At 36.7% G+C, this 115343-nt stretch carries 86 protein-coding genes and 2 tRNA genes (1 of these 88 only partly in view); 42 read left to right on the top strand and 46 right to left on the bottom strand.

Annotated features, from left to right (window positions below; translation table 11 throughout):
- The 4 genes from ACFO3O_RS14995 to ACFO3O_RS14980 form a co-directional block, all read left to right on the top strand.
- Positions 1-505, top strand: partial view of a HupE/UreJ family protein gene (locus ACFO3O_RS14995; RefSeq protein ID WP_379980303.1) — the 3' portion only. 89 nt of this gene lie to the left of the window's left edge; only the last 505 of its 594 coding nucleotides appear in the window; its start codon lies beyond the left edge, outside the window; the stop codon is at positions 503-505.
- 102 nt (positions 506-607) lie between these two features.
- Positions 608-1039, top strand: coding sequence for a deoxycytidylate deaminase (locus ACFO3O_RS14990; protein WP_379980224.1), 432 nt, complete (start codon positions 608-610; stop codon positions 1037-1039).
- Complete coding sequence (locus ACFO3O_RS14985; RefSeq protein WP_379980222.1) at positions 1036-2622, top strand: S41 family peptidase; 1587 nt, start codon at positions 1036-1038, stop codon at positions 2620-2622. The genes ACFO3O_RS14990 and ACFO3O_RS14985 overlap by 4 nt, the downstream gene beginning before the upstream one ends.
- 14 nt (positions 2623-2636) lie before the next feature.
- A complete protein-coding gene (locus tag ACFO3O_RS14980) occupies positions 2637-2930 on the top strand; it encodes a hypothetical protein (protein WP_379980220.1) in 294 nt (97 codons plus the stop codon).
- A 25-nt stretch (positions 2931-2955) separates the two neighbouring features.
- Here the strand turns inward: ACFO3O_RS14980 and ACFO3O_RS14975 are convergent, their stop codons facing one another.
- Positions 2956-3168: a hypothetical protein gene (locus tag ACFO3O_RS14975; protein ID WP_379980218.1), complete on the bottom strand. Its 213-nt coding sequence runs from the start codon at positions 3166-3168 to the stop codon at positions 2956-2958.
- Positions 3169-3173: 5 nt separating this feature from the next.
- Positions 3174-3755 (bottom strand): MarC family protein, encoded by a 582-nt coding sequence (locus ACFO3O_RS14970; RefSeq protein WP_379980216.1) that lies wholly within the window; start codon positions 3753-3755, stop codon positions 3174-3176.
- A 228-nt stretch (positions 3756-3983) separates the two neighbouring features.
- Between ACFO3O_RS14970 and ACFO3O_RS14965 the strand changes: the two genes are divergently transcribed.
- From ACFO3O_RS14965 to ACFO3O_RS14935, 7 genes are all read left to right on the top strand, one after another.
- Positions 3984-4553 carry a DUF3109 family protein gene (locus ACFO3O_RS14965; RefSeq protein WP_379980214.1) on the top strand — a complete coding sequence of 190 codons (570 nt, stop codon included), beginning with the start codon at positions 3984-3986 and terminating at the stop codon, positions 4551-4553.
- A gap of 56 nt (positions 4554-4609) precedes the next feature.
- Positions 4610-5752 (top strand): methionine aminotransferase, encoded by a 1143-nt coding sequence (locus ACFO3O_RS14960; RefSeq protein WP_379980212.1) that lies wholly within the window; start codon positions 4610-4612, stop codon positions 5750-5752.
- Positions 5753-6124: 372 nt separating this feature from the next.
- Positions 6125-9037, top strand: a complete 2913-nt coding sequence (locus tag ACFO3O_RS14955) for a sensor histidine kinase (protein WP_379980210.1) — start codon at positions 6125-6127, stop codon at positions 9035-9037.
- A 5-nt stretch (positions 9038-9042) separates the two neighbouring features.
- A complete protein-coding gene (locus ACFO3O_RS14950) occupies positions 9043-9789 on the top strand; it encodes a LytR/AlgR family response regulator transcription factor (protein ID WP_379980208.1) in 747 nt (248 codons plus the stop codon).
- Positions 9790-10260: 471 nt separating this feature from the next.
- The gene (locus tag ACFO3O_RS14945; protein WP_379980206.1) at positions 10261-11244 is read left to right on the top strand and encodes a hypothetical protein; all 984 of its coding nucleotides are present in this window, start codon (positions 10261-10263) and stop codon (positions 11242-11244) included.
- Between the two features lie 155 nt (positions 11245-11399).
- Positions 11400-12368 (top strand): terpene synthase family protein, encoded by a 969-nt coding sequence (locus ACFO3O_RS14940; RefSeq protein WP_379980204.1) that lies wholly within the window; start codon positions 11400-11402, stop codon positions 12366-12368.
- Positions 12369-12679: 311 nt separating this feature from the next.
- Positions 12680-15406, top strand: a complete 2727-nt coding sequence (locus ACFO3O_RS14935; protein WP_379980202.1) for a T9SS type A sorting domain-containing protein — start codon at positions 12680-12682, stop codon at positions 15404-15406.
- A 105-nt stretch (positions 15407-15511) separates the two neighbouring features.
- Here ACFO3O_RS14935 and ACFO3O_RS14930 read toward each other — a convergent pair whose 3' ends face one another.
- Positions 15512-16153: a DUF2459 domain-containing protein gene (locus tag ACFO3O_RS14930; RefSeq protein WP_379980200.1), complete on the bottom strand. Its 642-nt coding sequence runs from the start codon at positions 16151-16153 to the stop codon at positions 15512-15514.
- Between the two features lie 13 nt (positions 16154-16166).
- Positions 16167-17321: a serine hydrolase domain-containing protein gene (locus tag ACFO3O_RS14925; RefSeq protein WP_379980301.1), complete on the bottom strand. Its 1155-nt coding sequence runs from the start codon at positions 17319-17321 to the stop codon at positions 16167-16169.
- A 209-nt stretch (positions 17322-17530) separates the two neighbouring features.
- Between ACFO3O_RS14925 and ACFO3O_RS14920 the strand changes: the two genes are divergently transcribed.
- On the top strand, positions 17531-17995 hold the full coding sequence (locus ACFO3O_RS14920) for an ankyrin repeat domain-containing protein (RefSeq protein ID WP_379980198.1): 465 nt from the start codon (positions 17531-17533) through the stop codon (positions 17993-17995).
- 23 nt (positions 17996-18018) lie between these two features.
- On the opposite strand, the gene ACFO3O_RS14915 is transcribed toward ACFO3O_RS14920, so the two are convergent.
- Together ACFO3O_RS14915 and ACFO3O_RS14910 are read right to left on the bottom strand one after the other, a co-directional pair.
- A complete protein-coding gene (locus tag ACFO3O_RS14915; protein ID WP_379980196.1) occupies positions 18019-18486 on the bottom strand; it encodes a DUF6252 domain-containing protein in 468 nt (155 codons plus the stop codon).
- Positions 18487-18812: 326 nt separating this feature from the next.
- Positions 18813-20123, bottom strand: a complete 1311-nt coding sequence (locus ACFO3O_RS14910; RefSeq protein WP_379980194.1) for an OmpA family protein — start codon at positions 20121-20123, stop codon at positions 18813-18815.
- Positions 20124-20239: 116 nt separating this feature from the next.
- Here ACFO3O_RS14910 and ACFO3O_RS14905 point away from each other — a divergent pair, with 116 nt between their 5' ends.
- Together ACFO3O_RS14905 and ACFO3O_RS14900 are read left to right on the top strand one after the other, a co-directional pair.
- A complete protein-coding gene (locus ACFO3O_RS14905) occupies positions 20240-20782 on the top strand; it encodes an RNA polymerase sigma factor (RefSeq protein ID WP_379980192.1) in 543 nt (180 codons plus the stop codon).
- Entirely contained in the window at positions 20775-21497 is a 723-nt protein-coding gene (locus tag ACFO3O_RS14900) for a hypothetical protein (RefSeq protein WP_379980190.1), read from the top strand. Before ACFO3O_RS14905 ends, ACFO3O_RS14900 begins: the two co-directional genes overlap by 8 nt.
- Here ACFO3O_RS14900 and ACFO3O_RS14895 read toward each other — a convergent pair.
- Positions 21487-24522, bottom strand: coding sequence for a CHAT domain-containing protein (locus ACFO3O_RS14895; protein WP_379980188.1), 3036 nt, complete (start codon positions 24520-24522; stop codon positions 21487-21489). The two genes, ACFO3O_RS14900 and ACFO3O_RS14895, sit on opposite strands and share 11 nt — an antisense overlap.
- Before the next feature lie 33 nt (positions 24523-24555).
- On the bottom strand, positions 24556-25203 hold the full coding sequence (locus ACFO3O_RS14890) for an HAD family hydrolase (protein WP_379980186.1): 648 nt from the start codon (positions 25201-25203) through the stop codon (positions 24556-24558).
- Positions 25204-25564: 361 nt separating this feature from the next.
- Between ACFO3O_RS14890 and ACFO3O_RS14885 the strand changes: the two genes are divergently transcribed.
- Positions 25565-26341: an amidohydrolase gene (locus ACFO3O_RS14885; RefSeq protein ID WP_379980184.1), complete on the top strand. Its 777-nt coding sequence runs from the start codon at positions 25565-25567 to the stop codon at positions 26339-26341.
- On the opposite strand, the gene ACFO3O_RS14880 is transcribed toward ACFO3O_RS14885, so the two are convergent.
- Positions 26338-27948, bottom strand: a complete 1611-nt coding sequence (locus ACFO3O_RS14880) for an Ig-like domain-containing domain (RefSeq protein ID WP_379980182.1) — start codon at positions 27946-27948, stop codon at positions 26338-26340. The genes ACFO3O_RS14885 and ACFO3O_RS14880 overlap by 4 nt on opposite strands.
- A gap of 205 nt (positions 27949-28153) precedes the next feature.
- Positions 28154-28834: a ComF family protein gene (locus tag ACFO3O_RS14875; protein ID WP_379980180.1), complete on the bottom strand. Its 681-nt coding sequence runs from the start codon at positions 28832-28834 to the stop codon at positions 28154-28156.
- A 54-nt stretch (positions 28835-28888) separates the two neighbouring features.
- Here ACFO3O_RS14875 and ACFO3O_RS14870 point away from each other — a divergent pair, with 54 nt between their 5' ends.
- From ACFO3O_RS14870 to ACFO3O_RS14855, 4 genes are all read left to right on the top strand, one after another.
- Positions 28889-29770, top strand: coding sequence for a coiled-coil domain-containing protein (locus ACFO3O_RS14870; protein WP_379980178.1), 882 nt, complete (start codon positions 28889-28891; stop codon positions 29768-29770).
- A 160-nt stretch (positions 29771-29930) separates the two neighbouring features.
- The gene (locus ACFO3O_RS14865; protein WP_379980299.1) at positions 29931-31469 is read left to right on the top strand and encodes a glycine--tRNA ligase; all 1539 of its coding nucleotides are present in this window, start codon (positions 29931-29933) and stop codon (positions 31467-31469) included.
- Between the two features lie 141 nt (positions 31470-31610).
- A complete protein-coding gene (locus tag ACFO3O_RS14860) occupies positions 31611-34265 on the top strand; it encodes a GEVED domain-containing protein (protein ID WP_379980176.1) in 2655 nt (884 codons plus the stop codon).
- 184 nt (positions 34266-34449) lie between these two features.
- Positions 34450-37392, top strand: coding sequence for a GEVED domain-containing protein (locus ACFO3O_RS14855; protein WP_379980174.1), 2943 nt, complete (start codon positions 34450-34452; stop codon positions 37390-37392).
- Positions 37393-37775: 383 nt separating this feature from the next.
- Here the strand turns inward: ACFO3O_RS14855 and ACFO3O_RS14850 are convergent, their stop codons facing one another.
- Positions 37776-38126 (bottom strand): hypothetical protein, encoded by a 351-nt coding sequence (locus tag ACFO3O_RS14850; RefSeq protein WP_379980172.1) that lies wholly within the window; start codon positions 38124-38126, stop codon positions 37776-37778.
- A 48-nt stretch (positions 38127-38174) separates the two neighbouring features.
- Positions 38175-41612, bottom strand: a complete 3438-nt coding sequence (locus ACFO3O_RS14845; RefSeq protein WP_379980170.1) for a hypothetical protein — start codon at positions 41610-41612, stop codon at positions 38175-38177.
- Positions 41613-41783: 171 nt separating this feature from the next.
- Here ACFO3O_RS14845 and ACFO3O_RS14840 point away from each other — a divergent pair, with 171 nt between their 5' ends.
- The 3 genes from ACFO3O_RS14840 (at position 41784) to ACFO3O_RS14830 (ending at position 44729) form a co-directional block, all read left to right on the top strand.
- Positions 41784-42548: an exodeoxyribonuclease III gene (locus ACFO3O_RS14840; protein WP_379980168.1), complete on the top strand. Its 765-nt coding sequence runs from the start codon at positions 41784-41786 to the stop codon at positions 42546-42548.
- Positions 42549-42594: 46 nt separating this feature from the next.
- Positions 42595-43578, top strand: coding sequence for an OmpA family protein (locus ACFO3O_RS14835; RefSeq protein WP_379980166.1), 984 nt, complete (start codon positions 42595-42597; stop codon positions 43576-43578).
- Positions 43579-43694: 116 nt separating this feature from the next.
- Positions 43695-44729 (top strand): aldo/keto reductase, encoded by a 1035-nt coding sequence (locus ACFO3O_RS14830; RefSeq protein ID WP_379980164.1) that lies wholly within the window; start codon positions 43695-43697, stop codon positions 44727-44729.
- An 83-nt stretch (positions 44730-44812) separates the two neighbouring features.
- On the opposite strand, the gene ACFO3O_RS14825 is transcribed toward ACFO3O_RS14830, so the two are convergent.
- The 9 genes from ACFO3O_RS14825 to panC form a co-directional block, all read right to left on the bottom strand.
- Positions 44813-45238, bottom strand: coding sequence for a hypothetical protein (locus ACFO3O_RS14825; protein WP_379980162.1), 426 nt, complete (start codon positions 45236-45238; stop codon positions 44813-44815).
- Positions 45239-45240: 2 nt separating this feature from the next.
- Entirely contained in the window at positions 45241-46188 is a 948-nt protein-coding gene (locus tag ACFO3O_RS14820; RefSeq protein WP_379980160.1) for a hypothetical protein, read from the bottom strand.
- A 4-nt stretch (positions 46189-46192) separates the two neighbouring features.
- Entirely contained in the window at positions 46193-54742 is an 8550-nt protein-coding gene (locus ACFO3O_RS14815; protein WP_379980158.1) for a LamG-like jellyroll fold domain-containing protein, read from the bottom strand.
- An 11-nt stretch (positions 54743-54753) separates the two neighbouring features.
- Positions 54754-55632 carry a tail fiber protein gene (locus ACFO3O_RS14810; RefSeq protein WP_379980156.1) on the bottom strand — a complete coding sequence of 293 codons (879 nt, stop codon included), beginning with the start codon at positions 55630-55632 and terminating at the stop codon, positions 54754-54756.
- A 182-nt stretch (positions 55633-55814) separates the two neighbouring features.
- Positions 55815-57185: a DNA repair protein RadA gene (gene radA, locus ACFO3O_RS14805; protein ID WP_379980154.1), complete on the bottom strand. Its 1371-nt coding sequence runs from the start codon at positions 57183-57185 to the stop codon at positions 55815-55817.
- Between the two features lie 492 nt (positions 57186-57677).
- Complete coding sequence (locus ACFO3O_RS14800) at positions 57678-58826, bottom strand: alpha/beta hydrolase (protein ID WP_379980152.1); 1149 nt, start codon at positions 58824-58826, stop codon at positions 57678-57680.
- 373 nt (positions 58827-59199) lie between these two features.
- The gene (locus tag ACFO3O_RS14795) at positions 59200-60126 is read right to left on the bottom strand and encodes a lysylphosphatidylglycerol synthase transmembrane domain-containing protein (RefSeq protein WP_379980150.1); all 927 of its coding nucleotides are present in this window, start codon (positions 60124-60126) and stop codon (positions 59200-59202) included.
- Between the two features lie 40 nt (positions 60127-60166).
- Complete coding sequence (gene panD / locus ACFO3O_RS14790) at positions 60167-60517, bottom strand: aspartate 1-decarboxylase (RefSeq protein ID WP_379980148.1); 351 nt, start codon at positions 60515-60517, stop codon at positions 60167-60169.
- An 18-nt stretch (positions 60518-60535) separates the two neighbouring features.
- Complete coding sequence (panC, locus tag ACFO3O_RS14785; protein ID WP_379980146.1) at positions 60536-61384, bottom strand: pantoate--beta-alanine ligase; 849 nt, start codon at positions 61382-61384, stop codon at positions 60536-60538.
- 108 nt (positions 61385-61492) lie between these two features.
- Between panC and ACFO3O_RS14780 the strand changes: the two genes are divergently transcribed.
- From ACFO3O_RS14780 to glmS, 3 genes are read left to right on the top strand one after another with little or no spacing between them, the layout of a single operon-like run.
- Positions 61493-62302, top strand: coding sequence for a glycogen/starch synthase (locus tag ACFO3O_RS14780; RefSeq protein WP_379980144.1), 810 nt, complete (start codon positions 61493-61495; stop codon positions 62300-62302).
- Positions 62303-62309: 7 nt separating this feature from the next.
- The gene (locus tag ACFO3O_RS14775; protein ID WP_379980142.1) at positions 62310-64007 is read left to right on the top strand and encodes a DUF4270 domain-containing protein; all 1698 of its coding nucleotides are present in this window, start codon (positions 62310-62312) and stop codon (positions 64005-64007) included.
- 13 nt (positions 64008-64020) lie between these two features.
- A complete protein-coding gene (glmS, locus tag ACFO3O_RS14770) occupies positions 64021-65868 on the top strand; it encodes a glutamine--fructose-6-phosphate transaminase (isomerizing) (protein WP_379980140.1) in 1848 nt (615 codons plus the stop codon).
- Between the two features lie 71 nt (positions 65869-65939).
- Here glmS and ACFO3O_RS14765 read toward each other — a convergent pair whose 3' ends face one another.
- The 7 genes from ACFO3O_RS14765 to ACFO3O_RS14735 form a co-directional block, all read right to left on the bottom strand.
- Positions 65940-66482: an inorganic diphosphatase gene (locus ACFO3O_RS14765; RefSeq protein ID WP_379980138.1), complete on the bottom strand. Its 543-nt coding sequence runs from the start codon at positions 66480-66482 to the stop codon at positions 65940-65942.
- Between the two features lie 63 nt (positions 66483-66545).
- Positions 66546-67250, bottom strand: coding sequence for a LytR/AlgR family response regulator transcription factor (locus ACFO3O_RS14760; RefSeq protein ID WP_379980136.1), 705 nt, complete (start codon positions 67248-67250; stop codon positions 66546-66548).
- A complete protein-coding gene (locus tag ACFO3O_RS14755) occupies positions 67237-68307 on the bottom strand; it encodes a sensor histidine kinase (protein ID WP_379980134.1) in 1071 nt (356 codons plus the stop codon). Before ACFO3O_RS14755 ends, ACFO3O_RS14760 begins: the two co-directional genes overlap by 14 nt.
- An 18-nt stretch (positions 68308-68325) precedes the next feature.
- Positions 68326-68979, bottom strand: a complete 654-nt coding sequence (locus ACFO3O_RS14750; RefSeq protein WP_379980132.1) for a hypothetical protein — start codon at positions 68977-68979, stop codon at positions 68326-68328.
- A 156-nt stretch (positions 68980-69135) separates the two neighbouring features.
- A complete protein-coding gene (locus tag ACFO3O_RS14745; RefSeq protein WP_379980130.1) occupies positions 69136-69861 on the bottom strand; it encodes a VTC domain-containing protein in 726 nt (241 codons plus the stop codon).
- The gene (locus tag ACFO3O_RS14740) at positions 69830-72847 is read right to left on the bottom strand and encodes a pectate lyase family protein (RefSeq protein ID WP_379980128.1); all 3018 of its coding nucleotides are present in this window, start codon (positions 72845-72847) and stop codon (positions 69830-69832) included. The genes ACFO3O_RS14745 and ACFO3O_RS14740 overlap by 32 nt, the downstream gene beginning before the upstream one ends.
- 22 nt (positions 72848-72869) lie before the next feature.
- The gene (locus tag ACFO3O_RS14735; protein ID WP_379980126.1) at positions 72870-73544 is read right to left on the bottom strand and encodes a DUF4956 domain-containing protein; all 675 of its coding nucleotides are present in this window, start codon (positions 73542-73544) and stop codon (positions 72870-72872) included.
- A 293-nt stretch (positions 73545-73837) separates the two neighbouring features.
- Here ACFO3O_RS14735 and atpD point away from each other — a divergent pair, with 293 nt between their 5' ends.
- Both atpD and ACFO3O_RS14725 read left to right on the top strand, forming a co-directional pair.
- A complete protein-coding gene (gene atpD / locus ACFO3O_RS14730) occupies positions 73838-75346 on the top strand; it encodes a F0F1 ATP synthase subunit beta (protein ID WP_379980124.1) in 1509 nt (502 codons plus the stop codon).
- A 97-nt stretch (positions 75347-75443) separates the two neighbouring features.
- Positions 75444-75722, top strand: a complete 279-nt coding sequence (locus ACFO3O_RS14725) for a FoF1 ATP synthase subunit delta/epsilon (protein WP_379980122.1) — start codon at positions 75444-75446, stop codon at positions 75720-75722.
- 68 nt (positions 75723-75790) lie between these two features.
- Here the strand turns inward: ACFO3O_RS14725 and ACFO3O_RS14720 are convergent, their stop codons facing one another.
- From ACFO3O_RS14720 to ACFO3O_RS14670, 11 genes are all read right to left on the bottom strand, one after another.
- Positions 75791-76225 carry an ankyrin repeat domain-containing protein gene (locus ACFO3O_RS14720; RefSeq protein ID WP_379980120.1) on the bottom strand — a complete coding sequence of 145 codons (435 nt, stop codon included), beginning with the start codon at positions 76223-76225 and terminating at the stop codon, positions 75791-75793.
- Between the two features lie 314 nt (positions 76226-76539).
- On the bottom strand, positions 76540-78324 hold the full coding sequence (locus ACFO3O_RS14715; RefSeq protein ID WP_379980118.1) for a M61 family metallopeptidase: 1785 nt from the start codon (positions 78322-78324) through the stop codon (positions 76540-76542).
- Between the two features lie 117 nt (positions 78325-78441).
- Positions 78442-79980: a polyamine aminopropyltransferase gene (locus ACFO3O_RS14710; RefSeq protein WP_379980116.1), complete on the bottom strand. Its 1539-nt coding sequence runs from the start codon at positions 79978-79980 to the stop codon at positions 78442-78444.
- 183 nt (positions 79981-80163) lie between these two features.
- A complete protein-coding gene (locus tag ACFO3O_RS14705; RefSeq protein ID WP_379980114.1) occupies positions 80164-80967 on the bottom strand; it encodes a hypothetical protein in 804 nt (267 codons plus the stop codon).
- Between the two features lie 83 nt (positions 80968-81050).
- Positions 81051-81539 (bottom strand): DUF4178 domain-containing protein, encoded by a 489-nt coding sequence (locus ACFO3O_RS14700; protein WP_379980112.1) that lies wholly within the window; start codon positions 81537-81539, stop codon positions 81051-81053.
- A 3-nt stretch (positions 81540-81542) separates the two neighbouring features.
- Positions 81543-82355, bottom strand: a complete 813-nt coding sequence (locus ACFO3O_RS14695; protein WP_379980110.1) for an ion transporter — start codon at positions 82353-82355, stop codon at positions 81543-81545.
- Positions 82345-82740: an adenosylmethionine decarboxylase gene (speD, locus tag ACFO3O_RS14690; RefSeq protein WP_379980108.1), complete on the bottom strand. Its 396-nt coding sequence runs from the start codon at positions 82738-82740 to the stop codon at positions 82345-82347. The genes ACFO3O_RS14695 and speD overlap by 11 nt, the downstream gene beginning before the upstream one ends.
- Before the next feature lie 128 nt (positions 82741-82868).
- Positions 82869-83435, bottom strand: a complete 567-nt coding sequence (locus ACFO3O_RS14685; protein ID WP_379980106.1) for a hypothetical protein — start codon at positions 83433-83435, stop codon at positions 82869-82871.
- Positions 83436-83467: 32 nt separating this feature from the next.
- On the bottom strand, positions 83468-83674 hold the full coding sequence (locus tag ACFO3O_RS14680) for a helix-turn-helix domain-containing protein (protein WP_379980104.1): 207 nt from the start codon (positions 83672-83674) through the stop codon (positions 83468-83470).
- Positions 83675-83677: 3 nt separating this feature from the next.
- Complete coding sequence (locus ACFO3O_RS14675) at positions 83678-84154, bottom strand: hypothetical protein (protein ID WP_379980102.1); 477 nt, start codon at positions 84152-84154, stop codon at positions 83678-83680.
- Positions 84155-84165: 11 nt separating this feature from the next.
- Positions 84166-84672, bottom strand: coding sequence for a DUF2975 domain-containing protein (locus tag ACFO3O_RS14670; RefSeq protein WP_379980100.1), 507 nt, complete (start codon positions 84670-84672; stop codon positions 84166-84168).
- Positions 84673-84785: 113 nt separating this feature from the next.
- Here ACFO3O_RS14670 and ACFO3O_RS14665 point away from each other — a divergent pair, with 113 nt between their 5' ends.
- The 5 genes from ACFO3O_RS14665 (at position 84786) to bioA (ending at position 88890) form a co-directional block, all read left to right on the top strand.
- Entirely contained in the window at positions 84786-85334 is a 549-nt protein-coding gene (locus ACFO3O_RS14665; protein ID WP_379980098.1) for a hypothetical protein, read from the top strand.
- Positions 85318-86553, top strand: coding sequence for an aminotransferase class I/II-fold pyridoxal phosphate-dependent enzyme (locus ACFO3O_RS14660; RefSeq protein ID WP_379980097.1), 1236 nt, complete (start codon positions 85318-85320; stop codon positions 86551-86553). Before ACFO3O_RS14665 ends, ACFO3O_RS14660 begins: the two co-directional genes overlap by 17 nt.
- Positions 86543-86920 carry a putative signal transducing protein gene (locus ACFO3O_RS14655; RefSeq protein WP_379980095.1) on the top strand — a complete coding sequence of 126 codons (378 nt, stop codon included), beginning with the start codon at positions 86543-86545 and terminating at the stop codon, positions 86918-86920. The genes ACFO3O_RS14660 and ACFO3O_RS14655 overlap by 11 nt, the downstream gene beginning before the upstream one ends.
- A complete protein-coding gene (gene bioD, locus ACFO3O_RS14650) occupies positions 86921-87544 on the top strand; it encodes a dethiobiotin synthase (protein WP_379980093.1) in 624 nt (207 codons plus the stop codon). It begins immediately after the preceding gene.
- Positions 87545-87624: 80 nt separating this feature from the next.
- Positions 87625-88890: an adenosylmethionine--8-amino-7-oxononanoate transaminase gene (bioA, locus tag ACFO3O_RS14645; protein WP_379980091.1), complete on the top strand. Its 1266-nt coding sequence runs from the start codon at positions 87625-87627 to the stop codon at positions 88888-88890.
- Between the two features lie 267 nt (positions 88891-89157).
- Here the strand turns inward: bioA and ACFO3O_RS14640 are convergent, their stop codons facing one another.
- Positions 89158-89616 carry a cytochrome c oxidase assembly factor Coa1 family protein gene (locus ACFO3O_RS14640; RefSeq protein ID WP_379980089.1) on the bottom strand — a complete coding sequence of 153 codons (459 nt, stop codon included), beginning with the start codon at positions 89614-89616 and terminating at the stop codon, positions 89158-89160.
- Positions 89617-89638: 22 nt separating this feature from the next.
- Entirely contained in the window at positions 89639-90052 is a 414-nt protein-coding gene (locus ACFO3O_RS14635) for a cytochrome c oxidase assembly factor Coa1 family protein (RefSeq protein WP_379980087.1), read from the bottom strand.
- A gap of 210 nt (positions 90053-90262) precedes the next feature.
- Between ACFO3O_RS14635 and ACFO3O_RS14630 the strand changes: the two genes are divergently transcribed.
- The 5 genes from ACFO3O_RS14630 to ACFO3O_RS14610 all read left to right on the top strand — a co-directional run bounded on the left by ACFO3O_RS14630 (position 90263) and on the right by ACFO3O_RS14610 (position 95784).
- Positions 90263-91489 carry a beta-ketoacyl synthase N-terminal-like domain-containing protein gene (locus tag ACFO3O_RS14630; RefSeq protein WP_379980085.1) on the top strand — a complete coding sequence of 409 codons (1227 nt, stop codon included), beginning with the start codon at positions 90263-90265 and terminating at the stop codon, positions 91487-91489.
- Between the two features lie 70 nt (positions 91490-91559).
- On the top strand, positions 91560-92135 hold the full coding sequence (locus ACFO3O_RS14625) for a hypothetical protein (RefSeq protein ID WP_379980083.1): 576 nt from the start codon (positions 91560-91562) through the stop codon (positions 92133-92135).
- A 44-nt stretch (positions 92136-92179) separates the two neighbouring features.
- Positions 92180-93574, top strand: coding sequence for a flotillin family protein (locus tag ACFO3O_RS14620; protein WP_379980297.1), 1395 nt, complete (start codon positions 92180-92182; stop codon positions 93572-93574).
- 168 nt (positions 93575-93742) lie between these two features.
- Positions 93743-94834 carry a biotin synthase BioB gene (gene bioB / locus ACFO3O_RS14615; RefSeq protein ID WP_379980081.1) on the top strand — a complete coding sequence of 364 codons (1092 nt, stop codon included), beginning with the start codon at positions 93743-93745 and terminating at the stop codon, positions 94832-94834.
- 86 nt (positions 94835-94920) lie between these two features.
- Positions 94921-95784: a cupin-like domain-containing protein gene (locus ACFO3O_RS14610; protein WP_379980079.1), complete on the top strand. Its 864-nt coding sequence runs from the start codon at positions 94921-94923 to the stop codon at positions 95782-95784.
- A gap of 90 nt (positions 95785-95874) precedes the next feature.
- Here the strand turns inward: ACFO3O_RS14610 and ACFO3O_RS14605 are convergent, their stop codons facing one another.
- Positions 95875-96684: a S24 family peptidase gene (locus ACFO3O_RS14605; protein WP_379980077.1), complete on the bottom strand. Its 810-nt coding sequence runs from the start codon at positions 96682-96684 to the stop codon at positions 95875-95877.
- Between the two features lie 814 nt (positions 96685-97498).
- On the opposite strand from ACFO3O_RS14605, the gene ACFO3O_RS14600 reads away from it, so the two are divergent.
- From ACFO3O_RS14600 to ACFO3O_RS14590, 3 genes are all read left to right on the top strand, one after another.
- Positions 97499-100999, top strand: coding sequence for a hypothetical protein (locus ACFO3O_RS14600; protein ID WP_379980075.1), 3501 nt, complete (start codon positions 97499-97501; stop codon positions 100997-100999).
- A gap of 179 nt (positions 101000-101178) precedes the next feature.
- Entirely contained in the window at positions 101179-103548 is a 2370-nt protein-coding gene (locus ACFO3O_RS14595; protein WP_379980073.1) for a hypothetical protein, read from the top strand.
- A gap of 1 nt (position 103549) precedes the next feature.
- Positions 103550-103966: a hypothetical protein gene (locus tag ACFO3O_RS14590; protein WP_379980071.1), complete on the top strand. Its 417-nt coding sequence runs from the start codon at positions 103550-103552 to the stop codon at positions 103964-103966.
- An 830-nt stretch (positions 103967-104796) separates the two neighbouring features.
- Here ACFO3O_RS14590 and ACFO3O_RS14585 read toward each other — a convergent pair.
- From ACFO3O_RS14585 to ACFO3O_RS14570, 4 genes are all read right to left on the bottom strand, one after another.
- Entirely contained in the window at positions 104797-106989 is a 2193-nt protein-coding gene (locus ACFO3O_RS14585; RefSeq protein ID WP_379980069.1) for a T9SS type A sorting domain-containing protein, read from the bottom strand.
- A gap of 310 nt (positions 106990-107299) precedes the next feature.
- Positions 107300-108400, bottom strand: coding sequence for a slipin family protein (locus ACFO3O_RS14580; protein WP_379980067.1), 1101 nt, complete (start codon positions 108398-108400; stop codon positions 107300-107302).
- A 723-nt stretch (positions 108401-109123) separates the two neighbouring features.
- Positions 109124-109208 (bottom strand) — tRNA-Leu (locus ACFO3O_RS14575).
- Between the two features lie 157 nt (positions 109209-109365).
- Positions 109366-109438 (bottom strand) — tRNA-Phe (locus ACFO3O_RS14570).
- 624 nt (positions 109439-110062) lie between these two features.
- Between ACFO3O_RS14570 and ACFO3O_RS14565 the strand changes: the two genes are divergently transcribed.
- Positions 110063-113845: a T9SS type A sorting domain-containing protein gene (locus ACFO3O_RS14565; RefSeq protein ID WP_379980065.1), complete on the top strand. Its 3783-nt coding sequence runs from the start codon at positions 110063-110065 to the stop codon at positions 113843-113845.
- A gap of 535 nt (positions 113846-114380) precedes the next feature.
- Complete coding sequence (locus ACFO3O_RS14560; RefSeq protein ID WP_379980063.1) at positions 114381-115142, top strand: patatin-like phospholipase family protein; 762 nt, start codon at positions 114381-114383, stop codon at positions 115140-115142.
- Positions 115143-115343 lie beyond the last annotated feature (201 nt).

Raw genomic sequence — 115343 nt, 5'->3', positions numbered from 1 at the left:
AACGGTTCCTTACACTTTTTCCAACTGGAAAAGACTCCTATCACTCGTCACTGTTTTTACCGTAGGTCATACGATATCTTTGAGTTTAGCAGCCTACGGAGTTGTAAAAATTAATACTACGCTTATTGAATTTTTAATACCTGTAACTATTTTAATTACAGCAATATATAACATATTCACAGCTGGTAAAAAAGGACGTAAAGAACAAGTAGGTGTCTACCTTATTGCTACCTTGTTTTTTGGTCTTATCCACGGATTTGGATTTTCCACCTATTTCAAGATGATGACGGCCAGCACTGAGAATAAATTTCTTCCATTATTAGAATACACTTTAGGGATAGAAGCGTCACAAATTATCATTGTACTTTTAGTATTAACTGTTAGTTTTATAGGACAGTTTATATTCCGTTTTTCAGTAAGAGATTGGGTCATGGTTATTTCTGCTATAGTCATAGGAGTTGCGATTCCTATCTTTAGAAATGCATTAATTGCGTTAAATATTTAATAATCGGTTGCGTATCCCGTAAGAGGCACTTACATTAGTGGTTATAAATTAGTTTTGGAATATATACGCTTTCGCGAAAGCGTACTCTTCACTTAAAAATACATGGCTTTAAAGCAACACAAATACGATATCGCTTATTTAAGAATGGCTCGAGAATGGGGAAAACTTTCCTACTGTGAGCGCAAACAAGTAGGCGCCATTATAGTAAAGGATAAAATGATTATATCAGACGGCTATAATGGAACTCCTACAGGCTTTGAAAATTTTTGTGAAGATGAAGAAGGATATACAAAATGGTATGTACTTCATGCCGAAGCAAACGCTATCTTAAAAGTAGCTTCCTCGACACAATCCTGTAGAGGAGCCACATTATATATTACATTAAGTCCGTGTAAAGAGTGTAGTAAATTGATTCATCAAGCAGGAATTAAACGGGTGGTGTTTAAAGAAGGCTATAAAGATCAGAGTGGTATAAAATTTTTAGAGAGAGCAGGCGTTGAGATAGTGCATCTATCAAATTTAGAAGATTCATGAAATTAAAAAAGAAATATATACCCTTCCTCTTTAGTGTAGGAATTGTTTTCGGAATTGTTTTGGGGAGCTTTCTGAATTTCGGATCCTCTTCGGACACGGCTTTTTTTGGTTCAAATAAAAAGAAAGAAAAACTTAATAAACTTATAGATTACATAGACTATGAGTATGTTGATACTGTAGATACAGATAGTATTGTTGATGTTACTGTTAATGGTATTTTAGACCATCTAGATCCACATTCCACTTACATCCCGCCAGAAGAGTTAAAAGAAATTGAAGAAAACATGAAAGGCGACTTTGTAGGAATAGGAGTTCGTTTTTATCCTTACAAAGACTCTATTACGGTGATACAAGCTATCGTTGATGGTCCAAGTGATAAAGTTGGTATACGTGGAGGCGATCGTATCATAGCTGCAGATAATATTCCTCTTTTTGGACAAGCGATGAGTGATGACTCATTATCCAAAATCCTCAAAGGACGTGTGAATACATTTGTTGATCTTAAAATAAAAAGACAGGGAGAAAGTGAGCTTCTTTCCTTTCGTGTAAAAAGAGATATCGTTCCTATTTCAAGCGTGGTAGCAAGTTATATGCTTACAGACCAATTGGGATATATCAAGATTAATAGATTTGCCGAAACAACATATGATGAGTTTATGACGGCACTTAAAGCACTTAAGCGCGAAGGAGCCACACAATTAGCACTTGATTTAAGAGACAATCCAGGAGGCTATGTTTCAAGTGCAGAAGCTATAGCAGACGAGTTTTTAAAGAAAAATAAACTTATTCTCTTCACAAAAAATAAGACAGGAAAGATCAATGAAACCTACTCAAAGCGAGGAGGAATTTTTGAAGATGGAGAGGTTTTTATTCTGATTAATGAAAATTCAGCTTCTGCTAGTGAGATTGTTGCAGGCGCCTTACAGGATAACGATAAGGGACTCATTGTAGGTAGGCGCTCTTTTGGCAAAGGACTTGTACAGAGAGAGATGTCACTAGGAGATGGGAGTGCTGTTAGACTTACCATTGCTAGGTATTATACGCCTACAGGAAGATCTATTCAAAAACCGTATGAATTAGGGAATAAAGATTATTTTGAAGATTATCTAGAACGCTATGAAAATGGAGAACTTCGCAGTGCAGATAGTATTAAGGTGGCAGATTCCTTAAAATTCAAAACACCTTTAGGAAAAATAGTATACGGAGGTGGAGGTATTATTCCTGATGTATTTGTCCCTAAAAACATTGATTATGAAATAGAACACCTTAATTATCTATTGAGGTCTGGATATATGCGGATGTTTATTTTTGAACAATTAGAGAAAGATCGTTCCTATTATAATGCACTTTCTTTAGAAGAATTTCAAAATGACATTGTCATATCTGATACAATTGTAGAAGATTTTATATCTTACGCCCAATTAAGGGGAATTAATCTAAGAGCAAAAAAATACAGGGAAGTTTATAAAAACTACCTCAAAGCCACCATGGCAAAACAGCTCTTTGGCGATAATGCTTTTGAACAAATGGTTAATCAAGATGATGCGATTATCCGTAAAATCATAAGCCTAAGCGCCGATTAGGGGGAAATATTATTATGGTTATAGTTGCATCTGTGTTCGTATTTATTATCGCTGTTATATTTAGACTACTAGATAACAGTGCGAAGCTATTTATCTCAAACGGTATCTCTGTAAGTCCGTTTTATCTCTCAGCAGAAACAGTGATAGAAGAGATGAATAAACTGGATGACGATAAGCTTAAACAAAAACTTAGACGTAATTTACTCTATCAGAAACTACACAAATTATTTACAATCCTAGCCATTATAACACTTGTTGTAGGGATAGGCTTAGAAATCTATAAGCCAGAACTTATCTATTTATTTTAATAAATACCTTACGTACTACACGTTTTTATAGAGCACGCTTATGCTCTTTTTCTTTCTTTGCAATTTTTCTAGACACGAGTAAGATCAAAAGTAAAACAATCGCACACGTACTTCCAATCACGCCAATCAGCGCAACGGTACTCTCACCTTGAAGTGGAGCCTCAAAATTAATCTGAGTGATGTTATAAATAAGTAATAGTGCTGCAAGTACAATAAATGTTGGAATAGCAATACGCATAGTTTCTATTTAAATAATTCCTGAATATTTGAAGTAAATAACTTTACCGCAATGGCTAGCAAAATTACGCCAAAAACCTTTTGAATAATAATAATACCGTTTTTACCCATAAATCTTTCAATATGTCTAGATGTTTTTAGAACAATATAGATTAGTATGATATTGATAAAAATGGCTACAATAATATTCTCGATCTTGTACTCTGCACGCAATGCTACAAGAGAGGTAAGACTTCCAGGGCCTGCTAGTAGGGGAAATGCTAGTGGAAACACTGTCACTGTTTTAGGGCTCACTTGCTCATCTTTAAACAGCGTTACCCCTAAGATCATTTCTAAGGCAATAAAAAATAAGATAAAAGAACCTGCTACTGCAAATTCATTGACTTCTACGCCGATAATATTTAAAATACGTTCCCCTAAAAAAACAAAAGCAATCATAATCACCAAGGCAACAATAGAGGCCTTTGCACTTTGAATATGCCCTGCTTTTTTTCGCAACTTGATCACAATAGGAATATTCCCTACAATGTCAATAACGGCAAACAAAATCATGGTAGCCGCGGTTATTTCTTTAATATCAAATTTCATAATGATAGGGATTTACAAAATGAGTGCAAAATTACCATAAATTATATGATTTTACTTGTACAAACTGTATGAAATCAAGGTAAAATTTATGTAAATATATACGCTTTCGCGAAAGCGTATAAAGGAACATTTGATGCTATATTTTATCTAAAAGTACATAAATTATAAACCTCTTTAAATTTATATATAGCTATTTTATAGCTCATACTTTCGGGCTATCTTTGTGGGATGTTTCAGCTTAAAAATACTATCGTCTCAGAACAAATCATTGAAAAAGATTTTGTATGTAATCTCAATGCCTGTAAAGGAGAGTGCTGTATCGCTGGAGAAGCAGGCGCCCCTCTTGAAGAAGACGAAGTGCAGATACTCAAAGCGATTTATGAAGACGTAAAACCCTTTTTAAGACCAGAGGGCATTGCAGCCATAGAAGCACAAGGAACCTCCATTACAACAGACCTAGGAGAACTTGAAACCACCCTGGTCAATGATGCCGAATGTGCCTATGTGACTTTTACCGATAAAGGCATCGCTAGCTGTGGGATCGAAGATGCGTATAATGCGGGGAAAGTCGATTTTAAAAAACCTATTTCTTGCCATTTATACCCTGTTAGGGTACAAAAATACAGTTCGTTTTCTGCGGTAAATTACCATAAATGGCCCATTTGTGATGACGCGTGTGCCTTAGGAAAAGAATTGCAAGTGCCTGTCTATAAATTTGTAAAAGATGCGCTTACGCGAAAATTTGGAGAGGCTTGGTACCAAGAGCTAGAAAAAGCCGCAAAAGATATTAGACCTTAAGTCACATCCTCAAATAGCTGTGGTTGTCTACAGTTTCCAATAGAAAGATACACACCATGAAGAACACTTCTAAATTACCCAATGTAGCCTCTTCTATTTTTAGTGTCATGGCACAGATGGCTCACACTTATGATGCGATTAATCTTTCTCAGGGATTTCCAGGATTTGATACCGACCCAAAATTACATGCGCTAGTGACAGAAGCCATGGCTTCAGGATACAACCAGTATGCACCTATGCATGGTATTTATAGTCTTAGAGAGCAAATTGCTTTAAAGATGAATACCCTCTATGGAAGTGCCTATGATCCAGAAAATGAAGTGACCGTCACAGTAGGCGCTACTCAGGCGCTCTATACAGCGATTTCTGCTTTTGTCCATCAAGATGATGAAGTAATTGTCCTAAAACCTGCCTATGATTCGTATGAGCCTGCTATTTTAGTTAACGGAGGAAAGGTAGTGCCTATACAACTAGAAGCTCCAGATTATAAAGTAAACTGGAAGGTGGTGAAAGAAGCCATCACACCTGCAACCAAAATGCTTATCATTAACACACCTCACAATCCCACAGGAACGGTGTTGACAAAAGGGGATATGCTCACCTTAGAGAAAATCTTAGAAAATACAGATATTATATTGCTTAGTGATGAGGTATATGAGCATATTGTCTTTGATGGTGTCAAACATGAGAGTGTAGCCAAATATCCTAGACTTGCAGAAAGAGCATTTATTACGGCTTCATTTGGGAAAACATTTCATACTACAGGTTGGAGAACAGGATATGCTGTGGCTCCCAAATATCTTATGAAAGAGTTTCAAAAAGTACATGAATTTTCTGTTTTTTCGGTACATCATCCTACACAAAAAGCATTTGCTCAGTATTTAAAAACACCCAGGCACTATCTAGCGTTAGGTGATTTCTACCAACGTAAGAGAGATTTGTTTTTAGACCTTATTAAAGAATCTCGATTCAACATGACCCCGTCTTCAGGGACCTATTTTCAGTTATTGGACTATAGCGAAATCACAACAGAAAACGATGTTCTTTTCGCCGAAAGGCTTGTCAAAGAAAAAGGCATTGCTTCGATCCCGACCTCTGTTTTTAATCTAGATCAAGAAGATTTTAAGATGTTGCGTTTCTGTTTTGCAAAAACAGATGAAACTTTAGAACAAGCAGCAGAAATTTTGAATGCAATTTAATTAGAATTTAGTGTTGAATTAAGAAACACAAAGACTTGTTTCAACTACTAAGAAGCTATTTTGAGAAGTTAATAAATCGATTTGAATATTATTCTATTATTTTTATTTGATTATCTATCAAACACGTGAAAAATTTGATTTTCTTTTCAAAATTTTTGGAAGTACTATAAGTTCAACATAGTAAAAATAGTTGGAAAAGATATTAAATATTACTTGTTGTAAATTACTAGGTCATAGTATGGGTAAGCTATCATAGCTATAGATAATCCTTAGATTTTTTACAAAAAACTGACTATGATCAAAAATTTAAAGACTAATTTGTCTGTGTTTAATACTTTTTAAGTTTAATTGAAGAACCTAGTTTTCATAGTTTTGTTTGTCTTTCCTTACTTTAGTTTTGGACAAACCCCCGTTTCTATACATCTTACAGAAAAAGACGGGTTGCCAGATATTGAGTTTTATGATATGCTGGAAGATCGTAAGGGGTTTATATGGTTTGCAGCAGATAAAGGACTTTTTAGATATGATGGTAAAGAATTTAAAAGCTATAATAATTCCTCTAAAAAAGGACTCTCTGTTTTTGAATTATTTGAAGATGAGAAAGGTCGCATCTGGTGTACTAATATTTCTGGTCAGTTTTTTTATGTGGAGAATGATAAGCTTCACACATTTATAGATGTCTCTGATCATCTAAAAGGAGCTTTAGCAGACTATAAAATAGTAAACAATGCACTTATTATTTTTACACCGAGGCAAATCATTAAAGTTTCCCTATTAGATAGCTCTCAAGAAATTATTTCTCAAAAAGGCAGGAATGTCATAGGTTTTCCTTTTTCAGTACCCAGTGGAATTTTATTTAGAGAGGAGAGAGTTATTTTTAAGTTAGATTTTAAGTTTAAAAAGACAACAATTGCAGATGCAACAGCCTTAATTGAAGATTTAACTTCAAAAAACGCAATTCCGACAAAGAAAACAACAATATTTCAAGTTGGTGAAAAGCTGTATTTTTTTCATACCATCAATGAAGAAAATATATTTTATAAGCTTTCGCGAAAAAGCAAGACCCTTCAAAAAACCAGTACGCCAGAAATTTTAAAATCATGCCTTATCACTCGTGTGATAGAACTCAATGATAAACTTTGGTTTTTAACAAGTACAGGGGCTCATGTTTTTAAAAAGACGAATAATGAGCTTTTATATGAACAAACGTATTTATCAAATGAATTTGTGACGAAAGTAGTGATAGATAAGGATAATAATTATTGGTTATCTACACTGCGTAATGGAGTATTTGTCATTACAAATATTTATATAGAAAATTATAATCTTCAAAAATCAGTATCAAATGTAAGTGCGTTAGAAAAAATTGATGAACAGAGCTTTGCATTTGGTACTATACGTGGTGATATAGGTATGTATGACCTTCACACCAATGATATTAAGATCTTAAAATCTTCTTCCACAAGTAAAGTATCTTCTTTGAGTTATAATACACACTATCATAAATTATTAATAAGCCATGATACTGATGCGTATGAGTTGGATAAAAAGACAGGAATTTTTGGGTCTAGACTTAATGGAGTGGGGGCAAAAGACCTTGTTATTAGAGGAAGAGATACATTGCTTATTGTGGGAGGTGATAAATCATATCTTGTGGCTAGAAATAATCTAGAAAAGAAAACCGTTTTTACACATACTCTAACTAAAAAAAGAGCGTATGCAGGTTTTTATGATAAAGCTTCAAAACATACATACATAGCAACTATTGATAACTTGATTCAATATGATAGGAAACTAATGGTACATAAAGTCACACACAATGGAATTCCTATTTTAGGTAAGCAAATGACTCAAACAAGTGATGGCGTTCTATGGGTATCTACATTTAAGGATGGTGTATTTGGTATAAGAGGGAATCAAGTCATCGAGCATTTCTCTACAGATAACGGTCTTGTTGTTAATGAAGTTGTAGCGATTATCAGTGATCAGAATAACTTATGGATTGCCACAGACAAAGGAATACAACTTATTAATAGAACCACGGGCACCATTAAGACACTCACAAAACGAGACGGTATACCTTCCTATAAAATATCTGGTATGATTGTTTTTGAAGATCATATTGTTTGTGCTAGTAATGTAGGCATCTTTAGTATAGATAAACAAAAAGCATTTTACAGTAGACCTTTACCAGAACTTTATTTTACCGCTATTAAAATAGCAGATAAGGATACCGTTTACAAACCCAATTATAAATTAGCACATGATCAAAATAGTGTGCGTCTAGACTTTAGAGCAAATAGTTTTCAGTCAACTGAGCATATCATTTATGAATACAAGCTTAATGCTGAGTCTTTTATTTCATTAGACAAAGGAGTAGATTATCTTGATTTAAAAAATCTAAAAAATGGAATCTACAAACTTAAATTAAGAGCCAAAAATAGGTACAATAATGAGGTATCTCCTGAACAAGATATTTCATTTATAATCGCATTGCCATTTTGGGAACAATGGTGGTTTATCTTGTTAGTTCTATTATGCGTAGCATTAATTGTATATTTTTATGTACGTAGTATTATTGCGAAAAGAAAACGTTTACAGCTCATAGAAGTAAAACAACTACAGCAGAATAATAGGCTTACAAGTCTAAAACTAGAGAATTTACGCTCACAAATGAATCCTCATTTTATATTTAATGCATTGAACTCTATTCAAGAGTATATTGTCTTAAACCAAAAAGATCTCGCAAGCGATTATCTAGGGAAGTTTGCAGATCTTGTACGTAAATATTTAAACCACAGTAGTAAAGGAAGTATAACACTTAGGGAAGAAATAGACTGTTTACAAATGTATTTAGAGCTAGAGAAATTGCGATTTGAAGATACATTGATGTTTTCCATAACGGTAGATAACGCTTTAGACGCTTACGAGATTAAGATCCCAACAATGCTTGTACAACCCTATGTAGAAAATGCCATTAAACATGGGCTTCTTCATAAAAAATATGAGCGGCAGCTTACCATTATTTTTAAACCCTCAAAGGCTAAAAACACAATACAATGTCAGATAATAGATAATGGTGTTGGTAGACAAAAAGCAGCTGAAATAAAGAATAATCGTAATCCAGCACATACGTCTTTTGCTACAAAAGCAACAAATAATAGACTTCAATTAATCAACTTAAATCGAGATTATAAAGTAGGCGTGTACATTAAAGATTTAAAAGACATTGATGATAATGCCTTAGGTACTGAGGTAACCATCGAGATACCTTATAAAAATTAAATACTATGAAAGCAATATTGATAGATGATGAACCTAAAGCTCGCAGACTTCTGGAAGTACTCCTTAAAGAAAACTGCCCGAAAGTTACACGTATCATCCAAGCAGAAGATTTATTAAGTGGCGTTGCTTTAATCAAAGAAGAAGAGCCACAGTTAGTTTTTCTAGATATAGAAATGCCAGAACACTCAGGGCTAGAAATTTTAAACTTTATAGATAAGGAATCTTTTAATTTTGAGATTATATTTACAACAGCTTACAGTGAATATGCTATACAGGCCTTTGAGCTATCTGCTGTTGATTATTTGCTTAAACCATTAAGAGCTCAGAATGTCCTAACCGCTGTAGAAAAAGCCATCACAAATCTTGGTGCAAGTCGAATAAACCTCAAGCTAGAAGAGCTTAAAGAGGCTTTAAGCAGTGCGCAATTTAAAAAAATTGCACTTCCTGTGTCTAATGGGATTCGTTTTGTTCCTTTTGATGAAATTATGCTTTTAGAAGCAGATGGGATGTACACAAAAATAAGCACCATTCAAGAAGAAATCTTCATAAGCAAACCCTTACGTCATTTTGTAGATTTATTAGATAAAATTCCTATTTTTTATAGACCCCACCGTTCTTTTCTTATCAACCTTTCCTTCATACAGCAGTATGTAAAAAGTGATGGTGGTTATATTTTGATGGATAATGGGAAAAGCGTTTCTATATCCAAAGATAAAAAAGAAGAATTTTTAGAACTGGTAAATACTATTTAGCTTTTTGAAAGCTGAAAAATGCGTTCCAAAAACCGTGAGTGTAAACCGTCATTTTTTAATGTGACATTTATTACATGATTATATCTCACTAAAATCACATTTTATTATGACCAAGCCCCATTATATGTAATGGGGTTTGGTTTTTTATTAGTGTAACGCTGTTTTGTAAAAGTCTGAAAGACGCATACAAATTAGTTAGTTGAACCTGCCTATGCTGGCAGGCAGGCTAATCCCGCTTTTTCAGCAGGATCTATGACCTGTACTAATTTAAAATTGGAATCTAATATCTAGGTTCTTGGGTTTAATCTCTTTCGTTGTAGTACGTATTGGTACGCTTTCGCGAAAGCGTACTCTTTCATAAAAGAAACCATATAACCGTTTAGCAATTCAATTACAACTTTCAGAAATTAGAAAGCATACATTACCCAAAAGAGAAAGTTATTTGTAGTGTTACTAATTAAAAACATACACATGAAAAATATCTTAGCACTATTCATTCTTTTTGTTTCTGTCTCAGTCACACACGCACAACAATCATTTTTTGAAGCCTTGGAGGCAAACGGTGAAAATGCAGTCTATGAGGGATTTGGCGGTGGCAGAAGTAGGCCCGCCATAAAAGTAAGTATCCAGCGTACTGCAGGAGGTATCCCAGTAGGATTTACGGGAGAACCTGTAACAGAAGACTGGGGTTCGATTGGTCAGACAGAACTAAGTGATTATGGGAGAATGGACCATTATCCACTACCTATGAATATGAAACATACTTATACCAACGATGGGTATGTGGTCATAGACAATATGATTTTTGTAGTTGATAATATTCCGAATGAAGGTTTACCCACATTTGAAAATGTGACTGCAATATATCTATTGAAAAAAGAGGCACAAGACAATCAAGATGGAACCAAAAAAGGAAAGAAAAAGAAAGGTGGCCTTCTCTCAAAAATGAAAAATAAGTTAGGAAATGCAGGGCAAAATTCTGTACAGAAATACGTAAAAAGCGTCAATATTGAACAAATATTTGCAGACTATGTCACCGCCATGAAGGCAAAGCAAGACGCATATACACTCACCCCAAAAGACAAGATGGATATGACGGCTATAAAAGCAGCTCGTGATGCAGGTGATGAGGAAATTAAAAAGTATAACGACTCGATTAGAAAAACACCGGAGTATAAAAAACTCAAAGAACACCAAGCGCGTATGGCGCGTATGGAGAGCAACAATATTGTAACCCTTAAAAATAATACAGGTCGTACTATTTATGTAGGAACTTCAGGAAGTCGTAATCGCGGTACTAAAATCAATGCAGGAGATACGGCACGATGGGATTGTAGTACAGACGGTTATCTGCAGTCTGAAACCGTCTCGGGAGGGAGTTATAATTATAGCTCTACAAATCGCAGAGTGTATAGTTCAAACGCTGGATGTGGTAGTACAGTGTCTATTAACTAGAATATTTTACTCCTAATAATAGATAATTCGAGCGAACCCATATTAGTAGAATAAACAAGTGCTTCAGAAAATTGTTCTAAAATACACACTGATCTGAGGCATTTACATCTGTCATAGAACTATCATACAGGTTTAATTAATACATAGAGATTTACATGGAACTAGCGTATAAAACAATAACTAAGTCAACAGACTTAACTATTTCTAAAACAAAATGTACCATTCATGAGCATTCTAAAGAGATATTAGAAAAAGCACAAGAAATTTCAGAAAAACTCGGTATTGTAGCCCCTCAGTTCTATAAAGATCACACAACAATGACTACCTATTTATATGCAGGAGCCCCAGTTTCTAAAATGATAGATATGCAAGTAAATTATGATGTACTCTATTATTTTGACGATTTTTTTGGGGAGGATACTAAAACGGACGATAGTATAGACTTTACAATGCTTTTTGATACATGGCAAAATGGGAGTAAAACGAAGGTTTTTAAAACTATAAAAATAGATCAGCTATACACTGCGATTGCTTATATAAGTAACAGCATCAAAAAAAATAGCACCGTTCGATTTTTTGAAAAGTACACAAAAACAATACAAGCGCACTTGTATTATTCGTTACAAAAAAAACCTTATGAGACAGTAAATGAATATATTGATATTCGTTTGCATACAGGAGGCATGCTACCTGTAATTGAACTTATAGAGTATGCATATGACGTATTTATAGATGATGCTTTGTTAAAAAAAGTTCCGTCACTGTATCAGGTGAAATATGATTGTGCGTTAATAGGTGCTTTGTCTAATGATTTGTTTTCATACTCAAAAGAAAAGCATAGTGATTATAATTTGGTCAATGCATATTTAAAAACAAAAGAAACATATAGTTATGGTGAGGCGGTTTCTTTATCAATAAAAAAAGTAAATGATCTTTACACGAGTTATAAAGAAGGGGTAAGGCAGGTCTATCAAGAAATGGAAAACTTAGAGCCTGATGAAAAACAAATAATTAACGTCTATTTAAAAGGGATACATAATATTATAGCAGCAAGTTACCATTGGCAAATACAAACGAATAGATATAAGCACCCAGAGAATGTATTTTTTGATATGCGATATTGAATAAGAAACCAGTAGTTAGTGGTGGCCCATCATGGAGATTACTATTTAAAAACTATTTTCAGGAGTGTATTTTGTGAGATTATATCCAGGAACTAATCAAAAATAATCAATAAAGTTACTGTTTAGAGATCATCTATTTTCGATAGATGATCTTTTTTGTTTTTGGTATTCGCTTTCGCGAAAGCATATACATCATTAGTCCCTCCTTTAAAATTTAGAAACTCAAAACAGCTATTCGGAAACTGAGGTCAAAATGATCGTCGATCTCTATGTTATTTAGCCATAAATAAAGATGTAAAAAACAAGAACTTATGAAATCAAAACTACTTATTGCAGTATGTGTAGCCTTTAGTTTATATGGGTACGCACAAAACGTATCGATACCCGATGCTACTTTCAAATCGCTATTAGTAACAAATACAAATATTAATACTAATGGCGATGGAGAAATCCAAGTTGCCGAAGCTGTGGCGTATACAGGAAGCATTTCTGTGGCAAATCAGGGGATACAAGATCTTACAGGAATAGAAGCTTTTACAGAAATTGTAGGCTTACAAGCGTTTGCAAATCCAATAACAAGCATAGATATTTCTCAAAATACAAAGCTTACACAGCTATTAATAGAGCAAACCAATATTTCTGGAGAACTAGATTTAAGTATGCTTACCCAACTTATCGATTTTAAAGGGCATACTACAAATCTGACTGCTGTAAATATGGCAAATGGTAATAATGGTAATGTAACAAGATTTCAAGTACAAGGCACTCTAGTTACCTGTGTACAGATAGATCCAGGCTTTACACCAAATAGTAATTGGATTACGCCTAATGACGCCTACAGCGAAAGTTGTCCTGAATTTACATGCATTGTAGATATACCAGACCCTATCTTTAAAAGCTTTCTTTTAGGATCTTCAAATGTGAATACTAATGGAAATAATGAGATAGAGTGTAGTGAGGCTTCATCGTTTACTGGACAATTATTTTTGACTGTTCTTAACATACAAGATTTAACAGGTATTGAAGCATTTACATCGTTAACTTCTCTTAATTGTTCCGAAACTGGACTTAGTAGTATAGATGTAAGCGCAAATACATCTTTAACTTATTTGAATATATCAAATACAGACATTGCTGCCATAGATCTAAGCACAAATAGTGTTCTAGACGAGTTTATCGCTGTAAATACGTCTTTAACTAGCATAGATGTAAGTGCAAATACAGTACTTACTCGAATTCTTGTAGGTGTTAATGCGCAACTTAATGAATTAAACGTAGCAAATGGTAATAACATGGCTACTGGAGATTCAGATTTTTTTGCAAGTGATTGTCCTAATTTAACTTGTATTACAGTAGATGATGTTGTCTACAGTAATGCCAACTGGACAAATATAGACTCCCAAACTAGTTTTAGTACAAATTGTAATTCAGCTTGCGTAGTAAACATTCCAGACGCTAACTTTAAAACAATACTTTTAGGAGATGTCGATATCAATACCAATGGGAATACTGAGATTGAATGTAGCGAAGCAAGTGCATATACAGGAACTGTTGTGGTTAATACTTCTAATATCTCAGACCTAACAGGAATTGAAGCATTTACGGCTATTACAGGATTACAATGCGGATTTAATCAATTAACGTCTTTAGATATTTCAAATAATACGGCACTAGAATCGCTGTCTTGTAATTTTAATCAATTGACATCTTTGGACGTTTCTAATAATCCTAATTTAACAAGCATTTCTTGTAATACCAATCAGATATCGTCTTTAGATGTATCTAGCCTTAGTATGTTGACTTCTCTTAATTTAAATGAAAATCAACTAACCTCATTAGATGTGTCTAATAATCCAATACTAGAATCTATATTCTGTAATTCTAATCAGTTGACTAGTTTAAATGCAGCAAACGGTAATAATACGAGCATTACAACAAACAATTTCAGAGCAAACAATAACCCGAATTTAACGTGTATCGAAGTAGATGATGTAACCTATAGTGATATGACCTGGACAAATATTGATCCTCAAAGCAGTTTTAGTACAGATTGTAGTGCAGACACAACACCTCCAGTAGCTGTATGTCAAGACATTACGATACAATTGGATGCCAATGGAAATGCAAGTATATTGGCAGGTGATATAAATAATGGCTCTACAGATGATGTTGCTCTAGGAGGTATTTCTGTAACACCCTCTGCTTTTGATTGTAATGATATTGGGACTAATACCGTAACATTTACTGCAACAGATACTAGCGGAAATTCAGATACTTGTACAGCAACAGTGACCGTGGTAGATACGATAAATCCCACCATAGTTCCCGTAGCCGATATTACAGAAAATGCAGATGCAGGCATGTGTAGTGCAATGGTTTCGTTTCCTGTTATTATTATAAATGATAACTGTTCTAGTACCAGTTTTACCACAGATGCGCCCGCAGGTCAAATTTTTCCTGTAGGGACAACATTAGTGACGATTACAGGGATGGACGATTCAGGAAATACCGTGACAGACACTTTTAACGTAACCGTGGTAGATGCTGAAGTTCCCGTTCTTGATTGTGTTGTAGTAAACACTATAGAAATAAACGAAGGAGAAACATTTACATTGCCTGACTATGTGGCAAATGGTGATACTACAGCAACAGATAACTGCTCAGTAACGATTACGCAAAATCCAGTTGCAGGTACAGTGTTGGTTGCAGACACATATCAACTTACGTTCACAGCAACAGATGCAAGTGGTAATACGGATACCTGTACACAAAACCTTGTGATTGAAGAAGTGTTAAGTGTTCAAGATGTCTCTTTAGAAAATGCAATTTCCATATACCCTAACCCTGCAACTGATGTGATTCAAGTAGCATCTAAGGTAGCGCTTACAAATATTGAGGTATACAATATTAACGGACAATTGGTACTAACCAACAATCCCGCAGAGGAGATTAATATTTCAAAGCTATCTTCAGGAGTGTATTTTGTCACCTTATATTCAGAGACTAATTTTATTACTAAAAAATTGATTAAAAAGTAATTAATAAAGGTGCTATTTAGAGACCATCTATTTTTGATAGATGGTCTTTTTTTTGGTATTCGCTTTCGCGAAAGCATATGGTAAAATAAGAATTCACTCCTCATATCATCTTAAAACCCCAAAGTCAAAAGGCGTCCATAAACTCGCTTTCATTTGGCTCTCTTTAAGGGCGGTATTCGCCCACGTATTACAGGTATTGTAAAACATATAATTTCCTTTGGCTCTATAAAAGGTATCCCTGTCTAGGGTATAGGTAGCACCTTCTATAACTTGCTTTCCATTTTCATCTTCGTGAAAAGCGGCTAGGATATAAGTATTCAGCTTTTCGAGTTGTCTATCGGTGACAGGTACAGCAATCCATTGATTTCGTTTGGAGCGATATCGCGTCACATGAACGAGTGTTTTACTTTTCAAAAAAGCCGCTCTAAACGCCGTAGAAAACGTAAGATCACCCCAAGTAGGAGTATTGATATAAAAATTTTCTTCTCCCCAGCCGTAGGCAAAAAACTGCTCTTTAGGATGATACTTTTGGTCTTTAAGTAAGGCTGGTATCATCAAATTTTTAGGAAGTACAATATCGCTATGCACCCCATTTGTGGTGAGATATATGAGATGCTTTTTTTGAGCTCCTTCTATTTTTTCTGAAACCGGAATGTAGGTTAGAATCAAAGAAATGACGATATATACCATAGGAATAACTAAGATATACCCTATAATTTTCAGAAATCGTTTGCCGTAGGTTCTCATAGGTTATTATCTCTTATAAAGCTTTGGTGAGTTTCGCCATAAATTCGCCTATTTTGCTAGGTTCTAACCAACGAGTTACTACCACAAGATCATGTTTGCGATCTATGATAATAAAGTTCCCTCCAAACCCAGCCGCATAGTACACCTCTTCACCAACACCTTCCCAATGTCTAGGGCCTTTTTTATTGAGCCACCACATAAACCCATAATTCACGTTCGGAATAGAAGGTTCGATGGCTTTTTGAATCCACTCCGAAGAGATGATCCGTTCATTGTTCCAAACACCGTCATGTAAAAAGAGGAGTCCAAAACGAGCCATATCTTCTGTACTAATAAAAAGGCCAGCACCGCTGTGGCCTCCACCTGTGACAGATTTCATTTGCAGTCCATCTATTTCTACCCAAGCATCTTTATATCCATGCCATCTCCAGGTAGTAGAAGCCCCTATTTTATCCATGACCTTTTCTTTCAAAACTTGAGGAAGTGGTTTTCGCCAAACATGCAAAAGGCTGTAAGAAAGAACATTGACACGCACGTCGTTATATTCCATGACAGTGCCGGGTGTTTTGGGAGCTGCATATTGCCAGTCATCAAGATCTCCTTCTCTAGGCGGACGATCTGCCCAGTCTTTTCCACCCCAAAGTATACCTTGCCACGCGCTATTTTGCTGTAATAACTGTCGCCATGTGATTTGAGAATTATGATGTCCGTCAAAAGTCCCATCCCAGAGATAGTTTTTTACAGGATCATCTACATTAGTAATGAGTTTTTTGTCTAAAGCAAGCCCAGCCATAGTGGATAAGAAACTTTTGGTGACAGAAAAAGTCATATCTACGCGTTTTGTATCTCCCCATTGCGCAAGTAATTTTCCGTCTTTTAAAATCATACCTGCAGGACCACCACGTTTTTTTGTAGGCCCTAAAATTTCATGGAAAGGTTCGCGCTTAAACCCTTCCAAAATAGCAATCCGTAGATCTCTTGAGCCTGAATATTCGTTCGCTTTCGCGAAAGCGATCACATCGGCAAGACCATCGCCATTTACACGCGCCTCCTCAGAAGTGATCTCTTCCCACAAAGCAGCGCGTTCTGGAAAATAATACATTTGTGCGGTTACTTGAGCGTAGGTCAAACCTATAATAAAAAGTGTGCTTAATGTCTTCATAGACATTAAATGTAGCATATTCCTTATTAATTAAGAACTAGAAAAAATAGAAATATGGAGAATAACGAAGTACTAAAAGTATAGTTTACGCTCTTTTTGATTCGGAAATCTATAAAATAGATAAAGGAAATACAGGTACACTGTGATTTTTTTAAAAACGATCTTCTTGCATAAAAAAGAGTAGTACGTATCTTGTTTTTTTATATCTTAATCCCATGAATAATTCATTATTTGATGCGATACGCTCTGCCGACTTAGAAACGGTTTCAAAAATACTGAACGCGCATCCAGAACTTGTAGACATAAAAGACCCCAGAGGATCAACGCCTTTATTACTAGCAACGTACTATGGGCATGTGGATGTTTCTAAAGCTATTTTAGAACACGCACCCGATGTAAATGCAAAAGATGGATCGGGGAATACACCCTTAATGGGGGTTTGTTTTAAAGGATACCCTGAGATTGCCAAACTTCTCTTAGATGCAGGTGCCGACGTAAATGCTGTTAATTTTAATAGAGCGACAGCCCTTATTTATGCGGCTACGTTTGCACAGGAAGAAATAGCAAAACTCCTTATAGAAAAAGGAGCTGATAAAAGCCATAAGGATGAACGCGGTCATACAGCGTACGATCATGCAAAAATGCAAGGGGTGACGTCTCTCATGGAAATTTTATCGTAAGATATTACTTCTTTAAAAATCCTTTAATAGCTTATATCAAAACTTCCCTCTGTAATATCAAAAGAAGGGTCTCCTTTCAATAGTGGTTTTGTGGTAAAATGAAACGATCCTTTTATGGTTTTGTTCGTCGTAGAATGAGAAAGAATCGTGAGTGTACCGTTTGTGGCAAATCCAGATTGTTCTTCGTTTTCTTGATACTTTCCTTGAATGCTTGGAAAATCATAGGTGCCCGCTGTAATGTCTTCAGGAAGGAATAACTGAATGTCTTCTCCAGTTCCCATAGCTCCTGTGAGGAGCAGTGTATGTAGACCAGGTGTAATAAATCCAGTAACATGAACGGCCTCATAGGGCTTTCCATTAACTTCAGCAGTGAAGCTATTGGTTAGGGTTTGTGAAGCTTTTTGTTTGGTTTCTTGTTGGCCACAACTACTCATGATAACTACAGGAAGTATGCATAGAAAGAGGATGCGTGTAAAGTTGATGGTTTTCATAATATGATTCTTTTTAAAATGAACACGTATTTATTTTGTTTAATGTTTGCGCCTTACATAAGGCGCAAACAAAACAAAAAATGGGGAGTTTTAGTGAGAGAAGTGTACTAGGTTTGATAAGGGTTGTTTCTTACGTTATAGGAAACATATCGATTCAAAATAGTACAGTGAGAGATCCCCATTCAGATGATGGCTAATTTGTTAGTGAAACGCTGTTTTATAAAGTCTGAAAGACGCATACAAAATAGTTAGTTGAACCTGCCTATGCTGGTAAGCAGGCTAATCCCGTTTTTCAGCGGGATCTGTGGTTTACTAATTTTTTATTTTTACAGTTGAATGATTTCTACACGTCTATTTTGAGCTTTCGCAGTCGTTGTGTTTTCATTAGAAAGAGGTTCTGATGCTCCTTTTCCCGAAGTTTGAAGCCTTGAGGTTTCAATGTCAAATTCTTTTTTTAATACTTCCTGTACCGCAATTGCTCTATTTTCTGAGAGTGGCAGATTTACCTCGTCGCTACCATCACTATCGGTATGTCCCACAATTTTATAAGATTTGGTTGGGTTTGCTTTCATCACTTCGGCTATTTGTTTTAACGTAGCATAAGAAGAAGCTTTGATACTCGCCGATCCGCTATCAAAAGTAATTCCGTGGGCTTGATAGCTTCCATTTTCAAATAAGCGATCGGCACTATTCACACCTGTAGCAAATTTGATATTATTAAGATAAAAGTGTTGATTTTCAGGAGTGATTTCAGATTCAAAACGGATCGTTTTAAATAAGATATCTGGCTCTGTAGCTCTTGGAATGTCTATGACCTTTTCTTCATTGGCATATACCTTTATACGGGTTCCTTTTTTAAGAATAGAAATATGTGTGACTGCGTAAGGTGACCCTTCTTTTGAAAAAGGAGTGGGATAACTTTTACTCGTCATATTTAGTGCTTTATTAGGGGTCTTTTTTGTAAAGAAAATACCTCTTCCACTACCACTACCTACACCAATACCTATTTTAGCATAATTCTTCCCTTGGTTGTGATTCCCCATGTACATATTTGGGTCTGCTAAATCTGATAATAAAACATTTAGGTGTCTTTTAAAAGCCCATGAGTCTGGAGCAAAGTCGTAAATAATATCAAATTCTAATGTGAAGTCTTCTGGAATATCACTTGGTATCTCTGAAAACACATAAACACCCACGCCTTTACCTATGCGCATCCAGTTACCAGGTGTTGTATTTATTGTAACTACTTCAGAGCTTAAGTTGGTATTCCATTTTTGAGGTAGATCTCCTATAGGATCTGTAGAAAAATCATCATAGGCTATTAACTTTTCACCAGGAATGAAGTCATATTTTGAGTAGGCTTCAAAAGAGATTTCAGGCGTTTCTGTTGTTTCTTCACTTGGAGTAGTGGTTTCTGTATCTGATGATTTTTTGTTTTTCTTCTTTTTCTTTTTTTTTGTTTTTTTCTCTTCGGCTTCTCCATCAAAAACATCATCCAGCTCCTTATCTACTTGTTCATCTACTTTTCGTTCTATTCTTTGCTCTACTTTTTTCTTTAGTTTTTTAAATAGCTGTGCTTCTGCATTTGTACTACAAAAGACTGTGAGGATTACGATTAATAAAGATGTGCGTTTCATAATGTGTTGTTATTAATTTCACATCTTTATGCAAGGAATTTGAAAAGGTTAACACAGTCTCAAAAAAAAAAATTAATTTAGATTTTTTGTTAACTTTTTAGGACTAGACTACATAAATGAAAAATGAGCCCTCAATTAAAGCACTTAGAACCGGAGATCCGGTCGCTTATCAAGTGATTTATGAAGGGTATAGAGATGCTTTTATTGCCTTTGCTAGTAAATATGATCTAGATCAAGATGCTATTTTAGATGTATATCAAGAGAGCATGATTGCCTTGTATGAAAATATTATGAAAGGCAAGGTAAAAGCATTTACGAGTAGTATAAAAACCTATCTTTTTGGGATAGGTAAGTTTAAACTCTATGAGCAATTAAGAGCTCAAAAAAAATTAGTGCTTGTTGATGATTTTCAAGACACAGAAGCCCTAGTAGAAGTTGACAATACAGAGCTTACAGATCGGCAAAAGGCTTTAAAAGAACACTTTAAGACATTAGGTGAGCGATGTCGTAATATATTAGAACTCTTTTATTTACAGGGTTTTAAAATTAAAGAGATCATGATCGCGGCCAACTATGAAAATGAAAATACAGTGAAAGCGCAGAAGTCTAGATGTCTTAAGCAACTAAAAACAATGATGAACCCCCAGAACAATGGATAAGGATGCACTTATACATAAATATTTCCACCAGGCACTTACTGACCAGGAACGTGTCGAATTGGAAACGCTATTGGATACTGATCCTGAGTTTAAAGCTACTTTTGAGCTTGAAAAGGACCTTCATGCAGTTCTTGTAGAAACAGGAAAAGAAGATTTAAAACAACAATTTGATGCTTTTGAACATCAAGAGGATCAAGAACCAGAAACCTCTTCGACTACTTTTTTACGATATGCGATTGCTGCTTGTATCATTATAGGTCTGAGTGTGTATGGATCTAAGTTTTTTATAAATACCACCAATACCGATGATCTTTTTGCACAAAATTTTGAAGTCTATCGTAATATTGTGCAACCTATAGAGCGCGGGGAGGGACTTGAAACTTTGGAGCAGGAAGCCTTTTTTAAGTATGAAACCAAAGACTATAAGGGTGCGATAGATGGATTTGAAGCAGAGTTTTCAAAAACACAAAAACCGTACTTTTTATTCTATGCTGCCAATGCATATTTAGCTTTAGGAGACACCAACCAAGCGATTCCTCTTCTTGAAAAACATCAAACGTTCAAGGATGATTTTTACGAAAAATCACGTTGGTATCTTGCGTTGGCATACATCAAAGAGAAGGACAAAAAAAGCATTTCGCTTTTAGAGGAAATGAGCAAGAGTGAGGGGTACCGCTCTAAAGAGGCTAAAGCACTTTTGAAAGTCATTCGTTAGGTTTTGTACGCTTTCGCGAAAGCGTATACAACAAACCCAAAACCAAGATTCCACCTAGAATATACCACCAGAAATAGGATGTTTGTGTAATAGGAGCGGTGTTACCACTTACTACAAAACCTGCCCAATAATAAGGATGCCTTAATACATCTTCTGATGCCTTGTTAAGGTATTCTAGATTTGATTTGCGGAGAGCGATGTGTTTTGCATCTCCTTCTTTTAGATGTATGTAAAACGACTTCATGATCTCTTTGGTAGATTGATCATTTACATTCCATAAACTCGTTAATGTACTATTAGTCCCTGCATAAGTAAATGCCCTTGAGAGACTTTGAAGATCTTCTCCTTCCTTTAAAATTCCTGTTCCTGTATTACAAGCACTCAATACAGCAAGTTGAGCTGGGATATTATAGGTGTATAGTTCATCAAATAAAAGCCGTTCATCTTCAGAAAAAACAAGACTTGATTGTTGCGAACCCTCTGTGTTTGAGAGGGCGTGCATCGCTAGGTGTAAGATATCGTATTGCTCTTTTTGTTGTATAAATATTTCTTTTGATGCGCTAGTGCCTGTATACAAGTCCCCATTAAAAATAGTGCTGATTTCCTTACTTTCTTCTTGGGCAAACGGAAGCTCATAAAAGCCACTTCTTTGTAATGCCATCAAGTCACTGGGCATCTTCGAATTTTGAGCGTAGATAGGAGCAAAAACCCCTAATCGCTTCCCGTTACTTTTTAATTCTTTTTGCACGCTCAAAAGGGGTAAGGAAAAAGCAGTTGAGACTGGATTTGATTCAATTAAAAAATTTCCGTTGGGATTTATAAGTGCCGCAAATGGCACATAACTTAATTCGTTTTGAGTAATGAAGGTGAGATCTTTCTCTGATGGATTCGCTAGATCTTCTAGGAAAGGAGCAACTAGTTTTGTATACAGATCTGTAAAGGTTTCTCGATAGGAAGCGGTTCTGTCAAATATGACAGCACGCTGTTTGTCTATGAGGGTATTCAGCTGTATCCTATCTCCTAAGTTTACAATTTTATGTTCGTCTTTTTGAATCCGAATCCCAAAAATGCTTTTTTCTCCAATTACATACCGTATGATACATTGATTATCTGAGAGGATATTTTGAAAAGCAGTTAGTGACCATTCTACATTGGCCGTGTTTGTTTTTTTGTCGTGTAAGTCTTGTATAACTGTTTTAATACTGTCTGAGGTTGCTTGAAGTGCGTCTAGTTTTTCTGGTGCATCTGTTATTTCTTTAGATCGAATAGCCTCTATTTTTATATCCACAATGTCTTTGAGAACATCTAGTTTTTCAGGTATTTCTGTGTAGATGTTTCGTTTTCTATTGAAGGTGGCTGTGAGGTGTTGTGATCCGTTGTTTTCTATTAAATTCACTAATTGCGTAGTGTCTTCAAATAAGCTTTGATGATCTAATAAGTTTTGATTGATTTGAAACATATACTGCTCTAAGTTGGCATTAAATAATCCATCTTTATACAACTGATTAAACTTTTGAGCGGTGATATAAGAGAGATCTGCTTTTCTGTACAGATAAAGAGAATCTTTAGTTGATTGGTAAAGTTGGTCGTAACCGTCTGCAATTTCTAGCATCGTATTGATGGTTAATGCTGAGTTGTCTTTTTCAAAGGAAGTGATAGAAAGACGTTTGTTTTTGAGATGAGTACTGTCTTTCATTAGCTTTACAACAGCTTCTTGTAAGTTTGCTATAAAGGCAGTTTTATTACCTACTTTAAGTGCCGCTTGTGCTCGTAGGTTTTTAACTCTCGCCTGAAATGTTTTAAAATAGGAAGCCCCTTCAATAGCGATATCTTCAAACTCGGTATTCATTAGATCATATTCGCCAGAATTAAAATATACTCTACCCAGCATAAACTTAGCAACACTATAATTATGGATACAATCATTACGCTTCATTTCTTCGGTAAACGCGCTAAGATATTTCTTGTTTTCTTCTGGAGTCCACACCATTTCCATTTTTAGTACAGCTAGAGAATAAGGTTCTAAGAAATCACATCTTGTATTGACCAGTCCTTCTTTGATGGTTTCCATTTTTGCAAAAACGGTTTTAGCTTTATCAACAGCACCGATTTGCGCATAATACCTTAAAAAAGGGAGGTGAAAATAAAGCTGAGTCATAATGATAGAACTTGGACGTTCGTGGGGATCAAACATATGCCCTAAATATTCAGAGTCTAACCATGCTTCTTTTTTGCTTTCTAATAATTGTAATGTTTTGAAGGCAGCATCGTAATCGCCATAAATCAAGAGTTCGTTTACATAATTACCTATTTTATGAATAATAGGATAGGGGTCTTTCATATCACTATTTAATCCAAAAGCAACCCCTTTCTTATAGTATTTTAAAGATTTATTTAATATATCTTGATCACTATAATTAGAGCCTATCCAGTTGTAGTACTCAGAGATTAATGAAGAGTCTATGACTGTTTCTTGTTGCATAAGCTCTATCCCTAATGCATTGTAATAAGAAGATGCTTTGTATTTTCTTGAGTAATTATTGAGGAAACCTAGATCGGAATAAATTGCTTGAATCATTTCTGCAGATGCTTTTTTGGATTTTAAAAAAGCAACATACTCTCTACAAATAGTCAGGCAAAAATCAACACCCTTACTAGGAAATGATGTTACATAATAATTAGCAACAGATGAGGTTAAGTAGTCTAACGCATAGTCGTCTGAGGGAGTTACTTCTTTATATTGCCAAACAGAATCTAAATAAATTAGCCCTTTTTCAACTTCGTTATTTTGAATGGCGAGTGATCCCTGTGTAGACCAATATCGGATCTTATTAAATCCGTATAAAGAATCTGTTTTTGAAGACTTCTGTAGGATATTTTCCCTGATTTTTAAAGCTTCTTCATTTTTAAATTCTTTAAATTGGAGAGAGTCTGCAATTCTTGACAGTGACTCTGTATTTTGTGCATTTAGTGAGGAAATATAAAAAATAAAAAAAATCAGGGTGAATAGTAATTTCTTTGTCATGTGATCTGATAGTTAACAAAGTACTAAAGATACTTAAATTTTATAATGCCTAAAATCTTCTACCCAATTGGTACATCCATGTTGCTTCATCACTTCTTTGTTTTTTAATCCCACACCTAAAAAATCAATGTTGAGTTCTTGTGCCGCTTTTAAGTCCCATAATCCATCTCCAACAGCGATTATTTTTTTAAAGTCTCTATCGTAGAAATTCTTTGACTTTTCAATAGCTTCTTTAACAAAACCTACTCTAGAAACACTAGTAATGGATGTTGCTAATACTTCTTCAATCAACGGAATTTTAGCATCTCTCATTTTAACGCCTGTAGCTTTAGGGAAAGCACCTGTTCCGTATGCAAAAGGAATCTTAGCTTCTTTAAAACGGAATAAAAGATCTCTAGCACCAGGAATTTCGATGACAGGATCATGTTTTTGAAGTTCTATTCCTAGCAGAGTATCGAGCTCAAATCGAAGCGAGTCTGGTGCTTTCTTCCCATAATTACGTTCATAATTATATTCCAAAGCATATCGATCTGTATGATGCAAATAATTGTCATAATCTGTGTCAATATCTTTAAGGCCTATATCTCCTAATACTTTTGTGATGACCTTTAAATAGGTAGGAATACTATCGGTTAGGGTGCCGTCTATATCAAAAACATATAAGGTATCTGATGTGCTCATGTAAATACTTCTTTGATTTTAACCTAGATTATGCAATAGAACTTCGTAAAGAGACTAGAAACCGCAATAAAATCTAGTGTTTTATTAATTTCAGCATAGCATCGCTATGGTTACATTAAAAAACAAAGTGAAACGCTTGATTTTGAAGTGGTTTCAAGGAGTGATAAATTTTCTAGTGCATCATCTGGTTTTAATGTGTCAGTTTTCAAAAATACTAAATATAGCACTCAGATATTGTATAAAACTTAGGTGATTTTGTAGCTATAAAAATGATACAGAATTATCTATAATTTAAATATTGCAATATTACATTTTTAAAATTATCTCTGTTTAATTTTAAACTTCTTGTATCTTTGATACTATGACAAACACACTGCAAATCGCGATTATTCAGACGCATCTTGTTTGGGAAAATGCAACGGCAAACCGAAGTAATCTGGATGTCTTATTACATCAAGTTTCTGACGAGACACAGCTCGTTATTTTACCAGAAATGTTTACAACAGGATTTAGCATGAACCCTGTACCCTTGGCTGAGACTATGGACGGGCCCACGGTCGTGTGGCTAAAAAAATGGGCACAACAAAAACACACAGCCATTTGTGGTAGTATCATTATTACTGAAAACAACAACTATTATAATCGGTTCTTGTTTGTGAAGCCCGATGGTGCTATAGTCTTTTATGATAAACGTCATCGCTTTATGATGGCGGGAGAGGGAGAATTATATACTGCTGGAAAACATGCCGTACTTATAGAATATGAAGGGTGGAAACTGTTTCCGCAAATATGTTATGATTTGCGTTTTCCAGTTTTTGCACGTAATACGGTAGATTATGATGTGATCCTTTATGTAGCTAATTGGCCAAAAACACGGGTCGCTGCTTGGGATGCGTTATTGAAGGCGAGAGCCATAGAAAACATGAGTTATGCCATAGGAGTCAATCGAGTAGGACTAGACGGCAACGGACTTGAATATGTAGGGCATTCTGGGGTGTATAATGTACTTGGGAATGAGATTGCTTTCGCGAAAGCGGAAGAAACCATACTCACAGCTACGTTGTCAAAATCGCATATCACAACCACAAGAAAGCAATTACCTTTCTTGGAAGATCGAGATGTATTTACGCTTAGTTAATCCTTAAATTCAAATCTTTCCTGCTTAAACCAACTCGCATTTACTTCGATTTCTCCTCCAAAATGAATGACTTTTTCAGGCTGTCTTTTTTCAAGGTAGTTTCCTGTGTCATATACCTTATTACCATTTTTGTCTTCGATAAATTGTATCAAATAGCTAGAAGGTTTTAAGGTGTTAAAGTCAAATACCGTTTCACTGGTAGTATAGCGTTCTTGTATGACTTCTCCTTTTAAATCGGTCAATTGAATGATATACGGGAAGTTTTTTGCATTTACTAACGTTAGTCTGATGTTGCCATAATCAGATAATTCTTTTGTTGTTGATGTGAATGTTAACGTGTCGTTGACATTTCCAAAAAAATCGGTCATTGCACCAGGTAGTGCCGTAATAGTATATTTGGTTTTTTCTTCAGATTTAAATGCTAGAGAGATTATTGTGTTTCTTTCTGAAAGAAGCAATTTGTAGTCAATGGGTATAGAGTCTTTTACGACACTAATAAGGCTATCTTTTACCTTTTCTAACGGAATATTACTTCTTATTTCAAAAGGTTCATCAATCACGATGGTTCTTCCTGTTTTTGAAGAAAGGCGTAGGGAATCTGCTTGTGGCTCGCGAAGTTTAGCGATCAGGGTATCTCTATATTTAGGGCCTTTTACTTCAAAAACGAGCGAGTCTATGTCTGGCTTAGGGTTAAACCAGTAGTACAGCGTGTCCGTATTGGGTTTTCTGGAAATCGTAGACCTAAAATCTGTAGGTGTTTTTGAAAGAAGATCTATAGAAATACTATCCACAGGGCCTGTTATACCAAAGGTAATTCTATTAGAACCTGAATGTCTTGGTCGTGATGATTTAGTTTCTGGGACTTCTTTAAACAGCTTTAGACCATAATTACTGTCACTAGGTACAGTAATAAATTCCTTTAAAAAAGCTACTTTATCTTTATTAGGTTGAAAGGTAAAATTGGCATCTTCGTCTTTCATTGCGATAAGCATGTACTTGCCTTTTTTTATATTCCCTATTTCAAATGTAGTAAGGCTATCTAGTGTATTGGTGACGTACCTCGGGCGCTCTTTATAAATAATAGAATCTGTCAATGTACTATCTACGGCATATAGCATCACAGACACAAAATTATCAGGCTTACTTTTTAACTCATCAGTAATAAAACCTTTAACGGTAAGGCTATCTATATAATCGCCTGTAGAAAACACATATTTAAAATAAGAAAAGGGATTACTTTCATTATTGTCTACAATACTTTGCCCGAAGTTAAATACATAGGTCGTATTAGGTTCTAGTGTATCTTTTATCTCAATATTTACATACTTAGCTGCAGATCCTTGTGGTGAAATCACACTATTTTCAAGAGGCGGAGAGATGATGAGTTGCTTTTGATAATCCTTGAGTTTGATATACTCATCAAAATAAATGCGAATCCTATTTCCTTCAAAATTGGTCGTGAAGTTAGGTGGCTCTGATTTTATAAATACCGGTGGAATACTGTCTGTAGGACCTCCCGTAGGAGAACCTCTTTTTGCACAGTTCACCAAAGTAAGCGACATAAAGGCAATTGCCCCAAGATAATAAAGGTACTTTTTAAGTTTCAAAATATATGTAAATGTCGTATTTATTAATGTAGCAAAGAAACAACTAATTTTTAGTCAAACGAAATACTTAGTAGCGAAACACAAAGTTGAGAAGTCTGTAAGACGCACATAGCATTGCAAGTTGAACCTGCCTATGCCGGCAGGCAGGCTAATCCCGCTTTTCAGCGGACTTTTTTACTCTTATTTGAACTCCATATTTCATTTTTTATTGCGCTATTGCCATGGTTGCAATACTTAACTTTATGTTAGGGATTTTAAGCAATTGTAAAGCACAAGCTTCTAGTGTCGCTCCCGTCGTGAGAATATCGTCTACAAGTAAAATATGTTTTCCAGCAAGCGTTTGATTTTCTGTGATGGAAAAGGCATCTAATACTTCATCACTTCTAGAAAAACGACCTTTAAAAACTTGTGTTTTTGTGTTTTTTGATTTAACCAAAACGGTATTTACGTGAGTCGCCTCCAAATGTTTTGAGAGTGCTATCGCAAATCCTGTTACTTGATTATAGCCTCGTTTTTTTCTTTTTTTTGGATGTATGGGTACTGGAATGACTACATCTATTTCTTTATAACCAGGTAACTGACTTAGTTCTTGACCTAGCCAATCGCCTAAAAAACTACTTATTTCTTCATGCCCTCTGTATTTGAGGTTATGTAATAGTGTTTGAACAGGTCCTTTCTTCTCAAAATAGAACAATGCCGTGCCTTGCTCCAGCATAATACGGCCATAAAATACTTTTTGAATAAGCTTATCGTTATACAAGTGAGATTGAGTGAGTGGTAAATGATGCCTGCAACGTGTACAAACCATATATTCTGACGCCTGTAGGCTTTCAGAACACCCGTGACAAGCCTTTGGAAATAAAAAATAGCGTAGTGATTGCAACATGCATTTGTTATTTTTTTTCTAATTTAACCCCTTTTCAAAGAATATAGAACACCTATGGGTACTAAAAGTACTAAAAACACACTTCTATTCCTTACCATACTTCTTTGTATAGTTGTTATAGGCTTAGGGGCTTATACCATAAAATTCTATGGAGAGGTGCAAGAAAATGAAGCACGACTTAAAGAAGAAAAATCACTTATTACTCAAGAACTTCAAGAGGAAATAAAAAGGTATAACGACGTATTAATCGAAAAAAACATATTAGCAGAGGAGCTTTCAACGGCAAAAGAACATTTAGAAGCATTACAAAAACGTTTAGACAGTAATGAAATAACACAATCTATTGTGAGAGCTTACAGAATAGAACTCACTAAAATACGTCGTGAGAGAGAGTTGTTGTTTAAGCAAAATGATAGCCTAATCAGTGAGACAGAGCGCCTCGCAAAACTTCAAGCAGACACACAAGATAAGTTAGAAAAAGCAACAAAAGCCCAAAACTCACTGGAAATCAGTAACAAAGCACTCGCGAAAAAAATAAATTTAGGGGCTCAAATTACGGCTAGCAATCTGATCGCAAGAGGTGTCATACAGCGTAATAGTGGTAAATTCATAAATACATCAAATGCAAAAAGAGCAGATATGATACGCATTTGTTATGAAGTAAATGAAAATAAATTAGCAAAGGCAGGTGACCTTAATTTCTTTGTGCAGGTACTTAATAGTAATGGTGATTTAATAGGTATTCCAAGGGATGAAAAACTCTCTAACGGGAAAGTCATGCGTTTTAACGTACGCAATACAATCGCTTACATCAATAAACCCTTTAATGCTTGCGAACTCGTACTGCCAGTACAAACTCTTAAAGAAGATACGTACACGGTTAATGTATTTCATGAGGATAGACTTTTGCTAACTTCATCTCTTGAGTTAAAATAACATCGCTTCCATTTCTTCAAATTAAGCGGTATCCCTATTTTTGCGGTCTTCATAAAAAGTAGTTACTCAGGTAATCGCTTTTATGGTGGAGTACGCTTTCGCGAAAGCGTATAAAAAAAGAAAACAATTTAGCAACAGCATAAAGAAATACAAACAGATTATGGCCAATCAAGAAGATCAATTCAAAAAGGTAATCTCTCACGCAAAAGAATATGGATATATTTTTGGAAGCAGTGAAATTTATGATGGATTAAGCGCAGTATATGATTATGGTCAAAATGGGGTAGAACTCAAAAAAAATATACGCGAATACTGGTGGAAAAGTATGGTGAATATGCATCAAAATATTGTAGGACTAGATGCCGCAATATTTATGCATCCTACTACTTGGAAAGCGTCTGGACACGTAGATGCCTTTAGTGATCCGCTTATTGATAATAAAGATTCAAAAAAGCGATATAGAGCAGATGTGCTAGTAGAAGACTATGCTGAAAAATTAAATATCAAGGCTGAAAAAGAAATCACCAAAGCAGCCAAGCGTTTTGGAGAGAGCTTTGATAGAGATCAATACGAGGCCACTAATCCTCGAGTGATGGGATATCGCGAGAAACAAAAAGATGCCACGGCTAGACTCGCAAGATTGCTAGATGCCGAAGATCTTAAAGGTGTCAAAGCCCTTATTGAGGAGTTAGAAATTGGGTGTCCAGAATCAGGTTCAAAAAATTGGACAGATGTACGTCAGTTTAACCTCATGTTTGGAACCAAGCTAGGCGCCTCAGCAGAAACCGCTACCGATTTGTATTTACGTCCAGAAACGGCACAGGGTATTTTTGTAAACTTTTTGAATGTTCAAAAAACAGGAAGAATGAAAATTCCGTTCGGAATTGCCCAGACTGGAAAGGCATTTAGAAATGAAATTGTAGCAAGACAGTTTATCTTCCGTATGCGAGAATTTGAACAAATGGAAATGCAATTTTTTGTGCGTCCTGGTGAGGAGATGAAATGGTATGAATACTGGAAAGAAACACGTCTGAATTGGCATAAATCTCTAGGTCTAGGAGAAGAGAATTATCGTTTTCATGATCATGAAAAGTTAGCGCATTATGCCAATGCAGCAGCAGATATTGAGTTTAACTTCCCATTTGGCTTCAAAGAATTGGAAGGGATTCATTCTCGTACTGATTTTGACTTGAAAGCGCACGAAGAATTTTCTGGAAAGAAATTACAATTTTTTGATCCAGAATTAAATGAAAGCTACGTGCCTTATGTGGTAGAGACTTCTATTGGTTTAGATCGTATGTTCTTAGCGGTATTTTCTAAGTCGCTTCAAGAGGAAGATTTAGGAGATGGTACGTCTAGGGTGGTATTAAAGTTGCCATCTATCTTAGCACCTGTGAAAGCGGCTATCTTACCACTTGTTAAAAAAGATGGATTGCCAGAAGTTGCGCAACAAATTGTAGATGATTTAAAGTTTGATTTTAATGTAATTTATGATGAGAAAGATGCCATAGGACGCCGTTATCGACGTCAAGATGCTGCTGGAACTCCATTTTGTATCACGGTAGATCATGATACGCTTAACGATCAAACAGTCACTATACGTCACCGTGATTCTATGAAACAGGAGAGAATAGCGATCAAAGACATTAAAGGTATTATTGATGAGCAAGTAAGTTTTAAGAATTGGATTTCCTTTTAAAATTGCTATGCGTACATAGTTAAAGTGGGGATTTGTGTGTCCTTTCTAGTTGGTTTTAAAAAGAATTTAAGTAAATTTATGAACTTTTTAACAAAAACTTTATACTAATTAGACTAAAAACTACACACAATGAATAACTTCATGAAATTAGTGGTAGTCGTATTAATGGCCTTTGGCTTTAATGCAACTGCTCAAGAAACATTACAACCCACAAGAATGGGTACTATGGCAGATCCTATACTAGTTCCTAGTATTGCAGATCAAATTAAAAATGGTACTGTAAAATATGCGGATAATACACCTAAGCTTGGACACGCAAAAGGAAAAGCAAGTAGTACTGTTATCCCTGGGAAAGGATTTCCAAAAGGAGTAGATCCTTTATTAGATCAACAACGTAATGTAGAGCAAAGACCAATGAGATCACCTGATCTTGTGTTTGTAGCAGATATTTCTCAAGCAACACCATCTGATCCAACTGGAGCAGCGGGTGTAAACCAGTACATGGCAGCTTGGAATAGTGCTTTTAGAATCTTTGACAAAGACGGAAACCCTGAGTCTGCAGAATTAGCTTTAGGAACAATTTTTCCAGGAAATAATATTGGTGATCCAATCATCTTTTTTGATGCAGAGATAGATAACGGTGCAGGAAATCCAAAAGGACGTTTTGTGATCACAGAATTTGATAACAATCCAAACGGATTTAACGTAGCAGTTTCTACAGGACCAGATGCAATGACTTCTTCTTGGCACGTATACACAACAGGTTTTGGAACAGGTTCTTTCCCTGATTATACAAAATTTTCTGTATGGGGGGATTCGTACATTGTAACGGCAAACATTAACGCTAGTGAGAGAGTATTTGCTGTAGAGCGTAATGAAATGATACAAGGTAACCCAGCACAGTTTGTTGGATTCCCATTACCAGGAATTGCGACCAACGGTTTTTACAGTCCACAAGGATTTCATATCACTGATGACCAACATCCACCAGCGGGTACACCAGCACCAATCATCTACTTACAAGATGATGCATGGGGAGGTGTTCCAGCAGGATTTGATCACTTACAAATTTGGGAAGCTACTATTGATTGGGCAAACCCAGCTAATCACTCTATAGCAACTGCTCAAGAAATAGGACCTGCTGAAGGTTTAGAGCCTTTTGTTTCTGTTTTTGATGGGGGAAGCTTTTCAAACAGACCACAACCAGGAGGACCAGATCTTGACGTATTACAAGCAACGGTAATGAATCAAGTACAATATAGAAGATTCGGTACCCATAACTCTGTTGTACTTAACTTCGTAGTGAATGCATTAGGAACTACAGGAGAATTAGCAGGAATTCGTTGGTATGAATTAAGACAACCAACGGGAGATGATACTGAAGATTGGGTAATCCATCAGCAAGGTACATATACAGCTCCAGATGGCAGAGATGCATACTCAGCGAGTATGGTAATGAATACAGAAGGAGACATTGCTATGGCATATTCTTCATCATCTGCAACAGACCAAATTTCTATTCGTTACACAGGTCGTCAAAGTGATGATGCATTAAACATAATGACTTCTGTTGAGCAACTAATTGCTCAAAGTACAGCAGCAAACCCATCAAATAGATTTGCAGATTATGTACAGCTTACTATAGATCCAGTAGATGATTCTTTCTGGCATATTGCAGAATATTTTGAGCCATCACGTCGCGATGTAGTAGCTAACTTTACATTATTAGAGCCAATGCCAGATGACATTGGAGTTTCAAGTATTGATAGCCCAACAGGCGGGGTTCTTTCAAGTGCCGAGCCTATTACAATTTCTATAAGAAACTTTGGAAATAATGATATTACTGATCCTATGGTTCAGTATTCTATTGACGGTACAGATGCTCCAGCCGAAATGTTTTCTGGAACAATCGCAGCAGGAACTACAGAATCATTCACGTTTGCTACACTTGCAGATCTTGGTGTAGATGGTCAAACCTATGAGATTGTTGCAACAACACTTCTTGCAGGAGATTCTAATACAGATAATGATTCGTCTACAGTAATGGTTACAAATTCTGTTGAATTATGTGAGCCAGTTTCTGACTGTGCTGGATTTGATGATGGTGTTACACAATTACAATTAGCAGATCAAGATATTGCTGTAAACTGTGGTCCTACAGGATACAGTGATGATCGTGATATCGTATTTACGTTTGATCCTGACGGTCCTGATACTTTAGACGGTGTCTTACAGATGGGATTTGCAGATTCTATTTTTGCAATCTGGATTGATGTAAACGATAACGGTATTTTTGAAGCAGGTGAAGTTGTAGCAACAGAGCAGGTAGCTACTGCAAACTCTGATTTTGCTTTCAGTTTAGACTTATCAGCATTTACAGTAGCTGAATTAGCAGGAGAGCACACGATGCGTGTAAGAGGTGAAGATGAAAGTACTGCTGGAGATGTATTAGATCCATGTGGTGACTTAGCTTTTGGTAGAACAAATGATTATACTGCGTTCTTCGATGAGTCATTAAGTACTGCCGAAGAAGTATTTGAAGGGTCTGATTTAGTAGTTTCTACTACAGATAACAACCAGTTTGAGATTAGTTTAATCACTCCTTTTAATGGTAGAACTGCATTTAGCGTATTCAACTTAGCGGGACAAAGGTTGGCTTATAATAACCTTACAAAAGAAGGGAACCAGTTCAATTATAGTCTAGATATGTCTTATGCTGCAGCAGGAGTATACATTGTTCAGTTTGATGCAATAGATGGAGGAAGTCCAATAACTGCAAAAATTATAGTTAAATAAGTAGTAGTACTTATAAAACAAATATAAAAGCCCTGTCTTTAATAAAGACGGGGCTTTTTCTTTTAAATACCTTGTTTGCATATCTATCAAACGTATAATTTCTTAATGTATTGATGAAATCTTAATATATGTGATTTTTTTTTGATACTTTTAACATATATAAATCCTATTAATAATTATAATCATGATTAAAAAACTAAAAGTAGCAGCTTTAGTGCTGTTAGCCTTTGGCTTTCAGTCAATGGCTCAACAAGAGACCCAAGGAGGTAGCTTAAACTATGTTGGAGAAGCGGCATCTATGCGCGTAGTGCCATCATTATCTTCTAGAACATCATCATTAACTCTCGCACCAGACTGGAATGGGCAAGAACCTCAAGATGGTAGATATGTAAGAGGGGTAAAGTCAAATGTAGTTCCAGGAAAAGATCCTCAAACTGAAAATGATTACTTCTCAAGTAATCCAGGTAAATTAGATAAGAAAATTAATTTAACAAGATCTCTAGAAAATGATTTTGTTGTAAATAACAATGTGGGTTCTCCATCAGACCCTGCACTTGCAGTAGGCCCTAATCACGTAGTTATTGTTTTTAACACTGGATTCATCATATATGATAAGGATGGAAATGCACTCACGGGACCTTTAAATGTGAATAATATTTTTTCAAATGGAGGATGTTGTGACTTAACAGCATCATATGATAATGCAGCAGATAGATGGGTACTTACTTATTTATTTGTAGGTGCAGGTATGGAACTTGCTGTTTCTGATGGACCAGATCCAACAACAGCAAATTGGACACTATACTCATTCCCACAGGTATCAGACTACAACAAATTATCTGTATGGAGAGATGGATATTACATTACAGATAATGGGCCTAATGATGTTTGGGCTATTGATAGAGATGCAGCACTAGCGGGTGATCCAGCAGCAAGTATCCAAGGTTTTGTAGTGAATGGAATTTCTTCTCCAAATGGAGGGTTTACAAGTGCTCAAGTAGCCAACGTAACAGATGATAACTTACCTACTACTGGAGGAGCTCCTCTTGTGTATATGCGAGATGACGGATTCCAAGGAGTTACTGAAGATGAGTATTGGTTATGGACGATTGACGTTGATTTTGATAATCCAGCAAACTCTGGAGTATCTGTACCCCAAGAATTCCCAGCGATACCATTTATTAATGTTTTTGATGGAGGAGGTTTCAGTAACCTTACACAGCCAGGAGGAGGGATTGCTATTGATGCGCTTCAATCTACGATTATGAACCAAATGCAGTTTAGAAAATTTGCTACTCATAATTCTATTATATTCAATTTTGTAGTAGATACAGATGCAACAGCAGGTGAGCTTGCAGGAATTCGTTGGGTGGAACTTCGTCAATCTGCAGATGGAATGCCTTGGTCGCTTTTTCAAGAGGGTACTTATAATGCTCCTGATGGGAAACACGCTTGGATGGGAAGTATGGCGATGGACAATCAAGGAAACATAGGGATGGGATATTCCTCTATGGCTGGGCCTACAACTCCCAATCCATTAGATAATAGAGTAGGAGCTTTTTATACAGGACGTTTTGCTAGTGATGACCCAGGGGTTATGAGTATTGATGAAGTTGAAATTGCCATCGGAACTCAAAATATTGCAGGACTTCGTTTTGGAGATTATGCAAAGCTAGATGTTGATCCAAATAACGATAAAGAATTTTGGTTTATCACTGAATATGCAAACACCAATCACGTTGCAAAATTTCAAATACAATCAGATTTTGATAATGATTTAGGTGTGGTAAGTATTGATGCTCCCGTAAATGGAGATTTAGCTGCACCACAAGATGTCACCGTCACTATATTTAACTTTGGATTGAATGATGTTACAGGATTTGACGTAACCTACGCTATAGATGGCGGAGCACTTGTCACTGAGTCATTTGCTGGAACTATAGCAAGTGCAACAAGTGCAGAATTTACATTTACAACACAAGGAGATTTTTCTACGGTGGGTCAAACCTATAGTATAACAGCTTCTACTGTTTTTGCTGCCGATGAATTTGCAGACAATGATGCCACTACTAGAGAGGTTACACACCTTAATCCTGATGATGTAGGAGCAACTAATGTCACAGCACCTATTTCTGATGCATCACAAGTCACGATTGAAATTGAAAACTTTGGTACGGCAACACAAACATCTATTCCTGTATTTTATACATTAAATGGAGGCGCGCCTGTACAAGAAACCTATACAGGGTCTATTGCATTTGGAGCAACAGATACCTATACATTTACAGCAACAGAAGACCTTTCTGCTTTAGGAGACTATGTATTTGTTGCAGGAACAGAACTTGCAGGAGATTCTGATGAGACAAATGATGACACAACAGCTACAGTAACAAATGCTATCTGTGAGCCTGAATCTAACTGCGCCGGGTTTGACGATGGAGTTACTCAAATTGCACTAGCAGATCAAGATATTTCAGTAAACTGCTCTGCATCTGGATACACAGATGATACAGATACGGTATTTAATTTTGTGCTTGATGAAAATCCTTTTGAAGGCGTTTTACAGATGGGATTTGCAGATTCTGTATTTGCTCTTTGGATTGACTTTAATGACAATAACACGTTTGAAGCAGACGAGTTGATAGCGAACGAATTTGTAGCACAAGCAAATGCTGATTTTGCATTTACAGTAGATTTCTCTACAGTTGTTGCAGATGTTACTCCTGGAATGCACAGAATGAGACTAAGAGGAGAAGATGAAAGTACGGGTGGAGATGTATTGGATCCTTGTGATGATTTACAGTTCGGTAGAACAAATGATTACACCGCTAATATTAGCGGTACATTAGGAACAGCAGACGAGTTGTTTGCTGCAACCGACTTACAAGTACATTCTCTAGGAAATGATCAATTTGAAGTTATTTTTAATGATACTTCAAGTTTCTCACAAAAACTTCCTATCACTGTTTATAACACCTTAGGTCAGACATTGGCATATTACACTGTCGATAATAATGGTGCTGGATACACAAAAATCATAGATATGTCCTACGTATCTAGTGGTGTTTATTTTGTGAAAGTAGGTACTGCCGATTTAAATAAAGTAAGAAGAATTATTGTAGAATAATTGTTTTTAAAACCATAGAAAAAGGGGGTAAATTCACATTTACCTCCTTTTTAATTTACACCTTTTTAAGGTGATCAGACCTTATGAAATGTATTTTAGTTTTAGATCCTAATAACTCTTTTAGTATATGTGGGTTGATTATACGCTTTCGCGAAAGCGTATAAAAAAGGGGTCGCTCTATTATGGAACACCCCTTCAAATTATACCAGTTATTAATTGAATTTACTGGAAAAGAAAACGATGATTTTTTTTCTTTATATGAGAAAGAAAACTAAAGCATAGCCTAAGCTACGGTTTCTTTTTTCTTGTGAAATAGAAAGGAAAAAAGGGTGTTTTATTACAGTAAATTCAATTGGTAAATGGTATTATAATCTGCTAAAAGATTACTCTTTTGCTTTTACCATCTCATCGATAGATACAGGATTGGCTTTATTACAACGATTCATCATACGCAATCCTCTAAATTTGAAATATACGACCATTCCATCTTTTTTATAACTATCCTCCAAGTTGATAGGGTCGTAATACAATCCATCTTTTAATTTGATTGTATATTCACAATCACCCTCTTTATCAGAATAAACAATAGTACCACTTGTATATCCAGTAGGATCAAACGCTTTTTCGGTAACTTTTTCTTCTGTGTTATCTTTTGCCACTTCTTTTGTGTTTTTGCAGGAAGCAATGCATACTAATACTGCTGTTCCTAATAATAGTAATCTTGTTTTCATCATCGTAGTTTTGTGGTTAGGTTCTTAAATCAATGAAAGGTCGTGAAAATTTTAGAATAATGCTTTTAATTGAATATTTCCAGTGTGGATGGTTCTTGAATTTTCACTTTTTCTACCAAAATAGGAGATGTTTAAATCTAAAAATTTAGTCAATCGCTTTTGAGCAATCACATTCCAAGTAAAATTAGTGCCTGGTTGTAATCCTTCTAGTATTTGATAGGCGACAGGGCTAAAGGCACTGCCGTTAAATTGATTGTCTATATAATTAAATTCTCCTAAAAGGGATCCTTTTTCTCCATCTGCAATAGCAAAAGAGGTGCCAAAACTATTTTGCTGTAATGCCTCCAACCCCTGATTGGTGTTTTTCTTATCCTGATACGTATAAAATAAAGAGAGTCTTGACGTCTTACTGAAAAGGTAAGAAATTTTAGGATTGACGGTCGCATTGTCAATACTAAAATTTCGAGACGGAAAATTTTCGGCAACACTTTTTGTAGTCCCTACTTCTCCCTTAAAATTGAAAAGCCAACTCTCTTTTATCTTGTGTAAAAAATTGATTTGATGACTTTCTAATTCATTATCCTGAAGTCCTGTTGACAGTAAATTGGTTGATTTGTTGGAGAGATAACTGTAAGTGGTGGTATAAGTTTGCTTTCCACGATTAAAGGTGAGCGCATTCCTGAAATTTAATCCTAAGCCTATCTCATTTTCATCTGCCGTAAAAGGATTGATTGTGAAGCGTTCTCCTTGGCGCAAAGACCTTCGGTCTATACTGTAGTTGGTTTGGTTGTAAAAACGTGACAGAAACTTTTTGAGACCCTTTAAGCCATTCCACTGTTGAGGATTTATAGTGAGTTGGCTACTCAACTTGTTTTGATGGGTCTGCAAGAATATTTGATTAGGCAGTAGCACACGTATAAAATCGGCTTCATCTTGAAATTGCGATATCTCAAACTCCTCTAGCTGCTGAATCCCATCGTTATTATAATCATTCCATGTGTGGGTTCCTTGGCCTTCATCTACTGCCACAAAGGTAAATTCTTGCTGTGGTTGTGTTCCACTATTAGTTTCAAAAACCGTATTGAGCCTAATGATATCTTTTGCAAAACGCTGATCGTACAATAATCGAGAGTTCAAGGAATTTTGAGCTTCTATAGCAGGATCTTCAAAAAATAAGGTTCTGTAATTGACAAAAATAGAAAGATTGGTTTTTTTATTTTTTAGTAATTGAGATTTCAAAAAGTAAGTGTTTGAAGTGTTGACACGGCGGATCCTATTGGCACGTAAACTGTCATTCACACGATAGCGATACCCAGCTTCTACGTACACATTGGTACTGTCGCCCACACCTACAAACCCTTCATATAGTTGAAAACGTTGACTATCGGGGGTGATAGAGTCATTTGCTTTGGTGACCCGAATATTATCCTCTGTGTAAAATTTACCCCCTACCCAGGCTTTTTTAAGATCATATATCGCACTGCTATACAATTTTGAAAAGTTAGAAGTTACATTCAGATCATTGGTGTTGAGCACACTTGCATTAACAGCCCCCTGGATTCTTTTTGACTGAATGGTACTCGCTAATGAATGTCTCGTTCCAGAATACGAAGCATTGAAATCTAAGTTTTCAAAAGAATATAGTACAGATCCAAACTTTCGATTTTGATACTGTAACCCTGTGGTTAAAAAACTTTGATTCCCTACTAAAATGAGTCCGTTGCCATTGGTATTTTGAAGACCTGTGTCTATATTCCAATCACGATTAAATTCCACGTTATACAATCCTTCTACATTGGTGAAATTTTGTTGTACATAATCCCATTTCCCAAAAGCCTCAAGGGTGCTGGTACTATCTTTTTTAAAAACTTGTTGTTTGACATCTAGGTGGGTTGCAAAGGCATTGTTATCATCATCATCTATACTAGAAAACAAGTTAAGATCATTTTTACTACCCGCAGCTTCAAAAGCAATCGTTGTTTTTTCAGAAGGAGTATAGGCACCATTCACGATGGCAAGTTGCAAAAGGGTAGGGGCAAAAAGTCTAATTTGAGGCGCAAATGATCCTTGTTTCACGCCATTGATGGGTGCTATATATTCAAAAGTACGCCGCAAAGTATTGGTGGTGCTTAGAATATAATCTCCCTGATTTGGACCTACGTTGCTAAAACGTACATTAAATAACGTCTCTTCGGGGTCATTACTAAATTCAAAAACTTGGACGCCACCCACGGTAATCTGTCGGTATAATACTTTGTTTTCACTAAACGTATCTGGTACGGCACTGGGCGCGACCATTTGGGTAGGGTCATCACCAGCATCTCCTAAAACCGCCACCTGATCTTCGGTCAAGGTTTGCTGTAGCGGCTGACTTTTAGCATCAGATTCTGAATATACTTGTGCCGAAATTTTGAAGGAATCGCTTTCGCGAAAGCCTCCTCCGCCATACGCCACAAAACGCGTAAAATTACGCTCGCTAAATTGATAATCTACTGTAATACGCATTTCACTTGTAATAGGAAAAGTCGCATTAAAACGAATCTCTCCCGCGTTGTAATCAATGATGTAATCTTTTGCTTCACCACGTTCTAACAGAATCCCGTTGACATACACGGCTTCACTTCCCGAAACAATCAATACAAAAAGTTCTCCGTTAGGACCTGTGAGTTTGTACGGCCCTTGATTTCCTTCTTGGCCTGTAAATACACTCGTATTAAATACACCACGCACCAAGGCACCTGTAGCAAAAAGATTGGTTGTAGCATCCTCATCGTGGTTAATGTCTGCTTGCAGCGATAATCCCTGTATTTTTTTGGTAAATCTGCCGTAATAGGACTCGGTGTCTTGCAAGTTGATATCTCCTGCTCGGATATTCCAAGTATCGCTAAAGAGTTCTATAAAAATCTGATCAAATTCATCTAAGTTTTGAGAAAAACCCCCCTCCTGACTTGGGATATTGGCATCTTGGATAGACGCTCGTAAGGTGACCTTATCACTCAGCTTTCCACTGAGTTGCAAATCTAATTCAGAATTTACGGTGCTATTTTGATTATTCCCAACAGTCACGCCTCGCACAATACTTCCGCTAGTGTTTAAGCCATTAAAAGGCGTAAATGGCCGTCTTTTTTTCTGATTTCGTAAACGCGTCAGTCGATCCAGATTTCCAGCATTGGTCACAATCCGTTTTGGGTCAAACTGAACGTATTTACGTGTTAAGAATGTAGGGTAGACTCGGTATGTGATGACCAAGGTGTCTGTGGGGATGGCTTCTTTCGCTTTAAGCGAAAGCAAACTACGCGCAAAGTCTATTGTATAGGCTGTGCTGTCTAGCTTTCTTCCTTCTTTTGTGGTAATGTTGAATAAAGAAGGATTGATACTTACAGAATCTAACTGTATGGTATCTCGTAAAGCGATTCTTTTGGTGCGTACCTCCTGTGCTACTAGTGTAGCTGAGCAAAAGAAAAACAACAAAAGGTAAAGGTTACGCATGATTATTAGAACTCGCTAGTGCTAGAAATATTTTATGTTTGTTGTAAATCAAAGGTAAACTTTATAGCCTTTTTAACTTCTTATGCTCGCTACTTTTATAAATTAGCATTTTTCCCAAAGTAGGTATTCGATTTTCTAATTCATACTTTTGGCTTAACAGTTTTACAAGACATGAAAATTATTTCTTACAATGTAAATGGCATTCGTGCCGCTCTAAAAAAAGGATTTGACACATGGTTACAAGCAACAAATCCTGATGTAGTCCTTCTTCAAGAAACGAAAGCGACACAAGATCAAGTAGATGTGGCTGCTTTTGAGGCATTAGGATATCACCATTATTGGTTTAGTGCGCAAAAAAAAGGCTATAGTGGTGTAGCGATTTTAACCAAGCAAAAACCCAATCACATTGAATACGGTACAGGCATTGAGTCTATGGATTTTGAAGGGCGTAATCTCCGAGTAGATTTTGATGACGTTTCTGTCATGAGTTTGTACTTGCCTTCAGGAACCAATAGCGCTCGATTAGACCATAAATTAGAATACATGGATTTATTTCAATCCTATATCAACGATCTTACAAAAGACTATCCTAACCTTGTGATAGGAGGGGATTATAATATTTGTCACGAAGCGATTGATATTCACGACCCCATTCGTAATAAAAATACCAGTGGTTTTCTTCCTGTAGAGAGAGAGTGGATCGGAAACTTTATGGAAAGTGGCTTTATAGATTCTTTCCGTCACCTCAATAAAGAACCAGATAATTATACCTGGTGGAGTTACAGAGCCAATGCGAGAGCCAATAATAAAGGATGGCGTATTGATTACAACATGGTAAGTAAACCACTAGAAGCTAACATTTCAAGAGCGATCATTTTAAAAGATGCGATGCACAGTGATCATTGTCCGCATATGGTTGAATTATCACTCCCTTAATCTAAAATTCACACAATACAATAACCTAAAAATGAAGAAATACCCCATGATGAAGAAAGTCCTACTCCTATGCTTAGCAGGAATTACGTTGAGTTCTTGTGTTTCTAAAAAAGTATTTGAAGACCTTGAGTCAAAATATGCAAGACTTCGTAAAGAAAATAGAACGCTTTCTAGTGATCTCGCTTCCGCGAAAAAAGAGGTAGCCAAACTGACCGCAGATTATGAGGCAGCAACCGAAGAGTTGAATACCACAAAGTCTTCATTGACGAAATACAAAACTGACTATGAAAGTACGAAAGCACAGTTGGCAGCCCTACAAACCTCTTATGACGCCCTTGAAGCCAATAGTAGTGCGAGTATCGCCGCAAACTCAAAAAAGAACAGGGAATTACTTGCTGAGCTAGAGGTAAAACAAGCCGCGCTTGCTGCGAATAAAGAAGCCCTGGAAGTAGAGCGCAAACGATTAGAAAAACTACAAAAAGACCTAGCCGACAGATCCAAACGTATTGATGAGCTAGAAGCAGTGATTGCTGCAAAAGATGCCAATCTCCGTAACTTAAAAGAAGCGATTTCTAAAGCTTTGACCGACTTTGAAGGCAAAGGACTGACAGTAGAGCAGAGAGATGGGAAAGTATATGTCTCACTAGAAAATAAGTTACTATTTGATAGTGGTAGCTGGACGGTAGGTGCCAATGGAAGAACTGCTGTACAACAACTAGGTAATGTCTTAGGAGACAATCCAGACATTGCTGTACTCATAGAAGGGCATACAGATGATGTACCGTATTCAGGGAGTGGAAACCTCAAAGGAAACTGGGATCTCTCTGCAAAAAGAGCCACGGCGATTGTGAATATATTGAGAGAAAACAAACAAATAGATCCTAAAAATCTCACTGCCGCAGGACGTGGCGAGTACGCTCCTGTAGCGCCTAACGATACCGCTGAAAACAAAGCCAAAAACAGACGCATCGAAGTGATTCTTACGCCTAAGTTAGATGAAGTAACGGCTTTATTACAGGATATAGATTAAGTAAAAAGATACCTTCCAGAGTTTATGTTGAGCATACTCGAAGTGTGGGTATAATAGATAATAAGATACCCGTCTTCACGGGTATAAAATAAACTCCTTTTTTACAGGCATTAAAAATGAAATATACTCACTTACCAAATACAGACATTAAGGTTTCAAAAATCTGCCTAGGCTCGATGACTTGGGGAGAACAAAATACCGAAGCCGAAGGGCACGCACAATTGGATTATGCGATAGATCAAGGTGTTAATTTTATTGACACAGCCGAGCTGTATAGCGTTCCAAATGCAAGAGCAGAAACCTACGGAAGTACCGAACGCATTATAGGAAGCTGGTTACAAAAAACAGGCAAACGTGATCAAGTAGTGATCGCTTCAAAAATTGCAGGACCTGCAGATTTTACTAAGCACATCCGTACAGGAGGATTTGCAAAACATGAATTGGAAGATGCCGTTCATAAAAGCTTAGAAAGATTAGGAACAGATTATATTGATCTATACCAATTACACTGGCCAGAACGGTCGACGAATTTTTTTGGACAACTTGGATATACCCATGATACTAATGAGAAGTGGAAAGATAATTTTGCACAAATTCTAGAAGATTTAGATAGTTTGGTCAAAGCAGGAAAAATCAGACAGGTAGGACTTTCTAACGAAACCCCTTACGGATTGTCAAGATACCTAGAAGAAGCGCGTAAAGGTGCTCCCAAGATGATTACCGTTCAAAATCCATATAGTTTATTAAACAGAAAAGATGAAGTAGGACTTACTGAAATCATGCATAGAGAAAACGTAGGACATTTACCGTACTCTCCTCTTGGTTTTGGGCAGTTAACCGGCAAGTATCTTGATGGATATCCACCCAATGCGAGAGTGACGCTATTTCCAAATTATAGTAGATATCATAATGAAAATTCATTTGAAGCTACGAGGCGTTACAAAGCAATTGCAGATGCCCATGGTTTGAGTCTTACACAAATGGCACTTGCTTTTGTAAATACACGCCCTTTTGTAACGGCAAATATTATCGGAGCTACCTCTATAGCACAGCTTACTGAAAACATAGACAGTATCAACGTTGAATTATCTGATGACGCCTTAAAAGCCATAGAAGAGGTACATGCCGCGATTCCTAATCCGGCGCCTTAATTGATTTATACGCTTTCGCGAAAGCATAAAAAAGCCTGTATTAGCTATTCTAGTACAGGCTTTTGGTTTAAAATAGAATGGTTTTATTCTACGATTTCAAATTCTGATGGAAGTACTAAAAAGATATTTGTCGTTTGTCCATTAGATAGTAGTTGTACATTGTTGACGCCTTCTCTTAAGGTGACAGGAGTTTGTATAGGATTACTATTGGTAAATGTAACACTAGATAATGCTCCATTAAACGTATAGTCAACACGGGTAGGAACTACATTTGGGTCTGAATTATTTGCAACTGTTATTTGTACAAAATACTCTAGTGAAGGATCAATACAGCTAGAACTAGAAAGAACATTCGCATCTTGGTCTAAAAAACGGATGCTATTTACTACAAAATTAACGACTTCTTCCTCTTCCATTTGGATTACAGGCGCAGTATCATCATCATTGGAACATGCGATGATACATAGTAATAGGAATACAAAGCTAAGGGTGTATTTTATGTTTTTCATAGCTATTCTGTTCTTAAGTTGATTGTGATTTCTTTTGTAATGGTTCCTATGTGCACTTCATAAACACCAGCGTCTAAATTTTCAAAAGTAACTTCTCCGTCTATTACGGTTAAGGTCTCTTGTAAAATACCCTCTTGAAATAATAAAATATCATTATTTGCTGTCGTAATATTGACGCGTATGGCGCCTGGTTCATAGCATACGGCATCTTTTTTTCTATAAATAATATCACTATCTATTTGATTGACTGTCACTGTCCAAGGTCTGAGAACGGTTTGATCTGCTGACCGTACCTGAAATACTACAGGTGTTGAAAAATCAAAACTTTCTTCTCCAGAACTATACTCAGTCCCATTTTCAAAAAGGGAAGCTCCATTACTTAGGGTAAATACAGGCGTCATTCCAGTAGTATCTTCGGATTGATCAACTGTTATTGTAATTTCTCCATCTCCAATAATGGTTTCGATGATAGGTGTATTTTGAAAAGAGAAATTAATGATAGTAGCTTCAGAAGAAAGTATAGGGTCTGCAAAGCTATAGGCCTGAAATAAATTCCCAAAATGGGCATTAATCTCAAAGTCGAGTGTTGTTTGTACCTCTCGAATTTCGTTATTTACGGAATCGTAGATTCTAAATGTAATAGGTTCTCCACCTTCGTTTGCGTGTACCGTAAGAAATGCATAGTAGGCATCTTCATTTTCGACGTAGGTAAGGTTGGTGACACCTCTGTTTTCATTCCCAACAAAAGCGCCTATAAGGTCATTTTCGTTTTGAAGTCTGTCTCCATCTATGGTTAGAAAAGAGACAAAAGTCATGGTAAATTCAAAATCGTTTTCATTAACCTCCCAATCTGGGGTTTGCGCCTGACTTTGATAACAGATAAATACCAGTAGTGTGAATGCCAGTGTTAGCTTTCGCGAAAGCGTATAAAAAATGAAATGAGTCTTCATACGTTTATTTTTTAATCACTTTTTTAATAGTGGTTTCTTCGTTTGTAATTAAATGCACAAAATAGACTCCTGCAGCGACGTCTAGATCTAATACACGTGTGCTTTTTCCTTTTTCAGAACTGAACTGCGAGCTATATATACGCTGGTTATATACATTGTATATCGCAACTTCTACATCTTGGTCTTCTATAAACTCCATTTCTAGTACCAATTGATTTTCAAAAGGGTTTGGAAATACTCTAAAGTCTGTCTTTCCTAAAAGTAACTGAACAGGCGTATATATATCTCCTTGAATTGCATTGCTTGTGTAGGTCGTATGTGTAGTAGAGCGTGTAGTGTTTTGTGAGTTACTTACTTCAAAAGTAATTGTTTCACTTACATTTCCATAGAGTGTGATAAAAGCGAGTTCTTTTGTGTTAACGAGTTGGTTTTTCGATTTTCCTATAAGTTCTCCATGAGAATTATACGCATTCACTCGATCATATCCTTCAGGTAATTCTAAGACCATATTCATATTATTTTCATAGTTAGCAAAATTAGATATGGTCTCCTCATTTGTATTTGGGAGGATTCCGTCATTGACCAAAAATGCTGGGTATGAAAATTCTTGGGGATTGGTTGCTCTAAGCATGTAACCGTTGCCCTCTTTTAAAGTAGTTAATGTTCCGATCCATCCATTAAGCGGGTCATAAATCGCAAATTGTGTTTGAGATTTGATGACATCACCTTCTTGAGCATTAAATAAAGCGAGAGCTTCATTTATGGGTTGATTGCTCAATAGAGGAAAAGGAAGCCAGTTCCAGTTAGACTGGATAGGGAAGGACCAACTGTTCAGATCTATTTGCGGGCCATTGATAGCTAATTGCTGTGGCGTATCCAGATAGACTCTATACATTTTATCATTGCTTAATCCTCCTTGAGAAGAAATAGTACCAGACCATCCGCTATTTTCAGGAATACTAGAGTCTACATAATAAATTTCTAATTGTGATGGGGCATGACTTAGGATTCTATCTTCGGTTGCTAATGTCATGCCTTGTGTTAATGTGTTTAGGTCTGTAAAGTTTATATCATTAACCCCCATAGAAATCCAGGTCCATCCTTGATTGAATACCAACTCTTGGAAAACACCTCCAGAATTATCAAAAATGACGGGATCAATGAGACTTCCTAAGACTTCATTTTCTTGGAAGGTGATAAAACTGTCACCATCAATAGATGCATTTAGTACAGCTCCTTGTGAGGCATCCCATATCCTAAAGGTTAACTCTTCTCCGAAATTTTCATTGCTATATACTGTTAAGAATGCAAAGTATTGTTGGTAATTAGTATCATAAATCAAATCTGCTACCCCTCTAGGTTCTCCATTTACAAATACCCCTAAATTATCAAATGCATCTGATGAAAAGGCTCCATCTATTCGAATACGCCCTAGGATATTCATGCTAAAATCAAATTGGGATGGATCTACACTCCAATCGGGTTCTTCGGTTAGTACACGTAGGTTAATTTGTAGTTTTTGATCAAAACCAAAATCAGTAACTAAGAAGATGTCTTCTTCATAATCTCCAGAGGAGATGTTATTACTTATCGTGGCTGAAATCTCAATGGTACTATCGGGAGCCAGTGTTCCCGAGGTGGTTTCTAATTGTAACCAAGCAGGGACATTGGTAATGCTAAAAGGCTCATTAGATCCACCTGTATTTTCTAGTGTAATGTTAAATGAGACGTCTTCATCTTCTTCTTTTACAATATCGATAGTAGTAGGGAATCCTTCTACAAACCAACGTACAGGATTTTTATTGACAAACGCTGTCCATGTAATTGGGGACTCTTGTATATTGTTTGTCGCATCAAACATTCTGTGCACGGTAATATCAAGAATTTGACCTTCTATTGAGGCATCACTGGTGATAACTGGATTTAAAATCATTTCATCTCCATTAATAACACGATCTACCTGAAAACTTATGATTTCTCGTTCAGGTTTGATAGGAGGGGTGTCTACACTGTAATTTACAGCTCCTGAGCTTATAATAGCATTACTAGGAATGACCGTTTGATTAGCAAACGCATGATAGTATTGCGGCCCATCTCCTGTAATGGGGTCGGGCTCATTTAATCGTGCGTATACCAATATGCCTGTAGATTGTGTGTCTACCTCATTAAACTGATCACGTTCAATTTGAGTGATATTGCGAAGTGTATTCCAAAGACGTACTTCATCTAGATTTCCTTCAAATTGATTATCTATAATGATGTTCCCTAGTACATCTTCAAAACCACGTGCACCAAGCCAAATGTTGCTTCCAGAAAATCCTTGTATATCACTTACGGGGTTTGAAGAAACTTGTGCTCCATCTAAATAGGTGTTTAAAGCTCCTATTCTATTGAGTGAGAGTACTACATGATGCCAGTTATCATCTGCAACGCTATCTGTAGTGAGCGGGTACGAAATTCCTTCACTTTCTAAGGAAAGGTTGCCAGTCAGATCTATATTAATAGCCCATTTATTGTCAAAACCATTGGCCATATCTATATCAGTGCCATCTCCACGACCATTAGAAAATAATGTAGCGTCTTGACTTGCTCCTGTTTTTACCCAGAAGCTTAACGTAGCATCCATGGTATTGGTGAGTTGAGCAAAACTAACATTGTCTAAAGTGAGATATTGATCGTTTTCAAAGCGGTAACTATTTCCTTTAGGTTTAATATCCCAACCTGTATTCACCAGCATATTATTGCCTCTGGAAGCATCATTTGCTATTACGCCACGACCTTCGTTCATGGGCCAATATCCTACAAGGTTTAGTTCGTTTCCAATATAGTCTGTATAAATATTGGCAAATGCATCTGGAAGTGTTAAGAAGGTATCCCAAAGTCTGAAATCATGAATATTTCCCTCAAAAGTACCTCCTCCAAATACAAGATCATTGGTATTGGTAAATTGTAAATTTCCAGTATTTATTTCTTCATCTATTATAAGATCATCTTCGTACATACGTAGGATTCCATTTTCTTCATCAAATGTAAATGTGTAATGATGAAAAAGGTCATCGTTGGCAATAGCCCCAATAATGGTTACGTCTCCTAATGTAAACTCTATATTCTCATTAATCAGTTCTATACGGAGCCCTTGTTCTTGAGAAAGGATGAGGCCATCGGGTCCAGGCGTTTCGTTTTTCATCCAAAATTCTAAGGAGATATCGCCCGTTTGAATAGGTGGATTTTGAATAGTAGCGGTGTCGTCAGGGTCACTAAAGAATAAAGATACCTGATTGTTTATGGGTAACTGATTGGTACGTCCTTTAATCTCTACTAGACTTACCGCAGTATTATAAAATATGTCTTCATTAAAACTCACTTTGATGTCTTCACCAGCGTTTAAAATTCCATCTGTAGGGCTTGGAGTATTAAAGCGACGAGGTGCTTCTAGGTCTACAGTACCACTTATGATTTCTGAGATATTTTCTGTGCCATTTGTACAACTAGTCCTTGCTCTTACTTCATAATTTCCGTTTTGTAATCCAAGACTTGCAATGTCAAAATTAAACGAACTTGTAGCCCCATCGATCAATGTGATCTCTGTTTCTCCATTGGCTACTGCCGTATCGAAAAAGGCTTGTGTTGTGTAATATGTCTGTAAACGTGTCCATGTTGGTGCTGTTGCTATACGGTATTCTAAATCTATTTTTTCAAAACTATTGAACCCCAGATTATACTCTTGCATAGTAATTCCTAATGGATTTGTAGTTCCATCCTGATTAAAAGCTGTATCGATATTATATACCCAATTGTCTAAGGGTTCACTAATTACCACATTAGAGCAAGATGGAACAAAGGAAGCGGAGAGGATCACATCATCAAATGTGTTATCAGCATCACAGGTAGATTCTAAGACAATACGAATATCCTCATAGTCATTCTGATCAGAAATAGACTTTGCTAATGTTAGATTATAAATAATTTGTTCTCCATGTGGGACCTCTACTAAGGTTCCGTTGGGATCAATATTGATTATTGCATTAAATGGATTGGTTGTATTATCTATGCGTAGTAAGAAGGTGCCATCTGTTTCTGTTGCACTATTGTTCTCTAAAATAAGTTCAAACTCTGCGTTTTCTGTTTCAGGAATATTACTCACATTAGCCACAGTGGCACTTATCATAGGGTTTTCAATACGCTGTGTTGCATTTCCTAAGAGCACTTGCTGATCTTCTGCTAACGGATTAATTTCTGTTGTAGCAGGGTCATACGTATTAGGATTAAAAAAGACTGTCGTTTCTGGCCCTTCATACGGACAGGAAGTGCTTCCTCCTATGGTTGCAAATACAGGTCCGTTACCATCAAATAGATTTACCACATCTACACTTAAAGCATTATCAGGATCATTGTCTGCAAGCGTGTAGGAGATGGTTGTTGTAGTTTCCTGTTCTGAAGTATTTGCGATATTAATTCCTTGACTAAATTTCCCACTCGTTTTAGAAACAAGACCAACACCATTAGAGACAAGTCCTAATTGTACAGCAACAGATTCTTCTAATTCTGCTGTAAATTCAAAAGTCATCTCACTTACAAGACTTGTCGTTAATACTCTGGTAATTTCACCAACACCAGCGTCAAAAGAAATATTTTCACTAAAATTATCATTAATAAGCTGTGCGACTGCTTCAGCATCACCTAGATTGGATTGTAAAATAGGTAGGTTGTTCAGGTCATCAATAGGAGGGTCAAAAGTATTTACTATAGTAGCAATAGCAGCAGTGATATCATTTATATATTGCTGTACAAAACCTAGTGCTTCGGCATTTAATTGCGATGTTTCAACTAAGGCTCTATACTTACTTCGTTCATTTTCAAGGATTGTTTTACGCCATAAGTTAATCTGTTGCACGTAGAATGCTCTAGATTGCACGCCATTTTCGTTAGGAATAACCGTACCATTATCAATACCTTCTACAATCTCTATTAAATCAGGGATGATCGTTTCTAGGATTTGCTTTTGCGAAAACACAAAAAAGGTCTCAGAAGGCTCTTCTACAAAATAAAGCGACTTTTGAGTGCTGATAAAGACCTCTTCTCCAGCAGTATTAGTAAGTAGTATGCTTGGAGAATTTCCTATTTGGCTCATTGTCGCTTGGACATCATTAAAAGAGCCATAAAAATAATTTTTAGAATTTCCGATATAGAGGTCGCCGTCAGAACCTACAAAATCAGGATCAGAACTCGTAGAAATAGTCTGGCTAAAGCTATACGTAGTGGTGGTAGAAATTCCATTGGTCGAAGATACCTGAAGTCCTACCCCTATTTCCCCTTCATTTATACTTTGAGTATCTATCACTGGACCGGCAAGTCCTCCTCCAGTCACCAAGCTAACACCTGTTAATAATTGTACGCTTTGATTCATTTCAGTTCCTGAAGCAAAAGAACTAGAATTTGTAAAAGAAATGCTTTGCCCACTTTCTATCGAAGCAGAGCTCCCAGACCCTGGCGGGTCTCTTAAAATAATATCAGGCACATCGGGTGCTGCAGTAGTAAACGTCAAACTCCCATCAGAGGCACCTCCTATAATAATTCCTTCTGGATTAAAATTTTCTACAGGATAATCTACGCCATTAAGCCTGTATATAAGATCAATGGTGCGAACAAAAGGGGGAGAGATACTTGGAATTCCTCCTTTAAATTCATAATCCAAAATACTTGCATCATTTGGATTTACTGTTGTTGATTCAGAGTTCTCTAAAGCTAGATTATTCGTTATAACCAGTTCTCCATCGGTCACAGAAACTAAGTCTTCTATGGCTGGACTTTCGTCAAAATTTGTATATCGTTCAAAACGATTGAGTCGGATGTAATAGGTCCCGAACTGTTTGTAAACAGGAAATTCAAACCCTTCGGTGCTTACCGTTGTGGTTTCATTGAGCATCAGTTCGTCCTCAGAAGTTTGTTGTTCTACTTGAAGAACAGGAATAGAGCGATACGTAAAGCTACGTTCATAATGATACGGTTCTCCTGTTCCTGAAACTCCATTTCCAAGATCATACTGAGGCACTGTTACTTCTACAATCTCACTAATATTAACGGCTTCATTAGCGGTTAATAAATCAATAGCAGCGTTTGTAGGAACTTGTAATCCATTAGTTTGATCTATGCTATAATTTAAGGGGAGTATATTCACGCGATATTCTCCTGTATCTTCGTTAGTACTGAAGTTAAAACGAGTAAAATCTGTGACACTTCCACTCGCTGGGGTATAGCCAAAAGTGATGTTGGCTAGCCCAATATTATTATTACTACTTATTGGAAACTGTGTCGTTGTCCCGTCAGGATTAGGAATTCCTACTTCAAAAGATCCATTTGCTCCAAAACCAATAGGTTTGTCGGCTTGCACAGCACCTCCTACAACCCGTCCAACAACAGTGACTTTGGTTTCATCAATAAAAGTGACGACGTTATTGGCATCTTCAAAAAATTCGCTTACAGTACCTGGAGCCGCAGGAAAACGACTGTTAAATGTAAATACATGACCATTTTTTCCAAGGGTAATGACGTGATTTCCTATGGGAACTTGTACATCAAAAAACCCATCTATATCCGTTTCTACAGGAAAATTATTTGCATCTAATACAATCTCTCCATCTATATAAATATTGACACCTGTAGAAGGAATACGTGCATAGCGTTCTAAATAATCATCGGTGGTATCGTTAGGGGTTCCTGCATCATTATACCAGTATTCTCCTTTACTAAAGAAATCATTTCCTTTCCTGAATTGATTGTACCCTTCTTCAATAATTCCTGGACCACTTACATATTCATCTCCATCGGTTAACCCTGTGAAGTCAGGAATTTCAGGATCAGTACTGTTTACCTCAACAAAAGAAGGAAAAGTCCCTCTTGAGTCATATAAAACACGTCCCTTAAAACTAAATGAAGAAATATCTGTAAAATTTACACCGTTTACGACTTCACTTCCCTGTCCCAAGAACACTAACTGTTGAGAAGGCTCAAACTCATGAAGCCCTAAAATAGGAGTGATTGTAAACGATTCACCTGTCCCGCTGTATGGAATTGCATTAATTTCATAATTACCATTTTGATCGGTAACTCCTAAAATCCCTAATTGATTGCTAGTAGGAATTTCATCAATTTCATTTGTAAATGTCACCCGATCGGCAACAGGAGTACTTGAGGTATATAAAGCGCCATCATTTTCGTTAAATGTAAAACCCGTACGAGATTGGTCATACGCAAAACGACCTACATTTTCATTGGCATTTAGATATACTTTTAAGTTGGCATTATTACCACTTATAAAACGTCTGTAATCTGTTCTGATGGTCTCTGCTTCCAATAGGCTATTCCAAACACGAATTTCATCGACAAACGATTCTTGTTGTCCACCTACAAAAATGTTATTCCATGAAGTCGTATTTCCATTTAAGGACAATACCGTAGGTTGTGTATTTAAGGTAAGATCAAAGTCAGGATAGTTTTCTACAACTAGCGTTTTAAAATCTTCATTAATCTCTCTCCCATTTATAAAAAGGGTAGGTATTTGTCCATCAGAAAGTAAGGCAGATACATGTACAAATTGGTTGTTCGCTTCAATAATTGGGATGAGGACATCTTCTCCCTGTGCATTTACTTCTCCAGATGGGAAATGGTTTTCAAGGATGATTTCACTCCCATCTATTCCCACACGTAATTGATTGGTATTTGATAGAACCTCATACGTAATAAGTTTTGGGTTATTTACATTAGGTAATTCATCAGAAGCCTGTATTTCAAATAAGGAAATGGTTGGATCTGATCCTGGAATTAAATCAACAACAGGTTTTACCCATGCTTGTAAGGTCATAGCTGTAGTAGGAGCTCCTGTAATACCTGTAATCGCGAGTTTGTGATTGTCTTTAATGCGTAAGGCACTCCCACTAGCCGTAATGTTTCCTTGAGAAGTTGCTTGAATAATGACATCCTGTACAGGATTTCCTCCTTCAAAAGTAACACTTCCTGTAACGATAGCTGTCGGACTTCTAAAACCTACCCCTTCAATAAAGGTAAGAAACGGGCGTTCAATAGTACTTACACCTTCTGCTTCGAGGCGATATTCGTACAATACCCCTCCTTCTACAAACTGATCTTCATATTCATTAGCATTGGGTGCAGCATTAGCAATAATTTGATAAGGTTGCGGATTTTCGTCGTTAAACTCTCTTCGTAAGATACGGATATTGGTCACTAAGTTAAGGTTACCATTAAGTACCCAGCTTACTAATATTCTATTTCCAAAATAGCCCTTGGAGACACTAAACTGATCTTCAGAAAAGGTGTTTTCTAAATAAAGAACATCCCATGGAAAACGAATGTCAATAGGGTTTGTAACACGTTCGGGTTCTCCTAAGTTTTGCCCTAAGAACGGCGAACCTACCTGAATAGTAAACCCTTCATTTTGTAGAGTATTTGATGATGTAATGGGTTGTGAACCATCTGTTTGTGACCAAAGTGATATGGTCACCAAACAGGCGCACACTAATGTGTAAAAAGATTTCATTGCGTGCAGGTTTATAGTTTAATAATATAATTTACCCCATAACTTACAGGTCGTGTTTCTGAGCCCCCTGAACCCTGGGTATTTCCTGAAACATTATGATTGTGAACTCCAGCATCTCTAGTAGAGAAATTTCCATTTCCACTCGTAGGGGAAGAGATTGTTCTAAAGTTGTTACCCCCTTGGGTTGTAGGTACATTAGTAAACACAACTATATTACTGGTATGGCTATGATTTCCTGTAAAATTAGTATTTATATTTACTCCATGGCCATGTCCTCGGTATTGGTCTCCTTGAACTCCTCCAAGCCCTGGACCAGACTGTCCATTTACAGGATTTGCTCCAGTGCCCCGTAAAAACATACCATTAAGGTTCGGGGCGTTATTGTTGCCAAGTATGCTAATTAAATTTTCTGCCCCTGGTATACTCGTCAAACTCTGACCGTTACATAGCACCCATCCTGAAGGTGCTGTTGCTCCCATATAAGGCATGATGGAACCTGTGGGTACTCCATTGTTTGCAGAAATAGCATAGGGAACATGTTTTAAAATTTCATTAGAAATAATAGTGACCCCTTCTGAAATTCTTAAGAAGGCATGATTCTGTTGTATAACAGGTTGGTTGGCTTCTCCAGCGTCCAAAATATGAGAAAAGACACCAAAAGCATCGGTTGTTAGTGTGATGGTCTCAGAATAAATAGGAACTTCAACATTAGAGGTATTTCTGTAATATAACTCAAAAGTAAGTACAATATCTGCACTTACTCGTGCAGCGTTATTGTTGTCTCTAGCAATACCTTGTACGGCAATACCAGCCTCGCTTGCAGAAGTTTGTGCATTTAGTGGATTGAATACAAGCGTAAAAAATAAAAGAAAGAATAGGGACGTTTTCATCGTTAAAGGGTTTTGGGTCTAAATTATAGCTTTTACCCCTTCGCCAACTGTTGATTTTTACGTACCCCTACGTAGGTTACAAAGTGCTTTTGTGTCGAATTATTTTAGGTGTCCGCTTTCGCGAAAGCGCATAAATAATAATCCCTAACTATAATGTGAATTTTAATTCCTAACCAGAAATTTTACCCAAACAAGTGCCGTACCACATCATGCACTTTGGCAACTTTAATAATTTTAATCGTGTAGTTGTGATCTGGAATTTTACAATACTTGGAGACAATAATCCCTGTAAAGCCTAATTTTTCAGCTTCGAGAATACGTTGCTCTACACGCGTAACAGGGCGGACTTCTCCGGCAAGACCAATCTCTGCAGCGAGGCATAATGATTTATCTATGGCAATATCTACATTGCTAGATAGAACCGCTGCGATCACGGCAAGATCAATAGCGGGATCATCTACAGAAATTCCTCCGGTGACATTGAGAAATACATCCTTCGCACCGAGTTTAAAACCTGCTCTCTTTTCTAAAACCGCCAAAAGCATATTAAGTCGTTTTGCATTATACCCTGTGGCGCTTCGTTGAGGCGTGCCATACACTGCGGTACTAACCAAGGCTTGTATTTCGATCATAAGTGGGCGCATGCCTTCCAGCGTGGCGGCAATAGCGGTGCCACTTAATTCCTCATCATTTTTTGAAATCAAGACCTCACTAGGATTGGATACTTCTCGTAAGCCACTGCCTTGCATTTCGTAAATTCCTAACTCATTCGTACTTCCAAAACGGTTTTTATGTGCTCTTAAAATACGATACACATGATTGCGATCTCCTTCAAATTGAAGCACCGTATCGACCATGTGTTCCAAAATCTTAGGACCTGCAATATTACCATCTTTAGTAATATGTCCAATCAATATCACGGGAGTGGCCGTTTCTTTTGCATATTTGATAAGCTCGGCGGTGGTCTCGCGTATTTGTGAGATGCTTCCAGGGCTACTTTCTATATAATCGGTATGTAAGGTTTGTATAGAGTCTATAATGACAATATCAGGTTGTATTTCTGAAATATGTCTGAAGATATGTTGTGTCTTGGTTTCTGCAAGAATATAACACTGATCACTGTATGGGTGAATGCGGTCTGCGCGCATTTTAATCTGCTGCTGACTCTCCTCTCCTGAGACATATAGGGTTTTAAAGGGGAGGTTTAAGGATATTTGAAGACATAACGTACTTTTTCCGATTCCTGGTTCTCCTCCCAATAATGTTAATGAGCCTGGGACAAGACCGCCTCCAAGCACACGATTGAGTTCGCCATTTTTGGTATCTAGCCTGATTTCGGTAGCCGTGGTGATCTCGTTTATTTTTAAAGGTTTATTGGTGCGTGTATTCGCTTTCGCGAAAGCGGTATCCTGTTTCCAATCCTTTGTATCTGCTTTCTGAACTACTTCTTCAACAATCGTATTCCATTGTTTACAGGCATGGCACTGCCCTTGCCATTTGGCATGTTGTGTACCACAATTTTGACAAAAGAAGGTCGTTTTTGTTTTAGCCATGGGTTATTTTTGCTCGATAATCGAGATGTAAGTGTTTCAAATGTATCTCAAAGTCAACTGTTTTCCTTGAAATGGTTTATAAGCTTGCTCAGAGGTAATTTGTAGTGCTAAAATACTCGTAAATAATTCGTGGGGCAAACTCACAAGACATTCAACAGCATATTTTTTAATTTTTGAAGTACGTTGTGAGGTATTTAATCTCAAAAAAATGGATTTAACTATTAAAAATAGGTAGAAATACGTGTTTTTTGACACAGCAGCCCTCTTATATTTGTAGTATCAAGAATAATATTTGTTTTTGATAAAAATATTTGATTGGGGGATTGAATATTACACAAAGAGCAGTTACTTGATAACTGCTCTTTTTTAGTGAAACGCCATTTTGAAAAGTCCAAAAGACGCATTCAAAATTGCTAGTTGAACTAATCCCGCTTTTTCAGCGGGATCTATAGATGAACCCCTTTTCTATTAATATATTTTATGGTGTAGCGTTTAATACCCAAAATCTGCTTTAATTTGATCTGCTTTGTCAAGCATTAAATCTTTGGTTAAGAACGATATTTCTTCTAGTAAGAAAGCATTTTGATAGGTTCGCATTGCTTTTTTAGGTTCTCCAGATTTTTCAAAAGAGAGCGCTAGATAATAATTACCTAACATAGTATCTGGATATTGTTTTCTAGCAAGTTGACCCAATTGCTCCATGTCTTCCCATTTAGATTTTTTTTCTAGGGCTTTGCCTACCGCAACGATGTCATTTACGCGCATGGGGTCATCGAGCCCAAAAAGTTCTTTTACAGTTGTATATTTATCAATGAGATAGGCGTATGGAGAAGTATCTGGTTTGAGGAGTACTTCTTTATATTCTTTTTTGCTAATAGGGCGATATATTGAGAAGATTTCTTCGATAGCCCTTGGAATTGCTCTTCCTACTAGGGAGTAATGTGTTGCTCCTTCAAAGTTGTCATAATAATACTTTAGGTTGGTATTTGAAACCAATTTTATCTGGCTATTGAGCGGTTCTATGGTTTCTCGTAAGACTCTTATATCTTCTGTCGCAGTGGCTAAATAATAAAATACTTTTTGCTGTGTGGCCTCTAGTCTGGCCACAAGGCGTGTTTCCATTTCTGGGGCTAAATCTGGGCTTAGTGATATATACCCTTGAAAGAGCGCAGGGCTTTTCATGAGGTAATAATTCATAAAATTAGCAGTAAGATCATGGCCCACCACGAGTCTAAATTGGTTAGTGCGATACTTTTCATCGAGCCATGGCATCAATTCTAGGCCAATAAATTCAAAAAAGGCAGCACCTTCATCTACCGGCAGGTAGCTAACATCGTCATAATAGGTGTCATTATCTCTTGTGTCTACTTGGTTAATACCTACAACAATGGCTTCAGGCATTTCTTCCCAATAGCTGTAATAATCAACATTTCCCGCTACAGGTTCAAATAAGTAATCTCCATCCAATACCACAATAACAGGATATGTTTTTTCTAAATTGGATTCGTAGTTGCGGGGTAATTGGATTTTGAGTTGGCGTGCTCCATCGAGTTTTATGGAGGAGATTTCTTCATATTGCGTTTGTGCATTACTTGCAAATGAGAAGCATACACATAAAAGTGTTAAAAAAATGGATTTCATTAGGGCTGTTTTTAATATGTGCCCTAAAATACAAAATTTTATTAGCGAAACTCACTATTAAGAAGTCTGTAAGACGCACTTAATAGTGTAAGTTGAGCTAATCCCGCTGCATAGCGGAATCCTTATGTTATAAAGTAACTCACTATTAAGAAGTCTGTAAGACGCACTTGATAGTGTAAGTTGAGCCTGCCTACCGATAAAGGTAGGCTAATCCCGCTGCATAGCGGGATCCTTATGTTATAAAGTAAACTCACTATTAAGAAGTCCGTAAGACGCACTTGATAGTGTAAGTTGAGCCTGCCTACCGATAAAGGTAGGCTAATCCCGCTGCATAGCGGGATCTTGGAGTTATTCATCCTTTCGGGTACTATTTTTATCTGCGGCGTACTACAAATACGTAAAGAGCAAAGAGTCCCCCTATAATGATATTAAAAATGGTTTGTGTCCCCCAGATGATAGAGCCAAAAGCGTTCCCATCTGCTTCGGTATATCCGAAGAAGGTAAAAATAGCTGCCATCGCTAGGGGATAAGCACCCATGCCCGCGTTGGTAGCACTCATGGCAAAGGCCCCTATAACAAAAGAAGCAAGGATAACGCCCATAGATACTCCCTGAAGTCCAGGCACAGTGAGCGTTACAATCCAAAACATAGCAATGTACATCGACCAAATAAACAAGGTATGGAAGATAAACGCTGCATTTTTCTTCATTGCTAAAATGCTTTTTACGCCTTCTAAAATTCCTAAACCAAAGGTGCGAATTTTAACAATAAACGGATGTGATGATCTTTTAAGAATACGTAATCCTATGATTCCGAGAACTAAAAGCACTGCAAGCCCTATGATAGAAGGAATGGGGTTTGCTTCTCTTTTAAAATAATCAATAAGTACTGTAGATTGAAGGATCACAGCAGTTATCATAATCAAAATGAGCATCACAAGATCTGCGATACGTTCTGATACGATGGTTCCGAATGCTTTTTCAAAAGGGATGTCGTCTGTGCGTTGTATGGATACAGCCCGTAAAACTTCCCCAGATCGTATGACAAACGTATTGGCAAAATAGCCAGTCATGACAGCAGCAAGACTCGTACCTAGTTTGGGTGAATACCCCATAGGTTCTAGTATAAACTTCCAGCGATACGCTCTTGAGAGATGACTTAGTATGGAGAAAATAAAAGAAATTACAATCCATATAGGGTTTGCATTTTTTATATCATTCCATAAATCTATTCTGTCTTGTGGACTCATTCCCCCAAGCCAAAACCACATCAAAAAAACTCCCAGAGTGAGCGGGAGCATGATTTTAAGGGCTTTTATCGCTTTCTTATAAGCCACAGGCTTACTTTAATAAGTTTGTGTTTTCGTCTGGAAAACAAAGCGTAGGCTTAAATTTTTTGGCTTCGTCAAAATCCATAAAGGCATAAACGATCAGGATTAAGATATCGCCTTTAGATACTTTTCTAGCTGCAGCACCATTTAATGTGATCTCGCCACTGTTTCTAGGGCCAGGAATCGCATACGTTTCTAGGCGTTCTCCATTCGTCACATTGACAATTTGAACACGCTCTCCTTCTATGACATTGGCAGCATCCATGAGATCTTCGTCTATGGTAATACTTCCTATATAATGTAATTCAGCCCCTGTTACTTTAACACGGTGAATTTTAGATTTTACAACATTTACTAACATGGTGCAAATATAGGAATTTTAGTTAAGAGCCATATTGTCTATAAGACGTATTTCCCCTGCAAAAGCAGCAATAAAGGCTCGGTATTTTTGATGGGTGCGCTTTCGCGAAAGCGGTCTCAGATTCTTACTATTTGAGATTTCAAAATATTCTAACCTAAGGTGTGGGTTATTTTCAAATTGACGTGAAACCCACGCTCTAAGTGCTCGAGCACTTTTGGTGTCAAAATCTTTTTTTACCTGACGGAGTATCTTATAAATAAAGGTAGCTTCTTCTAGTTGTTGGGTCGTAAGTCTCGCATTACGACTACTCATAGCTAGTCCGTTTTCTTGTCTATGGATAGGGCATCCTGTAATTTTGAGTGGTAATTTCTCTATTTCAACAAGTTTTTTGACAATAAGCAACTGCTGATAATCTTTTTCTCCAAAAAAAGCTTCATCGGGGGTTACTTGTCTAAAAAGGTGATTGAGAACGGTGCCAACACCATCAAAGTGTCCTGGGCGATGCGTGCCTTCCATCACGGTTTCAATACCCTTAAAGTTATATTGTTTTGATACCACTTGATCTCCATACACTTCTTGAGGCGTAGGCGCATAAATAACTACCTTGTTCTTGTATGTGCTTAAAAATGAGACGTCTTGACTGAGGGTTCGAGGATATTTCTCTAAATCAGTCGCATTATTAAATTGGGTAGGATTTACAAAAATACTTACAACAATGTAGTGATGACGTTCTAGTCCAAAGGATATAAGTGACGCATGTCCTTGGTGTAAAGCCCCCATTGTTGGGACAAAGCCTACAGAAGAATTTTGTTCTTTTTTCTCTGAAACATATTTAGCTATTTCAGTTTTTGTTTTTATTATGTTCACTTTACCAAAAAATTAACGCCTGCAAACTTACTATATTAAAGGCAGATTGCATAAAATTTAGTATTTTTGCGTGTTTTTACACATAAAAAATAATCAATAATTTTATATATGAAAGATAAGAGGATATTATACGTGTCATCTGAAGTTATACCTTATCTACCAGAGACCGAAATTGCCTCTATGTCGTTTGAAGCTCCTCAAATGGTAAATTCCAAGGGGGGACAAATACGCATTTTTATGCCTCGCTATGGCAATATCAATGAGCGCAGGCACCAACTACATGAAGTGATACGCCTTTCAGGGATGAACTTAGTTATTAATGACTTTGACATGCCGCTGATTATAAAAGTTGCCTCTATACCTAAAGAACGCATTCAGGTGTACTTTATCGATAATGAAGAGTATTTTAAGAGAAAAGCAACGTTTACGGATGAGGAAGGGAATTTATTTCCAGATAATGACGAGCGTGCTATCTTTTTTGCAAAAGGAGTTGTTGAAACGGTTAAGAAATTAAATTGGTCTCCAGATATTATTCATGTGCATGGGTGGTTAGCCTCTTTGTTGCCATTATATCTTAAGAAGTATTATGCTAGTGAGCCTTTATTTAGTCAAAGTAAAATAGTCTCATCGATATATAATCAAGGTTTTGAAGGATCATTAAATAAAGAAATGATCAACAAGATTGCTTTTGATGGGATTGACACAGAAAGCATCACCGAGTTACAGGATCCTACCTATGAGAACCTGATGAAGGTGGTTGTAAAAAATTCTGATGCCGCTATTATAGGGTCTTCAGAATTGCAAGAGAATCTTGCTAAAATACTTAACACATCCAAAATTCCTGTACTACCATACAAGAAGAAAGAGGAGTTTCCACAAGCGTACGAAGAATTTTATACTACCAAAGTACTAGATTAAAAAAACTATGAAGATTTATAATTATGTAAGACAAGGCTTAGTGGCCTTCATCTTTGTATTTGCGTGTATTGCCTGCGAAGAAGAATTAGGGGAAGTTGGAACGGGTGTCGTTGGTTCAGTGAACTTTGAGACCTTTGAGGTTGATGATATAGGGGTTATCGCATATAGTATGAATTATCCAGAAGGAGTTCAAACTAATGGCGCACCCGTAGGGGTTGTAGGTGTTTATAATGATCCTGTATATGGAAAAACAACAGCATCTTATTTATCACAAGTAGCACTTTCAAGAACAGGTCCAGAATTTGGAGATAACGTAGTGGTTGATAGTGTCATATTTACACTTCCGTATTTTGCTAGGCAAATCGCGGTAGATGAAGACGGAAATAATACATACGAGTTAGATTCTGTATTTAGAAATACTGGTGGAATTACATTATCTGCATACCGATCAAACTTTTTCTTAAATAATCTTGATCCTAATACCAATTTTGAGGATCCTGAAATTTATTTTTCTAATGATGTTCCAAACTTTCAAGGGGTAGAGGGTGACTTACTTTTTCAAGTAAACGAATTTGTGCCACAAGCAGATGAGATCATTCTAACCGAAGTAACTTTTGATGAAGATGGTGAACCTGTTTTGGATGAAGAAGATAACGTGGTTAAAGAACTTTCAGAACGAATCTCACCTGCGTTGAGGTTATCACTAGATACAAATTACTGGAATACCAATATCATCCAACGAGAAGGAGAAGATGTACTTTTAAACATAAATACGTTTAATGACTATTTTAGGGGTATTTACTTCAAGGCAGAAGACGAGGATAATGACGGAAATTTACTTTTGTTTGATTTTAGCCAAGCAAACATCACAATTTATTACACTTTTGATGGTGATGATGACTCGGGAGAGCCTGGGGAGCCTACCAATGATGGATTTGGAGATATCTCTTTAAACTTTAGTGGAGTAAGTGTTATAGATTATCAGAATCAGTTTGACCCAGCTATTGTCAATGCTATTGAAAACTCTAATTCAACGACTGGAGAAGAAAACTTATACTTAAAAGGGGGAGACGGTAGTATTGCTATTATAGAGCTTTTTGGGCCAGACTTTGACGGAGACGGCATTGCAGATCAATTGGAAATACTGCGTGACTGTAGTAACATTATTATCAATGAAGCTAACTTGACATTTTTTGTAGATCAAGATGACTTGGGTGCTGGTGGAGGTGCGTTAGAGCCAGAAAGACTTTTTATGCTCGATTTTGATAATAATAGTTTATTAATTGATGGTGTTATAGATAATACAGCAGGAATCAATGGCCCTGTCAACACAAGAACAAACCACCTAGGAAGACTCGTAAGAGAAGTAGAAGGAGATGAGTCGAGTCTAGGGCAGAGTTATAGAGTGCGCATAACGCAACATGTAAATAATATTATCAAAAATGACTCTACGAATGTTCGATTGGCATTGTCAGTCTCACAAAATGTAACTGTAGACAACACCTCTATTATAGGAGGTACGGGAGATATAGATACTGCGCGAAGAGTGCCAGTTTCTAGTGTGATTTCTCCAGAAGGGACTATTCTTCATGGTAATTTAAGTACTGATGAGGCCAAAAAATTAAAATTGAGAATATTCTATACATTAACAGAGGATATAGATCCTGATAGTCCTTGTGGTCAAATACTAGGCTTAGATAATTAAATAATATAGTAGTATGTGCGGAATTGTTGGTTACATAGGGTATAGAGAAGCATACCCTATTATATTGCAAGGATTACAACGTCTTGAATATAGAGGATATGATAGTGCTGGAATAGCACTTTATGATGGTAATGATCTTAAATTGTCAAAAACAAAAGGGAAGGTCGAGGATTTAAAAAACCGTTTAGAAAGTGAAATATCTACAAACGGTAGTATAGGAATTGGTCATACAAGATGGGCTACACATGGTGTGCCTAATGATATTAATTCACATCCTCATGTTTCTAACTCTGGAAATCTAGTAATTATTCATAACGGAATTATTGAAAATTATGATCCGTTACGTAAAGAGTTAATTAATAGAGGGTATACATTTACATCAGATACAGATACAGAAGTGCTTGTTAACTTGATTGAAGATGTCAAGATAAAAGAAGGAGTAAAGTTAGGTAAAGCTGTTCAGATAGCCCTTAATCAAACCATTGGGGCGTATGCTATTGCTGTGTTTGATAAAACAAAACCCAATGAAATTGTGGTCGCTCGTTTAGGGAGTCCATTAGCGATAGGGGTAGGTGATAATGAGTTTTTTATTGCCTCTGATGCCACTCCTTTTATTGAGTATACAAATAACGCAATCTATCTTGAAGATGGAGAGATGGCAGTTGTACGAGATCAAAAAAAGCTTAAAATACGTAAGATTAAAGATGATTCTCTTGTAGATCCATATATTCAAGAACTTCAATTAAATCTTGAACAGATAGAAAAAGGAGGGTATGACCACTTTATGCTTAAAGAGATTTATGAGCAACCTGCAGCTATTACAGATACCTTTCGAGGACGTATGCTTGTGGATGAAGGGATCATAAGAATGGCAGGAATTGATGATCATCTTGATAAGTTTTTAAACGCTCGTCGTATTATCATAGTCGCATGCGGTACTTCTTGGCATGCGGGTCTAGTTGCTGAGTATATATTTGAAGAATTTGCGCGTATCCCTGTAGAAGTAGAGTATGCTTCTGAGTTTAGATATAGAAACCCTATTGTTTATAAAGATGATGTGGTCATTGCAATCTCACAAAGTGGAGAAACTGCAGATACCATGGCTGCCATTAAATTAGCCAAAGGTCAAGGGGCTTTTGTTTTTGGGGTATGTAATGTTGTAGGATCTTCTATTTCAAGAGAAACGCATGCGGGTGCATACACACATGCAGGTCCAGAAATAGGGGTTGCATCTACAAAGGCGTTTACCACTCAAATAACGATCCTTACGTTAATTGCTTTAAAATTAGCAAAACATAAAGGAAAGCTTTCAAATTCTGAGTTCAGAGCCTATTTACAAGAGTTAGAGCGTATTCCTGCAAAAGTAGCGAAAGCATTAAAGTCTAATGAGCAAGCTGAATATGTGGCATCACAGTATAAAGACGCATCAAATGCACTTTATCTAGGGCGAGGATATAACTTCCCAGTAGCACTAGAAGGAGCGCTTAAGCTTAAAGAAATTTCATATATCCATGCAGAAGGATATCCTGCTGCCGAAATGAAACACGGTCCTATTGCCTTGATTGATGAACAAATGCCTGTTGTGGTTATTGCCACCAAAAAGGGACATTATGAGAAAGTTGTGAGTAATGTAGAAGAGATTAAGGCGCGAAGTGGAAAAATCATTGGTATTGTTACAGAAGGAGATGAAGAGGTAAAAAAATTGGCAGATCACGTGATTGAAATTCCAGAAACATTAGAGCCGTTTACACCACTTCTTGCTACTATTCCATTACAATTATTGTCATATCATATTGCTGTAATGCTAGGAAAGAATGTAGATCAACCTAGAAATTTAGCAAAATCGGTAACTGTAGAATAAAGATAAAACTCACCATATTAATACCAAAAGCCCGCAAATAGCGGGCTTTTTTGTGGGTAGATTTTATGTATTTAATGATTTAGACTTTTATTAATCTCCTCAAGCGCTTCTTTTTCGTCTCCCCATCCTTCACTTATTAACGCATCACCATCTGTATCATAGTGTAAAAACCAAGATTCTATGATGTCTTTTGCTTTCCTGTATTTTTTTAGAAATTGCGTGTAGGTAGTTACATTTATAATACGTTTTTTAGTATCCCTCGGGACACAAATGATTTTGTAGTCATATTCTCCTTTGTCCAGTAGTTTAAGTATTCCTATAGGTATTGCTTCTACAATCGTTCCTGTGGGTAGTGCTTCAGAAATTAATAAGATGTCTAATGCATCTCCATCGCCTCCTAAAGATCGATCAGATAGCGTAGATGGGATAAACCCATAATTTGCGGGATAAGGAAGAAAAGGAATGATACGATCCGTTCCATTTCTTTGATCTATTTCAAATGTTTTGGTCTCAGCATTAAACTCTATCTTTTTGTTAGTGCCTCCTGGAATTTCGATCACACAGTGTAAAGCGCCATTTTTCGAAAATGTAGGTATCGTATAGATATCTTTCATTGTCGTACAATTGATAAGAAGTAGTGAAGTAATTAATAAGCAAAGAACACGTAGGATCATATATCAAAAATTAAGGTTAAGCGCTTTTAAAACGCTGGCTTTATAGGTTTGCCCTATGGGTATTGTATGATTGTCTAGTAGTATTTGATTTCCCGAAAGGTGATTTAATCTATTTAGATTTATGCTAAATGATTTGTGTGTACGGATGAAATAAGGAGGGAGGTTTTCTATGAATTTAGAAAACGTACTATGCGTAACGATGGTCTTTTCTTCTAAAACTACTTTTACATAATCTCCATAGGCCTCTATGTATTGAATACTTGAAAAAAAGACTTTATGTAGTATTTTATTTTCTTTTAGTATCACAAATTTATTGGTACTTTCTATTTCAGTTTTGCTAATCAATACTTTATTGACAGCTTTTAAAAAACGGTCATAGGCAATGGGTTTCAAGAGATAGTCAATGGCATTGACTTCAAATCCATCTAGTGCATACTGAGGATATGCCGTTGTAAAAATGACCGCAGGAGGATGCTGTAATTCTCTATAAAAATCTAAGCCTGATTGTTGCGGCATATTAATATCTAGAAATAATACATCAATATCTCCGTGCAGTTGTAGATATTTGAAGGCCTCAGAAGTGTTGCTACAGGTTTCTTTTAACGTTAACACTTTAGTGTCCTTAATAAAATGCTGTAGCACACGTTGAGAAGATAATTCGTCATCAATAATAAGGCAGTGTATGTTTTTGTCTTTAATATTGCTCATCGGTGATCTCAATAGTTACTTTAAAAGTATCTGTGGTGTTATCAATCGTAAATGTGTGCTGTTTTGGATATACCAAAAGTAAGTTATTCTTTAGATTTTCTAGACCTACGCCAGAATAGGCGTTATCTAGCGTATTCTTAACATTAGGATGAATCCTATTGCTTATTTCAAATCTAAATTGATGTTTATGTTGCGAGAGATGAATTCTTATTTTCTCTGGCGAATGGTTATTTGTAATTCCGTGTTTATAGCTGTTTTCTAATAAGGGCAACAGCAACATTGGATAGATTTTAAAATTCTCGTTTTCAATAGTTATATCAAAATATACGCTATCAGGAGTTTGTACTCGATATTTTTGAAAAGATATATAGTTTTGAAGTAATTTGATTTCATCTTTTATAGACACACGCTCTGTATCCGAGTCATAAATTACATACCGTAACACATCAGACAACTCTACAATAGCGTTGGTAATATGCGCTTCTTTTTCAAGTGCCATTGCGTAAATCACATTTAAAGAGTTGAATAAAAAATGAGGATTTATTTGTGATCGAAGGGAAGACAGTTGTGTCTGTATGTGTTGGTTTTCAAGTTTCAGTGTTTTGTTTTCTAAGGTGTTGAAATGAAACCAATCTTCCGCTAATTTTAAAAGTGTTGTTGCTACCAAAAAGACACCAAAAATGGTATATCCATTGGTTTTTGATACATAAGAAATAAAGAAATAGTCGGGGAATAGACGATCTAATATAGACTGAAAAAATAAAATGTATATGGTCGAAAAACAGAACAGATTACCAATAAATAGGAGGATATACGCGCTGTATTTTTCGAGCTTTAAAAATTTTGGAATCAGTAGGTAAAAATTAATACTTACGGGTACTGCCATAAAAAGCAAGAATATAATCGTGTATATGTAATCTATTTTAATAGGAGATTTTCCTTTTGAAAAAATAAAAAGTAGGATTATAAATGCGAGTAACCACAGCACACTATTAAAAATGAGTGGTCTGTGGTAATTGCTTTTTTTGATGAGTGTATCAAAATTAAAAGGATGCATTTTGAATAGTATCGTTGTTTAAATTGTATTCTTAGTTAATGTTAATGCATCTGAAGACTTCCATTTGTCTTCAATAGAGGCGGTGAGATATTTCTTTAAAAATGCAGAAAGCTCTTGAGAAGACGCTGTTAGTAAAAGGGCTTCTTCAGGACCTACAATTTCATGCTTTAAGCGAAGTTTGTTGTCATTAAATAAGGTTTTGATACGCTCTTCAGTGAGCCAAGAAAAAGAAATTTTTTGTGCAGCGTTTATGTCTAGTTTTGCCACTGAGTGTGTTTTTATAAGATGTTCTGCGGCGAGATGATTAATACTCTCTGTATCAAATTCAAAAGGAATAAAATCTAGAAAGTACTGTCCTTCAAGTTGAAAAGGCATGGCAATAAAGACGACTTCTTTTTCCTTTTTTACATACTTGACAATATACCCTTCTTTATAGGCTTCAAAGGCTTTTTTATCATCTTCAGATACGTTGCTATTTTCTTTTTGATCTTTCATAAATTGTTCTTTCATAGAAATGACATCCCAGACCCCTCCTTTTTGGTCTGTCCATATACCAATAAGTTTTTCAGTATAGGAGAGATCTCCTTTTGTGTAAAAGGGCTGAATGGACTTTACAATACACGAACTAAAAAGTAAAACTGATGCTAATAAAATGAATGCTTTTAATTTCATAGTGTTTGATTTTATACGTTTTAGCTAAACTCATCATTCTTGTTTTATTCAACAACAAATTTCGACAAACGCAACGCAACACATGCCAAACAAGTATTGGTATTAGTAATTCTTTTCTAATAGGGATACATAGTAGATTACAATATGTAAAGATACTTAACTAGACTGTTGATGGTGTATGAGGTCAATACCTCTTACATATTTAGAATTTTTAGACAAGCGAGCAGAAAGGGTTTGTGTCAACTTTCGGCTTTCTTTATCATTAATCACCTTGTATTTTAATTCTAATACCACATCAGGGAGTTGTGCCTTGGTCATTGTATATTCGCTAAAATGAGGATTGTAAAAAACCATATTATAATCTATGGTTATTCTATAGTTGCCACAATCTGAAAGAAAATACCTGCGCTCATAAGAGTTGTAAAGCGAAGGCGTGAGATTACTCAATTTTAAAGCTAATTCTCTGGTGTGATTTTCACCTATATTTTGGTGAATGATTTTTTGAATTTCTGCAAGTGGTTGGTCATGCAGGTTATAGGTGTTTCCGCTTAAAGCGAAAGACAACTTATCCCCTACAACACCATATTTTTTCTTGATTTCTAGTACAGGGTTGCTAATGCTTTCAAAAGCATCACCGTACCACCGTAACCGATATTTGTCTCGGAGTTCATCGCCAGAGACATTCTGATGATAAAAACTCATCGATTGATCGTCATAATAGATATTATTGACTGTACGCCGGTGAAAAATTTCGCGAAAGCAAAAAGAATTCACAAGAACAACTGTCTCTATGAGGTCTTCAGGAGTGATGCCTTCATACAGGAACTTGCGTTCATATCTGTGATTGTTCTCAGCGACTGCTTTTCCCATATTCCTTTCCATACATTTGGTCAATCACATTGTTAGAAACAGTTTCTACGGCGACATTATCTATCGTGAGACTGGATTTGTTTTCTATGAGATAGTCAAGTTCGTTATTTTGTAATGTCAGTTTTGCAATTTGGATAGAAGCCACGCCATATTCAGACTTTTTTTGAAAGGCCGAGATTCCTAATCGCGTATCTATAATACTGAGATTGCTAAGATTAACTTTTGAAAGATCTTTACTTACCACGCCTATTTCGCCACCAGATACGTGTATGTTTTCTCCAGTAATCGTACTATTTTCACCCGCGCTTATTGCCTTATCTGAGGGGTTTTTTATCGTAATATCTTTGATCACAAGAGTAGATCCAGAGACATCAATACCATCATTTCCAGCATTTATAAAGGTACACCGTTCTAATGTTCCAGTAACAAAATCGCCATCAAAAGCATCAGACTGCGTGCCTTCAAAGGTAGTATCTGTCATAGTAAATGAAGACCGTATAATGTTGAGTCCGTCCTCACATCGGTTATTTGAAAAGGTAGTGTGGGTAATGGTGACATCACTTTCGTGAAAGTTAACCGCGCCCGAAACCGACCATGTCGCGGAGTTGGGGTTAGAGAGATTGTCAAAACGACTATAACGTATTTGTGATGGCTGTGTAGCATTAGAAATAAATATTCCACCTCCAGTACCATCAGAAGAGTAAAATTTGATAGGCTTCTGGGCTGTCCCATTGCTTATGAATGTGGCATAAGAGAGAATAGATGCATTGTTTTTAAAATCTAATTCACATCCTGGAGAAACCTTAATCGTATATCCAGTGGGGATGATCAGGTCTCGGGTAAGTTTATGATTGCCTTCTTTAAAGAACAATATATTTTCAGGTTGTTCTTCGATAAAGGAAAATGTAGTAAAGTTGGGTGTTCTAGCTTTTCTATAAAAAGCAACGCTTTTTTCTAAAGTGGAGTTTTTCCCATAGGGTTTGATCGTTGCCTCTCTTTTAACATTTATGCCAGGTACATAATGAGCGATTCTTAACTTCTGAACATCTTTAGGATATTGGAAGGTTCCTTTTTTATTCTTTTTTGAAACAAACGCATTCACAAAAAACTGGCTTAGTTTAAAATCAATAACAGTACTTGACCGCTCTTTTATAGTTACTGGATTTTTATAGAGACCTAAGACCCTACCTTCATCGTCTAAGAGATGTTCTACAGTGATAGGGAGCCCAGATACATTTTTTATTTCAACTTTTATTTGCTTCTCATCATGAGATAATAAGTTTGCTGTAATGAGTACAGCAGGATTGATCTGTTTTTTTATAAAGTTGCTATTGTAGGTTAGAATATCTATATCAAAAGTGGCGTCATACTCAGTAAATAAATCCATTTTTAAGGATGCAAGCTGGTCGTTATGATCAAGCATAAGCGTATTTATAAAGCTAGCGCTACTGACAAGTTTCAGTTTTTCTAAAAGCTTTTTTTGAAAAACAGTATCGTTTTTGGCCATTGGATACTGAAGTGTTTTCTCCAAACGAGTCCCACTGTTTGAGTCAAAAGAAATGGGTTCTAGTTTACTAGTAATAGGGTTATAATAAAAGCGTAGATTATGCCATATCAATCCATGATATCCGCCAAAGAGGTTGGAAAGCGCTAAAAACATAGATAGTTTTTCAACATCAAAAACATCAGAGGGCATGTATTTGCCTTGGCGTAATCCTTCTAGTAAGTCTTTTGCTGTTTCAAATTGCTTTAAAAGAGCAGGATCTGCAAGCACTTTATTTTCATTAAAGACTTTAATCTGTGCATTGCGTAAACTGTGAAGTTCTCTCGATTGTGCAGTAGGTTCTAATCCTAGAACGCGTTGTTTTTGCCTATCTTTCCACAAAAGGGATTCATCAAAAGCGAGGATAATCCCTTCTCTCTTTTTGTTGTTTTCGATAAGAATTTTATCAAAAGACTCTTCTATGGCCATGATTCCCATAGGAATCTCTGTATCTGTACTGCCATTCTCTACAGTAAGATGTACATCTGCAAAATCATATCGAAGTCCTATAATTCCTTGATCCTTTATAGCTTTGTTAAATAACCATTCCCACAAGTAATTCCGAACAACAGGATGTTGTACAGAAAATTTACGCATCCCTTTAAAGGTTTGATCCCCTTTCATAATAAAACGATACGACCATTTATTCTCGTGCTTTAAATGATCGGTCCAATCTCCTTTAAGACGTAATTCTACTTTTTGAAACTCTTTATTGTTTAAAGAAATACGTCCATCCACCATGTCATCATCTTCAGAGATAAGAACTCCTTTGCTCAACGCATCATCTCTTTTGGCCTTGATTTTATTAAACGCCTTTTGGTCTACTACAAAATGAATCTTTTCTAACTGTTTTTTTAATTGATCTTGTGGAATATTATCAAGCGTTATTTTTCTTAGGTCAAGAGATCTACCAGCTTTGGGCTGAAAACGCCCGGTATTTATATATGCGATATTTTCAAGAGGAATATAGCTTTCTTTATAACTGCTGCTTATCAAATCTTTTTGAAAAACATAATACGTAGTTTTATCAGTGGTAATCACCTCAGGCTTTTGCTTGAAATCTACATTTGCATACTGAGCGTTACCTTTAAGTTTTGTGCTATCTTTCACGTATACGTGTATAAAGAAGGAGTCAGAAAGATCTCGCCCTTCAGGTTTTTTGTTGTATTTGTAAATTAATTTAGGCACACTGGTGGTGTTTGCTAGGTATACACTCAAGGTAGCATCGCTATATAATTCGTGATCGGTTGTTTCAAATAACCCTGCATAAGTTATTGTTTTTAATACAGTGGGGCTATTTAGACGAGCAGATGCTTCATCTTTTGTTTTAGAAATATTTTTTATAATATTTGGATTGTCTTTGATCAGTATAAAAAAGCTTAAAAGTAATACCCCTATAATAGCTACTATAGTAGAGGCTTTTACTTTCTTGGAGGTAGTATTTTTGATTTTCATTTAAATAGCGTGTGTCTTTAAATTAAAGGGTGTTATCTATAAAAGTAACGTCCACTTTAGGATCTATGGCAATCAGATTTGAATTGATTGTATTCAAATCTTCAAGAGAAGTGACCTTCACAAGAAAATTAATAGCAATAGCACGTTCTTGATGTTTTATTCTTTTTACTTCAAGTTGCAAGGTATTTGCACTTATCGCATCACTTATTTTTTCTATAAGCGCTGTTTTTTGATCGGTATCACACGTAAGATTTACGAGTAGGTTTTGGGTAATAGAAGCGCTTCCGCTTTTGTTTTGTAATACTACAATCAACATTAACAGTATAAAGCCAATAAGGGTGGGGAGTAATTGATTAGCCCCCATTCCTAGCCCTATCGCAATGGCCATAAAAAAGTAGCCCAATTCTTCGGGTTCTTTAATGGCTGTTCTAAAACGTACAATAGATAAGGCGCCAACAAGCCCTAAGGATAAGGCTAATGATGATTTTACAATAGATATAATAATAAATGTAGTGAGTCCTACAATCATTAAAACCTTTGCAAGTTGCGCTCTATTAGATATGGATTGTCCGTATTTGTTATAAATAACAGAAAGGATATATAATAAAGCAGCGCATAGTAGGATGTATGCGACATAATTGTAAGGAGAAAAAGAATCTTCGGCGTTTAAAGAAAACTGTTCTAGAAATTTATCCATGAAAATGGGTGTAAAGTTATGGTTAAGCGAATGTAAATTTATTTACCCAAAAGAACTAAAAATACACCAAATTTCCTCGGTTTTAGATCAGTCTTGCCTTCATAGAAGTCATTTTTATGATAAATAAAGAAGTCCCTAGGTGTTGAGTTTAGGTGCGCTTTCGCGAAAGCAAAAACAGCCTCTTGAAAATTAAATAAAATACGCTTTTATATAAAGAAGAAAACAGTATCTTTGCGCCGTGAAAAACGGAGATTTTTTCATCATATATTTTGCTAAACATTAAATAGTTAATAATGTCAAAAGTTACAGGTAAAGTTGCACAAATCATTGGCCCTGTTGTAGACGTAGCGTTTGCAAGCGGAGCTGAATTACCGAAAATTTACGATTCACTAGAAGTGACAAACTCAGACGGAACGTTGTTAGTTCTTGAAGTTCAATCACATATCGGTGAGAATACAGTACGTACCATATCTATGGATTCTACAGACGGATTAAGCCGCGGTGTAGATGCAGTAGCCACTGGAGCACCTATCCAGATGCCTATCGGAGATGATATTTATGGACGTCTTTTTAACGTAATTGGAGATGCCATTGATGGTATCGGTAACTTACCAAAAGCAGGTGAAGCAGGACTTCCTATTCACCGTAGCGCACCAAAATTTGAAGATTTGTCAACCTCTACCGAAGTACTTTTTACAGGTATTAAAGTAATCGACCTTATTGAGCCTTATGCAAAAGGAGGTAAGATTGGATTATTTGGAGGAGCTGGAGTAGGAAAGACGGTACTTATTCAGGAGTTGATTAACAATATTGCAAAAGGACACGGAGGACTTTCTGTATTTGCAGGAGTAGGAGAACGTACACGTGAAGGAAATGACCTTTTGAGAGAAATGCTAGAGTCTGGTATTATCAAATACGGAGATGACTTTATGCATTCTATGGAAGATGGAGGATGGGACCTTTCTAAAGTTGATAAAACAGCGATGAAAGACTCAAAAGCAACCTTCGTATTCGGACAAATGAATGAGCCTCCTGGAGCCCGTGCTCGTGTGGCACTTTCAGGATTGACCATTGCAGAGTATTTCCGTGATGGAGCAGGAGAAGGACAAGGAAAAGACGTACTTTTCTTCGTAGATAATATCTTCCGTTTTACACAAGCAGGTTCTGAGGTATCTGCACTTTTAGGACGTATGCCATCTGCGGTAGGATACCAGCCTACACTTGCTACAGAGATGGGAGCGATGCAAGAGCGTATTACATCAACAAAAAGAGGATCTATTACATCTGTACAAGCGGTGTATGTACCTGCAGATGACCTTACCGATCCAGCACCAGCAACAACATTTGCTCACTTGGATGCAACTACAGTACTTTCACGTAAGATTGCTGAGCTAGGTATTTACCCAGCGGTAGATCCATTAGATTCTACATCTCGTATCCTTACAGCAGAAATTCTTGGTAAAGAGCATTACGAGTGTGCGCAAAATGTAAAAGAGTTATTACAACGTTACAAAGAACTTCAAGATATCATCGCTATTCTTGGTATGGAAGAACTTTCTGAAGAAGATAAAATGGCCGTTGGACGTGCACGTCGTGTACAACGTTTCTTATCTCAACCATTCCATGTGGCAGAGCAGTTTACAGGAATTCCAGGGGTATTAGTAGATATTAAAGAAACGATCAAAGGATTTAATATGATTATGGACGGGGAGTTAGATCACCTTCCAGAAGCAGCTTTCAACCTTAAAGGAACTATCGAAGAAGCGATTGAGGCTGGAGAAAAAATGCTTGCAGAAGCTTAAACTAGTTCATGCTGAACTTGTTTCAGTATGTATTCAAATTTAGAATAAGAATAATAAGACTCTGAAATAAATCCAGAGTAGTTAAACAAGTTTAACTATGTATTTAGAAATTGTAACACCAGAAGCATCATTAGTCAAAGGAGAAGTAACTTCTGTTACGGTACCTGGCGTACATGGAGAATTCCAAATGTTAAACAATCACGCTGCCGTTGTATCTCTTTTGATGGAAGGTAACGTAAAGTTTGACGGAAGCCCTGAGATTACAGAAGGTTTTGAAGATAAGTTTGTAAAAGAAAAAGACGGTAAATGGTCACTAGCCATTACAAGCGGAACTTTAGAAATGAATAATAATAAAGTGATTGTATTAGCAGATTAAGTAGTACAATTCTTGAAAATTAAAATCCCAAATTTCTTTACAGAGTTTGGGATTTTTTTTGGATATATTTAGTATTGAGAGAGATATTCAATAATGGCAGTACGCTTGTATTTTTTTGCAATATCTAATGCAGTTTTGCCGTTGTTTTCTTTTGTTTTATCTGCTCCCGCTTCTATAAGTTTTTTCACCATTTCTAGTTGGTTATATTTTGCGGCATACATTAATGGAGACATATAGTCGCAGGCTTTATCTACATCTATTTTCTCTTTAGCGATAAGGTACTCAAAACATTGCTGTGCTTTAAATTTAATACTCAGTCCTAGTAAGCTAAATTTTAAACCTTTTTGATCTAGGCAAGAATTTTCTTGACCAGGATGAGTGATCTCTTTTAAAACAGTAACATTATCTTTCCTTATGGCAAGCATTATTTCTTTTTTTAGAAGTTGGGCTTGTAGGCTTGAAAAACAAAATAGGAAAATGATAAGAGAGAATAAGATTTTCATAAATAAATAATTTAATTAAATATAGCTATTTTACTAAGTATTCAACAATATTTTCTGGCTGGCAATCTATGGCTTTCCAGCGACAGAAGTTATTCAAAAAATATAAATCAACTACAATTAATAACTGGTATAACAATATGAAATAGTGCTTTATGAATTAGTTGAGAAGCTATGTCAAGCTTCAAAATAAAGAATGTACGGAGTTTTGGCAAGTAGATTCTAGATATACACGTGCATTACATCATTGTGAGCCCATGTATATTTTAGAATTTAAAACCCTTATTCATCATTAAATGATTAGAAATGTTTAATTCTTACTTAGGATTCAACCATAAATCACGTCTTTTCAATACTTTTTTGTCAGATACATTGGTGTCTAATTCAATTGTATAGGAAGGGTCTTGTTGGAGTGTGGCAGTTGTTTCTTTCGTTACTCCGTAGCGTTCATAGGTGATGCGTAAGACATCATTAGGACTTAATCCTGATAGGATATCATTAAAGGAGTTTTCTGGTGTTATAGCGGTGTTATTAATGGTGATAATTTTATCTCCATTTTCTAATCCTGCCTTGTAAGCGGCGGTTCCTATTGTGGTATTTTGGGTAATAGCCCCATTGGTCACTGAAACGCCAAAAGACGCCTTGCTTCCATCTTGGGATAAGGACACGCCCACACTTTCAAAAAGGCGTTGCATCTCAGGCATGTTACTTTTGTAAATGTAGTTTTGAAAAAAATAATCTCCAAAGGCTTCTCCTGCATAGTCTTTTAATAACTCGTGTAAATCCTCTACCGTATAGGGCTTTTCTTTTTTACCATGCTTTTTCCAAACCAACTTCATATAGTCGTCAAGATTCAGATTTTTTTCTCTGAGAGACAAATCCAAGGCAAGCCCAAGGGCACTACCGTAGGAATAGTAGGAAATAAAGGTATTGTTTCTATTGACAGGGTCTACGGCTGTGGCGGCATCTACAAATGGGGCTTGGTAGCTCATCTCTATAGGATTAAAGAACTGGCGCGCTGGCGAATTCCACACATAATTAAAGGTGCGCGTGAGTCCTTGTATATAGTCTTTCTTGGATAAGAGTTCTGCTCGACGCATCATAAGTGATGTATAATAACTCGTAAACCCTTCGGCAAACCATAAGGCTTCACTCATATTGGCAGTTTCAAAATCAAAAGGCTCTAAATCGCTAGGGCGGATACGTTCTACATTCCATCCATGAAAAAACTCATGGGACACCGTTCCTATATTTCGCTGTAAGCCACCATCAGCAAGACTTCGTGTACTGGTTAAGATGGTAGAATTTCTATGTTCCATGCCATCTCCAGAGGCATTCGGGATATAACAAGCCAAAAAGAAATACGCCCCATAATCATAGGAAGGAAGTTCTCCAAACACCTCTTTTTGTTGTAAGACAATCTTTTTAACATCCTCAAAATACGTATCTAACTCGGCTTCTGTGCCGTTATGGTGTAGCACAAAGTTCACCGTTTGCTTGTCTACATCAAAAGAACGGATGCTGTGATTGCTCACTTCTGTAGGGCTATCCATAAAATACTGTAAGTCCATTGCGTAGTAGGTGTCATTCCCTTTATTCTCTAACTGGGTAGCGACCTTCCAATTAAGATCTTGACGAGGTTTAAAAGTGACTTGCATTGCTTTGTCAGCTAAAGCAGGCATATACATAAAAGTTGCGGGCATATTGAGATGCGCATGCGTTTCATCTACTTGTGTGTAGGTTCCGTCTCCTCTATTAGCAAACAAGGTATACGACACTTGAACGGTTCCGTCATGTCCTTCTACGTTCCAAGAATACGGATCTGGGCGTGTGGCATTCAGTATATTTCCTTTTCCATCTGTTACCTTTACGTTATACACGTTTTTTGCAAATTCGTGAATTGCATACCTTCCGGGAGATGTTCTGCTCATTCTAAAGCTGGCTTTATTCCCTTTTAGATTTGAGAAAACAGCCAATATTTCTGCTTCATGATGTACCGCATTTTCAAAGGAAATAGTATAAGATGTAGTAACTTTCCCCTTTTGAGCCGTGACCGTCAAGGGTAAAAATGCCGTGAGTAGTAGGAAGATAAGATGTTTCATAATTCGTGTTTTAAATCTGTAAAGAATGGTATATTTTCATACTGGGTACGCTTTCGCGAAAGCGAACTTAACTTGCTTCTTTAAATTATAATGGGCTTATTAATGCATAATGCAGGTTTAATATAAATCCCAATTTCCTTGTTTGTAATATACATACAGTGTAGGTTCAAAGATAGTGTTGATTTTAATGTCTGTTGTATCTGTAAGTGGTTTTCCAAAAGAAGCAATTCCTGATAAGGTTTCTTTGTTAAGCCAAGTGAGCTGAAGGTTTTGTAAATCAATCATTTCCAAATCCTCTTTATATAACGGTGTTTTTTTAGCCAAAATCCAGCCCCATTCTCCTAAGGTTAGTACTTGATTATGGATAGGCAACGTATAAAATCCCGCCGATGTAAGGGTCTTGTCTATACAATAAAAGGCTTTGGTGGCATAATACGGACTTCCTGATTGCGTGATAAACGTACCCTCTGGAGCAAGGTGATTATAGCATATTCTATAAAACTCTTTGGTGTATAATTTATTGAGATCTACATTATTGGGATCGGGTAAATCTACAAGAATAACGTCATAAGTAGCCTTAGATTTTTCTAGAAAAGTAAAAGCATCTGCTGTGATGGTAGTGACTTTGGCATGATTGAGTGCGTTTTTATTTATGCTTGTGAAAATAGGGTTTGACTTGCCAAGGTCAATCATTTTAGGATCTAAATCTACAAGCGTAATGGACTCAATATCATTATACTGTAATAATTCTCTTGCAATGCAACCGTCGCCTCCGCCTAGGATGAGGATGTTTTTTTTAGAAGCAGTCAGTCCAAGGGTGGTGTGCACCATGGGTTCGTGATAGAGATATTCATCAAAAGTGGATAGTTGTTGGTTTCCGTTGATATATAATGAAAACCAATCACTCCATTGGGTGATGACTATTTTCTGATATTTGGTTTGTTCACTAAATACAATCTTGTCTTTGTATTTGGCTTGCTCTCCAAATAATACCAATGGTTTTGCATAGATGAGTCCGACTAAAACGACCAGAAATACACTGATGTAGGAGATCCATAATATGCGCTGAAGCTTCTGAGAGATATGTGATTTAAGGACATAAAATAACCAAAAAGAAACGACAAGATTGACAAGTCCTAGGACAAATGGCGTATAGGTTAATCCTAAATAGGGAAGTCCTACAAAGGCAAAAAATAATCCGCCTAGCAGACTACCGTAATAATCTTTTTCTAGAATATTCGAAATATTAAGGCGTAACTCTTCATAGGATTCATTAATACGCGTTGCAAACGGGATTTCCAAACCTATAAGTAACCCGATGGCGATGGACAATAGATAAATAATGATCCAAGAGTTATTAGTATATCCATAAATAATATAAGAGGCGATCGCAGAAAAAGAAACTAATAATGATAGGAGCAACTCTGCAATTACAAAATAGAACACAATATTGGTGTTAAAAACCTTACTGATCCTGCTTCCAAGCCCCATAGAAAAGAGCATAATCGAGACGATTAATGTAAACTGTAAGATGGCATTCCCTATAAAATAACTCGCTAGTGTAGATAAGACATACTCTGCAACAATACCGCTAAATCCTGTCGCAAACAGCGCTATTTTTAAAACGAGTGATTTCTTTTTGTTTGATATACTCAATATAAGATTCCTTTTTTAGTGAAACTCGATTTTATAAAGTATGAAAGACGCATACAAAATAGTTAGTTAAACCTGCCTTTGCCGGCAGGCAGGCTAATCCCGCTTTTTTCAGTGGAATCTATGGTTTAATACCTTGACATTTCAATCAATTACTTTTATCGAATTTAGAACTTCACTGTAGGGTTATATATCTTTACTTTCCAAATCCTCCCGAACGTGAACGTGTAGAAGAGGAGGTGTTATAACGCGAACTACTGCGACTACTTTTTGATGATGACTTTGCGTAGGATTTCCAAGAATTACTAGAGGTTCTTCTGCTAAAAAAAGAAGGGCGCTTGCTTTTTTGATAGGCACTACTAGTACCATACCATATCTAGAGGTGCCATTAGGTTGTGATCCATAATAAGATCTTCCATTAGCACTCGCTGTTCTGTATCCAGCATAATCTCTCTGGTAGGCAGGTCTTCGCAACATCCAGTACCAGAATAGTAAACTAGGACCATGCGAACGCCATCTTCTTTCTGAGGAATTAGAATTGGTTGTGCTTGCTGTACTTGTACTGTCCTGCGTTTTTGTGACTTCTTCCCACTCTCCATACTTTGGATTTCCAATGGCCCATCCAAAACCTACAGGTTGTGCATTTCTAGAAAGCTTCCCTCCATGATTCGATACAATCTCCATTCCCAAGTCTTTCTCATGCTTTTCAAAGAAAGCTTGGTTAACGGGTTTCCAAGAAAGTGAGTCTACAACTAGAGAATCATCTATAACTTTAAGAATATGGTATTTGTGCTCAAAAAGACGTTTGTTGTCTTTTTCAGAGATGTTCATATCGTTCAGAACAATAGAGAAATCGGTGCCTCTTAGTTCACGTATGATCTTGTCTGAAGGTTCAGTGGTTACCTTAACACTTTCCATATCAGCATCTCCACAAGAGATACTAAGTGCTGATAAGAAAATAAAGACGGAATAATAAAATATAGACTTCATACGTGTGAATGATTATACGTTATAAGATATGCTAAAGTACTGTTTTTTGAGTTTCTATAAAGATTTGAAAAATAATAACCTTTTTATTTAGTTGATTTTATGTTTTTTAATGCCTTTTCTTTGATCTCCACACCGTAATAAACAGCGAGCGTATCGTCTTTTGTTTTTTCTATAGTAAGTAGTGCATCGTCACTTGCGTAAAACATAAAAACCTCTGTTTTTTCCCAACTCGTGCCTAACGTTTGGTTTTTAGAACTCCCTCTATAATGCTCTTCTTGTTCATATTCTTGCCCGTCATAAATCATAATTTTGGTAGCCATACCATCTTTTAAGGTCTCTTGTGGAATCTCTATGCTTTCGCTAAAATAAATCTCATAATCACCCTGATAGCGCTCTACTTCCAGGTAAGCTTCGCTATTATTTTTTGAGCGTATTTTGTATTCTACGCTTTTTCCATCTACACCCCAATCATAATCAGATATTTCTATAATCTCCCAAGTGTTACTTTTGTATTTAAAAGTAGTCCCTAGGCTAAGGCTATTAAGTTGTATTTCGTTTTTATTTCCAAACATCTATTATTTTTTTAGTTCCTTCCCGCAATGTGGACAATGTTCACAAGAATTATCTTGTGCTTTTTTTCTGTTGTGTTGTATTTCTTCAATATAGGCAGAGCTTATAATCCCTGTGGGGAGAGCTACAATGCCGATTCCTAATAATGCAATGACGCCACTTAGTACTTTTCCTATTCCCGTAACAGGATAGATGTCTCCGTATCCTACGGTAGTAAGTGTAGCTACTGCCCACCATAAGGCTTCCCCTATATTTGAAAAAGCTTCAGGTTGTGCTTCATTTTCTATGTTGTACATTAATGTCGCAGAGAGAATAAGAAGTAAAGAGACGATAAATACGGTGATTAAAATATCTGCCTTGGTCCTTTTAAAAACCTGCGTAATTAATTTTAAAGAATTAGAATGTCTATTTAGTTTTAAAAGACGTAAAAGGCGGAATAATCTCAGCACACGTACCACACGTAAATCTATCTTTATAAAATAAGGAAGGTAGAAAGGAAGCACGGATACAAGGTCAATGATTCCCATAAAAGAACCTATATATTTTAATCTTGCCCTGTAAGGTTTTACCTCTGGATACTCCAAATCTGCTGTCCAAATCCGGATAAGATATTCAATAGAAAATACAATGATCGAAATGATTTCTATATACCAAAAAAGGGTTTGATAGTCTTTATTAATATTTTGATACGATTCTAAAAATAGCGCAATAACATTAATGATAATCAGTCCAGAGATAAAATAATGCACAAAGGCATCTCCTTTGCTATTATTTTGATCCTCATCTAATAAATTATATAAGGTCTGTTTAATTTTCATTTTTCATAGCATTATGTGCTTCAATTCTTTTTAAAGCGCCTCTTTTACTATCTTCTTCTTCATAGTGCGTTGCTCCAAAGGCTTCTTTAAGCCATAAAATACCTGCCTCTAAGGCATAGGATTGATTACAAGTAAAGATATCTAAGGCAACATAGCTATGTTCTGGCCAGGTATGGATAGCAATATGACTTTCTTGGATCACAATCACCCCACTGATCCCTATAGGAGAAAACTCATGAATCGTCGTGTTGATGACGGTCAGTTTCATTAAGCCGGCCGCTTTAAGGAGGGCGTGCTCAATAAAATCCCTAGCATTTATCTTTTCAGGATCACAACCATAAAAATCAATGGTTTTCTGATATCCGAGGTGTGTGTTCTTCATCATCCAAATATAATGGAATAATGTAAAGACAAAATAACTTTTTGCATGTATTACACTATAAATGAGTAAGAGTTCGCTTTCGCGAAAGCGTGTAAAGCCAAAGAATAGTCCGTTTTAAACTACGCTAGTTGCTACACCGTTAAATCATTTTCTGTCTGTAATTCGATGCCTCTCTGGAATACTTTTGCAATAAAAAAAAGAATAGCAGCAAGAAATAAAAATTCTTTACCACTCAAAGTAAAATCAATCTCAATTCCTTCTTCTATGAAACGTTGACCACCCAAAGTTAAATCGGCCTCAAATCCTTTTTTTATCAAACGTCGACAGTATCGATCCGCAATAATTGAAATGATCCCACAACCTAATGCTAATTGACTAATTTTTGAGATAAGAATCGCTGTAGCTTCTGTAAAAGGATGTCTTAAATTCCCTGTAGTTGCTATTTTTATAGCAAGGTATGCGATGTAGGCATGTAAGCTTACCACAGTGATTGAGAGAGAACCTACCGCCCAAAATGCTCTTATGTCTGTTGTACGAAGTTTAAAAAGATCAAGATTTAGGTATATAATTCTAGCTTTTTCAGGATCTATAGAACCCAAGCCAAAAGTGAATACTAATACACCTACTGTAATTAAAAGACTAATAAAGACGATCCAAAATATAAATTTCAGGATACTTATGAGTTGTTGTGTTTTCATACTATGTAGATTACTAATTGATTGTAATGAGGTTATTCTTCTGTATATTCCAAAATATCTCCTGGCTGACAGTCTAATGCTTTGCAAATAGCTTCTAATGTCGAAAAACGAACTGCTTTTGCCTTTCCAGATTTAAGAATAGACAGGTTTGCTTCAGTGATACCCACAATCTCTGCCAGCTCTTTACTCTTCATCTTACGTTTAACAAGCATCATATCTAGGTTAATAATAATAGGCATAGGTTATATGGTTAGTTCGTTTTCAGACTTTATATGCAATCCATTTTTCAAAACACTCGCAATAGTAATTAATCCAAAGCCTAAAATAATAGTGTACCCATTTTCAATAGCTTGAACAACATTATACGGCAGTAAGACATTGCTATATTCTGAGTAATAAAAAACAGTATATAATCTCCAAATGAGCATGATAATTCCAAAAAGTAAAAGTAAAATACCTGATAAACGAATTGATTTTATGCTTTTTGAGTTGAAATACCCTTGAGAGATGATGTGCCATATCCCTTTAGATAAGGCAATTTGAGCTACAAAAAAGATCATTATGGTAAGTGCGTACACAAAAATGAGAAAATGCGCTTGCGTGTCTGAATTTAAAAGCTCGTCTAGGGAATTTAAATTAAAGAAATAGTAAAAGAGTTTGAAGAAATTGAAAAGGACAACAATAAGAATGATGCCCAGTAATATTTTTATTTTGGTCATGATGTGTAAAATTAGATGGTGAGTTCGTTTTCTTCTTTAAGCTGACTAGCTTTCTCAAAGGCTTCACTTAAAAACAAAAAGAAGAGTCCTAGAATGATAAAAATAAATAAAGTGGAATCTAAGCTAAAACCAATCTGGCTTTCTAAAAGAAGCGTTATAACCATTTTTACAGCCGTGGCTCCTATACCTACACCAATAAATAGCTTTCCAATTTTTTTAAAATTACCAATGATATACTCTGTAAAATAGGCTCCTTTAGAAATATGATCTACACTATTTTTAATAAGGTGTATAGACCTAAAATACAGAAAGAAAATAATGGCTATAAGAACGAGCGCAATACTACTTTTCCATAAAGTGATATCCGTAAGGTTGATTGTAGTACCCAAAAAAGAAATGTCATACTTTTTTTGAGTAAACAGTAAAATAGGAGCTGTAATAAGCCCAATGGCAAAAGCAAGTAACATCAAATAGTAATAGATATTAATAAGTGTTTTTAAAAAAGAAAGTGATTTCATAATTATTGTTTTACGATAACAAATATATAAAAATTATTGAAAAACAATAATAAATTGCTCTTTTTTAATAATAAAGTTCATTTTTATCAATTAAATTTTCAAGGTATATTTGAATGATGAAAAAAGAAAAAATAATCATCGCTGATACGCGAAGACCTCTTTGGCAAGTTATTTCAGCAGCTGTATGCTTCACGGCCTGTGCGTATGTTTTTTGGTTATATTTCTCTCAATCTCCAGCTATTGACGACTTAGAAACGCATAGAGATTTTATGGAAATGGGTGTTTTTTTGTTGATTGCAGGAGTAGGTCTTTGCTATAAAAAGGGAATACAAATAAAACCGCAGTCAAAAGAGTTTAAAGCAACCTTTGAAGTAGGACCATTAGTTTTAGGACAATGGAAAAAGATTCAATCTCCAGAATACGTATCGGTTTTTCAACAACCTTTGAAAGATGGAAATTATATCTTTGAAGTCAACCTATGGTACGATACCAATAAGCATTGGGAATTATACACCAATCCAGATTATAAGGAAGCATTTTTAATAGGATTTGATCTTTCAGAACAACTAAATATAGACCTGTTAGATGCAACAACGCCTAATGATTATAAGTGGGTAGATAAAGATAAATGGCGAAAGCAACTCAATGAAACTTCCTCATAAACTCCAAAAAAAAATAGCCGCTCGTGAAGCCAATGATACCTTGCGTACATTGAAATTACCAGCGAATCTTATTGACTTCTCCTCCAATGATTATCTAGGATTTTCAAAAAATGGACACCTTTTGGAAGAAGCGTCTCAGCTCCTTCAGAAAAATGGAATTTCTAGCCAAGGCGCTACAGGAAGTAGATTGTTGTCGGGGAATCATGCTTTATATCCGATCGTTGAAGCTGCTATTACACGTTTTCACGAAAGTGAAACAGCTCTTATTTTCAATGCTGGCTATGACGCTAATATTGGTTTCTTTCAGAGTGTACCTCAACGGGGTGATGTGATTTTGTATGACGAGTATATCCATGCAAGTATCCGCGATGGTATCACCATGAGTAATGCAAAAGCATATAAATTTTTGCATAATAATCTGGATAGCTTAGAAAGGCTTTTAGAGAAGCAAAAGTTAGCTTCTCCCCTTTTAGGAGGAGATACCCGAACGGGAGAGGAGGTAAAACAAGAAGATAGTATTTTAGAAAGAGAAATCTACGTCGTCACCGAATCTGTTTTTTCTATGGATGGAGACAGCCCTGACCTGATGATGATGCAAGCTCTCTGTGAAAAATACCATGCATATCTTGTTGTAGATGAGGCACATGCTACAGGAGTGATAGGCAGTCGTGGTCAAGGATTAGTGCAGACATTAGGATTACAAAAACGGGTGTTTGCTCGGGTGGTAACTTTTGGGAAAGCCATGGGTACGCACGGAGCCGCTATTTTGGGGAGTGAAGCGTTGCGAGAGTACTTGATTAATTTTGCACGTTCGCTTATTTATACCACCGCCTTGCCCCCACATACCTTAGCCACTATTTTTGTGGCATATCGTCACCTTAGTAATGACCGGATGCCGCATCCCGCTATTGGAGCATTACAAAAAAACATTCAAGTATTTAGATCGATAGCGGCTTCTCTTGGAATTCAGTCTTCGTTTATAGACAGTACCTCCGCCATACAATGCATCATTATTCCTGGGGTGGAAAGGGTTAAAACGCTTTCGCGAAAGCTTACCCAATATGGTTACAACATACAACCTATTCTCTCTCCCACAGTACCCGAGGGACAAGAACGCTTACGATTTTGCCTGCATAGTTTTAATACAGAAGTAGAAATAACGAATCTTCTAACGACTTTAGCTACTTTTATAGATTTAAAACAACATCATGAAGGATAATTATACAGTTCTAGAAGTTTTTGAATTCTCTAGCGAAGCTCAAGTCATAAAATCCAAACTCGAAGTAGAAAATATAGATGCTGTTTTGATGGATGAAAAAACAATTGATTCAGATCCTCTTATAAGCCAAGCTGTAGGAGGTGTGAAGCTACTTGTCTATAATGAAGATCTCAAAAAAGCAAGAGCTATATATAATGAGATAAGACAATATAGCAAAGATGAAGAGGGTAATGATATCCATTGTCCCCAATGTAATTCAACACGCGTATTAATAGCCCCACTTGAAAGAAAAAATATTTTCTATATGCTATTTCCCTTTTTTGAAAAAACAAAACATATCTGTAACGATTGCAATACTATTTTTTAAATGAAAAGCACATACTTCATAACAGGAATCTCCACAGAAGTAGGGAAAACGGTTGCTGCTGCTATTGTCACAGAAGCGCTAGAAGCTGATTATTGGAAACCTGTGCAAGCTGGAGAGTTAGACAATAGCGATACCCATAAAATAAAGCGTTTAGTATCAAACGATATATCGCAATATCACGATAACTCATTTGCATTACACACGCCCATGAGTCCGCATGCTGCAGCAGCGATTGATGGAATTGAGATACAACTGTCTGCGATTAAGCGACCTAAAACAAAAAACAGCCTAGTCATAGAAGGCGCTGGCGGACTCCTAGTACCTCTTAACGATATAGATACGATTATCGATTTGATCCAGCCTACCGATAAGATTATTATCGTATCTCGACATTATTTAGGAAGTATTAACCACACCTTACTCACCGTAGAGGCTTTAAAAAGTAGAAATCTTACTGCCGCAGGGATTATTTTTTCTGGAGATGAACACCCTACCACTGAAGACATTATCACAAAAATGGCACAAGTTCCTATCATTGGGCGTATCGATGAAGAGCCTTATATTGATGCACACGTGGTGAGTGAATATGCCACGCTATTTAAAGAAGCTCTGGAAGCATTGTAAACCAATAGAAAAGTCTCGTATGTAAGAAGTACGTAGCGGATGTTCGTTACCTTTGTAAGGCAATTAATCCTGTATTGTATATGAGTATTTCTAAGATAGATCAAGCACATATTTGGCATCCCCTAACCCAGCACAAAACGAGTAGTGCACCCATCCCTATTGTTCGTGCAAAAGGGGCATTACTCTATGCCGAAGACGGAAAGGAATACATAGATGGAATCGCCTCTTGGTACACCGCTATGTACGGACATTGTCATCCGTATATTATTGAGCAAGTGACTGCTCAGATGCAAACACTGGATCAGATTGTTTTTACTGGATTTACACATCAGCCAGCGACCACACTTGCCCAAAAAGTACTTAGTATTCTTCCAGATAATCAGCAAAAAATCTTTTTTAATGACAATGGCTCTACAGCGGTAGAGGCAGGTATTAAAATGGCATTGCAATACCATCATAACAAAGGAGAAAAACGCAACACGCTCATCGCTTTTGAAGATGGATTTCATGGCGATACCTTTGGTGCTATGTCTGTAAGCGGACTCTCCGTTTACAACGGTCCTTTTGAGGACTATTTTTTAAACGTACAGCGCATTCCTACGCCCAAAGTAGATAATCTCAAAAAAGTGCTTCACACATTACAAACTATTATTGATACGCATTCCTGTGCAGGTTTTGTGTACGAGCCTTTAGTGCAAGGTGCGGCTGGAATGCAAATGCATGATGCTACAGGATTAGAAGCAATTCTACACCTTTGTAAAGCAAATGATATTGTCACTATTGCCGATGAGGTCATGACAGGTTTCGGAAAAACAGGGAAGCATTTTGCGTCATTACACCTCACTACCTATCCCGATATTATGTGCTTGAGCAAGGCACTTACCGCAGGTCTCGTGCCTATGAGTTTGACAACCTGTACGCAAAAAATCTATGATGCTTTTCTAGATGATACGGTGTCTAAGGGTTTTTTTCATGCCCATACCTATAGTGCCAATCCCATGGCTTGCGCGGCTGCCATTGCGGGGATAGATTTACTGATTAGTGAAGACATTCAACATCAAATCAAGCATATTAAGGAACGTCATACCGCTTTCGCGAAAGCAATAAAAACCCACCCCAAAGTGTTGAATGCACGCGTACAAGGTGTCATTTTTGCCTTTGAACTCAACACCAAAATGGAACGCTACGGAAGCTTGCGGAATCAGTTATATACACATTTCATGGATCGAGGTGTTGCCCTACGACCACTAGGGAATACCATTTATGTCTTGCCTCCTTATGTGATTACAGATGCGCAGTTAGATAGTATTTATAAAGCTATAGAAGATGCGCTGGAGGTGTTTTGATGTTTAGCATGCGAGCCTACCGAAGCATTAAATCATTCCTTCTATTCGAGCACAGTCGAGAACTCAACAGGCATAATTTACTGTCCCGACGCAATCCATCTAGAAATTGAAGTACTAGTATGTGATTAGAATACATGCAGATTTATTCCTGCCTTATGTAGAGGTGATTTTTTGGGCTATAAAGCGATTAAGAATAGGTCTTATGTCTAATAGCGAAGCGGTCTTATGTCCTACCAAAGCCGAACCTTACTAGTTAAACATGTATTTTTAATACTCCTCCTCGTCCTCCTGATCCAGCCCTTCATTCAGCAAATCAATCACTTCATTGTTTTGATCGATACGTACTTCTTGCTCGCTGTAGGTCCAGACATCATTGCGTTTTTCGGCAACAACATAAATAATGCCTTCTCCATTGGGTCCTTTAATCGGAATCCTAATATCAGCATCTCCATCATTGTTACTAAAACTAATACTCCCCTGCATGATTCCAACTGTTTCTATAGGCTCGCCCAATAACTCAATGACCTGTTCGTTCTGTTGTGCTTTCGTAAGGCTATCTTGATACGGCTCTGAACCACTCATCATTTTGGTAGCCCCAAAAATCACCGTAGCTAAAAAAGCGATAAATAAAATAATAAGTGTCAAACAACCACCTACAGGAACCACCCATTTCCAGTTGCGATTCCACCAAGATTTTTGTTCGATAAGTTCGTTTTGATCAGTCATTAGTGTGTGTTATTTTGTAAAGTTAGTCATTTAAACTTTTTGCAAGGTCAATAACTTGGTCTGTGCCTTCTACTGTGATTGCAAAAACGGTATAGACCCATTTCCCATCAATTTTATCTGCTTTTACGATAAGGGTTCCATCTGCTTTTTGACCGTCTAGTTGCATTTCTAAATCTAGATGATCGGGTGATGCTTCAGGATCGTAGGTTTCATCTCGTATTTCAATGGGTTTTCCTAATGCTTCGGCGACTTCTGCATTTGATTGAAGTTCTCTGACCACATTAATAAATGCCATGATAGACGTACTTTTGGATAAGGTGTTAATACTAGTAATGACAATGATAGCAATAATGATCAAAATAGTGAGACATCCACCAGATGGGAGTGCCCATTTCCAATTGCGTTTCCACCAACTTTGACGTATCTCTTCTTCCATAGTAAACAGTTATTTCTAAATAAATAATATACTAGAACTAAACTTTGTGTCTAGATTCCACTATGAAGTGGGATTCATCTAACTAACAATGTTGAGTTTCATTCATAAGTAGGTGAAAATACAGATATGTTACGTGAAGACGTAAACAAACTTCCTTTTTTAGTTTTCCCTACATTTTTGAAATGGTATTTTTGTAAAAAATATTCTTTTTTGAAAACACCCATTGCGATTACAGGACTTGCTTCGATCTCTCCCTTAGGAGTAACAGATCACCAACAATGGGAGATGTATTTAAACTCAAAAACGGCCATCACATGGGATGAGGTGTTGCAAGCGCCTGTCGCTAGATTAACAGAGGAGGCATATGCGCGTATTGATGCTTTACGAAACGAAAACGCACATTATAAAAGGTTAGATAATTCTGTTTTGTATGCTGTAGTAGCGGCTCGTGAAGCTTTAGCACAATCTGGATGGGAGCAAGGTGATTTTGGAGTTAATATAGGTTCGTCCAGAGGAGCTACACAGTTGTTTGAAAAACATTATGACGCTTTCGCGAAACTATATGCCGACAGCCAGGAGCTAGGAACAACTGCAACACATGCTTCTCCTTCTACCACTTTAGGAAATATAGCTTCATGGGTAGCACAAGACCTCAAAAGTACGGGGCCTGATATTTCACACTCTATCACCTGTAGTACTGCTTTACATGCGGTATTGAACGGTGTGGCTTGGTTACAATCAGGGATGGCATCTAAATTTTTAGTAGGTGGGAGTGAAGCGGCATTGACCCCCTTTACCATCGCACAAATGCGCGCTATGAAATTGATCCCTTTGAAGAAGGAGACCGCTGCGCAGGCGGGAACCTCACGCAACAATAGGGAATCTCCTTCAATCAATAATTCACCATACTATTGCAAAGCGTTTGATCTTACCAAGACTTCAAATACGATGGTACTGGGAGAAGGCGCAGGCATGGCGTGTTTGGAACTGGGTAAAAAAGAAAATGCACTAGCCTATATTACAGGAATTGGCTACGCAACAGAAACATTGCAACACGCCGTATCACTATCAGCAAACGGGAGTTGTTTTCAACGTTCTATGCAAATGGCCATAGGCGATCTTGACACGTCAGAAATTGATGCGATTGTGATGCATGCCCCTGGTACAGTAAAGGGAGATCAATCAGAAATAGAAGCTATAAACGCGGTTTTTTGTAACAAACTTCCTTTATTAACTACAAATAAGTGGAAGATAGGTCACACGTTTGGTGCGAGTGGGCTGTTAAGTCTCAAACTTGCCGTACAGATGTTACAACGTCAAACCTATGTAGGCATTCCGTATTTGGAAGAGGCAACAAGACCCAAAAAGCTCCGTAATATTCTTATAAATGCCGTTGGTTTTGGAGGGAATGCAGTCAGCGTATTAGTCTCAATATAAAGCTTTGCCGTCATCTATAAAGTCGTTATCTTTTCCAAGTTAATTTTCTAATCATTTTAAAAAGTTTCATATGCAAGAATGGTATAATGCGCTCTCTAGTTTTGAGCAAGTCTTTTGGGGTATCGCTTTGATTGCTTCTGTGTTTATGGTTATTGTTTTAGTAACTACTTTTTTAGGTGGAGACACCGATGGTATAGAGGGAGATGTAGATGCCGAAATCGAAGGAGATACAGGAATCAGTTTTCAGTTTTTTAGCTTTAAAAATTTAGTTGCCTTTTTTACCATTTTTGGATGGAGTGGCATCTCTTTTTTGGATGCGGGTATGTCTAAAGGAATTGTAGTACTCCTTGCTGCACTCTGTGGCTTAGCGATGATGTTTGTGATGGCTTTTTTGCTGTATCAAATGCGTAAAATGACCAGTAGTGGTACCTTGCAAATGAAAAACGCGATAGGTCAAATAGGATCTGTATATCTTACCATAGGAGCCAATCGCTCTCGGATAGGCAAAGTACAAATTACGGTACAGGGAGCATTACGCGAACTCGAAGCGCTTACGGATGAAAATGAAGATCTAACTACCAATACTGTCGTGCAAGTAAAAGAAGTAACGGCAAACGGAATTCTAATTGTATCATTAACTAAATAATCTAAATTTTTATGTCAAAATTATTGCTATTACAAACAGATGGTATGGCAGGTGTTATAACCATTGGAGCAGTGGCTCTTATTCTTTTTATGATTGTCATTTTCATTATACGTCGTTATAAACGATGTCCATCAGACCGTATTCTGGTGGTGTATGGAAAAGTAAGTGGGGGGCAGTCTGCCAAATGTATTCATGGAGGTGCTGCTTTTATCATCCCAGTGTTTCAAGATTATGAATTTCTTGATTTAACACCTATGTCTATTGAGGTCAACCTTGTGAATGCGTTAAGTAAGCAAAACATTCGTGTAAATGTACCTTCTCGATTTACGATTGGTATCTCTACAGAACCGGGCGTGATGCAAAATGCTGCAGAGCGCTTATTAGGATTACGTATGGAAGATGTAAAAGAATTGGCGATGGAGATTATTTTTGGTCAGTTACGTCTGGTGGTTGCATCTATGGATATTGAAGAAATTAACTCCGATAGAGATAAATTTCTGACCAACATTTCACAAAGTGTTGAAGGAGAACTAAAGAAAGTAGGGCTTAAATTAATCAACGTAAATATTACTGATATTGTTGATGAGTCTGGCTATATCGAAGCTTTAGGAAAAGAAGCCGCAGCGCATGCCATTAATGCCGCACGTAAATCTGTAGCAGAAAAAACACGTGATGGATCTATTGGAGAAGCAAATGCGGTTCAGGATGAACGTACACAGGTAGCGGCTGCAAATGCACAAGCGGTTGAAGGAGAAAACCAAGCAAAAATTGCAGTAGCCAATTCAGACTCATTGCGTCGTCAGCGTGAAGCAGAAGCAGAGCGTGTCGCAATTGCATCTGAGAAAGTACAAAGTGCCAAAGCATTGGAAGAATCGTATGCAGCAGAAAAAGATGCCGAACTTGCCCGTGCAGATAGAGAGCGTTCTTCGCAAGAAGCAGATATTATTGTTCCTGCTGAAATTGATAAACGTAAAGTAGAGATTGATGCTGAGGCTGAGGCTGAAAAAATAAGACGTCGTGCCAAAGGAGAAGCAGATGCGATTTTATTTAAGGCAAAAGCAGAGGCACAAGGGTTATATGAAGTATTAACTAAGCAAGCAGCCGGTCTTGATCAAATTGTAAAAGCAGCAGGAAATAACTCGAAAGACGCTGTATTATTATTAATCGCAGATAAACTGCCCGAACTTGTTGCAACACAAGCAGAAGCCATCAAGAACATTAAAATAGATAAAGTCACCGTTTGGGAAAACGGAAGTGCAAAAGATGGAAAAACATCAACGTCCAACTTTATCTCAGGAATGTATGGGGCGGTACCACCATTACAGGAAATGTTTAACATGGCAGGAATGGATCTTCCAGAGTATTTAAAAGGAAAAGACAAATCAGCGCCTACCGATGCGATAGAAGATGCCGAAGAGGTAAAAGAAGATGAAGAATAGGCGATACTCAACCGTAACGCTTACAAATAAAAATCCGCTGTCATGGCGGATTTTTCATGTTGAAACAAATTTGTAAGATTCTTTATACGCTTTCGCGAAAGCGGACTTTTTAAGTATATTTATCGAGAAGAAATAAAATCATAACCACTGTTTTCTTATTTTTGACGTATGAGTGAAATCAGACACAACTGGACCAAAGAAGAAATCCTATCTATTTATAACAAACCCATGATGGAATTGCTGTATGACGCAGCAACGGTGCACCGTTTACATCATGATCCTAATACCGTACAAGTATCTACTTTGCTTTCTATCAAGACAGGAGGCTGCCCAGAAGATTGTGGATATTGTCCGCAAGCAGCGCGTTACCACACTGATATAGAAGGGAATGACCTAATGTCTGTGCAGCACGTAAAAGCGCAAGCCTTACGAGCTAAAGCCTCTGGGAGTTCTAGAGTGTGTATGGGAGCTGCTTGGCGTAATGTAAAAGATGGGCCTGAGTTTGATGATGTATTAGAAATGGTGCGTACCATTAATAAATTGGATATGGAGGTATGCTGTACATTAGGTATGGTCACTGAGAATCAAGCACAACGTCTTGCAGAAGCAGGATTGTATGCATATAACCATAACCTAGACACCTCTGAAGATTATTATAAAGATGTGATCTCTACACGTGCCTTTGAAGATCGTTTGGATACGATATCTAATGTGCGTAAAACCAATGTAACGGTTTGTAGTGGAGGAATTATAGGCATGGGAGAAGCGGTAGAGGATCGCGCAGGAATGCTCGTGGCATTGGCAACCCTAGATCCACAACCAGAGTCAGTACCTATTAATGCACTGGTTGCTGTGCCAGGAACTCCAATGGAAGCTATTGAACCGATCTCTATTTGGGAAATGATCCGAATGGTGGCGACGACGCGAATTGTGATGCCACAAACGCAAGTACGACTTTCGGCAGGAAGAACAGAAATGAGTAGAGAAGGGCAAGCCATGTGTTTCTTTGCAGGAGCTAATTCTATTTTTGCAGGAGATAAGCTATTGACAACACCTAACCCAGACGTAGGAGAAGACATGAAAATGTTTGAATTACTGGGATTGACACCCCAAAAACCTTTTGTAAAAAAGGCACAACCAGAAACAGTAGAAGCGGCAGATTCACAATACGAATCTCTTGGGGAAAAACCCAAATGGACACGCCCAGATCATAAAATAGAGCGTAACGAAGAAGCAAAACTTGCTGCAAAAAGTAAATAGCTTTTTAAAGAAAAATAATTTTATAAAGCCCATTTTTGTAACAAAAATGGGCTTTTGGTATCTTTAGGGGTACAATCATCTTGTTTATGGAGTTACAACAAATAGCGCGCGTACATACCATTTCGAAAAAAGCATTTGTAGCCAAGTATGTAAAGCCACAAAAACCAGTGGTTATTGAAAGCCTTATAAATGACTGGCCGGCCTACACAAAGTGGTCTTTATCTTATATACAAGAAATTGCAGGGAACAAAAAAGTGTCTCTTTATGACGATCGTCACGTAAAGCATGATGAAGGGTTTAATCAAGCACATGCCACCATGAAAATGCGTGATTATATCCATCTTCTTAAAACAGCACCTACCAATTATCGTATTTTCTTATACAATCTGATGAAAGAAGTGCCTGACTTGAGACAGGATTTTAAGTTTCCTGACGTAGGACTTCGGTTGTTAAAACAACTGCCTATGTTATTTTTTGGAGGAGAAAATAGTAAGGTGTTTATGCATCATGATATTGATTGGGCAAATATTTTGCATTTTCATTTTGAAGGCAGAAAACAATGCATTCTTTTTCCGCCAAGTGAGACCAAAAACTTATACAAAGTTCCTCATAGTTTGATTACTAGAGAAGATATTGATTTTGACCATCCTGACTATGAGAAGTTCCCTGTTCTAAAAAAAGCAAAAGGCTATATCTGTCATCTCAATCATGGAGAAACTTTATATATGCCAGAAGGTTATTGGCATTTTATGAAGTATGAAACGCCTGGCTTTAGTATGAGTTTACGTTCGCTTCCGCGAAAGCCGAAACATCTTGGCTATGCCTTGTATAATATTTTTGTAATGCGTCATTTTGATAATTTTATGCGTCGTCGCAAAGGGCAAGCGTGGATTGATGAAAAGAATGAAAAGGCCCTCACAAAAACGCATGAATTACACGGATTGATGTAGGGCTTTTATCGCAGTTTTATCCGCTCCTGTCTGTCGACAGGCAGGTTCGAGAAAGCATAACCTGTTTAAAAGGAAATACTGTTTTAAAAATTAATTTAAAAGCTTTTGTTGTAAATTCTCTTCAAGGTCAACCACTTTACTTTCTAACTCGTGTAGGCGTTGGTAAATATCGACAGGTTCTGGCATTTGTTTGGAAGCATACATTGTGACATACCATACTTCCATAATGTCTTCGGCATTCATGGTGTAGGTAGGGTAGTTACCGTCGGTATTATCACTCTTTAAAATAAGTTTTCCGCGCTCTGCAATTCGATTAATCGTGCGTTTTAAAACAATACCATCATTTTTACTTACGATGATATACACACGACCATCTTTAATATCGTTTAAGTCTTCTACATATTTTCCAAAAACAAGATCTCCGTCAAAAAAAGTACGTACCATAGAGTTGCCGTGCACTTCAAAGCAACGGTAGGTGCCGTTGGTGAGGTGTGGCATGTGAAAGGTAGGAAGTGTCTCGATATATTCGGTATCGCCATAGCCGTCTAGATAGCCTGCTCTAGCTTTTATAGGTACATATACGACATTCTCTTCGCCAGATTGATTTACAGCGACCACTTGTGGCATTCCAGAATATGTTTGAATTTTGGAAGTGTCTTCTCTGAGCATGATATCGCTTTGTCCAAAGAGGTAGTCTGGGTTGATTTTAAAGGTTTCTATGATAGACAAGAGGACATCATACCCAGGCTTTGTTTTCTTTCGAGAGCCATCAGGTTGAGGTCTACCATTTACGATACTGTCGACTGTGGTTCCGGTGACACCGATTTCTTTTGAAAAGGAAAAATTATTGAATCCAAAATGCCGGATAATGTTTTTTATCTTATCATTTATAGTTTCCATAGGGGCAGTTTTTTATTTTGCATTTTGTGAAAAAAATAACACAAATGTTTGTTTTAAGTTGCAAAATGTTTTATATTTGTACGGTAGTTAGCGCTAAATTACAAAAAAATGTCGAATAATTAAACATTTGTAAAATATATTTGACATTATACAATAAACAGATGGTAGCAAGAACCTAGGAGTTACGAGTGATTATTGTAGAATATATGAAAATGAAGAACACTTTTCAAGCACCACTTTAAGAAAAGCGTTTATAAGATCCTCAAGTGAGGATGGGTATGAACTTAATAACTTTTTAAAAGCTGTGAAAAAATTAATGATCCTTTAGTAAACTCTTTTTTTAGGGACAGTATGCAAGGCATATTGACATCCCTTACATACTAACAGTCCTATTTGTATAAAGAGCGTATCTTTTAAGAACACGCTTTAAAAAAGAACGATATTCCATAGTTTTCTAACATATGTGATGCTTTTTTTAAGAAGTTATTTTTATAAAAATAGAAAAAATCTAGGGGTATATTAAAACTTCATGTTGAGGTAATAATAAATTGACATTATACCTGTCAGCATGGGATTCCTATGCCCACATGTAACTGTAGCAAATGATAGACAATAAGCCTACAATAGGCTATCATCATCTGGTTTTAATACAACCCACTAGATCTGTATGGAGTGCTTTTAAATAAAAGCCTCTTGACCTTTACACAATGCTAACGCCTAGCATTTGTGATCATCTTACCAAACACCTCCAAAAAAACGAGACCATAATCTCAATAGGACACCTATGTCCAATTTTAACTTTAAATAATAAAAAATGAATAAGAAACCTTCAAAAGCAAACCTGTTTAGGTTTGTCACTTTAAGAAACCCGCAACTAGTAGATGAAAGCACCAATACGATAGGGTTTGTCTTTCATCCGGATACAACTCAAAGTAATTTTATTACAGTGGCAGAGACCAGTGATGAGGCATCAAAAAAATTAAATTTAAAGGCAGCTCATACAGCCTATACTGCTTTTCAAAATAAAAGCGAGATTCGGAATCAGAATCAAAGTTTGTATGATTTTTCGTCTTGGCTAATGCGTACTAAGAATGTGTTATCCTATGCTAGTATTTATGATAATAAAAAAACAGCCGTTGAGTTAACAGAAACTCAAGAGTTATTGATTTGGGAAAATCTTTTATATCAAGCTTTTGAAAATACAGCTACTCATGTGCGAAATGCCTTAATTCAAGTACTCGTTGCAAACCAATTTTTAAAGGCATTTGAAACGTTCAGGGCAGGGTCTACAGAAGAAATTACCTTTACTGAAGATCAAGTAGAAGAGTTTGTACGAAGAGCAAATGCAGTAGTTGTGATTCCAAATGTTCTAACGCAATTAGAGTCAAATAAATATAATGGTATACATAAAAAGCCTGTTTATAAAGAAGCTACAAAAAGAGAAAACACAATAAAACGAGTGCTTTTAGAAAGAGAAGTTGAAAAATATCAAGAAGTACGCTCAGAAATAGAAAAAATAGAAATTCTCTATGACAAGGAAAATAAACGTGCTTTTAAAGAAGCATTAGATCTATTTAACAAACGAGTAGATGATGTGATTGCTGATAACCCTAATAAAGGAGAGCCTGAAGGAGATGTCCCAGCGACAGATAGGAGTGCTGAGTTAGTGGCGATGGATAGAGAAACATTTACATTTACACCTATAGATCCAACAGGCACCTATTTAACGACTAGGTTGTCAGAAAAATCCTTAGGATTTATGACTTCTCAAAAGCTAGTAGAAGAGCTTTCTTTGTATGATACGTTAGAGGAGGTTAAAGAGGTTATAACAAAACGTATTCAAGAGCGTACGCAAGAAATAAGGACATTAGCACCGTCATCTCAACCTAAGAACATCCGTATTGCAGGAAATGTGGTGCCATTGGAAACAAGAGCTGAAACAGAAGAAGGGGGGTATGATTATAGTTTCATTCCACTTCATGAGCAAACAAGCGATGGAAGCCGTAATATAATAATGCAAATTTTTAATGGAATAACAAGTACGAATCTTTTTGAAATAGATTATGAAATTACGTTTTTTTCATCAGGAGATCAATTTGATAATGTCTCTTATGAAGTATTAAACGATGGAGACTTTTTAACAATAGCATTATTTCCAGAGGGGGTTATTTTCCCAGAAAACACAACATATTATGATATAGAAGGAGAGATTTATACTAATAATGGAAATTTTATTTTCACTCATAGAGTTTATGTAGACAGAGCAACTATGGGATATTTTAATAATAGCATACCACAACCCAGCACAACACTCCCAGACAAAAAAGTCTTCGGTTTAACAAGTCTAGGGATTGCAGATTTTAGACGTGTAGAACAAGAAATCTTATGTTATGTGCCAGGAGAAGTATCTCATATTGAGAATATTCTTGCACGTGAATATAAGGAGCGTAGTACCCGTAGTCTTACCAGTTTACAAACAGAGACAGAGACAACAAGTGAGCGTGAAGTAGAAAATCTAACAGATACGACCACCACAGAGCGTAATGAACTACAAACAGAAGTGTCTGCGGTCATCAATGAAGACGAATCTCAAAATTACGGAGCTACAGCAAACTTTAATTATAGCCCAAAAGGAGTAGGAGGCGTTTCTTTTAACTTAGGTGCCTACGCAGATTTTTCTTCGTCGACTTCTACATCAAATTCAAATTCACAAGCACAATCGTATGCGCAAGAAGTAACTGAGCGTGCTCTAGAACGTGTGGTACAAAAAGTGAGTACACGTCGTACCTCTATTATGTTAAGAGAATTTGAAGAAAATAATGTGCACGGTTTTGATAATACGCTAGGTGATCAGCATATTACGGGTGTATACAGATGGGTTGACAAAATCTATAAAAACCAATTGGTGAATTATGGCAAACGACTCATTTATGAATTTACCGTTCCAGAACCATCACGTTTCTTTAAAGAGGCCATAAAAAAACGTCTTGAGAATGGCGATACTAATACAAATGATATGGTGGAGCCTATACCACCAGTAACCTTAGAGAGTCAGAATATAAATAGCCCAGCAGATCTTGATGCAGAAAACTATCAAGATGCTGCAGCATTATATAATGCCGAGGTAAATGCATATCCGGCTCCTCTTTTAAGAATAGGAAAGTCCTTTAGTCATAAATTTTTTGGAGAAGAAGCGGAAGGAGTTAAAAATCTTAGTAGAAATACGAAAGACTATGAAATAGAACTTCCTGAAGGCTATAGATGTAGTGCGGTAGATATACGAGGAAATATCATTGCTGAAGGGACTGATGACCTGTCTAGTGCAGCAATCTATGTAGGAGATAGCAAATTTTCATTTGGAACTACTGAGGTTTGGAAAGATCTTATAGTAAATAATGCCCCTCTCAATAATCTGATCACAGGGGTACTTCCTATCTCTATCGCAACAGAAGACGTAGAACCTATTAATTTTAATATTGTAGCGCATTGTTACCTTAATTCTGAACCAAAGCAACAATGGCAGAACGAAACCTATAATGCCATTAAAACAGCGTATCAAGAGCGTCTTGCTGAGTATAAAGATGCGAAAGCTATTTTTGATGCGCCAGTAACTGAAACTACAGAGGATGTTAGATTTAACCCGTTGTTTAACAGAAGTCTTGAACAAAAAGAATTAAAGCGTCTTTGTATCGAGCTGATGGCAGAACAATGTGATCTGAATTTTGCTCAAGATCATTATCAGGGTATGAATCCAGAGACCTGTGTGAGTCCAATTAACGCATCTCAAGCCTTACAAACACATGCAGAAACAGTGCGTTTCTTTGAGCAAGTGTTTGATTGGGATTTAATGGCTTATACCTTATATCCATACTTCTATGCAGCTAAAAAAGATTGGGTAAAATTATTCCAACAAAGAAATGGTTCTGATCCATTATTTCAAGCCTTTTTACAAGCAGGAATGGCACGTGTGGTTTTACCAATACGACCAGGATTTGAAGCCGCTGCCAACTGGTACTTAGAAACAGGTGAATTATGGACAGGTCAAGGCATGACTACAGATAATGAAACCTACCTTTCTATTATGCAGGAATTACAAAGTACAGAAGGCGAAGTAGAATCTACTTGGGAAACCAGAGTGCCTACCTCACTTACCATTGTACAAGCAAAATCTGCGATACTTGATGAAGGAGGACTTCCTTGTTTTGATCCTAAAGGAGAGCTTGAAAATACAATCTTAGAGACTACAGAGACTCTAAAAGGAAAAACAGGAACAGAAACTCCTCCAGAAGGAGGCGGTGGAGAAGCTGCCTTTTAAGAGGCACTATTTAAAACCTTATCCCTTTTGCGAGCGTTAGTAGTGGTTACGCTCCTGCCTGCCGATAGACAGGTTCGCGAAAGCAAAAACAGTCCATATCCTATAATTCAGGATATGGGCTGCGATAAGGCTATGAGGCACGTGTGTGCGTGTAGATATAAATAAAAAAAACATAAAAAATGAGCAAATTTAAATTTGCAGACCAATTAGGGTTTAGTCCGCCCATTGTGTTTGAAGAGGATACAGGGTCTGGAGAGGGTTTTTTTACTTGGCCAATAGACTTTGAGGCTTTAGGAAAGGATTTGGCAAGTGGTACCCCAATTCCTTATTACTATAAAAATTATGAGGCAGATCGACAGACAATAGTAATAAAGGATGAAGTTGGCGGAGATCAGGAGATTGATTATGAAAGTCAAATTCCTATGAAGATAGATTCTTCTAGTGGAGAAAAGCGAAGCTTACAATTAGTAGGAAAATTAAATAAAAAATTAGGAACTGTTTCTATACGACAACATAAAGTGTTGTTTGATTTTAAATTAGAATTAGGGAAGTCAATTTCTTTTGTTAAGAAGATTAAATACGCACATCAAGATGAAGTAGCTATTGAGTTAACATCAGGTAGTTATGAAGATTACTCTGCTTTGTCTAATTATATAGGTGCTAGAGAGAATGAACAAGTTAGAAACAAGATCATTAATGCCTTTAATAAAGCTTTCAGAAGTACTTCTGAAGATGAAGAATTATTAAAATGGTTGTATCAGAGAGCTCCGAGATTTGTTATCAGTCAACGTGGAGATGAACAATTGGTTAAAGATTTAAAATTATTAACTGCATATGATTTAGACAGTTGGTTTATAGACACAGGTTCTGCAATATTAAATATCATGTATGGATTTAATGATCTGACAATTGCCTATAATGATTTTAAAAAACATCCAGAAGATGTACTTAGGATATATAATGCTCTAAGCGATGCTAAAAAAGTAGATTTTACAACTTTTATAACTTCTATAGCTAGCTTTATTAGCGGGGAAGCCTCTGTTGCAAAATTTCTTATAGGAAAAAATTATATAGTAGATAGTAATCTGTCTGTAACTGATAGTCAGAATACAGTGTTTTTACAACAATATACATATAGGGAAGGAGCAACGGTGACAACATCTGCTGGTGGCGTCGGATTTCCTGGGGGGAGTATGAGTATCGGAACTTCTAAAATTAGAGAGGTTGTGCAACAAATCCAAACAAAATTTAACCCTTTGGATCTTATAGCTTTAGAAGATGAAGTCACTGGTGATATACGTTTTGCATCTGCCTTAGAAGTAAAATTTTTTTCTAATGAAACAGAATGGAATACTATTATTACAGGAGTAGCTATAATCGCTACTGTAGTTGCAACACTAGTTTCTTTTGGAGTACTTGGGGCTGGTGCGACAGGAATAGTTGCAGTCATAGCTGTTACAGAAATTGCTGTTGGTCTAGGTGACCTTATTCTTATTTTTAGAAAAGCACGTTTAAAAGGAACAGAAGAAGGTGATTGGTTTATAGAAAATTGGGAAAAAATAAGTATCGCAACTGCTGTTGTGAGTATAAGCTCTGCGATACGTCAAGGTGTTATAAAAAATGGACCTAAAACATTAGCTAGATTGCGTAGATTAAAAGGTGCAAAAGCCGCTGCAATTAGGGAACGTATACGTGTATTACTTTTTAATGCAATCATTAATGTAGAGATCGCAAACTTTGGTAAAGTTTCTTTTAAAATAGTACCTTTTGAAAGCATACGGGCTATAAATGGCTTATCTATAACTATACAAAAAGCACAACGCTTATGGAATCTTAATGTTTTGGTATTAGATGCTATAGTAGATGGTAAATTAGTTTACGCATTATACTATAGAGGACAAGTTATAGCAAGTGGTGCGGCAAAAGAAATTAATGGTTTTATAAAGAATAAGATATTTACCCACGCTGCAAAAGATCAAGAGATTTTAAAGTTTTTGGATGAATTGTTGGAAATAGAGAAGTTAGGGTTAAGATTAGAAGCAGGAAATTGGTTTTGGAAAAACGCTTCAGGAGTTGAACTTAGATGGGCTAAACTTTCTGAGAAAGTGATTTTAGAAAATATTAATAAAGCTTTTAAAAGCCCACCTACTATTGGTGCAAAGTTTGAAGCAGAGGTTGCAAAGAAAATGTTTGAATTAGCAAAGCGTTTTGGAGATGAAATAACAGATTTTTTTAATAATGTAACACAATTAAAGCCTCAAAAAAGATTGAATGGGGATATTGATTTTGGAACAAAACAATATATTATTGAAGCAAAATCACAATTACATAACAGTCATAATATTGAACAATTAAAGGTTCAAATGCAAAAATATTTACCTATCAATGAAACCACTTCTTTAAAATATATGAATCCTTTTAAGAAAAAAGTTGTTGTAGTATATGACAATTTAGGTACATTTAATTTTAATAATATTATTCTAAAAGAATTAAAAGACCAAGGAGTTATTTTTATTGAAGGGGTAAACAATCTTAAAAAACTTTATTAAAATGAATAATAAATATTTACTACTAAAGAATTACAAGGAAAAAGAAATTATTGTTAATTCAATTGAAAGCATTGCGGATAAATTAAATCTTAGAAAAGAGAAAGAGAATCTGTATTCTAGTTTAGCAGATTTAGATTTATATTTAGATGTCAATGATGAAGATTTTCATTTTTTAGGAATAAGAGTAATGAATTCTGAAGAATTTAAGAGAGATAAAGTAATTGTAGATGAGGAAGAATATTTTATTGCGCTATCTATAGATCACGAATCTTTTGAAGAACGATTTATACATATGTTTTTAAAAGAATTTTTGCCATTTTATTCAGAAATGATAATTGCTGATGAGTCAACCACACAATTTTATACTATTGAAGATTTACAAAATAATAATATTCCTTGGTTACAAAGATCGTTTTAGAATAATCAGAAAACAACAATATATCTTATGATGCTAAATCATAGCTTTTTGTATTTTGGGATAGCTAGGGCGCCTCTTCTGGTTGAAGAAATGAAGTTATAATTGTTTGGGTTTTACTCCATACGGCACCCGTCACAGACGGGCGCTAGCCCTTAGTTTAGCATTGTTATTCACATAGAGACTTAATAACGAAGTTAATAATACTGTAAGTGATTGATTTTCTTTTGTTTTTGCTTCTTTTTATTTTCTTTGTTTACAATTTCAATAATTGTGGATAACAACCCAACCGATAAGGGGAGACAGAAGCAACAGCATGGAAATATTCAAGTGCTCGGAATTATGCAGAGGATCATACGATATTAAAGATTGATGATGTAGGATTTATGGGGTAATCTGTGTATTAGATTTCTTACTCAGAATGCCACCAGTTACAAACTGGCGGGAGCGGGGTCCCTAATAAAGAATATTCTCACTTCTACTAACTAGTTATATAGTAAGTAATCCGAAACGAAAATAAACAAAAAGCTATGACCAACCATCATAGCTTTTTGTATTTTGGAATAGCTAGGGACGCCTTTTCTGGTTGTAGGAAATGAAGTTGTAATTGTTTGGTTTTTACTCCATACGTCACCCGTCACAGACGGGCGCTAGCAGGGAGATTTACATTTTCAGGATTAGTTAACGAGAAAATTCGTCGTATAAAATTAAACCTTCCTGATTAAGGATTATTGAAAAGTAAAAAGACCGTCAGAAGTGATGGTCTTTTTATTTTTCGCAAACCTGCTTATCGATAGACAGGAGTGTAAATTATAAAATCTTTTAAAAGATGATCACTCCTTTATAATCTTAACCGTCTGTGACGAGTTTTGAACTTGATCAACAATCGCTAAAAAGTAAATCCCTGTGGTGAGTTTTTCTACATTAAGCGTGGTGTTATTTGATGTCATTTGCTTGGTTTCAGAAAGCACCCTTTTTCCATCAATGCTATACACGGTAAAAGATACATTTCCTTGATAATTCCCTGAGATTTGTAAGAGGTCATTCACAGGATTTGGAAATACAGTAACCGGTGTCAGAGTAACTTCTTCAGTGCTTAATGCAGCTCCAGAAAAATACGCAAGCCCTCGCTCATAGACATCTTGCCCAATTTGTTCTCCCAATATACGTCCGGGAATATCGTCTATAGGGGGGTGAATCCCTCCCCAGATTCTTGATAAACTGGTTTGATCTGAAGCATCTTTATAGGTAGCCCATTGTAAGGTCATATTCACAGAAGGTCCTTCTTCAAAAACAAGAAATTCATTTTGAACGACTTCAAAAGTACCAACACCTCCTGGAAAAAAGGGATCACCAGTCACAAGTGCTAAGATTTCTGCTGCAGCACGAGAAAACGTAGAGTGGCCAGAAATATAGCCCGCAAAAGGAGGTGTTACAAAAGTACCACGTTGATAAGGCCACCATCTGTTGGCATACACCCAATCCACACCCGCCACATCTATATCTGGGTCATTTATATAATCAGGGCCTTTCCAAACGTTCATTTTAAGATCCCCTACAAACTCATCATTGTCCCCCGCAAGCGGATCGCCTACTTGGATTACTTCAATAAGTCCGTCGATAAGTGGAAGTCCGTGCGGATCATAATTAGCTAATGTATTATCATCACTCTGCCCTTTACCCGCCATATAACGCAACGCAGAAATAGGACGTACATAATCATAATAGCCTTTTAATCCCCATGTATTGACAGCACTATCATGCATGGCAGCACCGAGTAAGAAATAGGTTTTAATATCCCATTCTAAATCACTCAAGGTTTCTCCTTCGCCACCAATTTTCTTCACCGTCAGCGGATTGTCATTTACGTAATTTAAAATGGTAAACCAGTGCCCAGGAGGGGTTTCTGAGTCAGGGCCATCTGCCCAAAACTCAGCAAGTACTCTCGCATAATCGCCTCTAGGCACCATTTGTGTTGGGTACGGCTGTCCAGTGACAGGATTTACATCGTGACCAATACTTGCATCTCCACCATTTTCAAAATCGTAAAATGCCTGATATTCTTCAAACGTAGTAGGATAGCTTTGTATATTTCCAATACTAGCAGGCGAAATATCAATCATCACTCCATCGGCAGGATCTAGGTGTTTTGACCAAGAAGCGACCAATCCAAATCCCCACTTATAAGGATCTTCTAAGGCGTTGCCATCAGAATCTTGAATAAGAGAAGGTGCTCCTGGATCGTTATAGACGTAATAATCAAAACCATTCACAGGAAAAATATCTAAATCTTCTTCGCTTAAAGCGAAAGGTGTGACTTGTCCCCATTCTGGACTTAAAAATTCAGGCACCCCACCAGGAATCACATTACCTGACTGATCTATAAAAAACTCAAAAGCCAGGGGTTGCCATCTATTAGGATCAATATCATTGGTTTCTTCGTATACATCTAAAACTAAAGGATCATTGACAGGAAGATAGGACGTATTTCCATAATCAAAATCTTCATTAGACCCGTCTTGTAATCCAAAAGCAATCATTTGCTCGGCCATATAGTTTCCTAAAGCCGCATACGATCCTGTGCTATAATCAGTATCTGTAAAAGAGGCATCGTAGGATAATTCAGCAAATTTCGCTTCCAGTGCCGGCAAGGTGTCGTCTTCGCCTGGAGATCCATCAAAACGATGCATTAATAATCGAAATACGGCATAGCTGATGACTTCATTTCTAGCTGCTTCCAAATCGGCTTCATTATCGGGAATTGCAATGCCATCAAAAGGGATTTGAAAACCGCCAAAAGACTTTCCTAAAAATAAAGGGACAGCCGTGTCGTCAAAAATAGCCCACGCATCATACATTAATGCTGAGGTATGAAAAAGATTACGAGCATGAACCGTAGGTCGTGCAAAATCATTACGGATCGCCTCTAGAAGTTCTTCGTTCCATTCCCTTGCAATAGATTCTTGCGAAATGGAAGAAACAGTACCTAAACAAATAATGAATACACAGAGTAATGTTCGTATCATGTCTTTTTTTTTAAATGGTGAGTAATATCTGTAGAATGGTCAATAATTCCCTTTTTTTACTTGAAAAAGGGGTGGTTGCTTCTCAAAGATAACGACTATTTAAAAAATACCATAGATTTTTTAATAAATATTTTAAGATGGAATATGCGTAAGATAAAGGGTGTCAGTGGAATATGTTAAAGCCGTATGAGATATTAAGAAATTGATTACAGCTTTAAGAAGCAATACACTTTAACGAAGTCTTAACGCATCATGTGAGTTACAAAAAAAACGCCAAGAGGAACCCCTTGACGTTTTGGATATAGGATCACTATTTTGTTGTAAATAGTTCCTTTAGCTGCTTTACCATGCCGCTGTTTCCAGAGAGTGTAATTTCGCCAACTTTATCAGCGATTTTTTCTACATACTCCATCTCTTTAAGCTTGTAAAGCATCTCGTTGTCTTCCATAAGCTTTGCCGTGTTCAATAAACTACGGGTGCTTGCGGTTTCTTCTCTACGCGTAATCACATGTGCTTGCGCTGTTTTTTGTGCAATCAATACGCGGTTCATGATCTCTTTCATATCTCCGGTGAGAATCACATCACGCACACCGCAACTCAACACAGTAACCCCTAATTTTTCTGAGGTCTCTTTACTGTTTTCAAATACAGACTGTGCGAGCGCTTCTTTGCTTTCTAGCAACTCATCTAGTGAGTAACTTCCCACGTAGGCACGTAAAGCAAGTTGTAAGGATACATATAATTGCTTTTCATAGTCTTTGGTGTCTAGCAACGCTTTTTCAAGATCTGTCACTTTATACTGCGCATGAAAATTCAAACGTACCGTCGCTTTATCTTTCGTCAGTAATTCTTGACCTGCAATTTCCAGCTGTAACTGCCTCATATCTGCTTTTGCGATCTTGATCGTCGTGTCATTGCGCCAGAAACGATAGGTACCCCCTGTTAAGGTTTGTACATATTCATCATTGACGAGCATGACTGCTTTCTCGTAAGACGCTACTTCAAACACACGAATATGCTTTAGTAAATCGTACTTAGCAAACACTGCGGTATCAATTTTTTCAGTGATGTGAATCTTTGTAAGATCGGCACGTGTAAATTGATAATCTACAAGCCCTTTCCAGAAAACATAACGTCCTGCTGTAAGCGTCTGACTGTATTTTTTGTTTTTATATACAATCACAAGTTCGTGATCCAATACATCAATTACATGCCATAAAGCCACGAGTGCTTCGTCTCTTAAAAAGACTTCTAGGTCAATGGTATTTGATGTAAAAGAAAGAGCGGTGTTGTATAGGGTTACGCTTTCGCGAAAGCCTACCCAGTGGATCCCCTCTGTTAGTACACGGTGGTAATCACCATGCCTAAATACTAAGCCGATTTTACCGGCGTTGATACGTACTCTTTTCATAATTTTTATACCCGCCTATGCGGATATCTCTTTGTTTTTGCTCCCATTTTTGGAAACTGGTTACACTTCAATTTTGCGGGGATATCCCCTATATCACTTCTATGACCGGTACACAGAGAAGTAATGTTCTATATTCATTTCGCTACTTTTATTAGTGAAACGCTATTTTGAAAAAATCCAAAGGATGAATTCAAAATAACTAGTTGAACTAATCCCGCTTTTTAGCGGGACCTATAGTTTACTATTTCGACCTTTGGTCGATTTTCAGGTTCCAAGGCTTATAGTGGAGTTTAATATCTCTATTGTGCCTGAGTAAGCTTTCGCGAAAGCGGATTTCTAAAAAAAACAATACAAAAACCATCATCTCGCACATACGGAATAACCGATGGTATCCATCTACCCATGAGTGGTTTTTAAAAGATTTGAAACGAGAAATAAAAGATCAAAATCCATTATTTGCCGAAACGAATACAGGAAAAAAGCACTCATTTTGTGATGGCTAGCATCCATCATTCAAAGTACATGTTAGATCTGTTTTACTTCAACGAATTGAAGTTTAACGGATCGTTCTTGTATTGTTCAATACTTACAGATGAACTATCTGTTGATCAGTTTTATAAGGTGATCAGCTTGGTGGTGGAGATGTAACGTATCCCCAAACGTCAAAAAAGTGTAGTGCTCTACCCGCTGAGCTACAGGTCCATATTTTTCTATATGATGTAGTGGACCTGATAGGATTCGAACCTATGACAGCTACGTCTCGTTTTGCCAGAGCCTAAATCTGGTGCGTTTACCAATTCCGCCATCCTGATATCAGGAGTGGGACTCGAACCCACATAACGATGTTTTGATTTTTGGAAAATCAACAACCTCTATGTCAAGTTGGATATACAACCATCATACAAATACTGCAATGATGTATACAATAGCGCCATACAGAAACGCCCAACAAGACTTGCATAGTGTGAAACAGATACGAGTCGAACGTATATCTACCCGTCTTCAGCGGGTCGCTTATACCACATAAGCTACTGTTTCAAGTGTACATCAAGACTATTGATGTACGTGTCTCCCGAGAATCGAACTTCGGACTTGCAGGATATACCCACCGTGCTAGCCATTACACTACAGACACTTTACTATATTGAGCGTAGTGATGTACTCACTTTGCAGATAAGTAACATCCTTAGTTTGGCAATGCTTACTCCTAAGCTGATCACCACCATCAGACTACGCTCTTTACATATGAACATACATGCCCACACGTTTTTTATTATTATTTTAAATCCCGCCATACTCCATGTTATGGCGGGATACCCCAAAAAATACCTCAACAGATTCCAAAAGGTGAGGTATTCAATACATAATTACCCTGCAAATGTGAAGTGGTATTACGCAGTCTTTTTGCGTAGTATAAAAAAGACGTAATTTTTTTTAAAACGTATTTGTCTTTCAAATTGAGATGATAGATTTTTTTAAAAAAAACGTGATTTTCAGGGAGCGCAATGTTGTTTTATGGGTATGTTTTCTAGAGGTGTTTTATGGGTTTACCATAGAAATAAGGGTTCTCGTTCTTTTTAGGAAAAATCCTGCTATTAATGAATATGTTTTTCTTAATTTAACTTATAACTAATTTATTTTTAACAACCTATACTAATTAAAATGAAGAAAATTACAATCGCTATTTTGTGGCTTTTTTGTGCGTTTACAACCTACGCCCAAGACGGATCCATGTCACCGACCTCCATTGGTCAGGCGACATATATGAGAGAAATTCCAGCGCTCTCTTCTATGGATAATATTATTGCAGCAGCTGGACTTGAACATGTAGCTCCTCCTAAAAGAAGAGGATCTAATACATTTATTCCAGGCAAAGGATTACCTGCAGGACCCGATCCGCTTATTCAAAAGCAAGGAGCCGTACAGCCTATTCAGGGAAGGGCTCCTGTTGCTTCTTTTGGAGCACATCAAGGAACGGTCTTAAATGATCCCACGGGAGCCATTGGCCCCAATCATTATGTGTATGCATTTAACTCTGGATTTGGAATTTTAGATCGCTCTGGAAATGTATTATTGCCTGAAGCCTCTTTAGGTACATTATTTCCAGGAGAAACCCTTGGAGATCCTGTTGTGGTGTACGATCGCTATGCAGATCGTTTTATTGTGATGCAATTTAGTAATACACCCAATGGATTTTTAATTGCTGTTGGGCAGGGACCAGATCCTGTGAATGACGGATGGTTTACCTATCGTTTTAATACAGGTTCATTTCCAGATTATGAAAAATTATCTATTTGGAGTGATGGATATTATATTACTGCCAATAAAGATCAAGGGTCTATTACAACGAGTGAAGTGGTATTTGCTGTAGAGAGAGATGAAATGCTGGTAGGAAACCCGAATGCACAGTTAATAGGTTTTCCATTACCGGGAGCGTCTAATAATGGATTTTATAGCCCCGGAGGATTTAATGCGACGGGGCCTACATTACCTCCTGTTGGCGTTCCACATCCCATTGTATACATGCAAGATGATGGTTGGAGTGGTGTATCACAGGATAATTTGAGTATTTGGGATGTGAGTGTCAACTGGAATAGCCCTTCAAGTTCTTCTATTTCGAGTCCGCAACAAATCAATACGGCTCCTTTTGATGCCGTATTTAATGGGGGTTCTTTTAATAATTTAGATGAACCTGGAAACGGTCCTAACATTGATGCAATACAAGCAACGATGATGTATATGACCAATTACAGACGTTTTGGAACGCATAACGCTGCGGTGATGAATTTTGTAGTAGATGTAAGTGGGAATGATACCAAAGCAGGAATACGCTGGTACGAACTTCGCCAAACTGGCGATAACCAACCATGGACTATTTATCAAGAAGGAACCTATTCACAGCCGAACTATAGCACCTTTTGTGCAAGTATAGGTATGGACTTTCAGGGAAATATAGGATTGGCCTATACCATTGTAAGTAGTTCGGTATTTACTTCTTTGCGCTATACAGGAAGATTGGCATCAGATCCTTTGGGAACGATGACGGTGGCAGAGCAGAATATTGTAGACGGAAATGCACAAAACAATAGATCAGATGGGCGTTATGGAGATTATGCGCAATTAACGATTGATCCTACAGATGATTTGACCTTCTGGCATATCGGAGAGTATATGAATGGTAGTGCGGCAACGGTACGTAAAAGCCATGTAGCTGCGTTCCGTATTGGTTCTGCAGTGCCTGATTTTGATCCTCCATCAACACCTACAAGTTTGATTGCTTCAAATACAGGACCTACTAGCACAGATCTTTCTTGGAATGCTTCTACAGATAATATCGGGGTTTCTGGATATGATGTGTATCGTGATGGTGTTCTTATTGGAGCCGCATCGAGTACCGCTTTTACAGCAACTGGTTTAACGCCTTCTACTACGTATAGCTTTTTTGTGATCGCCAAAGATGCAGCAGGAAATCAATCTGGGCAGAGTAATTCTGTGAGTGTCACCACATCGGCAGTGACTGCATGTAGTGGTGGGATTTCTTCGTTTCCTTACTCGGAGAGTTTTGAAAGCTCTTTAGGGGCTTGGACGCAGGCAACAGGTGATGATTTAAATTGGACACGTGACTCTGGAGGAACACCTTCTACAGGAACAGGGCCTACAACGGGAGCAGATGGTGCTTTCTATCTATTTGTTGAGGCATCAGGTAATGGAACAGGATTCCCAAATAAACAAGCGATTTTAAATTCGCCTTGTTTTAACTTAAGTAGTGCCACACAAGCAACTTTTTCTTTCCAATATCATATGTTTGGAGCTACCGATGCAGGAACGATTGCATTAGAAGCGAGTAATGATGACGGAATTTCTTGGGTTTCTTTATGGAGCCAAACAGGGAATCAAGGAAATCAATGGATTCCTATTGATATAAATCTTGCTGCGTATGTAGGAAGCGGACTTCAATTACGTTTCAATAGAATCACAGGAGGGACATGGCAAGCAGATGTTGCACTAGATGCATTTGAACTTACAGCTTCTGGAGGTGCAGATACACAGGCGCCTAGTAATCCTACGAGTTTGACTGCTACAAATACAACAACCACAACGACAGATTTAAACTGGAGTGCGTCTACAGATAATGTAGGAGTAACAGATTATGATGTGTTACAGAACGGTGTTTTGATTGGAACTACAGCGAATACCTTTTTTGATGTTATAGGGCTAACACCTGCAACCACCTATAATTTTATAGTAGTGGCAAATGATGCAGCTGGAAACCAATCAGGCGCTAGTAATACCGCTACAGTGACGACTGGGAGTGTTGGTGGTGCTGGATGTACAGGTGGGATTTCTTCGTTCCCATATTCGGAAAGTTTTGAAAGTTCTTTAGGGGCTTGGACACAAGGAACAGGTGATGATTTAAATTGGCTGCGAGATTCAGCAGGAACGCCTTCTTCAGGGACAGGACCTACCACAGGTGCTGATGGTACTTGGTACCTATATGTAGAGGCGTCAGGTAATGGGACGGGTTTCCCAAACAAACAAGCCATTTTAAATTCGCCATGTTTTGATTTGAATGGTGCTTCACAAGCCACCTTCTCTTTCCAATATCATATGTTTGGATCTACAGATGCAGGATCTATTGCGGTAGAAGCAAGTGATGATAATGGTAGTACATGGACGTCTATTTGGAGTCAAACAGGGAATCAAGGAAATCAATGGAATACGGTCAGTCTTAATCTAGCTGCTTATGTAGGCAATGGTCTTCAGTTACGTTTTAATCGAATTACAGGAGGCACCTGGCAAGCAGATGTGGCTATAGATGATGTGTCTCTTACTACTGGAGGTACCCCTAATAATTGTGCGGCTTCTGATCTGACGCTTACAATTAATCTTGATGATTATCCAGAGGAAACAGCGTGGACACTTACTTCTGGAGGAAGTACAGTAGCGAGTAATAGTTATTCCACAGCAAATCCTGATGGCTCTACCGTGGTAGAAAATATTAACGGATTGTCTTCTGGTGATTATGTCTTTACCATTACAGATGCTTTTGGTGATGGTATTTGTTGCGGATTTGGAAATGGATCGTATACGTTAGAAAGTTCTGAAGGTATGATCGCTTCTGGAGGTGATTTTGGTGCGTCTGACGTGACTACTTTTTGTGTAGATGATACCAAGTCTCAATCGTTAAGAACACAGCCATTAGCTAGGGAAGACAATAATCTATTCAGAATATATCCTAATCCAGCAGAGACGATACTTAATATAGACGTGCAAGATGCTTCTATAAGTAATATTAAAGTATTCTCTATGTTAGGAATGTTGGTGACTGAAGTGAAAGATGCCGGCATTCGAAGTATTGATGTTTCTAATTATAAAACAGGTACGTATTTTATTAGAATTACATCAGGAGATACAATTATTACAAGAAGGTTTATTAAAAAATAATCTTCTGTGTAGATGAACCATTTTAATTAAACAAAAAAAAACCGTTGAGGCTCGCTTCAACGGTTTTTTGTTATACCTAAATAAGGTTTTGAATTATATTTTATTGTATGGTCGAAAACAGTCGAGACCTTTTTCCTTGAAAGTAGTTAAGATTAAATGATCTCTCGACTGCGCTCGAGGTGATAGCTTTAATATATAACGTGTTAATAGCGTAGTTTACATTTTTAATAGTATTCGAATTCAATTTATAAAATTAAACAAGGGTTTTCATCCTTTTTATGCTCCTGCCTGCCGGCGAGGCAGGTTCGCGAAAGCGTATTCTTAAAATCTCCCATAGGTAATATGTAATTTATTTTAATAGCTTTTATTAAGTAAGTGATAAGGAGCATTCCTACGTTAGTTTCATCGTAAAGTCTTGGTATAATTGTATTTTCGAGGTTTAAATTCAAAATAATTTCTACCTTTAACGAATGAGAGAAACCATCATATGTTATGTTGATGTATACGATTTTGATTCTTTAAAAAAAGTGTGTATATGAAAATAGGTTTAGCACTTTCTGGAGGAGGAATAAAAGGTGTTGCCCATATAGGAACACTCAAAGCAATTACAGAACAGGGTATAAAAATTGACCATATAACGGGAACGAGTGCAGGGGCAATCGTAGCAGCGCTTTACGCGGCGGGGTATTCTTGGGAGGTGATATTGGATTTTTTTACAAAAACTTCTATTTTTAGTTTAAACCGATTTGCGCTTAGAAAACCAGGCTTTATAGACACCATAAAGTTTGAAAATGATTTAAAACTTTATTTTCCTGAGGATTCTTTTGAAAAACTAAACATCCCGCTCACCATTACCGCCACCGAAATTGAGAGTGGAAACTCCAAAGTATTTAATAGCGGCCAACTGATTTGCCCGATTTTGGCTTCTTCTGCTTTTCCAGGTGTTTTTACACCTATTGAGATTGATGGCGTCTTTTATTTTGATGGAGGAGTCATAGATGATTTTCCTGTAGAATATTTAACAGGTACGTGTGATTATATTATTGGGTCCTATGCAAACCCACTAAGTGAGATGTCCATAGATTCTTTAAAATATTCATATCAAGTTCTGAATAGAGCTTATGAAATCAATCTTCATCATCACGTACATAATAAATTCAACAACTGTGACATTTTTATCTGTGCCCAAGAGCTTTCTCAATATGGCACCTTCAGTATGCGAAGTGCCAAGAAAATATTTGACATAGGATATAAAGAAGCCAAAAAAGAGCTGCTCAAGTATACTGCTCAGGAATAAGGGATATATAAGCAACTCTTTCTAATACTTTATTATTTAGTGTATAAATTTATCCGAATCCTGTTATTTATCTTCACGACCCAGTATTTGCCACATAAGGCGAAAATCATTTTAATTAATAAAAATAAACTTTTTTTAAGTCAACTTAATAGAGTATGAATCATGTTAAGAACTTTTAAATATTTAACTATTTTTATTTAC

It is taken from the genome of Dokdonia ponticola, assembly GCF_042653865.1.
Classification (GTDB): domain Bacteria; phylum Bacteroidota; class Bacteroidia; order Flavobacteriales; family Flavobacteriaceae; genus Dokdonia; species Dokdonia ponticola.
The sequence above is the reverse complement of the archived record's forward strand: the minus strand, read 5'-3'. Positions and strand labels throughout refer to the sequence as shown.

Excerpts from the sequence above, each read along its gene's own strand:
- panD (WP_379980148.1), bottom strand. The coding sequence starts at position 60,517 with ATGTTAGTAAATGTTGTAAAATCTAAAATTCACCGTGTTAAAGTAACA.
- ACFO3O_RS14910 (WP_379980194.1), bottom strand. The coding sequence starts at position 20,123 with ATGAAACGCACATCTTTATTAATCGTAATCCTCACAGTCTTTTGTAGT.
- ACFO3O_RS14860 (WP_379980176.1), top strand. The coding sequence starts at position 31,611 with ATGAAATTAGTGGTAGTCGTATTAATGGCCTTTGGCTTTAATGCAACT.
- ACFO3O_RS14885 (WP_379980184.1), top strand. The coding sequence starts at position 25,565 with ATGACAAACACACTGCAAATCGCGATTATTCAGACGCATCTTGTTTGG.
- ACFO3O_RS14740 (WP_379980128.1), bottom strand. The coding sequence starts at position 72,847 with ATGAAAATCAAAAATACTACCTCCAAGAAAGTAAAAGCCTCTACTATA.
- ACFO3O_RS14875 (WP_379980180.1), bottom strand. The coding sequence starts at position 28,834 with ATGTTGCAATCACTACGCTATTTTTTATTTCCAAAGGCTTGTCACGGG.
- ACFO3O_RS14670 (WP_379980100.1), bottom strand. The coding sequence starts at position 84,672 with ATGAAATCACTTTCTTTTTTAAAAACACTTATTAATATCTATTACTAT.
- radA (WP_379980154.1), bottom strand. The coding sequence starts at position 57,185 with ATGGCTAAAACAAAAACGACCTTCTTTTGTCAAAATTGTGGTACACAA.
- ACFO3O_RS14580 (WP_379980067.1), bottom strand. The coding sequence starts at position 108,400 with ATGAAAAGAGTACGTATCAACGCCGGTAAAATCGGCTTAGTATTTAGG.
- ACFO3O_RS14605 (WP_379980077.1), bottom strand. The coding sequence starts at position 96,684 with ATGGAAACTATAAATGATAAGATAAAAAACATTATCCGGCATTTTGGA.
- ACFO3O_RS14720 (WP_379980120.1), bottom strand. The coding sequence starts at position 76,225 with ATGAAAATCTTATTCTCTCTTATCATTTTCCTATTTTGTTTTTCAAGC.
- ACFO3O_RS14665 (WP_379980098.1), top strand. The coding sequence starts at position 84,786 with ATGATGAAAAAAGAAAAAATAATCATCGCTGATACGCGAAGACCTCTT.
- ACFO3O_RS14990 (WP_379980224.1), top strand. The coding sequence starts at position 608 with ATGGCTTTAAAGCAACACAAATACGATATCGCTTATTTAAGAATGGCT.
- ACFO3O_RS14680 (WP_379980104.1), bottom strand. The coding sequence starts at position 83,674 with ATGCCTATTATTATTAACCTAGATATGATGCTTGTTAAACGTAAGATG.
- ACFO3O_RS14855 (WP_379980174.1), top strand. The coding sequence starts at position 34,450 with ATGATTAAAAAACTAAAAGTAGCAGCTTTAGTGCTGTTAGCCTTTGGC.
- ACFO3O_RS14945 (WP_379980206.1), top strand. The coding sequence starts at position 10,261 with ATGAAAAATATCTTAGCACTATTCATTCTTTTTGTTTCTGTCTCAGTC.
- ACFO3O_RS14890 (WP_379980186.1), bottom strand. The coding sequence starts at position 25,203 with ATGAGCACATCAGATACCTTATATGTTTTTGATATAGACGGCACCCTA.
- ACFO3O_RS14865 (WP_379980299.1), top strand. The coding sequence starts at position 29,931 with ATGGCCAATCAAGAAGATCAATTCAAAAAGGTAATCTCTCACGCAAAA.
- atpD (WP_379980124.1), top strand. The coding sequence starts at position 73,838 with ATGTCAAAAGTTACAGGTAAAGTTGCACAAATCATTGGCCCTGTTGTA.
- ACFO3O_RS14700 (WP_379980112.1), bottom strand. The coding sequence starts at position 81,539 with ATGTTTGGAAATAAAAACGAAATACAACTTAATAGCCTTAGCCTAGGG.
- ACFO3O_RS14560 (WP_379980063.1), top strand. The coding sequence starts at position 114,381 with ATGAAAATAGGTTTAGCACTTTCTGGAGGAGGAATAAAAGGTGTTGCC.
- bioD (WP_379980093.1), top strand. The coding sequence starts at position 86,921 with ATGAAAAGCACATACTTCATAACAGGAATCTCCACAGAAGTAGGGAAA.
- ACFO3O_RS14755 (WP_379980134.1), bottom strand. The coding sequence starts at position 68,307 with ATGCATCCTTTTAATTTTGATACACTCATCAAAAAAAGCAATTACCAC.
- ACFO3O_RS14905 (WP_379980192.1), top strand. The coding sequence starts at position 20,240 with ATGAAAAATGAGCCCTCAATTAAAGCACTTAGAACCGGAGATCCGGTC.
- ACFO3O_RS14960 (WP_379980212.1), top strand. The coding sequence starts at position 4,610 with ATGAAGAACACTTCTAAATTACCCAATGTAGCCTCTTCTATTTTTAGT.
- ACFO3O_RS14820 (WP_379980160.1), bottom strand. The coding sequence starts at position 46,188 with ATGAAGACTCATTTCATTTTTTATACGCTTTCGCGAAAGCTAACACTG.
- speD (WP_379980108.1), bottom strand. The coding sequence starts at position 82,740 with ATGATGAAGAACACACACCTCGGATATCAGAAAACCATTGATTTTTAT.
- ACFO3O_RS14775 (WP_379980142.1), top strand. The coding sequence starts at position 62,310 with ATGAAGATTTATAATTATGTAAGACAAGGCTTAGTGGCCTTCATCTTT.
- ACFO3O_RS14900 (WP_379980190.1), top strand. The coding sequence starts at position 20,775 with ATGGATAAGGATGCACTTATACATAAATATTTCCACCAGGCACTTACT.
- ACFO3O_RS14980 (WP_379980220.1), top strand. The coding sequence starts at position 2,637 with ATGGTTATAGTTGCATCTGTGTTCGTATTTATTATCGCTGTTATATTT.
- ACFO3O_RS14985 (WP_379980222.1), top strand. The coding sequence starts at position 1,036 with ATGAAATTAAAAAAGAAATATATACCCTTCCTCTTTAGTGTAGGAATT.
- ACFO3O_RS14930 (WP_379980200.1), bottom strand. The coding sequence starts at position 16,153 with ATGAGAACCTACGGCAAACGATTTCTGAAAATTATAGGGTATATCTTA.
- ACFO3O_RS14565 (WP_379980065.1), top strand. The coding sequence starts at position 110,063 with ATGAAGAAAATTACAATCGCTATTTTGTGGCTTTTTTGTGCGTTTACA.
- ACFO3O_RS14940 (WP_379980204.1), top strand. The coding sequence starts at position 11,400 with ATGGAACTAGCGTATAAAACAATAACTAAGTCAACAGACTTAACTATT.
- ACFO3O_RS14695 (WP_379980110.1), bottom strand. The coding sequence starts at position 82,355 with ATGAAAATTAAACAGACCTTATATAATTTATTAGATGAGGATCAAAAT.
- ACFO3O_RS14685 (WP_379980106.1), bottom strand. The coding sequence starts at position 83,435 with ATGAAAACACAACAACTCATAAGTATCCTGAAATTTATATTTTGGATC.
- ACFO3O_RS14870 (WP_379980178.1), top strand. The coding sequence starts at position 28,889 with ATGGGTACTAAAAGTACTAAAAACACACTTCTATTCCTTACCATACTT.
- ACFO3O_RS14715 (WP_379980118.1), bottom strand. The coding sequence starts at position 78,324 with ATGAAACATCTTATCTTCCTACTACTCACGGCATTTTTACCCTTGACG.
- ACFO3O_RS14595 (WP_379980073.1), top strand. The coding sequence starts at position 101,179 with ATGAGCAAATTTAAATTTGCAGACCAATTAGGGTTTAGTCCGCCCATT.
- ACFO3O_RS14895 (WP_379980188.1), bottom strand. The coding sequence starts at position 24,522 with ATGACAAAGAAATTACTATTCACCCTGATTTTTTTTATTTTTTATATT.
- ACFO3O_RS14620 (WP_379980297.1), top strand. The coding sequence starts at position 92,180 with ATGGCAGGTGTTATAACCATTGGAGCAGTGGCTCTTATTCTTTTTATG.
- ACFO3O_RS14725 (WP_379980122.1), top strand. The coding sequence starts at position 75,444 with ATGTATTTAGAAATTGTAACACCAGAAGCATCATTAGTCAAAGGAGAA.
- ACFO3O_RS14915 (WP_379980196.1), bottom strand. The coding sequence starts at position 18,486 with ATGAAAACCATCAACTTTACACGCATCCTCTTTCTATGCATACTTCCT.
- ACFO3O_RS14935 (WP_379980202.1), top strand. The coding sequence starts at position 12,680 with ATGAAATCAAAACTACTTATTGCAGTATGTGTAGCCTTTAGTTTATAT.
- ACFO3O_RS14760 (WP_379980136.1), bottom strand. The coding sequence starts at position 67,250 with ATGAGCAATATTAAAGACAAAAACATACACTGCCTTATTATTGATGAC.
- ACFO3O_RS14810 (WP_379980156.1), bottom strand. The coding sequence starts at position 55,632 with ATGAAAACGTCCCTATTCTTTCTTTTATTTTTTACGCTTGTATTCAAT.
- ACFO3O_RS14600 (WP_379980075.1), top strand. The coding sequence starts at position 97,499 with ATGAATAAGAAACCTTCAAAAGCAAACCTGTTTAGGTTTGTCACTTTA.
- ACFO3O_RS14750 (WP_379980132.1), bottom strand. The coding sequence starts at position 68,979 with ATGAAATTAAAAGCATTCATTTTATTAGCATCAGTTTTACTTTTTAGT.
- glmS (WP_379980140.1), top strand. The coding sequence starts at position 64,021 with ATGTGCGGAATTGTTGGTTACATAGGGTATAGAGAAGCATACCCTATT.
- ACFO3O_RS14850 (WP_379980172.1), bottom strand. The coding sequence starts at position 38,126 with ATGATGAAAACAAGATTACTATTATTAGGAACAGCAGTATTAGTATGC.
- ACFO3O_RS14590 (WP_379980071.1), top strand. The coding sequence starts at position 103,550 with ATGAATAATAAATATTTACTACTAAAGAATTACAAGGAAAAAGAAATT.
- ACFO3O_RS14835 (WP_379980166.1), top strand. The coding sequence starts at position 42,595 with ATGATGAAGAAAGTCCTACTCCTATGCTTAGCAGGAATTACGTTGAGT.
- ACFO3O_RS14800 (WP_379980152.1), bottom strand. The coding sequence starts at position 58,826 with ATGAAATCCATTTTTTTAACACTTTTATGTGTATGCTTCTCATTTGCA.
- bioB (WP_379980081.1), top strand. The coding sequence starts at position 93,743 with ATGAGTGAAATCAGACACAACTGGACCAAAGAAGAAATCCTATCTATT.
- ACFO3O_RS14765 (WP_379980138.1), bottom strand. The coding sequence starts at position 66,482 with ATGAAAGATATCTATACGATACCTACATTTTCGAAAAATGGCGCTTTA.
- ACFO3O_RS14705 (WP_379980114.1), bottom strand. The coding sequence starts at position 80,967 with ATGAAGTCTATATTTTATTATTCCGTCTTTATTTTCTTATCAGCACTT.
- ACFO3O_RS14675 (WP_379980102.1), bottom strand. The coding sequence starts at position 84,154 with ATGACCAAAATAAAAATATTACTGGGCATCATTCTTATTGTTGTCCTT.
- ACFO3O_RS14585 (WP_379980069.1), bottom strand. The coding sequence starts at position 106,989 with ATGATACGAACATTACTCTGTGTATTCATTATTTGTTTAGGTACTGTT.
- ACFO3O_RS14640 (WP_379980089.1), bottom strand. The coding sequence starts at position 89,616 with ATGACTGATCAAAACGAACTTATCGAACAAAAATCTTGGTGGAATCGC.
- ACFO3O_RS14840 (WP_379980168.1), top strand. The coding sequence starts at position 41,784 with ATGAAAATTATTTCTTACAATGTAAATGGCATTCGTGCCGCTCTAAAA.
- ACFO3O_RS14625 (WP_379980083.1), top strand. The coding sequence starts at position 91,560 with ATGCAAGAATGGTATAATGCGCTCTCTAGTTTTGAGCAAGTCTTTTGG.
- ACFO3O_RS14660 (WP_379980097.1), top strand. The coding sequence starts at position 85,318 with ATGAAACTTCCTCATAAACTCCAAAAAAAAATAGCCGCTCGTGAAGCC.
- ACFO3O_RS14965 (WP_379980214.1), top strand. The coding sequence starts at position 3,984 with ATGTTTCAGCTTAAAAATACTATCGTCTCAGAACAAATCATTGAAAAA.
- ACFO3O_RS14795 (WP_379980150.1), bottom strand. The coding sequence starts at position 60,126 with ATGCTCCCGCTCACTCTGGGAGTTTTTTTGATGTGGTTTTGGCTTGGG.
- ACFO3O_RS14780 (WP_379980144.1), top strand. The coding sequence starts at position 61,493 with ATGAAAGATAAGAGGATATTATACGTGTCATCTGAAGTTATACCTTAT.
- ACFO3O_RS14975 (WP_379980218.1), bottom strand. The coding sequence starts at position 3,168 with ATGCGTATTGCTATTCCAACATTTATTGTACTTGCAGCACTATTACTT.
- ACFO3O_RS14830 (WP_379980164.1), top strand. The coding sequence starts at position 43,695 with ATGAAATATACTCACTTACCAAATACAGACATTAAGGTTTCAAAAATC.
- ACFO3O_RS14950 (WP_379980208.1), top strand. The coding sequence starts at position 9,043 with ATGAAAGCAATATTGATAGATGATGAACCTAAAGCTCGCAGACTTCTG.
- ACFO3O_RS14925 (WP_379980301.1), bottom strand. The coding sequence starts at position 17,321 with ATGTCTATGAAGACATTAAGCACACTTTTTATTATAGGTTTGACCTAC.
- ACFO3O_RS14610 (WP_379980079.1), top strand. The coding sequence starts at position 94,921 with ATGGAGTTACAACAAATAGCGCGCGTACATACCATTTCGAAAAAAGCA.
- ACFO3O_RS14735 (WP_379980126.1), bottom strand. The coding sequence starts at position 73,544 with ATGGATAAATTTCTAGAACAGTTTTCTTTAAACGCCGAAGATTCTTTT.
- ACFO3O_RS14970 (WP_379980216.1), bottom strand. The coding sequence starts at position 3,755 with ATGAAATTTGATATTAAAGAAATAACCGCGGCTACCATGATTTTGTTT.
- ACFO3O_RS14920 (WP_379980198.1), top strand. The coding sequence starts at position 17,531 with ATGAATAATTCATTATTTGATGCGATACGCTCTGCCGACTTAGAAACG.
- ACFO3O_RS14845 (WP_379980170.1), bottom strand. The coding sequence starts at position 41,612 with ATGCGTAACCTTTACCTTTTGTTGTTTTTCTTTTGCTCAGCTACACTA.
- ACFO3O_RS14815 (WP_379980158.1), bottom strand. The coding sequence starts at position 54,742 with ATGAAATCTTTTTACACATTAGTGTGCGCCTGTTTGGTGACCATATCA.
- ACFO3O_RS14655 (WP_379980095.1), top strand. The coding sequence starts at position 86,543 with ATGAAGGATAATTATACAGTTCTAGAAGTTTTTGAATTCTCTAGCGAA.
- bioA (WP_379980091.1), top strand. The coding sequence starts at position 87,625 with ATGAGTATTTCTAAGATAGATCAAGCACATATTTGGCATCCCCTAACC.
- ACFO3O_RS14825 (WP_379980162.1), bottom strand. The coding sequence starts at position 45,238 with ATGAAAAACATAAAATACACCCTTAGCTTTGTATTCCTATTACTATGT.
- ACFO3O_RS14635 (WP_379980087.1), bottom strand. The coding sequence starts at position 90,052 with ATGGAAGAAGAGATACGTCAAAGTTGGTGGAAACGCAATTGGAAATGG.
- ACFO3O_RS14745 (WP_379980130.1), bottom strand. The coding sequence starts at position 69,861 with ATGGAAAGGAATATGGGAAAAGCAGTCGCTGAGAACAATCACAGATAT.